Source organism: Micromonospora sp. NPDC005806 (assembly GCF_042871425.1).
GTDB lineage: Bacteria > Actinomycetota > Actinomycetes > Mycobacteriales > Micromonosporaceae > Micromonospora.
In genome coordinates, this window is sequence record NZ_JBIAIL010000021.1 from 1 (window position 1) to 115,343 (window position 115,343).

Below are 115,343 nucleotides of genomic sequence, written 5' to 3' on the forward strand. Positions count from 1 at the left end.
GTCCACACCGCGACCACCACGAAGGCCAAAACACCGGCTACAAAGAAGACGAAGTCCGTCAATCCCCGTCCACGCCGCACAGGTTAAAGATCAAGTTAGAGGCAGGTGATGACCCCGGCGAGCGTGCCGATGCCCACGGGCGCGAGGAGAGCGGCAAACCCCAACGCGGCTCGAGTAGCAAGATGGCGGCCGTGCGGGGTCCGCGACTGAAGTCGTTGCAGCCGGATTCCCACGTCTCCCCCAGCCATCGACAGGGCGGACGGCGGGTGCGGGGCACCGGCGAAGCTCAGGAGCGCACCTCGTACGGCAGCCTGGCCGCACTCGCGTACGGCCGCGGCGTCCGCTCGCAGCTCAATGAGCAAGCGCACGGCTGCGGGCGCTTCCCGGGTCAGCGGCAGCCAGGGGACGGCCGATGCGAGCCCTTCTACGGCGGACACCAGCAGGTGGTGGCGCTCGCGTAGGTGGGCCCGTTCGTGGCTGAGCACGGCGGCGAGCTGATCTGCCGGCAGGTCGCGCGTGCAGCTGGCGAGCACTGTCATGCCGCCGGCCCCGGCGAGGCTGTACGCCATCGGGGTCGGGTGAGGGATCCACAGCACCGCCGAGTCGCCGGGTGCCGCCGTTTCGCCGGAGAGGGTGAGCAGATCGGCGTGGGCTCGCCGGGCGCGGTAAGCCGTTCGTGCCCGGCGGACGCACGAGGCGGCGAATTTCGTCAGCGCCGTGAGTATGAGCAGAGCGCCGGTTGCACCGAGGACTTCGTCGAGGGCAGGCGGGCGGCTCGGATGTACCCAATGCAGACAGAGCCGGGCGAGGTCATGCAGTGCCCAGTCATGGGCGGCACCCGGAGCGAGCAGCAGGGCGACGGCGAGGCCGAAGGTGGCCGTCACGGCGATGAGCAGTCCGAGCCAGCCGAGCAACACCGCGACGGGGTCAGCGACGTGGCGGAAGCAGAACCGCAGCGCGGCGGGCCCCCACCATGCGGCGACGACGGCCCCGGCGATGAGTGCGAGTGCCATGCTCACGCGCCGGGCTCCCGTTCGTGGAGTACCTGCTTGAGGATGTGCAGTTCCCGGTCGGTGGCTGACCTGGCGAAGTGCAGAAGCACCAGGTCCGGGTCGGTACTGGTGTCGAGCACCTGGCGCAGGGTCCGGGCGGTGATCTCCTCACGGGTGCCGGCAGGGCGGTAACGGTAGGCCTTGCCGTCCTTCTCGCGCGCGGCCCAGCTCTTGCGGTGCAGGTTGTCGAGCACGGTGAGCACGGTCGTGTAGGCCAGGGCACGGTCGGTGGTCAGCGCGTCGAGGACGTCTCTGACCAGCAGCGGCCGGTCGGCCTGCCACAGGACGTCCATGACGAGCGCTTCGAGTCTGCCCAGCTCTGCCACGTGCTCTCCCTTCGCGCCCGTAAGGGTACGCGGGGCGACCCGCCGGGCCACCAGGACGTGCCGGGCCAGTGACGGCTGCGGGAGCACCGTGGGCCCGATACCTCGGGAGTGACCCGCCCGGTCAGGACGACCTCGAAGGTCGTCCATATTCACGGAGGGCGAAAAAGTTGCGTCTTGCAAGGTTCAACCTTGACCAGGGCAGGCGTATGAAGTGATCCGGGTCAATGCCGTACCCACCCCCAACGGCACTCCCAGAGGAGCTGGAATGCACAAGAAACTGCTGGCCGCCGCCGGCGCCGCCGCCCTCGCCCTGCTGGCCTTCCCGTCGCCCGCCCAGGCCAACCACAGCTGGGGCGGCTATCACTGGGCCCGCACCGCCAACCCGTTCACTCTGAAGCTGGGTGACAACGTCAGCTCGCAGTGGGACTCCGCGCTCGCCGGCGCCTCCGCCGACTGGAGCCGGTCCACCGTCCTGGACACCACCGTCGTGGCCGGCTCGACCAATCCCAGGAACTGCAAGGGCGTCAGCGGCCGTGTTGAGGTCTGCAACTCCACCTACGGCAACAACGGCTGGCTGGGCATCGCCTCGATCTCGATCACCGGCGGCACCCACATCACCCAGGGCACCGTCAAGCTGAACGACACCTACTTCAACACCGCGCAGTACAACACGCCGGCGTGGCGCAATCTCGTCACCTGCCAGGAAGTCGGCCACACCTTCGGTCTGGACCACCAGGACGAGAACTTCAACAACGCCAACCTCGGCACCTGCATGGACTACACCAACGACCCGAGCACCAACCAGCACCCCAACCAGCACGACTACGACCAGCTGGTGAGCATCTACTCCCACCTCGACTCGACCAGCACGGTCGGCTCCTCGCCGGCCGCCGCCTCGGTCGGCAACTCGCCGGAGTCCTGGGGCGCGCTGGTGAGCGGCTCCCGCGCCGACCGGCACTCCACCTACGTCCGGCACTACGCTGACGGCACCATGGTCGTCACTCACGTGATCTGGGCCTGATCGTCAGGTCGACCGCGGTGGAGGGGTCCGTCGCAGGATCGCCGAGCAGCACAGCGGCCCCTCGCCGAGGGCGAGGGGCCGCTGTGCTGCTGCCGGTCAAGCCGAGTACCCGCGCGAGGCGGACCAGTTGGCCAGGTCGGTCGCACAACTGGCGGCAAGGTGGCCGCACTCCGCCTGTGATGCCACGGCCACAGGATTGAGCGGTCAGCCTGATAAATGGCCCGGCCGGGCTCGAACCAGAGTTCGGTCCCGGCCGGACAGGTCCACGCTTACAGGCGGTCGAGGATCTTCTGGAGGGTCTGCACCTCCGCCGCCTGGCCAGCGGCGATCTTGGCGGCGAGAGCCTCGGCCTCGGGGTTGCTGCCGTTGGCCTGCTCGGTCTTGGCCATCTCGATGGCGCCATTGTGGTGGGCGATCATCATTTCGGCGAACTTCTTGTCGAACTCGGTGCCCTTGGCTGCGGTGAGCTCCGCCATCTCCTGCTCGGACATCATGCCCGGCATGTCGGAGTTCATCCCCGGCATGTCGTGAGAGGGCGAGGCCGACATTCCGTGCATGTTGTGATTGCCCGGCGTCGGGGTGGGCTTCCCCCAAGCCGTCAGCCACCCCTTCATAGTGGTGATCTCCGGATCCTGGGCGGCCTTGATCTTGGCAGCCAGATCCTTCAGCTCCGCGTCGGTCGCGCGGCTCGGAGCGAGGTTGGCCATCTCGACGGCCTGCTGGTGGTGCGGGATCATCATCTGGGCGAACATGACGTCGGCGTCGTTGAACGTGCTGTTCGCCGAGGCCGAGGCCGAGGCCGCCGCCGACGGGCTGCTGTTGCCGTGCTCCATGCCGGCCGTGTCGTCACCGCCGCCGCAGGCAGCGCTGACGAGCAGGGCGGACAGGGCGACACCGGCAAGGGCGGTCGGGCGCAGGATGGTTCGCTTCATCGGGTAAATGGTCCTTGTCCCTAGTGGTTGGCAGAAGGTCATGTGATCCGGTCTGGTGGCTTGCGGTGGATCTATGTCCGCAAGACCGACACCGTGCTCATCTGCAGTCCGAGAGGACGTCGGGGTGGCGGGTCATGCCCCCGGCTCCTTCTCCAAGGCCAGGCACCCGCGGGGACCGGCAGTTCTCCTCGCCGTCGCCGAAGCATGGACAGGGACGCGAGGACCACCCCCGCGCCAAGCACCGCCAGACAAACGGTGAACACGTCAACGCCGTGGCCGTGGCCGTCCGAGCCGCCGCCGTGGTTCTGCTTCTCTATCGGCGCGACGGATGTGTGGTGCAGGTCGGTCATCGTGTTTTCGACGCCGGCGTCCGTGAAGTCGGGGTGGTGGCCGAAGGCGTGCATGCCGAGAACCCCGAAGGCAAGGGCGATGAGCAGCATCAGCCGCAGGGGCGAGTGCTGCCCCAGCCCGCGCGACGCGCCCACCTTCGTCCTTTTCATCCCATACCACCACAGTCTGGGCAAATCCGTGTGCCGGAGATCGAGGTCACGCGGGACGCCGCTACATCAGGGGGTCAGGTTCGCGATGTCGAACCAGCTGAACGGTGGCCCGGGCAGGTTGCGCAGCACGGTGCTGTAGAGCAGGAAGGCGACTCCGTAGGCCCAGTAGACACGTGGCGACAACCGTAGCGCGGGCAGCTCCCGCCCGAACCAGGCGATGCCGGCCCAGCGGATGCCCGCGTAGAGGAGGAAGGGGACGGCGACAAGGGCGGCCAGGTGATGGCGGGCCGCCTCGAGGCGGTGGCCGTGCAGCAGGTAGTAGAACATTCGGGTGCCGCCGCAACCCGGGCCGTTGATGCCGGTCATCGCGTGCCAGAGGCAGGGGCCCGTGGGGTCGGCGACCCGGTTGGTCGGATTGAAGCGAAGGACGAAAGCCGCCGCTGCGCCGATGGCGGCCGCCAGTGCCAGAGTCGCCGCGCGCTGCGTCGTGCGATGGGGTGCCACCGCCACCTGTCGCATCACCACCTCCTCGTGTGCCCGACAGCACATTCACCGAGATGGGCAGGGGTCACCGATCCCGACACGTGTCTACTAACCGCGCATAGTAGATGGCATACCATGGGCACCTGCCGAGGGGACCCAGATAAGGAGATCAGGATGCCTGGCAGGCCCGCCAACCGGAGGATCTGGGCGATCGGCGCCCTAGCGGTGGCCGTCCTGGCCGCGGCCGTCCTGCTCGGTAGCCAACAGCGTGAGCGTGCCGGCGAGGAGCATCACGCCGCCACGCAACGGCTGAGCCACGTGCACGGGTTGGCGGTCAACCCGGCCGACGGACGGCTCTACGTGGCGACGCACCAGGGTGTCGTGCGCCTGTCCGACAGCCATGCCTCGCTGGTGGGCGAGACGCGCCAGGACACCATGGGCTTCACCGTCGTCGGCCCGGACCACTTCCTCGCCTCCGGCCACCCGGCGCAGGGACAGCCGGGGCCCGCTCACCTCGGCCTCATCGAGAGCCGGGACGGCGGCCTTACGTGGCACTCCGTCTCGCTGGCCGGGCACGCCGACTTCCACGTCCTGCGCACCGCCGGCACCGTCACGTACGGCCTGGACTCCACCTCCGGCACGCTGATGGCCAGCAACGACCGCACCACCTGGGACAGCCGCTCACAGATCGACGCGTACGACCTCGCCGTCGACCCGAAGCGGGCGGACACCATCCTCGCGACCACCGAACGCGGCGTGCAGCGCTCGACCGACGGCGGGCGTACGTGGCAGCCATCCGGCGGACCGCGGGCACTCCTGCTGTACTGGCTGGACGCCGAGCGCCTCTACGCTATCGCGGTGGACGGGCGGATCCTGCTGTCCACCGACGGCGGCGACACCTGGTCGCCCACCGGCGGAACAGCCCCGGACACTCCCGTCGCGTTCACTGTGCACGGGGATCAGCTGTTCGTCGCGACCCGAACGGGTGACGTGCGGCGCAGCACCGACTCGGGATCCAGTTGGCAGTCGCTGGAGACAGGCCTGTCGTAACGGCATTACCCGACGGCACTGGCCCGGCCAGCTAGGCGCCAGCCGGGCCAGTGCGGGACGTTCAGCGGCGTGCGGGGGTGAGGCGTACCCGCCGGAGCAGCTGTGCGTTGAGCGCCACCACGATGGTGGAGGCGGACATCAGCACCGCGCCGACCGCCGGGCTGAGCGCCACGCCAGCCCAAGCCAACGCGCCGGCCGCGACGGGAATCGCGACCACGTTGTAGCCGGCCGCCCAGGCCAGGTTCTGCACCATCTTCCGGTACGACGCGCGGGACAGCCGGATCACGCCGGTGACGCCGCGCGGGTCGGAGGAGGCCAGGACGACACCGGCGGACTCGATCGCCACGTCGGTGCCGGCGCCGATCGCGATGCCGACGTCGGCGCGGGCCAGGGCCGGGGCGTCGTTCACCCCGTCGCCGACCATCGCCACCGTCAGGCCCCGCGCCTGCAGGTCGGCGACCGCGCGGTCCTTGTCCGCGGGGAGCACCTCGGCGAACACCTCGTCCACGCCGGGGCGGAAGCCGAGGTCGGCGGCGACCGCTTCGGCGACGGGGCGGGCGTCTCCGGTGATCATCACGATCTTCTTGACGCCCTGTTCCCGCAGCTCGGTGATCGCCTCCCGGGCTTCCGGCCGGACCTCGTCCTCCAGCGCGAAGGCGCCGATCGTCTCGGGTCGGCCATCCGTCGGCAGCCGCAGCAGATGCAGGACGGCCGCGCCGCGGGCTGACCAGCGGGCGCTGGCGTCGTGCAGGTCAGCTGGCACGGTGGCGTTGAGCTCCCGCAACAGTGCCGGACCGCCGACGGCGTAGGAGGTGCCGTCGACGACGGCTTGGACGCCGCGTCCGGTCAGGGAGCGGAAGTCCTGCGCCGTGGCGGGCACACCGCGATCCTGGGATGCCCTGACCAGGGCCCGGGCGAGTGGGTGCTCGCTGTCGGCCTCGACCGCGCCGGCGATCCGCAGGACGTCATCGTCACTGAGTCCGGCCGTGGCGGCGGTGGCGGTGACGGTGTGGGCGCCCTTGGTCAGGGTTCCGGTCTTGTCGAACAGCACCGCGTCGACCCCGCGCATGCGTTCGAGCGCCATGCGGTCCTTGACCAGGATGCCCGCCTTTGCCGACACCGCGGTCGAGAGTGCGATCACCAGCGGGATGGCCAGCCCGAGGGCGTGGGGGCAGGCGATCACCAGCACGGTGACGGTGCGGACCACGGCTTCGTTGACGTCGCCCAGTGCCCACCAGGTGCCGAAGGTGATCAGCGCGGCGGCGGTGGCGAGGTAGAACAGCCAGGCGGCGAACCGGTCGGCGAGCACCTGCGCGCGGCCGGCTGACGCCTGCGCCTGGGCGACGAGCCGGCTGATGCCGGCCAGGGCGGTGTCCTCACCGACGGCGTCGACGCGGACCCGCAGGGTGGAGTCGGTGGCTACGGTGCCGGCGACCACCTTGTCGCCGACCGTGCGGGGTACCGGCCGGGACTCGCCGGTAACCATGGACTCGTCGAGTTCGGCGGCTCCGTCGACGATCCGGCCGTCGGCGGGGACCCGGCCGCCGGAGCGGACCAGCACCAGGTCGCCGACGCCCAGGTCGCCTACGGGCACCCGGTGCGGCTGTCCGGCGTCGTCGAGGCGTTCGGCGTCGTCGGGGAGCAGGGCGGCGAGGGCGGCGAGGGCTCCTTGGGCCTGGCCGATCGCCTTCATCTCCTGCCAGTGGCCGAGCAGCATGATGGTGACCAGCGCGGCGAGTTCCCACCAGAAGTCGAGGCTGAACGCGCCCAGGCTGGTCGCGAGGGAGGCGGCGTACGCGACGGTGATGGCCATCGCGATGAGCAGCATCATGCCGGGCGCCCGGTCGCGGACTTCCCGGACGGCGCCGGCCAGGAACGGCCAGCCGCCGTAGGCGAAGACCAGGGATCCCAGGATGGGTCCGACCCAGGTCATGCCGGGGAAGTCGAGGGTGTAGCCGAACCATTCCATGATCATGTGGCTGGTGGCCACGATCGGCAGGGTCAGCGCCAGGCTGAGCCAGAACTTGCGGCGGAACTGCTCCGGGTCGTGGCCGGCGTGCTTGTCGTGTCCGCCGCCGTGGCCGGCGTGTCCCCCGTGGTGGTCGTGGTGCCGGGGGTGATCGGGCGGCCGAGGTGCCGGCGCGTGAACGTGGTGCCGCTCGGCGACGTGGTCGTGAGCGGAGTGCTGCTGGTCGTGCGCCGTCATGAGCGGGGCGTCGTGGGTGTCGTGGTGTGTCATGGGGTCCACCTCCGGGCACGAACATATACCCCTAGGGGGTATTAAGCAAGCGCGCCAACGCTTGGCCGCGCAGTCTGCCTATTACCGCTACCCGGCTGGGGTAGGACCTTCGGCCTCGCCGGAGGGAGCCGGTAGGCACTGCCGTGCGGGGGGGGCCGGGGAGCAGTCTCGGTTTAGGAACTACGAGAAGGGAGGCCGGTGATGAGGCGACGTCATCTGCCGCTCTACGGGATCGCCCTGCTGATCCTCATCGTGGGGGCGCTGGCGCTCGGCGTGCCGGGACGTTCGGTGGCTTACGGGCTGGTCGCACTCGCCTGCCCGCTGATGATGCCGTTCATGCACGGCGGCCACGGCGGCCACTCGGGTGAGGGCGAGCGGCGCCACTTGTCGGAGACGAATTCGTCGGGCAGGTGACCCGGCAGAGGCGGCGGGTACGCCCGGCGGGCTGCAATATCCAGGAGTCGCCGCACACGGCGCGGTCTCACTGCGGGAAGGACGCGACCCACATGCATGGCAACGGTTGGTTGTGGCCGATGGGTTTCATGATGGTCGGCTGGCTGGTCCTGGCCGTGATCATCGTCGCGGCGGTGTGGCTCGCGGTCGGCACGGGCCGACGGCAACGAGTCTGCGCGGCGCATCCTGGCCGAGCGGTACGCCCGTGGCGAGCTGAATGACGAGGAGTACCACCGCAGGCTGGACGGGCTGCGCTGACTCGCGGCTCCCCCACGCACGTCGTCAGCTGCCGCCCGCGAGCGGCCCCGCGCCGGGCAGTGTGACGGTGAACGTCGCGCCCCGGCCGGGGCCCTCACTGGTGGCGGTGATCCTGCCGCCGTGTTGGGTCACGATCGCGCGGGCGACGGCCAGCCCGATGCCCGATCCTCCGTGGTCGCGGTCCCTGGCGGTGTCCGCCCGGTAGAAGCGTTCGAAGACGTGCGGCAGGTGCCGCGGGTCGATGCCGTCTCCCGTGTCGGTGACGCTGATTTGCACCCCGTCGGTAGCCGCGATGGCATGCACGCTGACGCGTCCGTTTGGCGGGGTGTGGCGCAGGGCGTTGTCGAGGAGGTTGCCGAGCACCTGCCCCATCCGTTCGGCGTCGGCGTCGACCAGTCCCGCGTCTGGTGCCACGTGCTCGTGCAACGCGACGCCCTTGGCGGCGTATCGGGGCCGGGCGGCGGCGACGGCGGCGCTGACCAGTTCACCGGCGGCGACCGGTCGAGGGTGCAGGTCGAGTTGCTGCTCCTCGGCGCGGGACATCGCGACGACGTCCTCGGCGAGGCGCCGCAGTCGGGTCGTCTGCGCCCGCAGCACCGTCCAGGTGTCCTCGCCCTCGACCGCGATCCCGTCCTCGGCGGCGTCCACGTACGCCTCGATGGTGGCCAGCGGAGTGCGCAGCTCGTGGCCGAGGTCGGCCAGCAGACGGCGGCGGGTCGCCTCCGCGTCGGCGAGGCGGGCGGCCATGGTGTTGAAGGCGGCGGCGACCGTGTCGAACTCCGGGCCGAGGCCGGGACCGTTGACCCGTGCCGCGTAGTCGCCCCGGCTGACGTCCGCAGCGGCGGTGGCCAGCTGGGTGACCGGTCGGGCGAGGCGGCGAGCCAGGTAGGCGCTGACGGCGAGGGCGGCGAGCAGCGATACGGCGATCGCGACGGCCAGCGCGACGGCGCTGGCCGAGGCGTAGGCCTGTTCGACGTGATGAGCGGTGCCCGGGTCGACCGGGCCCGTAACCCGCCTCAGGTGGCTCCGGAAGATCGCGGGCCCGACCACGGCAGCCACCACGCCGAGGGTTGCAGCGCCGACGAGCACCACCAGCGTCTGGGCGGCGAGGAGCCGGCCCGGCAGTCCGAGCTGTCTCTTCATCCCTGCCCCATTCGATAGCCGATGCCGCGCACGGTGCGGATGAAGCGGGGGGCTGCGGGATCGTCGCCGAGCTTGCGGCGCAGGTGCGCGACGTGCACGTCAACGAGGTGCTCGTCCCCGACCCAGTCGGCGCCCCACACCGCCTCGATGAGCTGACGGCGGCGCAGCGCCGCCTCCGGCTGGACGGACATCGCGGCCAGCAGGTCGAATTCTGTGCGGGTGAGCTCCACGGGTCGTCCGTCGACCCACACCTCACGGCCGGTCAGGTCGATCCGCAGCGCGCCGACGGTCCGGATCGGCTGTTCCGGCGCTGGGGCCGTGGCCGTGCGGGGACGTCGCAGCATGGCGCGGATCCGGGCGACGAGTTCCCGCGGGCTGAACGGCTTGGTCAGGTAGTCGTCCGCGCCGACGCCGAGGCCGATGAGCTTGTCGACCTCCTCGCTGCGGGCGGTGAGCATGACCACGTAGCAGTCGGTGAACGTCCGGATCTGGCGGCACACCTCGATGCCGTCCAGGCCCGGGAGGGCGAGGTCCAGCACCACGACGTCCGGCCGGTCTCGCCGGACAGCGGCGACCGCCGACCGTCCGTCGAAGACGCAGCTGACCTCGTGACCGTCGCGCTCCAGATAGCGGGCGACGACCTTGGCCAGGCTGCGCTCGTCGTCGACCACCAGCACACGTACACCCATGGCATCAATCCTGCCCTGACGGTCGGGCTGGGCGAGTGCAGGTGACGCGGGCGGCCGCTCATGAAGATTCACTGAAGAAAGCGGCGCGACGTGGCTGCCGGCCTGCGGCGCAGGTCAGGCTGCAGACAGGGTTCCTCGTAGGCGAAGGAGCAGCCATGTCCCCCACCCTCACCCGCCGACGACTGCTGGCCGGCATCGCAGGCACGGTCGGTATCGCCGGTACGGCCGGCGCCGCCGCGTGGGCAGGCGGGTTGTTCGATCCCCATCTCGTGGCGCCGGGCGGGGACCTGGTGGCCCGGACCGAGGCGGCGCGGCGGCGGGCCGGCGGCCGGACCGTGCCGGCGACGCTGAACCCGCGCCCAGTCACCCTGGATCTCGGCGGCCGGCAGGTGCAGACCTGGGGGTACCACGACTCCGTGCCGGGGCCGCTGCTGCGCGCGCGGGCCGGAGATGTGCTCCGGGTCGAGGTGACCAACGGTCTCGGCAGCGAGACGAGCGTGCATTGGCACGGTGTCGCGCTGCGCAACGACATGGACGGCGTGCCGGGTGTGACCCAGCAGTCGATCAGCGCGGGCGGCAAGCACACGTACGAGTTCACCGTCCCGGACCCGGGCACCTACTTCTACCACCCGCACTCGGGGGTTCAACTCGACCGCGCTCTCTACGGTGTGCTCGTGGTCGACGACCCGCACGAGGCCGGCCGGTACGACCAGGAGTGGATCGTGGTGCTCGACGACTGGGTCGACGGCACCGGCCGTACGCCCGACGACGTGTTGGCGTCGTTGCAGTCGATGGGCGGCCACGGGGACATGGGCGGCATGGATCAGGGCGGCATGAGCGGCATGTCGATGGGCGGCATGGAAACCATGACGTCCCCGCTGCTGGGTGGTGCCGGAGACGTCGCCTACCCGCACTATCTGATCAACGGCAGGGCCCCAGCCGCCCCCGTGACGTTGACCGGTCGACCGCGTCAGCGGGTGCGGATCCGCCTCGTCAACGCCGCTTCCGACACCGCGTTCCGAGTCGCCCTCGGCGGCCACCGCCTCACCGTCACCCATACCGACGGCTTCCCAGTCACCCCCATCACCTGCGACGCCCTGGTGCTCGGCATGGGTGAACGGGCGGACGTCACCGTGGAACTGGGCGACGGCGTCTTTCCCCTGATCGCGGTCGCCGAGGGCAAGGGCGGCCAAGGCGTGGCCCTGGTCCGCACCGGCGCCGGAAGCACGCCCGGCGCGGCCGTCCACCCCGCCGAACTGGACCGTCGAGTGCTTCTCACCGGCGGATTGAGCCCTGCGGATTCCGTCCGGCTGGAGCGCCGCAAGGCCGATCGCGTGCACCGGCTGGAGCTGGGCGGCTCGATGATGCCCTACCGGTGGACCGTCAACGGCACCACCTTCGACAAGCTCGATCCACTGGTTGTCGGCCAAGGCGAGCGGGTGCGGCTGGAGTTCGTCAACCAGAGCACCATGTTCCACCCCATGCACGTGCACGGGCACACATTCGCCGTCACTGACACCGGCGTGCGAAAGGACACGGTGATCGTGGTGCCGAAGCAGACCGTCGCGGTGGAGTTCGACGCGACCAATCCGGGCCAGTGGATGACCCACTGCCACAACATCTACCACGCCGAGACCGGCATGATGATCAACCTGGCGTACCAGGAGTAGCGGGCCTGACCCCCCGAGGCGGAGGCTCCCGACCTGAGGGGCGGGAGCCTCCGCCACAGGTCGGCGGTCAGGTCACTCGGCGGAAACCGGCGACGGGCATGTAGTTGATGCTGAGAACATTGACCGGCTTGCCGGCCCGCGGCGCGTGCACCATCAGGTCGTTACCCAGGTACAAGCCCATGTGATGCAGGTCGCTGTAGAAGAAGATCAGATCGCCAGGCCGGGCGTCGGCTCGCGACACCGGCCGACCCTCGTTCCACTGGGCCCCCGTGAAGTGGGTCAGGGAGATGCCCGCGGCCTTGTAGGCGTACTGGGTGAGGCCGGAACAGTCGAAGGCGTCCGGGCCGTTGGCTCCCCAGACATAGGGGTCGCCGACCTGTTGGCAGGCGACGCGGATCGCCGTCTGGGCGGCGCTGCTGACCACACCGGTGATCGTGGGGCAGCCGGTCACCTTCACCGTCGTCTTCGGCAGGGACGCGGTGAGCCGTTTGATCTCGGCGTCGATCTGCTTCTTCTTGGCCGCCAGCTCGTTCTGCTGACGAACCTGGGTAGCGATCAGCGCGTCGAGCTTCTGCTTCTGCGCGTTGTACCTGTCGCGGACGGCAAGCACGCCGGCAACCTGCCGGTGCTGCTGCTGGGCGAGCCGGTCGAGGATGAGCAGCTGCTCGCCGAGCGTGCCCGGCTTGGTGGTGGTGAGCAGGGCGCCGAGCTCCTGCGAGGGACCTGACACGTAGTAGCGGGAGGCGAGAGCACCGATCTGATTCATCGCCATCGCGGACTGCAGCTCCAGGGGAGCCATCTTCTTCTCAAGGTCCGCCGACTTGATGCGGTTGACCTTGAGCTGGGCCCGGACCTTGTTGTAGCCCTCGATGGTGGGTTCGAGTTGTTCCCACTTCTTGTCGATCTGCGCTTCGATCTCGTCCGCCGACGGCGCCGCGTGTGCCGGTGCCGCCAGGAGCCCAGCGCCGAACGCGGCGGCCGTGAGCAGGACGAATATGCGGCGGGCCAGCCCGCCGCGACGGACGGGCGGGTGGCTCGCCGGGGGACGGCGAGGGGGCATGGATGCCACCAGCACGGACTCCTTCTGACCTTGGGAAGCGGGCGGGGCTGCGGAGTAGCGGCCCTCACCCGCGGCGGGTTCGCCCCCATCCTTACCTACTATCGACCGATAGTTGAACAGGGGACGGTGCGGGCGGACGAAGTGTCACCCAGGGCTAGCGGCTGACCACGTACCAGAGCGGTCCGGCAGTCAGCCCCACCGCGAGGCTGACGGCCGACGCGACGACTGCCATCCGCGCCGTGACACGCCGCAGCACCGCCTTGGAGGTCACCTCAGATTCGCCGGGCTGTCGATAGACGGGAACGATCCAGCGCAGGTAGTAGAAGAGGCTGAGCGCAGCGTTGACGAACACGACGACGGCGAGCCAGGCGTATCCGCCGTCCCAGGCGGCGGTCGCGGTGGTGAGCTTGCCGACGAACACCGCCGTCGGCGGGGTGCCCACCAGGCCGAGGAGAGCGACCAGCAGGGCCGCGGCGAGCCCCGGCCGCCGGTAGGCCAGGCCCCGGAAGTCGGTGAGGTCACGGTGCTCCGGCAGGGCGGCGGTGACCGCGAACGCGGCGATGTTCGTCACCGTGTAGCCGGCGAGGTACAGCAGCAGCGACGGCAGCGCCAGGTCGCTGCGTCCGGCGGCCACGATCGGCACGAGCAGGAATCCGACCTGGCTGACGGTGGACCAGCCGAGCAGCCGGCGTGGGTCCGACTGCCAGTAGGCAGCCAGGTTACCCAGGGTCATGCTGGCGGCTGCCACGACAGCCACCGCGGCCGCCCAGGACGCGGACGCAGGAAAGAGGTCGGCGAGCCGGAACACGGCGATCAGCGCGCCGATCTTCGGAACAGTGGTGAGGAATGTCGCCGCGGTGGCCGAGGTGCCCTGCGCGGCATCGGGCACCCAGAAGTGCGCGGGCACGCCGCCGGCCTTGAACAACAGCCCCGCGAGGACAGCGACCGCAGCGACCGCGACTGCCCCACGCGGCAGGTCGGGCAGGCGCTGCACCAGCTCAGGGTAGGTGGTGGTGCCGGACAGGCCGGTCAGGACGGTGACGCCCAACAGGAGCAGGATGCCGAACAAGGCTCCCATCAGGTAGGCCTTCAGCGCGGCTTCGGCGCCCGCAGCGGTGTGGGCAAGACCGATGAGCCCGTACAGCGGGATGCTGGCGAGCAGGAAGCCGACGGCGAGGGCGAGCAGGTCGTTCGCGCCGGCAAGCAGGACGGCGCCGGCGGTGGAGAACAGCAGCAGGCTGTAGGTTTCGCTCTCCCGCGCGCTGCCGGAGATCTCGTCGGCGGCGATCGCCAGGATGAGCAGGGTGCCGGACGCCGCCAGGATGCGGGCGATCCCGGTGGCCGTGTCGACGGCGAACGAGTCGTCAAAGGCGCTTGTCGCCGGCCCGCGCAGCTGGATCGCGGCCGCGACGATCGTGGCGACGAGCACCAGCGCGGTGAGGATCCGGATGATCCACTGCCGGTGGCGGGGGACGAAGGACCCGCCGATCAGGGCGGCGAGCGCGCCGCCGGCGAGCAGCATCTCGGGGAGCAGCAGCAGCGGCCGCATCATCTCTGTCTCCACCGCTCACCGCCCGAGCAGGCCGACGACGGCGTGTGCGGCGGGCTCGATGACATCCAGCAGCGGACGCGGCAGTACTCCGATCAGCAGGGACAGCAGCAACAGCGGTCCGACCGACCACAGTTCGCGGGCGCGCAGGTCGGTGAATCCGATGGACCGGCCGGCGGGGTCGCCGGTGAAGACGCGTTGCAGCGCGCGGAGGAACAGCGCCGCCGTGATCAGGATGCCGACGACCGCGACGGCGGTGACGGGGGCCGCGGCGACGCTGCCGGCGAAGATCTGGAACTCGGCGATGAAACCTGAGAAGGCGGGCAGGCCGAGGGAGGCGAACGCGCCCACGGCGAACAGCGCCGCGAAGGCCGGCGCGGGTGCGGCGAGCCCGCCGAAGTCGCGCATGTCGTAGGAGCCGGCGCGGTGTTGCAGGACGCCGGCGAGCAGGAACAGGGCTCCGGTGATCAGGCCGTGGCTGACCATCTGGGCGACCGCGCCGGCGACCGCCACGCTGCGGGCCTGGGTGGTGTCCGCGGCGACCAGGCCCGCGACGCCGACGGCGAGGATGATGTAGCCCATGTGGTTGACCGACGTGTAGGCGATCATGCGTTTGACGTTGGACTGCGCCAGCGCCACGAGCGCCCCGTAGATCACCGACACGACGCCGACGACGATGACCACCCAGGCCCACGCCCGCCAGGCCTGCGGCAGCATCGGCATGGCGATGCGGACGAAGCCGTAGGTGCCCATCTTCAGCAGCACCCCGGCGAGGACCGCCGAACCGACGGCCGGCGCGTCGGTGTGCGCGGGCGGGAGCCATGTGTGGAAGGGCACGGTCGGCGTCTTCACCGCCAGGCCGAGCAGGATCGCCGCGAGCACCAGTGCGCCCGCGACCGGCCGGCCCTGCAGCGGCGGCTTGGCGGCGAGTTCCGGCATGTCGAACGTGTGCGGGGCGGCGGCGACGTACAGGCCGATGAAGCCGACGAGCAGCGCGAGGGAGCCGAGGAAGGTGTAGAGGAAGAACTTCAGCGCCGAGTGCGCACGATTGCCGTGGCCCCAGCCGGCGATGACGAAGTACATGCCGACGATGGACAGGTCGAAGAAGACGAAGAACAGGATCAGGTCGGCGGCGACGAACAGGCCGAGGCTGACGCTCTGCAGGAACAGGAACAGTGCCGCGTGGGCGCGGGGGCGGTGCCGCTCGCGTAGCCCGTACACCGCGCAGGCCAGGTAGATCACGGCGGTCATCGCCACCAGCGGCAGCGAGAACCCGTCCGCGCCGATGTGGTAGCTGCTGTTCACGCCGGGAATCCAGGTCGCCCGCTCGGTGAAGGCCAACTCCCCCGGCGGCGGAGTGTCGTAGCGCGCCCACATGACGGCGATGAGCCCGAGGTCGACAGCTGCCACGGCGACCCAGGTCCAGCGCGCCACGGTGTCGCCGAGACGTGGCACGGCGGCCAGCGCCACGGCGGCGATCAGCGGTAGGAACACGATCACGCTGAGCAATGGCTTATCCCCACACGACGAGGACGACGACGGCGACGAGGAGCACGACGACGGCCTGCAGGTAGTACTGGTGCAGCTGACCGGTCTGCGGCCGGCGGGCGAGCTGTCCCAGCCGGCGGGCTGCGGCCGCGATCCATTCCACGGCGCGGTCGAGCCACCGGTCGTCGGCGTGGCCGGCCCGTCCGGCCAGGCGTAGCGTCCCGGCCGAGGCGATCTCGACGCCGCGGTCGAGGACCTGGTCGTCGAAGCGGGCAAGCGCCTCGGCGCAGCGCAGGGTCGGGCGGACGATCAGCACCCGTACGGCGGCTTCGAGGCCGAGCCACCGCAGCGCCCACCGCGGCTCGGGGGCCGGGTGGCGAGCGACCAGCAGCAGGACGGCCAGGGCGAGCGCGGCCGAGACGGCAAGCTCGACCAGGGGGGCGTGGAACTCGCCGGGCTGCCCGACGGCCCGGGCGAGCACGGCGCCGACCGGTGGGAGTGCCAGCAGACCGGCGCAGGCGGCGCCCACCGCGAGGATCACCAGCGGCGCCTGCTGCAGGACGGTGACCGTCCCGGCTTCCACCTGCTTGCGGGAGACGTCTGCGCGCCGGCCGGACGGTACCGGCCGCCAGATGACGACGAGCAGCTTGCCCGCGTACGCGGCCGACAACGCCGACGCGGCCAGGCCGACCGCGTACAGCCAGGGCGACTGTTCCAGGACCTGGGCGAGGACGGCGTCCTTGGTCGCCCACAGCGACAGCGGCGCGATCCCGGCCAGCGCCAGCGCCCCGACGGTGGCCGACCAGCCGACCGGCCGCCACCGCCCGACGACGCCGTGCAGGCCGGCGAGCTGCGTGGTGCCCAGCGCGGTCAGCCACGCCCCCGCCGCCAGGAACAGCAGCGCCTTGGTCGCGGCGTGCGCGACCAGCTGGGCGGCTCCGCCGGCCACCGTGCCGGCGGCGGCGGCCATCACCACGAACCCGAGCTGGGCGGCGGTGGAAGCCGCGAGGAGCTGCTTGATGTCCCGCTGGGCGACCGCCACCGCGCCGAGCAGCAGCGCCGTCAGGCCGCCGGCCCACATGGTCAGCGGGGCGGCCCACCAGGTTGCGGAGAGCAGGGGCTGCACCCGCAGCAGCAGGTAGCCGCCCATGGCCACCATCGCGGCGGAGTGCAGGAGCGCGCTGACCGGGCTCGGGCCGGCCATCGCCCGGGACAGCCAGAACGACACCGGCAGTTGCGCGGCCTTGCCGAGCGCGGCGGCGAGGATCCCGGCGGCGATGACGTGCCGCCAACCGGGGCTGCTGTGGGGCAGGTCGGCCAGGGCCAGACCCGCGCCGCCGGCCAGCGCGGCTCCCGCGGCGACGTACAGGCCCACATCGGCCGACCGGGTGGTGACGAACGCGGTCAGGCCGGCGGACACCCGGTCCTCGTCACGCCACCAGAACCCGATCAGCGCGTACGAGGCCGCGCCCATGATCTCCCACCCGAACAGCAACGTGGGCAGGGTCGCCGCGGTGACGGTGAGCGCGGCGGAAGCGGCGAACAGCAGCATGAGTCCATGGAAGCGTGCCTGCGAGCGGCGAATCTCTCCTGCCGCGGCGGCCAGCACCAGCAGGATCACCACGGAGAGCATGGGCGCGAGCGTTGCGGCGAGCCCGTCGACGGTGAGCGCGAAGTCGACGCCGGCCATGAACGGCACCGCCACGGCTGGTCGGTTCACCGCGACGACGACCGACAGGACCACCGTGGCCGCGGCGACGGCGAGCGAGACGGGCGCTGCGGTCCGCTCCGCCCGCCGGCTGGTGGCCAGCAGGGTCCCCGCCGCTGTGGGGAGGGCCACCAGCGACCACAGGGCCGCCTGCGCGAGTTGGGTCATCGGGACAGGTCCGCGGCCAGGTCGGTCATGTCGGTGCGACGTACCCGATGCAGATGGGTGGCCACGGCGAAGCCCATCGCCATCTCGACGGTCATCGCGACGATAATGATCAGCAACAGCACCTGCCCGGACGGGTCCGGGGCGAGGAACCACCAGAAGCCGGCGGCGGCGAGGATGAGGCCGTTGAGCATCAGCTCCAGCCCCATCATCACCATGACCACCACCTGCTGGGACAGCGCGCCGTAGAGGCCGACGCTGAACAGCGCCGCCGCCACGAGCAGCACGGTCTGCAGGGTCATCGGCCGACACCTCCCGGCTGCGGGTCGTCGGCCGGTCGCCGGCGCAGGTCGTCGCCGAACCGGTCGTAGCGGGTCCGGTGGGCTGCCAGCACGACGCCGGCGACGATGGTGGCGGCCATGACCGCGCCGACGGCTGTCATGACCAGCATCTTCGGGCCCATCAGCTCCTCCCCCAACGCCGCGGTGACGTCGACGGGCGGGGCGCCGCGTCGGGTGGGCCACGGCACGAGCAGCACCCCGGCGCCGAGGAGCACGAAAACACCGATGGACACCGCCAGAGCGTGCCGGTTGTCGTGGACCATGCTCATCGGCATCAGCGCCGGGTTCATGCCCATGAACATGACCATGTAGACGGCCATGACGGCCATCTCCATGACCATCATCAGGATCGTCACCACACCGATGTAGTCCTGCTGCATCAGCAGCACCTGCAGGCCGACGGCGATGAACGAGACGGCGAGGGCGTAGCTGGCCCGGGCCATCGAGTTGACGATGAACACGGCGGCGCCGGCGAGCACGGCGATGACCGCCAGGGCCCAGAACGCGACGTGAGTGATCACCTCAGCTCCTCCCTGCGGCGATGACCGCGACGATCAGGTCCTGCAGCAGCACCGCGGGAAGCAGCACCAGCCACCCGGCCTCCATGAACAGGTCCGGCCGCACCGCGGGCAGGTGGCGGCGCAGCCACACGAACACGGCCAGCAGAGCGAGGGTCTTGACGAGCACCCACGCCGAGGCGGGCAGCAGCGGGCCGGCGCCGCCGCCGAGGAAAATCGGCACCGCGAACGCGGCCCCGGCGGCGAGCAGCGCGTACCGGCCGCCCTGGAACAGCAGCCGGTCGACACCGGACAGTTCGCCGGTCACGCCGCCGGCTATGTCGGTGCCGCGGGCCGGGGAGAAGGGTCCCCAGACGGCGATGGCGAGGACGCCCGTGCAGAAGACGACGAAGGCCACCGGCATCCACACGACGAACCAGAGGCCCTGCTGGGCGGCGGCAATCTTCCATACGTTCAGGCTCGACGCCCCGACGGCGGGCGCCACGAGCGCGAACATCAGAGGCAGCTCGTAGGCCAGTCCGTGGGCGAGGAACCGGTAGCCGCCGACGAGGGAGTGCGCCGAGTTGGCGCCCCAGCCGGTCAGCCATACGAACGCCCACGCGAGGACGTCTGTGGCGTTGAACCAGATCACCCCGACGTCGAGGTCGAACAGCGTCCACCGCCCCAGCGGCACCACCGTGATGATCATCAACGCCATCAGCAGCAGTCCTGCCCCGCCGATGCGCCACAGCAGGCTGTCCGCCGCGACCGTGGTCCGCCTCCGCTGGCGCATCAGCCGGGCCACCTCACCGAATGGCTGGCTCAGCGCTGATGAGCCGGCGCCGGTTGTGCGCGCGGTCAGGAACTTGTCGAGGACGGCGGCGGCGACCGCCAGTAGTCCGAGCAGCGCGGCGGCGGGCACCGCCCACCCGGCGGGAACCACGGTGACCGCGGGTTCAGACATCGCTCACCTCGCGGTCCATGGCGAGCGGGTCGAGGTCGAGACTGGCGACGATGAGGCGGGCGGTGGCGAGGTCCCACCCGCGTACCAGGTCAGGGATGGCGTCGACGGGTACGCCGAGCGGCGGGCCGGTCGGGTGCCGGCCGGCGATGCTGTGCGCGGCGCGGTCGAGCATGGCGAGCAGCCGGTCACGGACGTCGCCTGTCATGGGTTCCGGCAGGCCGCGGTGGGCGAGTTGGTGCGCATCCAGCGGCCCGACCCGGCGCAGCGACCACCGCAACCACCATGACCGGCCAACCATGCGGCGGAGCCGGTGAAGTTCCCCCGCCGGCCCGTCACGGTCTTCGGTGAAGAGCAGGGCGTCACGGATCCGTCGAGCGCCGGAGGCGGCGTCGGCCCAGCCGGCGAGCCCCAGGAGGCTGGCGGCGTTGTCACAGCGCCGGGCGGCGAACCGGCGCGGGTCCTCGGGCGCGTGCCGCGGCTCCGCATCTGCGGCCGGGTCGGCGGCGGCGACCAGGCTGGCCTCCGCGTCGACGATGACGTCGCCCTGGAGGGTGCAGCGCAGGACGAGGCCGGCCGGCCAGTACGCCAGGACCGGACCGAGTCGCAGGTGCAGGAGATCCATCTCCAGGCCGTCGCGGTCTTCGCCGCCGGGGGCGAGCGGGATGCCGCCGGGGGCCATGTCCATCCCCCCGTGCGCCATGCCAGCGTGTCCCATGCCGGCATGGCCCGCGTGCATCATCGCGCCGTGCGCAGTGTGGCCCATGCCCTCGTGATCGGCGTGGTCAGGACCGGCGCGGGGGGCGTGCCCGGAGTGGTCCATGGCGCCATGGCCGGCGGAGGGCATGTCCTCGTGGCCGGCGTGCTCCGCACCACCATCGCCCGTCTGCCGACCAGCCGCCGCCGGGTCGTGGTCGCCGTGTCCCGTGTGGCCGTCGTCGCCATGACCCCGGCCGCCGTCATCGGTGTGCTCAGCGCCGCCGTGTGGCGGTTCGCGGTGGCCGACGTGGCCGACGTGGCCATGCGCGTCGTGCGTCCGCCCTCCGCGGTGCGTACCTTCCTGGACCTCCACGGAGTTGGCGCCGGTGCCGTGGTCGGCCTGCGGCTGATGGGCCGTCCCGCCGTGCTGTCCGCCGCCTCCGCGGCGCTCAGGGCCGGGGTGGGCGGCGTCGTGCCCGGGGTGGTCGTGCGGAGCGTGCCGTTCGTGGGCGTGATGCTCACCCGGATGGGCATGGCCGGTCGCGGCGCGGTCGGGCGACCGGTCACGGCTGTCGGCGCGCTGCCGGGTGAGGTCGAGCAGGTCTTCCTCCGCCGCGAGGAGGGCGGGTACGGCTGCCTGCGGGGATTCGACCTGGATGCGAGAGCGCGGGCCGGGCAGCTGCCCCCACAGCCGATGCAGCGGCTCCTCCAGGTGCGGGGGCGGCGGGCCGCAGACGGCCAGGATGTCGGCGTCGGCCGGGGACACGGCCAGCCGCCAGCCCCGGGACAGGACGTGCCGCTCGACCGCGGCCCGGGTCACCCAATGCCCCGGCACCTCGGCGACGAGCACATGCGCGTGCCGGACCGCGATCCGACCCAACGCTTCGCTCAGACCCACCGCAGCGCGCCTTCCCGCCAGGCCCAGAGCACCGCCACGAAGACTCCGCCGAGGAAGACGAACATCTCGACGATCGCGGTGGCCCCCAGGCGGGTGACGACCACCGACCACGGGTACATGAACAGCATCTCCACGTCGAAGGCGAGAAACAGCAGCGTCGCGAGGTACCACCGCACGTGGTAGCGCGACAGTGCGTGCTCCTCGGGTCGCCACCCGGACTGGAAGGGCAGGCTCTCCAGCGGCGCGGGTGCGATCGCCAGAGCCCGATGGGCCAGGTACAGGCCGGCGACGATGAGCGCCGCTACCAACGCCATGCTCGCTGCCCCTGCGTACATTCCGCTCCTGTCCGCGCTGTCGTCTTCCTACCTGCCACCGAGGGCTCGGCCGCCCGGGGCCGAGCCGCCGCTTCCTCCGTTCACCGTTCACACGTCAGGCATCGTGCGTAATCCTTGACCGATGTCAGCGGCCGCCTCGGGATGGACACCGTCACGCCTCGGCATGACGAGCCGACGTGGGTCGCCAATCGCCGATCCGCACGGGTCGACTCATCCACTTCTACTATCACGAGGTAGTAGCGGACGCATGTTTGTGCCGCCAACGCGACCACGGGGTTGAGCCGGCGGGAGCATGTCGGTCAGCGTTTCGGGCGGAGGGAATCCACTCGTGCGACGGACTGGTCGATGCGGTCCTCGCCGACGCGCCCGGTCCGGACGAGGTTGACGATCGTGTCGACTGTCTCCTCGACGACTCGTTGGTCGTACACCTGCTGGTTGGCGAAGACGAGCAGGTCGAGGCCGGCCTGCAACGCCAGGGCGACCGCCTCGGCGGCGCCGTACCGTTCGGTGATCGCGACCGCCTGCATGTCGTCGCTGACCACCGGCCCGTGCCAGCCGAGCCGGCCGCGCAGCAGGTCGGTGACGGTCGCGGCCGACAGGGACGCCGGATACGTCGGGTCGAGCTGTTTGTTGAGCACGTGGGCGGCCATGATCGAGTCGGCGAGGCCGGCCTGGATCAGCCGCTGAAACGGTTCGAGTTCCCTTTCCTGCCAGGTGTCGCTGACGTCGACGACCTCGAAGTCGGTGTTTCCGGCGCTGCTACCCGATCCGGGGAAGTGCTTGAGGACGGTTTTCACGCCCGCCGCTCGGTGGGCCTGGATCTCCTCGGTGGCGTTGCTGACCACCACGTCCGGGTCGGCGGAGAAGCTGCGACCAAGTTTGCCGATCGCTCTGCTGTCGGGGTTGATGTTCAAGTCGACGACCGGGGCGTAGTTCAGGTTGACCCCGATCCGCGTCAGGCTGGCGACCAGTCCTCGCGCCCAGTCGCGGGTGGTTGCCGGGGAGTTCTCCGCGCCGATCTCGGCCTCCGACTTGGTGGCCGGGAAGCCGTTGCTCGGGTTGAGGCGGAGGGTGCGGCCGCCTTCCTGGTCGATGGAGACGATGAGCCGGCCAGGCGAGGCGTCTTTCAGACTCTTCACCAGTCGCGTGACCTGCTCGGGCGAGCGGATGTTACGCACGGACTTGGTCTCCAGGTCCTGGTCGAACAGGATCACCCCGCCCACGCCGCCCTTGACCGCCTGCACGATCCAGTCGCGGTCGCTCACTCGGTCACCGCGAAAGCCGACCACGAGCAGACTGGCGATCTTTCGGCGCAGCGCGGCCGCGCCCCCGCGCGGTGTGCCGGAAGGTCGCGGGCTGCTCGTTGGCCGTGGGGTCGCGGACGTGGCGCGGTGCGACTCGCAGCCGGTCACGGTTGCCACCGCAGCTGAGCCGATTCCGGCGAGCAGCCGACGGGGCAGGTGCACGCTGTCCACCCCCGCACGCTACGGCCCACCACCACCCCATGCGCGCTTACCGACGGAACGTCATCCGTCGGTGGGACGGCCACTTGACTTCAGGTCGACCTGAAGTCGGAGGGTGTCGTCCATGACCGAAGACACGACCGTCAGGGATGCCACTGCCGGGCTGATCGCTCGACTCGACGTCGCGGAAACCGAAGCGCGCGCGGTGCGCCTACGGGACCGCAGCTACGACCTGCTGGACCTCTCCCCCGGCGCCTCCGTAGTTGACGTGGGCTGTGGCACGGGCCGCGCCGTGGCCGAGCTCGACCAGCGCGGCGCCGCCGCGATCGGCGTCGACCCGGACGAGCTCATGATTGCCACGGCACGGCGCCGTTGGCCGGGGGCCGGGTTCCGGACGGGCTCTGCCGAGTCTCTCCCGCTCCCCGACCATGCGGTGTCGGGATACCGGGCGGACAAGGTCCTGCACGTGGTGCCGGACCCCGCTGCGGCGCTGGCGGAGGCGCACCGTGTGCTGAGCCCGGGCGGGCGGATCGTGCTGGTCGGACAGGACTGGGACGCTCTGATGATCGACTCGTCCCACCCTGACCTCACCAGAGCGGTCGTGCGTAGCCAGGCCGACTTCCTCCCGAACCCGCAGGTGGCCCGGGCCTACCGGAACCTGCTCCTCGACGCCGGCTTCCAGGACGTCGCCGTCGAAGCGCACACCGGCATCTTCACCGAATCGGCATTCCTGCCCATGGTCGAGGCGTTCGCCGCAAGGGCGGTCACCGCGGGCAGCGTGACCGCCGAGCAGGGGGCCGTCTGGGCCCGGGACCAGCGGTCCCGGGCGAGCAACGGACGGCTCTTCGTGGCCTTCCCGATGTTCGTCGCCTCAGCCTGCCGACCGTGATCGCTCTCGAACGCGAGGCTTCAGCGGCTGTCGCGCTCTTTGAGCGAGTCAGTGGAGGAAACGCTGGGGCCAGGCCGGGCAACATGTCGGCCAGCCATCGCGGCAAGGCCGCCCGCGCATGTCCGCCGCCGTCATGACGGTACGTGGGGTGCGGCCTGCGGCCCGATCCGCGCGCGCACCATCGCCTGGTAGTGCGGGCACTCGGCGAAGTCCTCGTGCTCGCACTCCAGGCCCCCGTCGATGAACGCCAGGGAGTCCCGCAGCGCGTCGATCCGTGCGACGAGGTCCTCGCGGTGACGCAGCAGGATCTCCCGCCGCCGCGCCGGCACGGCGGCCGTGATGAGCTCCCGGATCTGCTCCAATGACAGTCCCGCCTCCTTCGCACGCAGGATCGTCGCGACCCGGTACAGGTCGGCCGAGCGGTAGCGGCGGCGCCCGGCGAAGACCCGGGCCGGCGCCAGCAGCCCGGTTGACTCCCAGTGCCGCAACACGTGGGTGGCCAGCCCGAACCTGCCGGCAATCTCGCCGATCGTCATCGACGCCTCGTCGCCTGGTTGCATGCCGACATTAGGCCGCGCCCCGGTCGATCGGGGCAAGCCGCCAGGTGGCTGGCTTCCCTAGTTGGTCTGCGACCGGCGGGGACCGGCGCACCTCCTGCTGGTCGTCGTCGGTCGGCGTTCGACAGCCCCATGACAGGCCCGAGGCCCAGCCGACGCCCAGGGCGACCCTCGTCTGTAGTTTCCTCACTACCGGTGCGAGCACTTTCCGACGGGGCAGCGCCGGTCGCCTCCTGCCGTCGTCGCGCGGGGTTGGTCGCCCGTTTGCTCGACCGCTTCGACAGGTCGATGCTGCAGCTCCTATTCTGTTGCCAGTATTTGGCAACAAGTCGGGCGATCATGTGCGCCCAAGATCGGGTGAGCACCTGTGGAGGGCAGATTGGCTTCAACCGTCGACGCGCCGGCTCGAAACGCGGTGCGGCGTAGCCTGTCCGGAGCGGAGAAGCGCAGCCTGGCCGGGATGGGGCTGTTCATCGCCGGCCTGCACATCGTCGGCTGGATCACCCTGGCCGCGATCGTCGCACCGAGCCACTACCACGTCGGCTCCCAGGTGTTCGGGATCGGCCTCGGCGTTACCGCGTACACCCTGGGGATGCGGCACGCGTTCGACGCCGACCACATCGCCGCCATCGACAACACCACCCGCAAATTGATGGCCGACGGGCAGCGTCCCACCTCGGTCGGGTTCTGGTTCTCCCTCGGCCATTCCTCGGTCGTATTCGCGCTGTGCCTGCTGCTGTCGTTCGGCGTCCGAGCGCTGGCTGGACAGGTCGAGGACGAGACCTCCAGCCTGCAGCAGACCACCGGCCTGATCGGCACCACCGTCTCCGGCGTCTTCCTGATGATCATCGCCGTGCTGAACATGGTCGTCCTGGTCAACATCCTGCGGGTCTTCCGGCGGATGCGGACCGGGCACTACGACGAAGCCGAACTCGAGGAACATCTCAACAAGCGCGGCTTCATGAACCGCATCCTCAACAGCGCCACCAAGGCCGTCCGCAGGCCCTGGCACATGTACCCGATCGGGCTGCTGTTCGGACTCGGCTTCGACACAGCCACCGAGATCTCGCTGCTGGTGCTCGCCGGCGGAGCCGCCGCGTTCCAACTGCCCTGGTACGCCATCCTCACCCTGCCGATCCTGTTCGCCGCCGGCATGAGCCTGCTGGACACCATCGACGGGTCATTCATGAACTTCGCCTACGAGTGGGCGTTCTCCAAGCCCGTCCGCAAGGTCTACTACAACATCACGATCACCGGGCTGTCCGTCGCCGTCGCACTGCTCATCGGCGGCATTGAGCTCATCTCAATCCTGGCCGACAAAACGGGCATCACTTCAGGGCCGTTGCGCGCGATCGCCGACGTGGACCTGAACTACGCCGGGTACGGCATCGTCGCCTTGTTCGTGCTCACTTGGATCATCGCGATCGCGGCCTGGCGGCTGCTGCGTATCGAGGACCGCTGGTCAGCCAACCTTCGCGCCACCGCCGAAGAGTCCACCCGCCAGTGAGCCTGTGCCGTTCGAGAATTCGGTTTCGGCTACGCGACCCTGCTCGTACTCGTTGACGAGACCATGCACCACCTTCCTGCGCCGCACCCGTACGGCGCCCAGATCACCAACCGGCGCCGAAAGGGTGTCCCGGTCGGGTGGGCGTTGTCCACGGCCCTGATGCGGCCTGTGTTGGTTGTAATGCGCTACGTATTCGCCGGTTCAAATCTCCATAGAAGAAAGTCAAAGCCCTGACCAGCGTTTCCGCTGGTCAGGGCTTTTTCTTTGTCGGGACGGCCGGATTTGAACCGACGACCCCTTGACCCCCAGGCAACCAACACGGCTCTTCGGCCTGCTGTTTACCTGGTCCTATCTCCTATGACGGTCCCCCGCCGTGCATCCTCGTCCACCAGCGTCCGTCGTGATCGTCACCCAGATAGTCACCCAGTTGGTCGGGCACGCATCGGGCACCCGCCCTGGCCACTCGGGCGGCTGATCAGGTCAATCGAGCGGGTTGGGCCAATCGGTGTGCGGGAGCAGGTCTCGTAGCCTGGCTGAGCTGGTCCGGCTGAGCAACACTTCAGTGTCGAGATTGACGGGGTCCATCTGGCGGATAAACTCCCGACAACGCCCGCATGGCGGCAGTACGCACAGGACGCCCTTATCATTGCGCCAGACAGCGACGATCTTGATGATCTTGTTTTCGCCAGCCGTGATCATGGCAGCGATAGCTGCGTGCTCTGCGCAGAACCCCGTGCCTGAGCCTGTGTCGATGCAGACGCCGGAGAAGAGGTTGCCCGCTTCGGTGACCAGCGTAGATCCAACCTGGCCGATACGGCGGGTCGCCCCACCGTAGCCAGGCACCGTACGCGGATTGAGCACGGCTTGAGCGGAGGCGATCAGTGAGTCGTGCGAGATGGCGTTCACCCGGCGGAACTTATCAGGACACCGCATCCCCCACGAGCCCCGATGACAGGCACCGCAGCTCTGCTTCCGCAGAGCGCGCATCACTGCCATCCCGTCACCGTCGACCCGCCCGTCTCGGAGAGCGGGCCACCGCTCGGCCCGCCACGTCAAGCGGACCTTGACGCACGTACGGGCGCTGCCGGAACAGCCTGAGTCGGCTCTCGTGTCACGGACCGCGCCCCCGGCGGGCACCGCCACAGTGGCGCAGTTGACCCAACCTCGCCCGGCACGGGCCCGGCTCCCGGGGTCGGAGCTGGCCACCGGCGGCCGCCCCTCCCCTCCCAGGTGAGCGGTTGACCTGACCCTGAGCGGCTGCGGAGCCGGCTCCTGGACGACCGGCATGCCGTCGCGCGGCCACCGCCCCCATGCTTGGGGCTTGCCGCGCGGACCCGGCGCGCCCTTCCCTGCGCCGCGCTGCTCAGGCGCGGCGCGGCCGGCTGCCGGCGACGAACCTCCACCACTCTGCCCGCTATCCCGACTGCGGCGGCCCCGGGCTCCCCGCTCTCCGCGCCAGCCGCCGGGCGTGTTGCGTGGCCGGCGTGGAGCGACAGCGGAGCGTCGGACGCGCGCCCAGGCGGCGGCGCGTGCGGCCCGTCAAGGGCCGCCCTGAAGACGTACAGAAAGTCCTCACCGATCGACGGCGACAGCCGTGTCCGGTCTCGGGACCTGCGTGACGAATCGTTATCAGGACCTGCGTGACACTCCGCTGAGTGTTGGTGGAGATGAGCGTGATGGAACAGCGGTATCGGGCCGTCCAGGACGTGCTTGCCGGGTCGACGGTCACGGACGTCGCCGAACGGTTCGGAGTCTCCCGTCAGGCGGTGCATCGCTGGTTGGCCTGGTATGCCGATGAGGGTCTGGAAGGGCTGGCCGATCGGTCCAGCCGTCCACGTTCCTCGCCTGCGCAGACGCTGCCGGAGGTGGAGGCGTTGATCTGTGAGCTGCGCCGGAATCATCCTCGCTGGGGTGCCCGTCGTCTGGTCTTCGAGCTGGGCCGCCGTGACTGCCCGGGTCCGGTCCCGTCGCGGGTCCCGGTGCATCGGGTGCTGATCCGGCACGGGCTGGTCCACCCGGCGTCCCGCCGCCGTCGTCGGGAGGACTACAAACGCTGGGAACGTAGCCGGCCGATGGAGTTGTGGCAGCTGGACATCGTCGGCGGTATCCGCCTCGCTGATGGTGGTGAGGCGAAGGTCGTCACCGGCGTTGACGACCACTCCCGGTTTTGCGTCATCGCTGCCGTGGTCCGCCGGGCCACCGGCCGGGCCGTGTGTCTGGCCTTCGCCGAAGCGTTGCAGCGGTTCGGGATCCCCGAGGAAGTTCTGACGGACAACGGTAAGCAGTTCACCGGCCGGTTCAACCAGCCGCGGCCGGCCGAGGTGATGTTCGAACGCATCTGCCGGGAGAACGGCATCGTGTCCCGCAACACCAAACCCCGCACTCCGACCACCACCGGCAAGGTCGAACGGTTCCACCAGACCCTGCAACGGGAACTCCTCGACGAGGTCGAGGTCTGGGCCAGCCCGGAAGAGGCCCAGGCCGCCATCGACGAGTTCCGGGACGAATACAACACCCAACGGCCGCATCAGTCCCTGGACATGGCGTTCCCGGCCGACCGGTTCACCACCCCGCCAACCGACGAGCAACTGCCGCTGCGGCTGCCCCCGGCGCTGGCCACCACAATCCCCGCACCCAGAAAGCCACTGCCGGTGTCTCCGTCACCCGCCCCGTCGGCCACCATCGCAGCCGCACCAGTGACTACCAGCGACGACGTCGGCCTGGCCGTGGAGGTCACCCGCCGCGTTCCCGCCTCGGGCAACCTCACCGTCTGCGGGCAACAGTTCTGGCTCAGCCCCACCCGCGCCGGTCTGCCGGTCACCCTCTGGGCCGACACCACCGTCGTTCACCTGCTCGTCGACGGCGTCCGGCTCAAGACCGTCCCGTCCCGGCTCACCCCCGGTCACCTGCGGCAGCTCCTCGACGACGACGGCCAACCAGCCGGCCCACCACCGATCACCACCGGCCCCGTCCAGCCCGGCGCCCCGATCGAAGTCGAACGGCTCGTCAACGCCACCGGCCTGATCAGCCTCGCCGGCCGGCAACACCCCGTCGGCTACCACTTCGCCGGCAGACGCGTCACCGTCCGACTCGACCGCGGCCTCATGCAGATCACCACCGACGGCGTCCTCCTGCGCAACCTGCCCAACCCGCTGACATCGGCCGAGATCGCCGGCATCCGCGACGCCCGCCCCGCCGGACCCCCACCCACCCCAGCAACCGAACCGCTGCGGGTCGAACGCCGCGTCAGCTGCCGAGGAACCCTCGTCATCGCCGGCCAACGCATCCACGTCGGCAACATCCACGCCGGCCGAACACTCATCGTCGAAGCCGGCGACACCACCTTCCGCGTCCACGACGGCGACCAACTCCTCACCGAGGTCCCCCGCACGACCGGCAAGGACATCACCCGCTTCAAGGTCCGCAAGCCCGAACCGCCACGAGCTGCGCAAGGATGAGGCCGTGGACAAGCAACCCGCCTTCGCCGACCCGTGGTGGGACCTACGCGCAGACGATCCCGTCGAACGACAACAACGCCAAGCCCTGCACACCGAACTTCTCATCGAGGTGGCACCTGGCCACCCACTGCACGGCCAGCCCACCAGCATCGTTGCCAGGTCCGAGGCGTCGGACGACATCCTCGTCCAGCTTCCCGAACGCTGGGCAATCATCCACCTCACCTGGAAAGGCGCCCCGGAGACACCGCCCTGGCCAAAGACCAAGTTCTACGACACCATCCACACCCTCGCGCGGGGCCTCCAAGAGGCAGACTGAACAGCAAGGGAAGAACAAGATCGTCTAGCCGGATGTGTCACCCACGTCCTGAGACCGATCTGTCACGGACGTCCTGAGACCCGACACGACGGCGACAGCCGTTGTCCTCCGTCGACTGATACGCGACACATGTCCGCCAACTGATATGCGACACCTCAGCGCGCTGATCGCGGCAGGAGAGTAGGTTTGGGTGTTCCGCCGAAGCGCCAGAACCTGTTGAGCTGCCGCGCTAGGGAACAGCAAGTTGGCCGACAACACGCAACGGTCTCCGACGATTCTGGCGATCTCGTGGGGCCGTATTCAGGTTGACGGTCTGGCCGCGGGCAAAGATCTCAAGCGATATCCGGCGGGGCGGGGAGTGGGATCGGTCTGAGACCGGCATCCGTCACAGCCCCGGCATTCGACCAGAAGACGTCGAAGAGCTCCTCCTCCACGGCGCCACGGTCGTCGTCCTGCCCCAAGGCGTGCAACTCCGACTCCAGGTCGATCCACGAACGCTCACGATTCTCGACGAGCGAGACGTGGCACCGAGATGAAGGGCGGTGCGGCTCTGCAATGAGCTGGCCACGACCCATCCGGTCGGCAGGCTCTTCCACTCGACCTGCTGAACCCTCCGCGCAGCGACGGCTCCGCGTCGTGGCACCGATTTCGCATGCGATCATCGGTCCTGACCGAGACGGAGAGGTGCGATGGCGTACGTGACCCGGCTGCATCCCTTCAGTGCCCAGGGCGGCTTCTTCCTCGGCTGCGCGGTGGCGGCCGTCGGCTCGGTCGGGCTGTGGCGGCAGCCGTGGGTCATGGTGCCGGGCGTGCTGTTCTTCGGCTTCGGCGCGGTCGTGGGCGCGATCCCGCTGCTGCAGCGGCAGGTGACCTTGCGGGTGGACGACACCGGCATCGGCGACGACAGGAACATGACGTCGTGGGACAAGGTGCTCTGGCTGGAAGTACACGACCGCCGTGTATGGATCGTGCAGGGTGAGCTGCGGGAGCTGAACCCGGAAGACTTCGACGATCCCGAGGAGTTCCGGCCGAGCGTGGAGCCGGTATCGCTGCGTATGCGCGGCTTGCCGGTCAGCGGCTGCCGGTTCCGCCGGAACCGCTTCGACGCAGCGGTGCGCGCATACGCGCCGCACGTGGCGGATACTGCCCCGTATACCTACGGCCACCACCCATCGTGACCGCTACCGGGTCGTGAGGCGGCATCGCTGAGGACGGAGCGGCGGACAACGTGGCCGTGAATACGAGTTCTTAGTACTCCAGCCGCACTTCCGTTGGCCGCGTTTACGCAGCTAGGACCGCAGATGCGGATCAGGCGTCAGAGTACACGATCGTCCATCAGAGACTTCCGCACTCGTGGCGGTAGATGATCTTTCGGGGTGGGCGACAGGTCTGGATGACCTGATGGCGCGGATCGCTGGCCGGTTTCGGCGGGTGGCGCCACGCCGGCGGGCCCGGGCCTACGTGCTGGGCCTGTTGTCGCCGCTGGCAGGCAAGAACGGCTGGATTGGCCGAGGCGGCCGGGGAGAACACACCTGACGGTATGCAACGCCTGCTCAACGGGACGGCGTGGGACGCCGACGCGGTCCGCGATGACCTGCGCGACTACGTTGTAGAGCACTTCGGTGACGCCAACGCCGTTCTGATCATCGATGAGACGGGGTTCCTGAAGAAGGGAACCAAGTCCGCCGGTGTCCAACGTCAATACTCCGGGACGGCGGGCCGGACCGAGAACTGCCAGCTCGGGGTGTTCCTGGCGTATGCGTCCGTGCACGGGCGCACCTTGGTCGACCGGGAGCTGTATCTGCCGCAAGGCTGGTGCGGCGATGACGCCCGGCGGACCGAGGCCGCGGTACCGGCGAAGGTGCGGTTCGCGACCAAGCCGGCGCTGGGGTTGCAGATGCTGCGCCGCGCACTGGACGCAGGGCTGCCGGCGCGGTGGGTGACCGCCGACGAGGCCTACGGCAAGGACAGCAAGTTTCGGCTGTGGCTGCAGAGCCGACGCATGGGCTACGTCCTGGCCGTGGCCTGCAACCAGAAGATCCCGACCGACGGCGGCAGCGCCCGCGCCGATGAACTGGCCGCCGCGGCCCCTGCCCTGGCCTGGAAGCGGCGCAGTTGCGGCGCCGGCGCCAAGGGACCGCGTCTGTTCGACTGGGCCGTGGCCACCCTGCCCGACACTGGCACCGCCGAGCACGGATGCACCCGCTGGCTGCTCGCGCCGGTCGATCACCGACCCGACCGAGCTCGCCTACTACCTGTGCTACGGACCGGCGGAGACCAGCGATGAGGAACTCATCCGCGTGGCCGGCGCCCGGTGGGCGATCGAGGAGTGCTTCCAGACCGCCAAGGGACAGGTCGGCCTGGACGATTACCAGGTGCGCCGCTACGACGCGTGGTACCGCCACATAACCCTCGCTATGTGCGCCCACGCCTTCCTCACCGTCACCGCCACCCAAGCGCAAAAGGGGGCAGCGCCGACCGGGCCGGACTCGTCCCCCTCAGCCTCGCCGAGACTCGACGTCTCCTGGCACACCTGATCACCCACAGACGAACCCGCGACCACATCAATCGATGGTCATGGTGGCGACGCCGCCACCAGTTCCGAGCCAAAACAAGCCACTACCAGCGAAGACAACGACTCCGCGAAGTGCGGCTGGAGTACGAGTACTCCAGCCCGGGTTCGTTATGTAGGTGGCCGGCGATGAGTTCAGCTCGGTCCGGGCTGGTCGGCGTGTCTGCGGGTAGGGAGACGGCCGCCGGTTGATCATGCACTGTTTGTGAGGACAAGTGAAGATCGTGCGGCGGCCGCTGGGCACAGCGTAGACGTCGAGGGATGGTTGGCGGAGTTCGACACCGGGTTCGCGTGGATCGCGGGCCGGTTCGGGCGGGTGGAGCCGCGCCGGCAGGCGCGCGGATTCCTGCTCGGCCTGCTGTCAGATGTGGACACGCGGTCGTGTTGGCAGTTGGCGGAGCAGGCCGGAGACGTTTCACCGCATGTGATGCAGCGACTGTTGGGTGAGGCGGTGTGGGACGCCGACGCGGTGCGCGATGACTTGCGGGGCGTCGCGTCCAGATCTCCTGCGCCGTGGAGCCTGACAAGGGCCGCCTCCACGATGCGGTCGTACTCCTCGTTGGCCAGCACCCGATCGGGTGATCGCCAGCTTCAGTCCAGCGCCATTCCACCGGCGTTGTGGCAGCGTCAGCCTGAGGGCGGACGTTGCGGAATTAGCTACTGCGGCGCCCGCCAGGCTGCACGTCGTCACGAGCTCATCGTTCGCCGGCCTACCCATGCCGGAAGGCCCGGCTCGGTCTTTCAGACGCCGAGCCTTCAAAGGAGTCTGCATGTCGAACCACTTCAGCGCCGACAACTTCAAGTTCCCTGGCGACGACCGTCGCCTCGACCTCACCGAGGTGTACGTCTTCACCTCACCGCAGGACCCCGGCAAGACGGTGCTGATCATCGCCTCCAACCCTACCAGTGCCCCGCCCCCGATACCGGCGCCTACCACCGGGCCGGAGTTCTACCCCGGAGCGGTCTACCGGATCAACATCGACACTGACGGCGACGCGCACGCCGACATCGCGTTCACATTCACCTTCTCCGAGTACCAGAACAGCAGCCAGACCGCGACCGCCTGGTACGCCACCGGCCCCGAGGCCCGCCAGCCCGAGCCGGCCGGCCAGGTGCTCGCCGAGTCCTTCCCGGTCAGCTTCGACGGCACGGCCCGGCCGGTCATGGTCGCTGAGCCAGGGCAGATCCGGCTGTTCGCCGGGCTGCGCAGCGATCCGTTCTTCGCCGATGTTGAGGGCGCCCTACACGGAATGAAATGGACCGGGCACGACGACTTCGCCGGCAACAACGTCGACTCGATCGCCCTAGAGGTGCCCACCGACCTGCTCGGCCCCGGCCCGGTCATCGGAGTATGGGCCTCGATCAGCCGGCGCCATGACGGCATGCTGGAGCAGATGGACCGCGGCGGAAACCCGGTCATCAACCCGTTCATCAACCCCGACGGCGAGAAGAACCTGTACAACTCCCGGCAGCCCGTCGACGACGTGGCCAACTACCTGAGCCCGTGGTCCCAGATGCTGGAGAAAGGCGGCTACTCACCCGAGGAGGCCAAGGAGGCCGCCATGCAGTTCCTGCCCGACATCCTCCGCTACGACCGCACCAAGCCAGTCTCCTACCCCAACGGCCGCAAGCTCATCGACGACGTCTTCAGCTACCGCTTTACCTGGTTGACCCACGGCAAGCTCTCCCCGACAGGCCTCAAGCCGCACGACGACCTCACGTGGCAGTTCCCCTACCTCGGCCCACCGAACCCCTAGCCGCCGCACAGCAGGTGGATGCAGCCCCGCGACCCGGCCGTGCTCGCCTCAGAGGTCGACGGCTCCCCGTTTCTCCCTCTTCGACCCAGCTCGTGACCACGCGATGCAGCGGAGGGCGGTGTTCGGGGCGGAGTGCCGGTGCTCGTTGTCTCGGCTGGTGTTGCCTGGCATAGTGCCGGCCATGCCGTCGGCTGTCCGTGGCAGCGTTGCGTTCGGCCTTGTGCTCGCGGCGCCGGTCCCTGCAGCCATCGGCGTCTACGCCTCTGTGAACGCGAAACGCTACATCTACCTCGACCAGCCCGCCCATCCATACGCCGCCATCGCCTTGAGCCTGGGGATGCTTGCCGCGGCTGCACAATTTGCTCTCCGACGTTGCGGCTGCCAAGACGTTCACTCCGCTCGAACCGTGAAGGGCATCCGCGCTGTTCTCCGCTCGGCGCTCTCTCAGGCCGTGGTGGAGGAGCTGGTCGTCAAGAACGTGGCGGCGCTCGTGAAGCTCCCGCCCATCCGAGCCCGCAAGGGGAGGTCATGGAGCAGCGAGGAAGCCCGCGCGCTCCTGGAATCGTCCCGCGACGGCGACGACTACCTCTACGCCGCCTACGTCCTGGTCCTCGTGCTCGGCCTACGTAAGGGTGAAGTCCTCGGTCTGACCTGGGACCACATCGAGTGGAACGACTGGGACAAGCCCTGCGCCCCGCACCGCGAGGAATTCTGCGAACACTGCCGGTACCACCACGACATCAGCCTGGTCATCGACAAGCAGCTCCAGCGGGTACGCGGCCGGCTCCTGCACCAGGCCACCAAGACCGAGGAGTCCGACGCTCCCCTACCGCTGCCGGCCATCTGCGTCACCGCGCTACGGCGCCGCTACCGCCAACAGGAGGTGACCCGAGAGAAGGCCGGCGAGGCGTGGCACGACACCGGCATGGTCTTCACGACCCGCTACGGGCTGCCGGTCGAGCCGCGGAACTTCAACCGCTCCTACGACAGCCGGATCGCCAACGCCGGCGTCCCGAAGATCACGGTCCACGACGCCCGACGCACCTGCGGTTCGCTCCTGGTCGACCTGGACGTGCATCCGCGGATCGCGATGGCGATCCTGAGACACGCCGACTTCTCGATCACGATGGAGATCTACAGCCAGGTCTCGTCCAAGGCCACGCGGGAAGCCCTGCGGAAGCTCGGCGAGAGCCTCGATCAATCCTGCCAGTGGTAGAGGTCGCGCAGCAGGGAAATCTCGGTGCCGTGATGGATCAGCTCCCTGTTGACGTGCAGGACGATGTCCTCCATGGGAAACCGCTCGGGACCCACCGTGGGCGGATTCTCCAGGTCAGCGTCCGAGAGCTCGCGGACCCCCGCGTTCCATCTCCCATACATCTCATCGAGCTGTTTTAGCGCCTCGTCAGCGGTCCCCGCGTAGGCGAATGTCTGGGAGTCGACGTCCTGGCCGCCGAAGTGCCATCCGACCCGATAGCCCAGGCAGGAGACGATGATGTGCGCCAGCCGCCAGGCAATCGTGGTCACCGGCGCCGGCACCGGGGCAGGGGACGCGGAGTCCATCGTCCATTCCCCCGAACCTGCCGACATCGGTGCGGCCGACGTGCCACGTGGGCGGATGCTCCAGCAGCCGCGTCGAGGACGTGTGCCTCGATGAGGACGCCGGCGGTGAGGTCCTCGTCGTTGCGGCCGGCCACGTAAGGGCGCCATGCGCCGGTGCGGGCGCTGCTCGGATGAGGGGCAACAGCGCTCTGTGCGCGGTCGGCGTCAGCGTGATCAGTCGGCGGAGGGCGGGACGCGGAACGAAGCGGGATTGACGGGACGGCTCTGCTTCGGCAGGCCGGCGACGACGAGGAGGTACGACTCGGTCACGAGATTGTCGACAAGCGCGGGCTCGACGTCCGCACCCGCCCGCACCGTGATCCAGTGCTTCTTGTTCATGTGGTAGCCGGGCGAGATGCTCGCGTGAGCTGCGCGGAGCGCCTCCGCGTCGGATGGATCCGCTTTCAGGATCACGACGGGCTCGCCGGGCATGGACGTCTGCAGCATGAACACCTTGCCGCCGACTTTCCATACCTCCCAGTCGCCGGTGAACTGGTGTGTGTGCTCGGAGCCGGGAAGCTCGGCGGCGCGGGCCGCGGCTCGATCCTGCACTGCCTTATCAATCTGCATCTTGACCTCCTCGAAGTCCTTATGGGGTCGATTGCCCGACGTGCGTCGAGGAGGTGCGGACGCCGGGCAACCGAGTCGAAGTGAACGGGGCCGGCACCGCGGTCCGATGTCCGCCCCGTCCGTCACATGTGCATGAAGATCTTCTCCGCGTCGAACCGCGAGACCGGCTGGCGGGAGACCCGAGCCTCGTCGGGGTAGCCGAGCACCATAAGCAGCGTGGTCGTGTAGTCGGTGTCGGTCAGGTCGAAGGCCGCGTCCACGGTCGTGCGGTCGAAGCCCTCGAGCGGCGTCGCGTCCACCCCGAGGGATGCGGCGGCCATCATCGTGGCGCCGACGACGAGGTAGGTGTTCTTCTCAAGCCAGTGGAGCACGTCCCCGCCATAGTTCTCCCTCTGGATCTCCACGAAGTTGGAGGCGCCCGCCTCCCATCCCTTCTGGATCTCCGGGTCGGCGAAGCGCCCGTCGGCGCGCTCCTTCTCGAAGATCTCCTTCAGGTGCGTGTCGGGGATGTCCTTGCGCGTCGTGAAGACGATGGCGTGCGACGCGTTGCGCACCTTCTCCGCGTTGTCCGCGAAGCGGCCGACCAGTGCGTCCGCGAGCTTGTCCTTGCCATCCTGCGTCTCCAGCACGAGGAAACGGTTCGGCTGGATGTTGATCGTCGTCGGCGAGGTGCGCAGGTAACGCAGCAGCTGCTGGAACGTCTCCTCCGGGATCCTCTTGCTCGGGTCGAAGTAGCGGGTGAGGTGCTTCGTGATCAGCTTGTCGAGATTCAACATCGTGCTTTCTTTCGTTTGAACGGCGAGTGGAGAGGAAAGTCAGGCCGACTGGTGGTCGGCGCCGGGGACGTCGACGACGGTGTCGCTGACGTTGTTGAGGTAGTTCGTGAGCAGGGTGACGACCACGATCGTGACGATCGCCTGGATCTCCGGGTCGATATACCCGACCTCGCGGATCGCTGCGAGGTCCTCGTCGCTGACCTGGCCACGCGTCTCGATCACGTGCTGCGCGAACTTCGCGACGGCGGCGCGCTTCGGGTCGCTGGACGTGCCCGTGCGGGCGAGCTCAATCTCCTCCGCCGACATACCGCCGAGGTTCGACGAGATGAAACCGTGGAGTGCCTGGCAGTAGTGGCAGCCGTTCGACTGAGAGACCGCGAGGGCGATCGTGTGGCGCGTCTTCGCGTCCAGGAGCTTCGCGATGCTGCCCTGCAGGCCCATCACGATCTCGAGCACGGTCGGGTTCGCGGCGAGCGTGGTGAACATGCTGGGCGCGAAGCCGAACTGCTTCGCGATGGCGTCGAGGGCGCCCTGCGTCTTCGCGTCGATGTCGGCGCGCGCGGGAGCGGTCAGGCGAGACATGGTGATGAACCTCCTCGTGACGTTACTGGACTATTTCGTCCACTCGCTTGAGTGAACACCATCGAAAATGGGTTGTCAAGCCCAGTTGTGTTATGTTGATGACATGCAGGTGAACAGCGGGGATGTCGGCGGGCGCGGGAGCGGTCAGGCGAGACATGATCATGAACCCCGCGTGACGTTACTGGACGATCTCGTCCACTCGCTTGAGTGAACACCATCGAAAATGGGTTGTCAAGCCCAGTTGTGTTATGTTGATGACATGCAGGTGAACAACGGGGCGGATGCAGCCCAGAAGCTCACTCCCAAGGGCCAGGCCACGCGCGAGCGAATACTGGAGCATGCGGCCGCGTTGATCTACGGCAAAGGGGTCCACGCAACCAACAACGAGCTCGTCCGCCGCGCTGCAGGCGTGAGTGGATCGCAGCTGAGTCACTACTTCCCCACCAAGGAGAGCCTCGTCCTGGCGGTCATCGACTGGCATGCGGACAGCGTCCTCGGCTTCCATCGCAGCGAACGGTTTGCCAGCTTCGACACCGTCGAGGCGTTCCAGGACTGGACGGACTTCTACGTCCTCTCGGGGCGTCCGTTCGAGGACGGCTGCAGCCTCGGCTCGCTCGCGAGCGAGATCGTCAAGACCGATCTCGACGTGCACGACCGGCTCGCGGAGGTGTTCGCGCAGTGGCGCGAGATCTTCCGCGTCGGGCTCGATCGCATGCGGCAGCTCGGCCGCATCGACGCGTCCGCCGACCCCGCGCGGCTCGCCGACATGTTCCTCGCGGCGTATCAAGGCGGCATGCTCCTCGCTCAGGTCGCCGGGGACATCGGCCCCCTGCAGGACGCGCTCTCTGCGGCGGTTGACCATCTGCGGACGTTCGTGACGTCTGACGACCAGCACATGGGCTGACGCGGCGCATCCGAGCCTCGGGTGTCGGAGCGCGGAAGAAGGTCTGGCGAGCTGGTAAGACGACCACGTCGGGCGACGCGAAAGGGCGTCCGCTCTGTTAGCAGAACCGGACGGCTCGCCGACATCCAGCCTCACGAATTCATGGGCTCGATGGCGTGATGGCTGATTGCCGGCCCTGACGTGAAGGAGGTGCCGTCCTAGCTGGAATGATCTGGGTTGCCTAGATCGAGAATCTTCCAGAAGGGCGGCACCTGCCAGGTGAAGCGTACGACATCGGCCAGGTTGCGTATGAAGGCTGCGCGTGCCAAACGATTGCGGCGTAAGCGACGCATCGAACAACGCGCCAACGCCTGGGCCCGCGGACTGACGCTGACCACCGGGGCGTCCGGGCTGATCGGTGCGGTCGGCGCCCCGTTGCTGCGGCTGCTGGCCGAACAGTCCGGGCTGCGCTAAGCCAGCCCGGCCACCCTGCGCCGAGTGCTACTCAACGCGCCAGCCCGCCTCGTGCGCCGCGCCCGTAAACGGCTGATCCGCCTCGACGACACCCACCCGCACCAGACCGACCTCATCCTCGCCTGGAACAAGATCCACGCCATGGTCACCCCGCCGTAACGGCAATCCCACCCGCCCGGACCAGACGAGAGGCCCCGCCCACCCGGCCCGCGAAGGGGATACCAGGGCCGAACCCGGCCACCAGCCGGGCCGTCACCAGGCCCGAACACCGAAACCACCACGAACCAAGCGGCAACCATCGATATCTCACCGACACTCCAAGATCGTGAAAGATCTGGGCCGTCGAGGACCTGTGGTCAACGATGAAGTCCAGCCCGGGCAACATCGCCGTCGACAGCGTGGACCATGAACCGCCCCGGGTTCTGTGGAGACCTCAGCTGTTGGCTCCAACCACCTCGCGGGGCTGGGGTTGAGCGTAGAACATCGATTCGTATTCGGTGGGCGGGAGATGCCCGATGGCGGAGTGCAGGCGCTGGTTGTTGTACCAGTCGACCCACTCGGCGGTGGCCAGTTCGACCTGGGCGAGACTGCGCCACGGACCTCGGGGCTTGATCAGCTCGGTCTTGTAGAGGCCGATGGTGGACTCCATCAACGCGTTGTCCAGGGCGTCGCCGACGCTGCCGATGGAGGCGTCGATACCGGCGTCGAGCAGGTGGGTGGTGAACCGGAACGACGTGTACTGGGCGGATTCAACCGGTCGTCGCAACACTGGGTTGTTGGAGCGATCGTAGGTGTTCGTCGAGGGCTTCGGCTGGTGTCTTCCAGCCGAGAGTTTTCCGGGGCCGGCTGTTGAGCGCGTGGGCGACGGCGTCGATCTCGTCGGCGCTCCATCGGGAGAGGTCGGTGCCTTTCGGGAAGTACTGCCGCAGAAGGCCGTTGGTGTTCTCGTTGGTGCCGCGTTGCCAAGGGCTGTGCGGGTCGGCGAAAAACACCGGCACGCCGGTCTCGACCGTGAAGCGTGCGTGCGCAGACAGTTCCTTGCCGCGGTCCCACGTGAGTGACCTGCGCAGTTGCTCGGGCAGTTTGGTGATCGTGTCGGCGAGGGCTTTGCTCATCGTGATCGCCCCGTATCCGGCGAGAGCTGGGCCGTTCTTCGTCCGCGGGATCACACCCCAGCCGGCCTCACGAGGCAGGTGGATCAGCATCGTGAACCTCGTCGTCCGCTCGATCGGTGTCCCGATCGCGGAGCGCTGCAACCCGATGATCAGATCCCCTTCCCAGTGCCCGGGGACGGCACGGTCCGCGACTTCAGCGGGCCGTTCACTGATCAGCGTGCCGCTCGTGACGTGCGCCCACGCGCGTTGCTTCGCACGTGCTCGAGGAACACGAAGCGCCCGACCGGTCCGCAAGCAGGTGACGAGTTCGCGCTTGAGGGCGCCGCGGCTCTGGACATAGAGCGCCTGGTAGATCGCCTCGTGGCTGACGCGCATGGACTCATCCTCCGGGAACTCGGCCCGGAGCCCGCGGGAGATCTGCTCCGGGCTCCACCCGGTAGTCCATGCCCGATCGCCCCGGTGAGGCTTGTTCCGGCCCTTCCACTGCGGGCCCTGCGGCCCCGCAACCGGCCGGCCGGCCGCTGTCCGGATCGCACCCGCAAGTCGTTGCTGGACGTACTCTCGGAGCCGCTCATTGGCCAGCAGCTTCGCGGTCTTCGGCATACGGGCTCGACGCTCAGCATGCCACTGCGCAGTCGAGGCCTTGTAGTCCAACCGGTACGTCCTGGTCGAGGCGTTACGCCGCAACTCCCGCGAGATCGTCGACGGGTCCCGGCCGAGCTGGCGTGCGATCTCACGAACGCCCATGCCCTGCGCCCGCGACAAAGCGATGTCTTCACGTTCGCTGAACGACCGATAGCGGCCCGACACCGTTGGCGGCAACGCAGGATTCACACCGCCAGCGTGCCGGAACCACCGGAACCCCACCGGCGACGACACACCAGCCGCCGCGGCCGCATCCTCGGTCATCACACCGCGACTGATCGCAGCCCAAAACTTGACCCGGTCCTCACGCCACGCCACCGTCGGCCGTCCCGGCGAAGGAATCTGACCCCGATACTCCCGCACCCGCTTCTGCCGCGGCCCGTAAGCCATCGCTGCACCCCTCTGACAAGGTGTTGCGACGACCGGTTGATTCCGCCCTGGCTGCCCGCGTCGCTGTGGTGCACCAGGCCCGCCCCGACCGGCTGTCCGGCGCGGTCTCGGCGCCACAACCCCATGTCCAGGGCGGCCAGAACCAGCGGGGTCCGTTTGTTCGTCGCCGCGGACCAACCCACGATCGCCCTGGAGTAGACGTCGACGACGAACGCGACGCAGACGACGCCGGACCAGGCGGCGACGTGGGTGAAGTCCGCGACCCAGCACCGATTCGGCCGGGCGGCGGTGAAGTCCCGGTTGAGCCGGTCGGCGGCGCGTTCATGCCCAGGGTCGGCTGTGGTGGTGCGGATCTTCTTGCCCCGCACGACGCTGGTCAGGCCGGCGTCGCGCATCAACCGCTCGACCGTGCACCGGGCCGTCGGATGCCCTTGTCGGCGCAGCTCGTGCCAGATCTTGCGGGCTCCGTAGACGCCGTAGTTCGCCGAGTGGATGGCGGGGACCAGGTCTGTCAGCTGCGCATCACGCACCTGCCGCTTCGACGGCGGACGCTTCTTGGCCGCCCAGTAGCCGCTCGGGGTGATCTGCAGCCCGTGCTGGCGCAGCACGTGACAGATCGGCTCGACTCCGCCGAAGCGGTCCCGATGCTCGCCGACGAATTTCACGAGCGTGTCGTAGGCCGGTCGAGCTCGGCCGCGAAGAAAGCCGACGCGGCCTTCAAGATCTCATTCGCCCGACGCAGCTCGGCGTTCTCCCGCCGCAGCCGCTTCAGCTCCGCCGACTCCTCCGACGTGACCCCGGGCCGCTGGCCGTCGTCGACCTGCGCCTGACGAACCCACTTACGCAACGTCTCGGCCGTGCCGATTCCCAGCCGGGCCGCCACCGCGGTGATGGCCGCCCAGTCCGACTCGTAGTTCGGCCGTACCTCCGCGACCATCCGCACCGCCCGCTCACGCAGCTCCTGCGGATACGGCTTCGTTCCTGCCATCTCTCGATCCTTCCCAAGCGGGGAAGTCTCTACAAGATCCGGGGCGGTTCACCCGCCGGCGCCCCGCCATGCGCTGCGTCCGGTTAGGGACCGACACAGCTCACAGGAGCAAGAGGCGCTGTGGACTCGCCGTCACCGGCACGAAGGGTCGTCGAAGTCGGCCTCGTCGGCCCGGGTCATGTCGAACGAAGCCGTCGGTGAACCGGATCCGGCGGCGACCGTGCCATCGGCGGCGAGCGTGGTGAACGACGTCCGGATCCGGAGCAGGTCGCCGTCCCAGTCGCCGTCGAGTTCGTTCAGGCGCAGGCCCGGCCCCTCGTCGTCCGAGCGCGTGTGCAGCGAGAAGCGGGTGCCGCGGTAGTTGAGCGGGTCCCCCAAGATCTCGTAGGTCTCGACCCGCCCCGCCTGACAGACCTTGACGCCGCCCCGGAGATCCGGGCAGTCGCCGCAGCGGTCGGTCGCGCTGGGCTCGTCGTCGGCCAAGTGCAGCACGACCCGCCGGTCGTCGCCGGGGCCGTACGGCACCACTCCCTGCCAGTAGCCGGTCAGCGCCGGCCTGCCCGGCAGCGCCAGAGCCCACGGGTTCGCCACAAAGTGAAGCCCGTAGACCACGCCGAAGCCGACGACGATCAGCCCGACGAACATGGCGAAGAAGCGCACCCTGTTGGGCTTGCGCCGCGGTCGGACGGCCATCCGAATCTCCTTCGAGTCGGCCCACACCGTACGCGCCACGATCGTTCGCCCGCCGCCCCACCACACTCGGAAACGGACTCATGGAGGGAGTATCCAGCTTCGTCGTGGTCGACTCACGACGGACATCGTTGACGAAAGGCCCCTCCTCCACAGCACGGATGCTGCCACCACGGCCGCAAGGCAGGTCACCCGGTGACCACGACCCCACGCTGCTCGGCCTCGACACCACCACCCCGGTGGAGCCCCGGCAAATCCCGGGCCGCCCGGATGCTCATGCCCCGCTCCGTCGACGTCGTCGCCGATTTCGGCGTCTGCGCCCGCCCCGTCACCCTCCGCCGCACTAATCTCGACTCCGGCCGGACCGAGGTCATCGACATGCCCTGCGGCGCCACCTAGGACGCCAAGTGCCCGGCCTGCGCCAAGCGGGCTCGCCAGCTGCGGCAGCAGCAGACCGTGAGAGATGGCACCGCGACGACGAACCCGACCCCGGCCCGCAACCCGCGCCGACGCGCAACGCGGCCTGATCGTCGCCCGCGCTCATCTCGAGTTCGCCCGCGACGAGGCGGCTCGGGCGTCGCAGTGGGATCAGGCGGGTACTTGGCCGACGCGATCGCGGAGCTCGAAAAGCAGATCACCACCGAAGGGCTCCGGGGCCGGCCTGCTCCCCGGCACGCCAGCGACGAGCAGGAGGACGGCGATGGGAAGCGCCGGGTGCGGTCCACCAAGCGCCGGCAGGACGCCCCGGAGCTGCCCTGCCTCCCTGGCGACAACCGCACCATCGGACGCACCTGTGAGGGCCACGGCGGGCAGGTGTTCCGGCCGTCGATGTTCCTCACCCTCACCCTCGAGTCCTACGGCCGGGTGCACTCGGAGGGGACGCCGGTCGACCCGGACAGCTACGACTACCGGCGGGCCTGTACCGCTCGAAAAGTCGGTCAGAGCTACGCCACCTGGGAGTATTCGTTGATCAGCCCGTTGAGAATCTTTCTACGGCGCACTCGTGCGGCGGTCAGGTCGATGACCGGTCGTACCTTCAACGGCGCCCCGAACGGGCAGTTCACCGTCAACGAGAGCGGTGTAGTGAGCGCCGGGCCCTGAGATCGGCTGCTTGACCGTGCGACGGTATGAAGAAGGGCCCGGGTCACGATCGGCGATCAGGCCCGTGACCCGGTCCCTCCCCTATGGAGCCGTCTGACGAAATCGAACCGTCGGCTACGCATTGGTGTGGATCCGCCGAATCTCGGCCAGCAGCTTCTGCTCCCGAGCGGCGCGGCCCGCCGACCAGCCCTTCGACCGATCCAGCTGATCTTCTTCTGCAGTCACAATGACAGGCAACGATGTCGTTGCACGGCAACTAACAGTCGTTACAGGCGTTGGAGGTGGTTTGAGTGCGGGGCAGGCTACTAGCCCGGCTCACTGGCGGTGCCGCTCTCCTCGGTGGCCTCCTCGTCGCCGTTTACGCCGTGCTCGCCGCCCGCATGCCCCCCGGCGGCGTAGTGGGGCCTCGGGACACCAGCTCAATTGGTGGGGAGTCAGGTGAGCTGGCGTGGGTAGCTATCGGCTCCGATCGTGCGGTTGGTTGCCAGAGCGAAGTACAGATTCTCGGCCCGCAGGGTCCGGCTGCGCCTGACCGAGCCGGACGCCATCGAGCGCCCACGGTCCGCCAACCAGCGCCGCACGGTGAAACTGCGCCAGTCGGTGGCAGAGGTGTCCTTGAACAGCCGAACGTCATGATCGAGCTGGGCGGTCAGGGCCGTCCGCCGAGTCCGCACGGCAGGGAAGGGCATCGCGCATGAGCGTCGCCGTCGCGCCCTGCGCGGCGCCACTGCGCGCCCGGGCGGGGACAGTCTTGACCGGCATGGTCGCGGTCCCAGCCGCGCGTACCCCGGTCGAGGGCCCGGTCGGCGCGAACCGTCCGGCGGGTGCCGCGTTCTGGGCGGGGCAGGCTGCCGCCGGGTACACCCCGGCTCCCCCAGCCGGGGGAGCCCGATTCGGTCCGGGCCAGGCGCTGCCGGCGCATGCGGCGGCCGGGTTCGGCCGCGCGCTCGGGGCCGACCTGCGCGACGTCCGGGTGCACACCGAGTCGCCGATCCCCATGCAGCACGGCGCTAGGGCGGTGACCGTGGGGCGCGACATCTCCTTCGCGCCGGGGGCGTACGCACTTGGGACCCCCGCCGGGCAGCGGCTCCTTTGCCACGAGCTGGCCCACGTCGTCCAGCAGGACGGCGGGACCCCGGGGCTGCAGGCCAGCGGACGTCCGGCTGCGGGCGACGCGCACGAGCACGAGGCCGACGCGGCCGCCGACGCCGCGGTGCGGGGCGAGGCCGCGCCCGGGCTGAGCGCCGTCCACGCGCCCGGCGGGCAGGGCGACACCGGCCCGATGTGCCGGGTCGGGCAGCCCGACGACCTCGACGAGCGGGCCGGGGTGTGCCGGGCGGAGCAGGCCGACCCGGCCGCGCTGAGCTGCTCACTGCCCGCCCCGGCGCCGGAGCCGCTGCTCTCCTCGACCGGGCCGCTGGCTCAGCGGGTCGCGGCGTTCAAGGCACTGGTGCGCACCACCGCCGTGCTGCGGTTGCGGAGCAACCAGGTCAACCTCGACCAGTGGTCGACGCTGATCGCGAGCACGCTGCCGGTCGGCGACCTCGCAGGCGCCGGCATGATGCTGGTGGGCGGCCCGCACGCGGCCCGCGAGCTGCAGACCATGCGCGACTTGCAGAGCATCCACGACCCCGGCGTGCGCGAGCTGCGCGCGCAACAGGCCGTCGGCCACTTCCGGGCCTGTACCGGCTGCCACATCGAGAACCAGCTCTGGGGCACCCGGAGCGACCGGCAGCGCTCCGGCGGCCGGGAGTGGATGTCGCCCGACGAGCAGCGCGCGACCCCCCTCGGCTACCGGCCCACGGGGATCCAGGAGGCCCGGCTGAACTGGATGTTCCCCGACCTCGACAACTTCGACGCGCAGCTGGAGCGGGCCCGGCCGGTTCTGAAGGCCCTCGGCCCGGAGGGGTACCAGGTTCTGACCGCCGAGGTGCTGGAATCGCCCACCCCGGACGCGATGGGCTGCCGGATACGGCAGGCGATCCGCGACCGCCGCGACGGCTACGAGACCCTGATTGGCAAGATCAGCGGCGGCGACCTCGGCTACGAGCACTTCGGGCCGATCGTGCGCGATCTGCTGCCCGCGGCGGACGTCGACGTGCGGGCCGCCATCCAGAAGGAGATGGACGACCATGCCTTCTGGAGCACGGTCGAGGCCGTGGTGGTGGGCGCGTTGACCATCGCTGCGCTGATCATGACCGTGTTCCCGCCCACCTCGGCGGCCGGGCTGGCCGCGATGGGGATGATCGACATCGGGTTGGCCGGTTATGGGCTGGCGACGGGCCCGGGAATGTACCGCACCGGTCGGGCCTACGCGCTGGGGACCGGCGCGAACGACGTGTTCTCGCGCGAGCAGCAGGAGGCCGCCGGGGCGATGATCCTCGGCGGTTTCTTCTCCACCGTGATGGCCCCGCTCGGGTTCCTGGGCGGCGTGAGCCGGATGGGGCAGGCGGCGGCGAAGTTCGGCACCGACACCACCGCGCTCACGCTGGCCGGGCGCGGGGCGCTCGCCTTGGAGGCTGGCGCCGACGTGCTGAGGGTGGGCCAGACCGTGCAGCGCGGCCGCTACATCCTCACCCTGGCCGAGGACGGCGCGCTCGTCGTGACGCTGGCCGACCACCCCGAGATCATGATCATCGTACGGAATGGCACAGCCACCGCCTACGAGGTCACCGGCACGGGGTTGCGGATGCTCAAGACCGGACCCGTGCCGAGCGGTTTCGGGGCCGGGGCCGGCGACGGGCAGCTCCTGCTCGGCCCCGGGCAACCGCTGCTCACCGGGCCCGGCGAGTCGCCCCTGCTGCCCCCGGTTCAGCCCCGGCTGCTGCCCGCACCGACGCCCCCTGCCGAGCCGCCGGTGACCGTGCTGCCCTCGACGGGCCCGCAGGCGGGGCAGCCGCCCGCGTACCTGCTGCCGATGGGCCCGACCGGCCAGGGCGGGGTGATGCTGATGGGTCGCGGCCTGATGCCGGCCGACTTCGGGCTGCGCACCATCGCCGAGGACCAGCAGCTGCTGCGGCTGTGGACGGATGCGACGCGTGACGCGGCGACCACAGGGCGGGCCAACGCGTACACCCGATATCTCGACGCGGTCGGCAACGGCACGGTGACCACCTGGACGAGCGAGCAGCTCAGTGAGGCGTTCAACGCGGTGAACAGCCGGTTCCTGGCCGCCGCCCGGGGGGCGGGCCAGGACGTGGCCACCGTGCACCACTGGAACTTCCCGAAGTCGGCCAATCCCTACTCGATCACCGACCCTCGACACCTGGTGCCGATCTACGACACCTCGGCGATGCGCGGCGGCTGGCACCCGCTGCACCAGGGCGGCCTGCACCCGTTGACCACGTCCAATCCGTTGCGGCCGACCGCGGGACCGGTCGACCCGGTGCACGCGATGGACCTCACGCGGTACTTCACCCCGGTGCCGCAGTGACGGGGCCGCCGTGACGCCGCCGCCGACCGGAATCGACGCCTACGCGCCCGTGTTCACCGACGCGGGCCTGCCGGCGGCCGCGGGCGCGGTGGCCGCCGGCCGCGTGGCGCCGCCGACGATCGACCTGGTCCCGGCGCTGCCCGGGCGCACCTATCCGCCCGCCCTGCTGCCGCTCTGGGTGCGCCCGAGCGACGGCCTGCTGACGGGATTCTGGTGGCACCCGCTCTCTGGCGACGCGCCCACCGGGGTCACCGTCGCGCCGGCCGCCGGCTTCGTGGTGCGCGAGTACGCGCGCGACGCGGAGCAACTATTCGCCCGTGCCTGCCTCACCGCGCTGTCGGTCTGGGGTGGGCCGATCCCGAGCGTCGCCGCCTTCGCCGCGGCGACCGGCCTCGACCTCGCCGCGCTCGATGCGGTCTCGCTCGCGATCGGCGACGACCCGGCCGCGCTGGCCAGCGTCGGGCCGTTCCGCGGGCGCGCGCCGCTGTCCATCGCCGAGGCCGCCGGAGTGCGTTACACCGGCCCATTCCCGGCCCCGGAGGCGGCCGGTGACGACGCCCGGCTGCGCCGCACGGCGGGGCTCGAGGTGGGCGAGGAACTGGCCGCGCGGCTGCGCGGGCGCACCGGGACGCCGGCGTGGCTGCGCGGCGGCGACCCGGTCCCGGTGTTCGCGGCGCTGCTGGACGCCGGCGACCCGGCGTCCGCCTGGCTGGCCCTGAACTCCCCGGGCTGGCCGGTGGGCGCGGCCCGGGACGCCCTCGCCCGACTGAGCGCGACGGCGGGCGACGCCCGGGTGGAGCACCTCGCCACCGCCTGGGCGGCCCAGCCGCACGACGGGTACCCGGGCTACTGAGGTGGGGTGCTGACGGAGATGCCGCCGACAGAGGTGCTGCGCCGGGCGCTGGACGCCCTCGATGAGGCGCTGCTGGCCGCGTGCGACCGCGAGGAGGCCCGGGCCGTCCTGCTGGCCGGCGACGGCGCGCCCGGCTGGGCGGGCGTGCGCAACCTGATCCGCCCCGGCTACGCGGCGCTGAACCCGGCCGGCCCGACCCGCCCGGCCGGGCTGCTGCCGGCGTCCCCCGGGCACCCGCTGCACCGGCTGGCCGCCGCGATCGGGTTGGACGAGACGGATCTCGACGTGGTGCTGCTGCTCGCCGCACCCCACCTGGAGCCCCGCTACCGGGCGGCCTACGCCGTGCTGCACGACGACCTGACCCAGCCCGCGCCGACCGACCGGTTGGTGCGGGCCGTGCTCTTCGCCGACGATCGGGTCGCCGCCGGTGCGCGGCTGGTGCGCGCGGGGATCGTGCTGCCCGGGGCGGGCGACTGGCCGCCGCTGGGGCGGCCACTGCACCTGGCCGGCGACATTGTCGCGCTGCTGCGCGGCGACGCCGAGGCGCCCGGCGGGCCGCTCGTCGCGGGCACGGCCGACATCCCCGGGGGTGCTGTGGAACCGCGCGCGCTGTTGGTCGTGCACGGCGCCGGCGACCGCTGGGGGCAGGCCCGGGCGCTGCTGCCCGCCGAGCACGACCTGCTCGCCGCCACCAGCCCGGGCGAGCCCGCCGACGCGCTCACCGCCGCGCGTGCCGCCTGGCGGATCGGGGCCGCCCGCGGGGCCGTGCCGGTGATCGACCTCGACCCGCTGCCGGACGCCGCCGCGGCCGTGGTGGCCAGTGAGCTGCAGCGCCTGGTGGAGGAGTTCGGCGGACGGGCCTGGCTGCTGGCCCGCCGCCCGCTGCCGCTGCCGATCCCGCACGTCGAGGTGGCCCGCCCGGACTGGGACGCCCGCCGCCGAGCCTGGCTGGCCGCGGCCGTCGCCGCGGGCCTCGAGCTCGACGACGAGGCGGCCGGCGCCCTGGCCACCCGGTTCCGGCTGGGCGGACCGGAGATCCGCCGCGCGGTGGCCGCGGCCGACCCCCGGGCGGGGGTCGCCGGGCTCCGGGCGGCGGCCGCGACCCTCGGCTCGACCCAGGTGCGGCACACCACCGGCCGGGTGCCCGACCGCAGCTTCGCCGACGTCGTGCTGCCCGACACCACCCGGGAGGCGCTGGAGCGACTGGTGTTCTTCCTGCTGCACCGCGACCGGGTGGCCCGCCGCCGCGGCCTGGCCACCGGGCTGGGGGTGGAGCGCGGGCCGGTGGTGCTGTTCTCGGGCCGCTCGGGCACCGGCAAGACGCTCAGCGCCGAGGCCGTCGCCCAGGCGGTCGGCCGGCCGCTGCACACGGTCAACCTGGCCCAGCTCGTGAGCAAGTACATCGGCGAGACGGAGAAGCACGTCGACGAGGTGCTGGACGCCGCCGAGACCGCCTCGGCCGTGCTGTTCTTCGACGAGGCCGATGCGCTGTTCGCCACCCGGCACGAGGACGCCTCCAGCGCGGGCGAGCAGTTCGGCAACATGCTGGTCGGGCACCTGCTGCAGCGGATCGAGACGCACGACGGCCTGGTCATCCTCGCCACCAATCTGCGGCACGCGATCGACGAGGCGTTCCTGCGCCGGTTCCACTTCCGGATCGAGTTCCCGCTGCCCGGCGTCCGCGAGCGGGCGGCGATCTGGGACCTGCTGCTGCCCGCCGAGCGCGCGGGCGACGTCGACCTCGACGAGCTGGCCCGCGAGCACCGGCTGGCCGGCGGCGACATCCGCAACGCGGCGCTGCGCGCGGTGTTCCTCGCCGCGGCGCGCGGCGAGCAGGTCGGGCACAAGGACCTCGACCGCGCGGTCGCGCTGGAACTGCTGGAGCTGGGCCGGCTCTCGCGCCGCCGGCGGGACGGCGAGCCCGCCGACCGCGGCGAGGTGCTGCGCGCCTTCGTCGACGATCTCGACGCCTACCTGGAGGAGGAGCTGCGCGGGCGGTTCCTCAAGGAGATCCACCTCGTGCACGGCTCGCCGACCGACGAGCGGCTGTCGGGCAAGCGTCCGGCGGTGTCGGTGGCCTTCTTCCGGATCGCCTCCAGGCGTGGCCAGGGCGGCCTGCGGGCCGGTTTCGTGCTGTCCGCGTGGTCGCACGTGGCCGAGGAGGAGGCCGAGCTGCTCGGCGTGGTCGACGACGCCCTCGCCCGGCTGCGTCCGGCGCCCGTATGCGGCCGGACGACCACCGTGCGGGTGTCGGAGAGCAACGACTTCGACCTGCTGCACCGGTTCTGGAGCAGCCACGGGCACCCGGTGCGCCCCTCGCTGGTGCTCGACGTGGAGATCGGCTGATGGAGCCCTCGCCGCCCGCGGCCCGGCCAGGCGCGACGGCGCGACCGGCGATCGCGGCCCCGCCCGGCCCGGAGTCGCGCGCGCACGTCGCGGCCGGCTTCGGCTGCGGTCCCGGCCGGGGGCCGGGCCCCGACGCTTCCGGCCCCCGCCGCGCTGCGATCGCCGCATCCCGATCAGGCCGCCGTCCGGACCGCGGCCCGGGTCGTGGAGCGGGTCGACCACCCCTGCGGGACCGTGGGCGCCTCCGCGGTGAACGGGCGCACCGCCGTCATCGAGTACATCGGGAAGTGATCCGCCGTGGCGCGGTACATCGTGTTGCAAGGCACGTCGTACTGCCCGGTGCACGCAGGCCCGGTGGACGTCGAGGTGCAGGTGCCGCTGATACTGCCGCCCGAGGGAACCCGGACGTGGGCGCGCATGCCGGGCGACCTCGCCCCGCTTGAGGTGCCGCGGCTGGTCGCGCTGCTGGTCGCGCTGCGCCCGGAGGTCGATCCCTACCAAGCAGATCCCGATCGGGGAACGGCCCTGATGCTGTGGTTCTGCCCGCCGTGCAGCGAGTACCGCTGGGTGCGCCTGGAGCTGGAGACGGCCCACGGCGGGCACGCCCGGGTCGGGCCGCCGGTACTGCTGGCCGGGTCCGCGGCTGACCTCGCCGATGCCGACTGGGCCGACCCCGACCTGCTCGACCTCCTGCTCGGGCGGGGCGCGCCGTGGCCTTCTCCGCTGCCCGCCGAGTCGCTGCGGGCCGCCCAGGACGCCGCCGGCCGGTGACCCCGGCGAATCAGGACCCGTCAGACAGGTCAGACGGGTCTGGAGCGTGCAGGGCCTCACCCAGCGGCGTACCGGCCGCGCGGCCGGACGGTAGGGGCGACTCCGCGGCCCAGGTGGCGACCAGGATGACCCGGCCCGCCGGGCCGCGGCCCATCACCCGGGTCACCACCCGGGCTGTCTCGGTGCCCGCGCGGGCCCGCTGCTCGTTGTCCGCGTCGGGTTCCGCACCCGCCCAAGCGACGGTCCAGCCGGCCTCAAGGCCGTCGACCAGCACGCGCAGCCAGGTGCCCGCCGGGCCGTCCGGGTCCGCCAGCGGCGGCTCGACCTCCAGCCAGGCCACGGGGTCGAGTTCGACCGGCCCGATCGCCGCCCAGCGCTGCACCAGCTCGGCGGCCAGCCATGCCGCCTCCTCCTCGGGCAGCGCGTCGAGCCGGGCGCGTGCGGCGGCGTCCTGCAGGCGCTCCAGCGCCTCACGCCCCTCGGCGAACCGGTCGGCCGCCAGCAGGCCGTCGAACTGGCCGTCCAGCCGCGCGGCCAGCGAGGTGACCACCCGCTGCAGTTCGCGGTGGGCCGCGCTCACCGCCCCCTCCGCAGCGCCCGGTCGAGGAAGCCGGTCGCCACCGCCCGGCGCAGCCGGACGACGTCGGCCGGGTCGAGCCCGACGACGGCCCGGCCGGCCTGCACGCTCGTCGCGGCCGGGCGGCGGGGGCGCACCCGGACGGCGGGGACCGCCTCCGCGCCGTCCGGCCCGGGGGTGGTCGCTCCGGGGAGGGCGGACTCGCCTTCGGGACCGGCCGGGAGCGGCCGCCGTGTCGCGTCGCGGTGCGGCCCGGCCTGGCGTACGACCGGACCGGCCGGCCCGCCGGCTGGGGGCTGCCGGCCACGGCGCGGCTCCCGCACGGCACCGAACCGGTCACCCGGCCGGTGCGAGCCATCGCTCCGGGCGGCCGCACGACTGCCCGCGTCAGGCGCGGAGGGACCCGGCCGCGGCCGGACCGGACGCTCGGGCGGACCCGGGCGACGGCGTCCGAGCGGGTCGCGACAGCGGCGCTCGCGCAGCTCGTCCGCGCGGGCGCGGCGGGACCCGTCGGGCACCGGAACCCGCCGCGGCCGGACCTCCGGGGCGGGCGCCCGGTCGCCGGACGCCGCGTCGGTGAGGGATGTGTCCAGGCCCGATCCGTGGACACTCGGTCCGTCGGCCTCCGGCACGCGTCGCCGGGCCAGGGGCGTCCCGGGGCCGGCCGGCGCCGAGGTGGCGGGCAGGCGCACCGGCGGGGGACCCACCGGTTCGGGGGGCGGGTCGGCGGGCCCGTCCCCGGGTCCAGCTCCGGGCCTGTCTCCGGGGCCGTCCTCGGGCGCGGTGTTCGGGGGCCGGATGGCTCGCCTGCCCGGAGGCGCGCCAGCGGGCCCGGATCGCAGGTCGATCTCAAGGGTCGGTCCGGCGGACCGAGCGTCGCGGGAACCCTCAGTGCGCCGGGGATTCCGAGCAGCTCCCGGGTCGGTCCCGTCCGTGTCGACCGCGTCCGGAGAGCGGGGGCGGGCGGGGAACCGCGCCGGGCCCGCGGTGGCGCCCGGCGAGGCGGCGCCCTGGATCAGCGGTCCGGCGGGCGCGGACCCGCCCCGAAACCGGGTTGTCCACTCCTGCGGCGTGAGGGCCACGGACGATCCGGCCTCGGCCGCCGCCCCGGGCGGCCCGGTCGGCGGCAGCGGCGGCGGCACCCCCGGATCGACCCCGTACCCGCCGGAATCGTCTCCGGGGTCGAAGGGTTGGAGTATCCGGCGAAGGTCGGCGAGCAGCGCCAGTACGGCGTACACGTCGTCCCGAGCGCTCACGCCACCGACCTCCTCGAGCCGCGACGCGGCCGACGTCCCACCTTAACCGCCGGGTGCGGCGACACGCCCGATCAGCGCAGTGGTACCGCATCGGCAGCACAGCATCACCGCACCGTGAGGTCGTGCCCGCCGGTCTTGTCCGGGCCGTCGAGGTGGGTGAAGTCGAACCGCACCTCGCCGAGGTGCTTACCGGTGGAGTCGCAGCGCTCGAACGACCCGTGCTGGGTGTCCACCGAGTACAGCTCGCCGTTGGGGTGCCGATAGACGCTGCGGTTGTTCAGCGAGCTCAGCCCGGCGTCGTAGATCATCCGGTTGGCCGCGGCCACGTCGCCCGCGACCAGTTCCACCCGGGCCACCCGCTCACCCGGCGGCAGCGTCCGGATGCTCGCGTAGAAGGTGGCCGCGTCGAAGGCGGGGCGGGCCCCGGCCGGGCGGGCCGCTTCGGTGGTCAGGGTGCCTAGCAGCGTCGAGGCCTGGGACTCGATCTCCAGCGCGCGCTCCGAGGCGGTCAGCGCCGTCATCCCGCCGCTGCGGGTGGAGGAGTCGGGGCTGAAGTCGAGGAACGCGTCCCGCTGCCGGCCGTAGTCCACCCGCAGCGCCCGCACAGCCCCGGCGAACCGGTCGCGCAGCGCAGAGTTGCGCTCCAGCATCGCCTCCACCGTGCGCAGCCGTTGGTCGGCCCGGGCCATCGCCGCGGAGTCCCGCAACGGCAGCCCGGTGCTGCCGCCCCCCGCCCGCAGCGTGCTCTCGGCGGCGACGAAACCGCGCCCGGCGTCGTAGGAATCGAGGTTGCGCTGGTACAGATCGAGCTGCCGCTCGATCCCGGCGATGTCGCGGTCGACGGTCGCCCGCTCGCGAACCAGGTCGGGTGACCCGGAGCCCATCAGGCGCTCGGCCCGCGCGTCGACGGCCACCTGCCGCGCGTACAGCTCACCGAGGATGGTGTTGAGCTTGCGCACCTCCAGCCGCGCCTCGAAACCCGCCGTGCCGTAGGCGGGATGGCCACTGATCGCCTGCCAGACCCGGCTCAGCAGCTGCCGCACCCGGCCCAGCACCCCCTCGTAGCGGCGCAGCTCGCGGACAGTCTCGACATGCCGCCGCACGTGCTCGGGGCCGGCGTCACGGCCCACCTCCACCCGCAGGCCGCCCTCGTCGCCGTAGCGCACCCGGACGGCGTTGCCCGCCTCGCTCGACTCAACGATCGGCACTGACGCCAGGTCGGCGGGCAGTTGCGCGCGCAGGGCCGCGGTCTCGGCGGCCGTGCGCGGGCGGCTCTCGGTCAGCGCCGCAGCCCGGTCGATCCCCTCCTCGTGCCGGCCGGCCAGCGGGGCCTCGGCGGCGGCACCCGTCTCGGCCCGGCTGACTCCCTCGAGGCTGTCGCGGAACGCGCGCAGCGCCTCCAGTTCGGGGTCGGAGCGGTCGGTCCCGCGGGACTCGTGCTCGGCGATCCGCGCGTCCACCTCGGCGAGCAGCGCGTCCCGGGTGGCCGGGTCGGCCATCAGCGGGTGCAGCGCGTCGGCCAGCTCGCGCGGGGTGCTCGGACGGTGGCCGCGCTCGACCATGGCGTGCAGCCCGGTGGTGGCCGCGGTCATCACGAGGTTGCTGAACAGGTCGGCGGCGTCGCCCGCGACGGTGCGAGCCATGTACCCCCAGGCCCGAGCGCGGGCCAGGGAGTCGGCGTCCGAGGCCTGGTGGCAAAACGCGGCCACGGAGATCAGCGCGGCCACGTTGCTGACCCCCTGCGAGGCCAGGTAGGCGCCGTAGGCGTGCGCGGCCAGCTCGCCGAGCGGCCCGAGCGCCTGCAGCGTCGACATCACCGCCGTCACCTTGATCGCCTCCTCGATCATGGAAGCGAGCGTGCGCGGATCGAGCAGCGCCATCAGCTGGGTGCCGACGCCGTGCTCGGTGTCGGCGATGGTGAAGATCGCGGCCAGCCGCCAGCCGATGTCCTGGTGCTCGGCGAAGAACCGGTCGAGGTAGCCCTGCAGGTCGCCGCGCAGGGCGGCGATCAGCGTCTCCGGTCCCGGCGGGCGGTGCCCGGGGCGCACGCCGCTCTCGGCGCGGGCGGCGGGGAGCTGCTCGGCGAGGGTCCGGACCTCGCCCGGCGGGCGCGGGGTGAAGGCGCCGCGCAGATAGCGGTCCTCCGCGGTGGCCGGCGAGGCCTCGACCCCGCCGCCGCGGGTCGGCATCGACCCCAGCGGGGTCAGGCCGGAGCGGGGCACGTGGGTCGCGGCCAGGGTCGCCGTCTGCTGCTGGGCGGCCAACAGGTAGGCGACCACCTCTGGGCTGAGCGTCCGCTGCTCGCGCGCCACCACCTCGCCGAACGGCTCGTGGACGTCGGTCAGGTAGGTCCAGCCCTCGCGCGCGGTGACCTCCTTCACCCCCAGCAGCGGGACGTCGCCCTCGCCCGTGACCAGGCCGAGTCGCCGGGCCTGGGTCGGCTGCAGCGGGGCGGGCACCGCGGACACCGCCGTCGCCGCGGCCGCGGTGTCGCTCGCCCGCCGGCTCGCCAGCGTCGTCCGGGAGAGCACCTCGCCGGCGGCGGTGGGCTGGAAGGTGCCTGCCCCCGTGTAGATCTCGCCGAACCGGTACGTCAACCGGCCGGCGCTGCCGGTGACCTCGGTGCGCCGCCGTAGCCGGGCGGCGGTGATCTGGTCGGCGAACTGGTCGGTGCCGCCGCTGGTCATCGCGCCGGTCATCAGGTCGACGCTCAGCCTCATCAGGTAGGCCCGGGCGAACCCGCCCTCGACGGCGACCGCGCTCGAGCCGACGTCCAGGCCCATCAACCGGTAGGGCTCACCCATCATCTCCAGCGCCAGCTGCACGGAGGAGTCGGTCTGCTCCTGGTTCGGGCTGTACAGCCCGAACCAGCGCCGGTGAACCGCCGCGAACTCCTCCAGGGTGTAGGCCGGGTGCTCGGGCACGACCTGCCCGCGCAGGCTGGCCAGCTCGGCCCGCTGCGCCCGGATCCGGTCGCCCAGCTCGCCGGCCATGCCGCGCTCGGCGGCGTCGGTGGCCGCGGGGAACGCCTCGCCCGGCTCGACCACCGTCTCCGCCTCGTCGGGCGCCCCAAGCGCCTGTTGCGGATCGATAGCGACCCGCTGGGCCCCGAGCAGGGTGACCTCGTCGCCCCGCGCGCCCCGGGTGGTGGCCTCGTCGGCGGCCTGACGGCGCAGCCGGGCGATCTCGGCGGCCCGGTCGGCGACCGCGGCGTCGAGCGCCGTCGGGCCGCCGCCCGGCGCGCCGGCCGTGAGCAGAGCGTTCAGCAGCAGGGCCTGCCGGGCCCGCTCACCGATCTGCGCACCGAGCGCGCGCCGCTCCTCCTCGTCGTCGGAGTCGGCGAAGTCGCGGCGCAGCTGGATCAGCTCGGCGATGGTCCCCTCCAGCTCCAGGCGGAGCAGCGCCGTGCCGTCACGCAGGGTGGTGCCAACGGCGTCAAGGTCGGTCCACAGTTGTGCGACGGCGTCGCCGACGTGCTGCTGGTCGTCGGGCAGGGCACTCGCGGCTGCCTGCGCGAGGTGGTCGGCGACCGTGCGGGCGGCGTGCCGGGCGCCGGCCGACGACTCGAAACCGCCCGCCCCGGAGGCGGTCGCGTGCAGCTGGGCGAGCCGCCGCAGCACGCCGGGCAGGGTGACCTCGACGGTGCCCTGGGGCGGCGGCAGCGCCAAGGTGGTCGCGATGTCGGCCGTCTCGTCGACCACGCCGCCGGCGCGCTCCAGCGCCGCCGGGTCGCGCCCGTGCAGGCCGTCGTGGACCGCCGTACGCACCAGGTCGAACAGCGTCGCGTCGTCCCCGCCCAACCCCAGCCACACCGCCAGCCGCACCCCCGGGCGCAGCGTCTCGGCCGCCTCGTCGATCACCTGGCGGGTCGGGTCGTCGGTGTCCTCGTCGCCGTCCCCGTGCTGCTCGGGCCGGTGCGCGTCCGGCCCCGGTGGCCCGGACGGCGCCGCCCGCCGCCCCCGGACCCCCGGCTCGAGACGCCCGCCCGCGGCGAACACCCGCGCCACCCGGACCGCCTGGCGTTCGGCCGGGTCCGCGACGTCGGACGCCGTTCCGCCGGGCCGGCCCGCCGCCGGCCGCACCGCGCCGACCATGCCCTGCTGGACGACGTGGGTCAGCTCGTGCGCCAGCAGCCGGTCACCGGACGGCGTCCCCGGCCGGAACGCCCCGGCCCGGAAGTGCACGTCGCCGCCGACCGTGACCGCCTCGGTGGCGCGCTCGCGGGCCAGCCCGTCGCCTGCCTCCTCGGTGTGCACCCGCACGCCGGACAGGTCGGTGTCGAACGCCGCCTCGAACCGGGTCCGAACGCCGCCGGGCAGCGGGGCACCGGCCGCCCCGGCGGGCGCGGCGCGCGCGGGCCCGGCGGGCCGGAACGAGCTGCCCGCGGGGGCGGGAACGGCCGGAACCGCCCGGGCGGGCGCGGCGGCCGGCGCCGCCCTCGGCACCCGGACCGGGACGGGCCGGGTGGCCTCGGCGGCCGACGTCTCGTCCGCCGTGTCCGGAGTGGCCGGCCTTCGGCTCACGGCTCGATCCGCCGGTGGACGACGATCACCGTCTTGCCCGGCGCGGCGCGCTGGATGGTGGCCCGCAGCTGTTCGAGGTAGGCGCCGAGGGCGGCGTCCATGGGCACGTCGGTCATCACCGTGTACACGTAGGCGGCCGGGTTCGGCGCACCCTCCCACTGGGTCAACTGGTCGAGGTGGTTGAGCACCTGGGCCTGCTTGACGGTGGCCCGTGCGCGGTCGGCCGCGGTGTAGGGACGGCGGGTCACCTCGAGCACGTACACGACGTCCTGAGTGGGGTCGTGGATCCGGGCGCCGGCCGGGCTGCGTCCCTCGCCCTGGACCACCGCGATCGCGTCGAATTCGACCTTGCCCGACGTGCCCTTGCGCGGCGAGAACCGCGGCCACACCGCGACCCGGTCGAGGATGGACGGCTGGCGCGTGGTGCGGCGGGCCTCGCCGGCGCCGGAGAGCCGGCGGCTGATCACGACCTGCGCCGGCTCCGTCATGCAGACCCCCAGTCAGCCGCGCGCCTGCGCGGTCCAGTCGTCGAGCAGGCCGGCGGCCGCGCCCAGCTCGAGTTCGCGGTCCACCCCCGCCGGGCCGGGAGCGGCACCGATCGCGGCGAGCACCTCGTCGCCGAGCGGGTGCCCGACCGCGAGCGAGGCGAGGTCGAAGCCGGCGAAGTCGCGGCGCAGCGTGATCGGGGCGGACAGGTCGACGGTCTGCCAGGTCCGCCGAACGGTGAGCAGCACCAGGTCGTCGCGCGGCGCGCAGAGCAGGCTCGGCTGCCCGGGCCGGCCGAGCACGGCCGGGTCGGTGGCCAGCAGCGCCGTCCGCGAGGTGTCCAGCTGCTCCAGCGCGCTGCCGGGCAGCCAGACCGCCCGGTCGACCTCGATCACGGTCTGCACGGTGCGGGTCGCGTCGGGGTCGGTTTCCGGCGCGTCGGGATCGCGCGCGGTGCCGCGCAGCAGCAGCAGCTCGCCGGGCCGGGCCAGCAGCGGCAGCGGCGAGGGACCGGAGCGGTCCCACCACTGCTCGGGCACCCCGTGCAGCACGAAGGACGCCGTGTTGGTGGCGATCTCGCCCCACCAGACGGGCTGCTGCAGCGGCGGTCCCGGGGGCTCGGGCACCACCACCGGAGCCAGCCGGAGCGCGGCCTCGACCCGGCCGAGCAGCAGGGCGAGCTGGCTGGCCAGGGCGACGGCCTGCTCGACCAGGCCGTCGCGGGCCGGGTCCTGGGCGTAGCCACGGCGCAGCTCGGCGATGCCGATCGGGGCGCTGCCCGCGGCCAGCGCCGTCCCCTCCGCCACCTGGCCGGGCAGCCCGGGGACGCCGCCGTCGACGTCCGGCGGCACCAGCGAGACCCGCAGCGGGGTGGTCACGAACGCCAGCCGGTCGACGACCCGGGTGACGCCCAGGACGAGCGCGGCCCCGGTCCGCTCGCCGGGCAGCACCACGAGCTGGCCGGCCTCCACGATCTGCGCGAGCGGGCCGGCCAGCGCGGCGGGGGCGTCCACCACCAGCCGGTTCGCGGCCACCGAGACCGGCCCCGGGAGGACCATGCCGGTGCCCACGAAGGCGCCGGCCTGCCCGGTCACCAGCTGCTGCAGCGAGGTCACGAACGGCGCGAGGAAGCGCCGGAGCGCGCGGTCGAGCATCCGGCCCCGGCGGGCTCGCAGCGCCATCCACTGCAGCACCCCCGGCCACCAGCCGGCGAAGGTGACCTCGAGCATCCGCAGGATCCGCAGCGACCCGCCCGGGTAGGCCAGCCGCTCGGCGACGGCGGCGCTGAGCTCGACCCCGACGTCCCCAATCTCGGGGGGTGCGCCGAAGAGGTCGGTGAGCGGCACGGTGCGCCCGCCGTGCGGCAGTGCGGCCCGCACGGCTGCGGCGCTCGTGCGCAGCCGGTCGGCGAGGTCGTCGGACGCCTCGTCGACCCCCTCCTCGTCGAGCACCTGCGCGGCGGCCTCGAGGGCGGTGGCGTCGCCGGCGGCGGCGACCGGGAGCTCCCCGGCCGCCGAGGAGGCCAGCGGCGGCCGCGGGTCCAGGCCACGCACCGTGAGACGGCGGTCCCTCACCAGGTCCGACCACGTGACCACGTTCTGCTTCTCGTCGGGACCGGGGGGCGGGTCGAGGGTGGCCTTGCGCCGGTTCTCGATCGGGAACAGGTTGCTGTCCTGGTCGTCCTTGAGCGAGACCGGTGCCTTGGGGCCGATTCCCGCCCCGCCCGCCTCCGTTCCCGGATAGGACGGCACCCGGATCAGCTGGAGGTGGCCGTCCAGCTCGGCGGTCAGCGTGCCCCGGACCGGGGCCAGCCATACCGCCTCGGGAGCGGCGTCGGATCCCGGTGAGCTCGCCAGATTCGCCGCCGCCAGCTCGATCTCGTCGGCACCGGGCAGCCGGGCCGTGCGCACCCCCGCACTCCAGGCGTCCAACCCCACCCACTGCCGCTTGTCGGCGTCCCAGCCGGTGGTCGGCAGCCCGGCGACCACCGGATCGCCGAGCACGGCGTCGGCCCCTCCGCACGCCCGGCGCACCCGCTCCAGCGCCCCGGCCGCGCCCAGCAGCGCGAGGCTCTTGCGGGCGGCCACGGCGTCCTGGTCGCGTGCGCTCTCCAGCCGGTCGACGAAGGCGTCGACCTGGCGCCACATCTGCTTCCAGTCCTCCATCTGGGCGCGCAGCCGCCGGGCGTGCTTCACGGCGCGGGCCGCCGGGTCTCGGCCAGCGAGCGGTGGCCCCGCCCGCGGGCGGTGCGGTACGCCTCGAGCTCCGAGACGACCAGCGGGTCGAGCGGCGCGCCTGCGCCGGCCAGCGTCTCCACCTGGCGCATCACCTCGTCGCGGGCCCCGGCCAGGGCGTCAAGCACGTCGTCCCCGCTCACCGAGATGTCCTTCAGCCCGGCGAGCGCCTTGTCGTGCTCGGCCCGGATCCGTTCCCGCTCGTCCTTGTAGGCCTCGCCGGCCGTGTCCATCAAGTCCTTCATCCGGTCCCAGGCCTGCTCGGCGGGCCGCCCCGCCGCCGCGAGCTGATTGCGCGCCTTGCGGACGTCGGCGGCCAGCGCGGCCTTGGCGTCGTCCAGCGGGCCGGAGACGCCGAACAGCTGCCAGATCAGGCCCGGGCCGAGGGCGTACAGCCCGGTCGAGGTGCCCGCCAGCAGGCAGACCCCGCCGATGCACAGGCCGGGCACCTCGGTGCCGTCCGGGTTGCGCCCGGGCCGGTCGGCGGCGTTCAGGAACCCCTGGACCAGCCCCTCGACGCCGTCGTGGGTGGCCACCGCCAGCACGTGCAGGCCGGTGGCGGTGAGCGAGCGGATCATCTCCACGATCCGGGTCAGCAGGTCGGCGATCTCCACCAGCAGCTGGATCTTCGCCCGGATCACGTTGATCAGGTTCTTCAGCAGCCCGACCACCGAGTCCAGGTTGGCCAGGATGGTCTTCAGCAGCTCAGGGGCGCGCTCCAGCTGGCGCAGCGGGTAGTCGGGCGGGCCGATGTCGCGCAGCTTCCACGACTTCCAGTCGGGGGCGGTGGAATGCCCCCGCACCCGCCAGTCGTCGGGGTCGGGGTGCAACCACTTCTCGAAGCCCGGGTAGTCGTGGGTGCCGAACTCCTTGACGGCGTCGCGCAGCTTCTTGTCGTCGACCAGGGTGCCGAGCATGTTCAGCAGCGGCACCAGGTCGACCATCTTGGGCGCGGTGGCGACCACGAACACGGCTTCTACAGTGGCGCCGTCGGAGAAGATCGGCCGGTTGCCGTCGCCCGGGTCGTCGAAGGACGCGCGGAAGGTGGCGGCCCAGGCCTCGAACGCGCCGACCGCCCGGCGCGGGGCCACGGTGTCGCCGGCCTTCCAGGTCGCGGGCTGGGCGGCCGCGGCACCGAGCTTCTCCAGGGTGGCCTTCCACGAGGTGACGCCGGGCACGTCGGAGTAGACGTAGGCGCCGGTGGAGAGCAGGTCGTCGACGAACGCCTTGAGGATCTTGTAGGCCGCCAGCAGCATGGCCCGGATCGGGTCGGGCAGGTCGAGAAGGAAGACCGCGACGGCGTCGAGGATCCCGGCCACCACCTTGAGCACGGCGGCCACCGCCTCCAGCGGCGTGGTGGCGACGGTCAGCGCCTCCTGGACGCCGGGGATCTGGCCGAGGGTGAAGTTCGACCAGCGCGGGCCGCCCGGATCGGGGTCGGCGGAACCCCCGGACGCCGTCCCGTCGTCGGGCAGCATGACGCCGTCGACCGCCGAGCGGGCCACCCGGTATGCCTCGACGACCTCGTCGGCGATGTCCGGGCAGTGCCGCTGGAGGATCTCCTGCAGGTCAGCGGTAACGTCGCCGCCGTGCGTGGCCACGTCGCGCCTCCTCCCCGCGCACCCGCTCCTGCTCGGCCAGGGCGGCCAGCGTGGCCGCCTCCTCGGCGGCACTCAACGCGGCCGCCTGGCGCAGCAGGTCGCGGGCCGTCTCCAGCCGGGAGATCAGCTCGCCCGCGTCAAACCCGCGCCAGCCGGTGGTCACCGTGCGCGGGGGCACCTCGTCGTCCATCGCAACCTCCTCAGCCGACCGGGAACCGCTTGACGAAACTGAAGTAGGACAGGTCCATCACGGGCGTCATCGCCGCCCAGGCGTCCATCGCCGGACCGTACGCGAGGACCGTGATCGGATTGAACGCCTTGGCGATCTGGGCCAGCATCGTGAAGTGGATCGCCAGCCCGTCGCCGAGCACCATCGGTGAGGTCGCCATCAGCCCGCCGAGCTGCAGCATGCCCAGCCGGGTGTTGATCGAGACGTTGCCCAACCCGGCGTCGACCGAGAAGGCGTTGATGCCCAGCCCCGGGCTGGCCGCCACGATCGAGGTGGCGCTCGCCGACACCGTGCTCAGGCCGCCGCCCGTGCTCAGCCCGATGCCCGAGCCCGTGGTCAGCTGGTACGCGCCGTCCACGGTCTCGGTCACCCCGCCGTGCACGGTGCGGGTGGACGGGCCGGTGAGGGTGACCGTCTCGCCGCTGCCGTCGATCGAGCGCGAGTAGCCGCTGCCGATCGTCTCCACCAGCGACCCGCCGTAGCGGCGGGTGTAGTCGCCGTCGACCTTCTCCTCCGTCGAGCCGCCGACCTCGTAGGTGGCCGAGCCGGAGACCTTCTCGGTCAGATCGCCGTCCACCGTGACGCCCCGGTTGCCCTTGGAGAGGGTGCGCTCGTTCGCCACGACGGTGGATACCCCGCCGGAGTCGAACGTCATCCGGTTGCCGTTGGCGTCGCAGATCTCCAGCACGCCGCGCTCGTCGTCGAAGACGATCCGGTGACCGCTGGCCGACTTCAGGATCCGGACCTTGGGGTTCGCGGTGCGCGAGGGCCGGTCGTGCCGGGGCACCTCGGGCGGCCGTTGCGGGGTGCCGCTCTCCGGGACGGCATCCTGCAGCGCGGAGCGGGCCACCTCGCGCGCCGTGGAGTCGGGACCGCCGACGTCCGCGGCCTGCGGCGACCCCCACCACATGCCGCTCCAGATCGGCCGGGAGCTGTCCCCCTCCTCGAACTCGATCCACACCCCCGCGCCCTGCTCGGGCACCACGAACAAGCCCTGGTCGGGGCCCGCGTACGGGGCGGCCGGCATCGCCCAGCCGGTGGGCGTGTCCGGTCCCAGCAACCGGGGCACGAAAGCCTGGATGCGGCCGAGGTTCTCGGGGTCGTCGACCCGGTGCACGTACCCGCGGTACTTGCCGAACCAGCTCTGGTCGAGCCGCTCGGCCAGGTTGCTGAGCATTTCCTCGATCCTCATCGCTCCGCCTCCTCGTCGTGCACCCGGACACCGGACACGTCGCCCAGGTTGAGCACCGTGCGGCTCGATCCGTCGGGCCGCTCGACCACCAGCGCGTCGCCCTCGATGTCGGTCAGCCGGCCCACGTGCACCTGTCCGAGCGTCGTGAGCACGAGCACCACCTGGTCGGGTCCGATCGCCTCGAGCTGGTCGCGCAGGCTCACGGCAGGCCGTCGCGCAGATGGGCGAGGACGAACCGGCGGCCGTCCAGCTCGTCGACGTCGGCCTGGGCGCGGTCGGCCCGCAGCCGGGCCCGGGCCGCCTGCACGGTCTCCTGCAGGGTGGCCGGGGCCGGCGGCGCCGGCAGCCGGCCGAGCCGGTCGCGCCACGCGTCGAGCACGTCGGCGCGCAGGTCGACCCGCAGCCGGCCGAGGTCGAGCGCGGCGGCCAGCACGGCCGGCTCGGCCGGGGCCGGCGCCGCGGCGGGCGGCTCGGCGAGCGGGAACGCGGGCACGACGCCGGCCAGCAGGTGCATGGCCTCGAAGTGGTCGGGCGGTGGCATCCAAAACACCTCCGGAACAGGGGATTCGGGTCGGGACGGCGGGTGGGGACGGCGGCTCAGCCGCTCGCGGGCCGGACGTCGGCGCCCGCGGTGCTGGCATTCCCGGCGACCGCCACCTGGGCGCCGCCGATCACTACCAGGCTGTGCGCGGCGGTCGGTGGGGCGGGTACCGGCGGCAGCGACGGGTCGGGCGGGCGCTGCACGATCGGCGGGGTCTGCACCGGCGGCAGCAGGATCGGCGGGAGCGGGCCGATCGGGCCGATCGGTTGCAGGTCGAGCGCCCCGACCTGCAGCACCGCGCCGAGCACCGACTCCAGCACCGGCACCCCGCCGGGTTTCGGCGGCACCGCGGGCGGCGGCATCGACACCCCGGTCAGCGCGCCCAGACCCGAGCGCAGCGCCGCGTCGGCGTCGCCGGAGTTCCGCGTGAGATGCTCCTGCACCAGCGCCTTGGCCACGCCGTCGGGCACCCCGGAGGACTTGGCCAGGCCGTACAGCTTGGCTGTCGGTGACAGGCCGCCGTCGGCCAGGATCCGGCCGAAGTCCTCGGTCAGCCGGGTCAACTGGACGCCGAGATCGCCGCCGGCGTCCCCGGTGGTCGCCGCGGCGGCCGCGACGGCCTGCGGGGCGGCCGCCGCCCGCGCGACCCGCTGCGGGGCGGCCGGCTGGACGCCCTCGGCGTCCCCCGCATCGCCCGCGTCGCCGCCGTCCCCGCCGTCGCCGCCGTCACCCGCGTTGCGCTCCGCCGCATCCGGACGGATCAGCAGCCCGCCCGCGCCCAGCCGGCCCAAGACGCCGCCGCGCCTGCCCAGCACGTCGCCGATCTCGATCGTTCGCCCGGCCAGCGGGTCGAGCACCGGCTTCACCGCGACCTCGCGGGTGAGGTCGACGTCGAGCAGGCCGTTATTCGCGGCCGTCTCCAGCACAAACGCCGCCTTCGGGTTGGTGGCGATCTGGTTGGTGACGGCGAAGTCGGTGAACGTCGCCGCGGCCTGGTCGGCCGCCGCGGCGGCGGTCACGTCGCTGTGCCCCCGCAGCGCCGCCAGTACCGTGGCGGCATCCAGCGGCACCGACACCCGCCCGCCGAGCTCTGTCGGCAGATCGAGGTCGAGCCGCACCGGCGGGCGCCGGAACCGGTCCGGCAGCCCGACCGGCGGCAGGTTGATGATCGGCGGCGTCTGCCCCGGGTCCGGGTCGACCACCACGGGCGGCGTCACCACGGGCGGCAGCGACGGGCTCAGCGGCGGCTCCTGCCCGGCCAGCACGTTGCCGGTGATGCTGACCAGCGAGTCAATCGCCCGCACCACCATCACGGTGACCGCCGCCGGACTCTCCACCCGGTTGGCGCCCACCGTGCAGGAGTCGACGTCGCGCAGGTAGACCGCGCCGCCCGGGCCGGTGGAGACCAGGGTGTTGGCGCTGACCGCCACGCCCAGCAGCACCGCGGCCGAGCCCAGCGCCACCAGGGCGGCGCCCCGGGCGACTACGTCGTTGCCGGTCACCTGCAGCGTGCGGGCCGGGCGCGGCGGCGGCTCGGGCAGCGGCAACCGGATGATCGGCGGCCGGCGCAGGAAATCGAGCACCGGCCGCAGGTCGGTGGGGGTGGCCACGGTGACCGGCGCCGCGACCGGATCCAGCCAGCGGGCGGCCAGGAGGTCCGCCACCACCGGGCTCGGCGGCTCCGGCGGCGGCACCGTGAGCAGCGACAGGGCCGGCGGCCGGACGGCGGCCAGCGTGGTCGCCGCCAGCCCGGCCGACAGGCTGCCGCCCGCCACGCCTGCGCGTCCGCCGATCGGCGTGGCCGTGGCTGCCTGGGCGGCCTGCGTCGCCTGCACGCTCCGCAGCACCGACGCCCCGAGCAGGTCGCCGACCGCGGGGTTGACCAGCGGCAACCGCCACCACGGCGGCCGCGGTGGGCGTGGCGGTGCATCCACCGTGAGGAACGGGTCGGCGGTCAGGGCGGCCAGGTCCCACGACCGGCCCGGGGTCGCCGCCCCCGGCACCGGCACGGCCAGCACCAGGAGCCCGGCGCCGCCGCGCTGCCCGCCCGCGTGCCGCACCCGGTTGCCGGCCACCGTGACGTCGCCCGGCACCACCAAGCACAGTCCGTGGACGACGTCCGGGTGCGCCGTGGAGCCGTTGCCGTCGAGCCGGTTGTCGCGCACCGACGCCTGCCCCGGCGCGCGCACCTCGATCGCGGCCCGGGTGGCCGGCGCGGTCACCGGCGTCGCGGCGCCGCAGCAACCCTGGACGTCGTTGCCATCCACCCGGACCCGGCCGGCGCGGGTCAGCTCGACCACGATCCCGGCCACCGCCGCGGCCCGCACCGTGTTGGCCAGCACTGCGGTCTCGCCACCGCCGGGGTCGGCCGGGTCCGGCAGCGGTGCCAGCGGGTGGGCGTCCGCCTCTCCGACGGCCAGCCCGCGGCGTCCGGCCTGCACCCGGTTGCCCGCCAGGGTGAGCGAGGCGTCGACCGCGGCGGCCAGGACGCCGTCGGCGGGCCGCGCGTCGATGAGCTCCAGCGGCGGGCGCACCGGCGGCAGCGGCAGCGGCACCCCGCTGATCACCCCAAGCCGACCGTGCAGGGCGCCGAGCAGGCCGGCCCGGTCGGCGGTGGCGGCGAGCATCCCCGCCGTCGAGGGGCTGAGCCGGTCGGCCAGCGAGGTGAGCAGGCGTTGCGCGGAGCCGTGCGCCTCCACGTCGGTGGCGTCCGGGTCGACCGCATCGGGCAGCACCGCGAGCATCGCGGCCGTCGCCTGCGCGGCCGGGGAGCCTACCTGCTCGCCGGCGATCGCGGCGGTCTCGGCCAGCGCCACCGCGGCCCGGTGCAGCGCCTGAGCGCGGGCGGGGCCGTCCCCGGGGGCGGCCAGGTCGGCCTGCACGGCGGCGGCCTCCTCGAGCAGCCGCCGCCGGTCGCCCTCGGCGGGCGTCACGTCGCCGGTCAGGCCCAGCCGCAGCTGCTCGGTGAAGCCGGCCGCCGCTGCGGCCCGGTCCTCCGCCGGGGCGTCCTCGCGCAGCTGGAGCAGCAGCTGGCCGAGCCCGGCCAGCCGCTCCGCCACGGGCGGGGCCACCGTGGTCGCGGCGGCGGCCGCGGGCACGCCGGCGACCTCGGCCTGGCCCGCGCGCAGGTCGGCCAGCGCGCGGGCCGCATCGGACTTGTGCCGGGCCCGGTCGCCCGGTTCGTCGGCCGCCGCCCGCACGGCCGCGCGGACCTGCTCTACCCGCGGCGCGAGCACCGGGTGCTCGCCGACCAGCCGGCCGAGCTGGCCGACGCTGCCCGACAGCAGGCGCAGGCTGCGGGTCTCGGCCGCCTCGTCGCCGTCGCCCAGCCCGGCCAGCCGGCGGTCGATCCAGTCGGCGGTGAGCAGCACCAGCTGGCCGTGCGCGGCGTCCTGCTCGGCGGCGCCGTCGGCCGGGGTGGTCTGCGCGGGGTCGGCCAGGTAGGCGCGGGCCTGGATCACGGCCTTGCGCAGGGCCTCGACGTCGGCCGCCGGCGGGGCGCCCTGGCCGCGGCGCAGCCGCTCGTAGCGCTGCCGCACGGTGGCCGCCAGCCCGGGGTTCGGCCCCTCCAGCACGCCGACCAGCGAGGCGATGCCGTCGGCTAGGCCGGCCACCCCGACGGCGGTCAGCGGGCCGGCACCGGGCTCGCCGACGGCCGCCCCGACGGCGTCGAGCACAGTCGCCAGCAACCGGGTCTGCTCGGGGCCGAGCGGCCCGCTGTTCCCGGCCCTAACGGCGGCGGCCCGGGCCGCGGCGACCTCGCCGAGCGTGCCGGCCAGCCGCAGGGCGCTCGCCGCGCGGGCGCCCTGCCCCGCGGCCACCACCTCGGCGGCCTGCCCGGCCAGGTCGACCGTGAGGCCGAGGCCGTCGAGCAGGCCCGCCGCCGCATCGGCCACGTCGCCCGCGGCCGCGGTCAGCTCGGGGCCGCCCCCCGAGACGGTCGCGGCGTCGACCCGGGCCGCGTAGCCCCAGACCTCGGCCACCGCCTCGTGCGGGGCGACCAACTGGGCGGCCTGCGAGGCGGCCACCCGCACCAGGTTGGCCGCAGCGGTGTGGGCGACCCCGCCCTGCGCGTCGCGCATCTCCTCGATCGCGTCGAGCAGCCGCTCGCCGAGTCGCGCCGCCTGCCCGCCGCGGTCGCGCAGCGCCGTGCCCACGGCCTCCATCGCGGCGTAGATCCGGCGGCCCACCGACTCGCGCTCGCGACCGGCGGTGGTCGCGTACGCCTGGGCCAGCGTGCGCAGCCCGGTCACCGCGCCGTACAGGTCGGACGACGACCCCGCGGCCGTCCGGGGCAGCGCGCGCAGGGTCTCCAGCACGCCCGGCAGCGGCGGCCGGGGCGGCAGGAGCACCGGCACCCGGTGCACCACGCCGTACACTTCGGTGACGTCGTTGCTCTCCACCCGGTGCTCATCTCCGCCGAGCACGGCCACCCCGGCCACGTGCACGTCGGCGCCGGGCACGGTGTCGTCCAGGCCGCGCCGGCCGACACCGTGCACCCGGTTGCGGGCCACCTCGGCTTCGTCCACCAGGCCGAGGCCGATGCCGGCCCGCAGCGTGGCCTGCTCCAGCCAGCGCAGCACCCCGTCCAGCGCCGGACGCAGCCGCCCGCCCGGTGCGGCGAGCAGCGCGGCGAGCAGCTGCTGCGGGTCGGCGCCGGTGACCCCGGGCACCAGCGCGGCGGCGGCGTCCGGCACCGCCGGGCTCCAGCCGACCGCGGCGGAGGCGACCTGCTCGACGGTGCAGTCGAGTACCCGCAGCGCGCCGATCGCGCCGCCGAAGCCCCACGCCCGCAGCCCGCTGCCGCCGACCCGCCGCACCGTGCAGCGCGAGACGGTGACGCCGTGCACCGGCCCAGAGCCGCCGACCACCACGCCGTGGCCGCGGGTGTCGGCCCCGGCCCCGGTGACCCGGGTGTCGGCCAGCTCGACGTCGGAGACCACCCGGGCCAGCGCGCCGCCGTCGTCGACCCCGCTGCCGATCACGACGCCGGCCTCCAGCGCCAAGGGCGAGGCGGCGGCGGGCGTGGCGGGCAGCTCGACCGAGCAGCCGGTGACCCGCAGCTGCGAGCCCGCCACCCGCAAGCCCGCCCGCACGTCGGCCGTCCCGTCGGCCACCGCCGCCAGCCGCACCTCGTTGCGGTCGACGTCCACGCCGTCGGCGGCCACGTCGACGCCGATGCCGGTGACGTCGGCGATCCGGTTGTCCTGCACCGCCGTGCGGCCGGTGCCCTCGCCGTGCCGGGCCTCGGCCCGGTCGCGCACCAGCACCCCGGTGGTCCAGCCGGTCAGCGCGTTGTCCCGCACCGTGACGCCGTCCAGGGCGCCGTCGGCCAGCTGCACGCCAGCGCCCGGCGTCCCACCGCCCGTGGGCACCGCGGCCGCCAGGTCGTTGCCGGTGATCCGCAGCCCGTGCACGAACAGCCCGGACCGCGGCCGCAGCACCAGCGCGGCCGGGGCCAGGTAGGCGCCCAGCGGCACCGCGACCACGCCCGCGGCGGCCCGCACGGTGCACCGGCTCACCTCGACGTCGCGCAGGGTGCCGGTGAGCAGCACGCCGGCGCCGAGGGTGCCCGCGGGCACCGTGCGCTCGGTCGAGGTCAGCCGCAGCCCGTCGAGGCGCACCCGGCGGCAGTCGCCCACGGTGACCACGCCGTGCGGCAGCCGGCGCAGCGCGGCCAGTTGGTCGGGCGCGACCGTCTCCAGGGTCTGGCCGGGGTTGGCCCGTTGCAGCGCCCGCAGCCGCAGCACGGTCGCCACCAGCGAGGCGGAGGCCCGCCCCGCCCCCGGCAGCAGCACGGCCAGCCGGTCGCGCATGGTGTCGAGCAGCGCGGGCAGCCCGGCCGCCGGGTGCAGCACGTCGTCGGGGGTGAACCCGCCGCCGCCGGCGTCGGCGGGCGCGCCGTCGCCCGCGTCGCCGTCGATCGGGACGCCGATCGGTACGGCCGCCTCCGGCTGTTCGACCAGGTCCATCAGCTCGAGCACCACGGGCGCGTCGGCGCCGCAGTCGTCGAGCACGAACGCGCCGCCCGCGCCACGCACCTCCAGCCGGGTGGCCGCGCCGTCGCCGAGGATCCGCACCCCGGACAGGCCCTGCAGGACCACCGGGTGCTCCAGCACGTAGGTGCCGGCCCGCAGGTAGATCGTGCCCGGACGGCCGTCGAGCTCGGCGAGCGCGGCGTGCAGCGCCTCGTCGCCGGTGACCCCCTCGGCGATGCTCTGGTCGATGTGGCCGAAGGTGCGCTCGCCGTCGCCGACGACGACCGTGAATGCCCCCGGGGCGAGGTTCTGCGCCCGCAGCTCGATCAGCCGCTGGCGCACCTCGCGCAGCGGCAGGAAACGGGGGCGCAGGTCGGCGATGGTGCGCTGCACCGCGGTGCCCGTGCGGGTGGCCGTGACCAGCGCGAGCGGCTGCCGCAACCGGTACGGGCCGTCGGGGGCGGCGTCCGTACGCTGCTCGACGACGCCGGTGGCCGCGCCGTCGGGGGCGACCACGCGCGCGGTGAACAGCCAGTGCTCAGTCGGGCGGTGCCCCGCGCCGGAGAACGCGAACGCGATGTTGTCGACCAGCCGGTACCGGACGCCGGTGACCAGCCAGTCGGCGCCGTCCCAGCGGCGCACGGCGGCCAGGTTGGCCACGGTGAGCGCGCGGCCCGGCCCGCCGCCGCCGGCCAGCGGCTCCGGGTCGTCCGCGAGCAGGTGCCCGGTGGGTTCGAGCTCCAGCCGGCCGGTGGCGGTGTCGACCGAGCGCAGCCTGCGCACCACCGGGTGGTGCCGCGGGTCGTCGCCGTCCAGCCGGGCGGCGTCGTCCTCGAGCGTGACCACGTCGCCGGCCCGGAACCGGGCGGCCTGGAACGAGCCCACGCTGAGGATCACGCCGTCGGCGGGCAGGTCGGCGGTCAGCGGCGCGACCAGCGCCGCGTTGTCGCGCGACCAGAGCACGGCCCGACGGCCGGTGCCGGCCACGCCGAGCACCTCGACCCGCACGTTGGCGTTGCCCGTGCCCAGGTAGCCCTCGCCGGTGGAGACCTGCTCGGTGAACAGGCAGCGCTCGCGGCAGCGGTCGGGTTCCTCCGGCGGGGTCCGCTCGGGCAGCAGCCCGGCGGGCACGGCACTGCTCAGCCGGCCGCCGCTCAACGGGGCGGGCGGCGCGGGCAGCCGGGCCGCGTCGGGGGCCACCGGGTCGGGCGGGGTCTCGCCCGCCGCGGGGTCGGGCAGCAGCCGGGCGCGCACCTGCACGACCTGCTGGCGGCGGAACGTGGACGGGTCGCCGAGCGCCGGCTCGGCGATGTGGGCCGGGTCCTGCCAGTCGTGCACCTCGCGCTCGAGCAGCTCCAGATCGAGCACGTAGCGCAGGGTCCCGCCGTCGACCGGGTCGGGCAGGCCCGGCGGCTCGGGCAGGTAGGGCTGGCGGGAGTAGCGCCAGTCGGCCTCGATGAACGCCCGGTGCCCCTCGGCGAACAACCGCCCCGCGGTGCCCGGGGTGCCGCCGCCGCCGCGGACCACGAGGTCGCCGCCGAGCGCGGCGTCCACCCCGAGGAGGGCGTCGACGTCGGTGGCGGCCCGCACCGGCAGGTGGCTGAACCCCCAGCCGGTGAGTACCCGCGTGCGCGCGGCCCCCGCGCCGCGCGCCAGCGGCGCGAGCGCTCCGGCGCCGATCCGCAGCTCGCCGTCGCGGTGGGTCGGCGGCAGCCCGAGCACCTCGTGCCAGGCGCCGTCGACGTCGCGGACGACGAACCGCACCGCCCCGGCGTCGTCGTCGTTGGTGCGCCGGTCCAGCCGCAGCCGCACCCGCAGCTCGGCGACCGCCCAGCCCGGCCCGGCCGCGACGGGTGCGCCGGGCACCGGCGGCTCGGGGACTGCGAGCAGGTCGAGCGGCTCGGGCAGCAGCCGCTGTACGGTGTGGTGCCCGCGCACCCGCAGCACGTGCGGCAGCGTGTCGCGGTCGCGCCGCTCCAGCCGCAGCTCCGGCGGGATCGCCCGCAGGTCGCCGGGTTCCAGCCCGGAGCCGGTCCAGCCGGTGATGCCGGTGATCGCGTCGAGCACGAAGCTCTCGGCGATCGCGAAGCCGTCGTCCGGCGAGCCCTCGGCCAGGTCGGCCGAGCGCCGCCGGGTGTCGGTCAGCTGCAGCCGGGCCTGCTCGTTGGCGTCGGCGTCCAGCCGGTATCGGCCCATCTCCTCGTGCACGGCGACGAACCGGCGGCTTTCGTCGAACCGCTCGCGCGAGGTGTACGCCTTCATCGCGGTCATCTGTTGCTCCGTCCCATCCGGCAGACGTCGTCGGCCACCCGGTCGCGGTGCTGCGCCTGTAGTCCCAGCGGCAGGAAGTCGTCGGAGCGCGCGGCCAGCTCGCGCAGGCCCCGGCCGCGCTCGGCGTGCGCGCCCGGCGGCCGGCCGCCCTCGCCGATCGCAAGCACGTCGGCCGCGTTGTTGTCGTCGAGCACGAGGTACCCGGGAGCGCCGGGCCGCCCGTCGGCGAACGAGACGTCGGCGGACGACCCGCGCCAGGCCCGCGGGCGGCGGTCGTCGGCAAGCGGGGCGACGCAGCGGCGCAGCCAGCCCACGTCGGACCGCTCGGTGTCGAGCGCGCCGGCGAACACCGAACTGCTCGCCTCCAGCACCCCGGCCACCGTGCGCCCGCGCACGGTGCACTCGCGCAGCCGCAGCACCGCCCCGGCGGCGGCGATCGCGGTGGCCCGGCGGGAGCCCGAGTCGAAGGTGCAGCCCGCGGCGATCACCCGGACCCAGGGCGGCACCTCCAGCCGGCCGACCCGGCAGCCGTGCAGCCGCAGCACCAGCGTGACGGCCGCCGCGCCGCCGCGGGGCAGCGCGGTCCTGCGGCCCGCGCCGGCCACCCGCACGCCCAGCGCCGTGCCCGGGCCGGCCGCCCCGGCCAGCGCCGCCGGCCGATCGGTGGGCGGCACGGTGTCCGGGTCGGGCGGGTCGGCCGCGGGGTCGGCCGCGGGCAGCGGGCTGCCCAGGTCGCACCAGCGCAGGTCGACCGCGCCCGCGGTGAGGGCGACCTCCAGCGCGCCGCCGAGCGCCAGGCCCTGCAGCAGCACGCGCGGGCCGCGCCCGGCGCCGGCCGCGTCGGCGCGCTCCAGCAGCGAGAGGCTGACCCCGGCGTCGTCCGGCACCAGGTAGGGGTAGCCGCCGGGGTCGCGGGCCAGAACGGCGGTGGCGGCGTCCTCGCGCACGGTCACCGTCGCCGCGGCCAGCCGCGGACTGCCGATCACCGCCACCGTGGCCGGGCCGCTCGCGCCGGCCACCGCCTCCAGGGCCGGCTCCAGGCCGGTCAGCACCTCACCGCCGGCGGGCGCCCGGCGTCCGGGCGGGCCGACGGTGACCGCGGCGCCGGCCACCGCGGGCGCGTCCGGCAGGGCGTAGCGGTCGCGGTCGGCGACGTCCTCGGGCTCGTACCAGCGGGCGGGCAGGGCGCCGCGCGGCGGGACGAAACCGGCCCCGAAGGCCACCCCGCGGGCCACGTGGTACGACGCGGCGAACCGTGGCCGGTCGCCCGCGGGCCGCACGCCGCCCAGCGTGGCGGCCAGCGCGATCCGGCCCAGCCGCGGGTCGAAGGCCACGGCGTCGTCCAGCGCCAGCGCCAGCGGGCCCGCCCACGGCCCGAGCGAGGCCTGCCGCAGCTGCAGCGGCGTCCAGGCCAGCCGGCCAGCCGCCCCCACTCGAGGTACCGCCGGGGAGGGCCGGGAGGTCATCGCGCCGGTCTCCCGGTTGCGGCCGAACCGCAGCCGGCGCCGGGCGATCTCGCCGCCCGGGAACCAGCGCCGGGTGCCGCCGTCGGCGTCGGCCAGCAGCACCGTGCGGCGCTCGGGGTCGGGCGCCCCGCCGCCCGCGACCGGCTCGAAGGCCGGGTCGAGCGGCGGCACGAACAGCAACCGCCCGGTACCGGCCACCGACACCACGACCTCGGCGGCGGGCAGCGGCGCCGGGCCGGCCACGAACCAGCCGTCGGCCAGCGCGACGACCTCGCCCTCGGCAGGCGGGTTGGGCGCAGCAGACTCGGCGGCCCCGACCGTCCAGCCGGCCCCGGCAGCGGCGGTCAGCGTGACCGGGCGCGTCCGGTCGGCCCAGACCAGCGCCTCCAGGCCGCCCGCCGCGTCGATCCGGCCCCAGGCCGCGCCCGGCGCGCCCGGGGTCAGCCCGGGCAGCGACGGCAGCGGCTGCCAGCCGGGCCGGGTCAGGTTCAGGTCGATCACCGAAACCTCGGCGTTCAGACCCGGGCCGTCGCCCGCGCCGCCGAGCCGCACCAGGCCCTGCGGACCGGCCAGCAGCGCGCCGCCGCTGCGGGCGATCCGGCCGCGCACCCGGCGCTGCACCCAGCGGCCCGCGCCCGGGCCGGCCAGCGGCAGCTGCCACAGGTCGAGCAGGGCGGCCCCGCCCGCCTCGCCGCCGTGCAGCGTGAGCACGTCGCCCAGCAGGCAGGCGGCGGTCGCCGCGCGCGCCGCCGGGCGCCGGGCGCCCGGGTCGGCCGCCGCGTCGAGTGCGGTCACGGCGGCCGCCGCGGCGGCGAGGTCGGACAGCCGCCACGCGCGCAGCTGCGCGCCGTCCGGGCCCGGGGCCAGCAGCAGCAGGTCGGCGCCGTCCGGCACCAGGGTGGCCGCGGGTCCCGGGTCCAGCCAGGCCGCGCCGGGGCGGTCCGCGGCGGGCAGCGGGTCGAGGTCAAGCGGCTGCATCCGCCAGTCGGGGTCGCCGGGTACGTGCCGGGCCAGCTCGAGCCCCGGGACGGCGTCCGTCGTGCGGACCAGCCGCACCACCTCTTCCGGCGGGCCGGCGAGCACCACGCAGGCGCTCACCGGATCGCCGGGGTGCGTGGCGACCGGTGCCGCCGTCCAGCCGCCTGCGGCGTCGCGGCGCCAGGTCAGGTCGCCACCGGCGACCCGGCGGACCCGCAGCGCGGCCACCGCCTCGCCCGTCTCTCCGCCGAGCGCGGGGTCGGGGAGGACGGCCAGGTCGGCGGCCGTGGCGTCCACCGTGGCCGTGAGCACCGGCGGGGCGACCGCGGGGTCGGCGAGGTCGACGTCCTCGTCGGCGGGGGCATCGGGCGCGACCGCGAGCAGCTCCAGCGCCCAGGTCTCGCCCGGCCCCGGCCGGCCCGCGTCGGCGAACCGCAGCACGGCGGCCGCCCCCGGCGGCCCGAACGGCAGCGGCCCCGCGACGCCCGACCCCACGCCCGGCACCGCCGCACCGAGCAGCGCCACGTCGTCTACGGTCAGCGTGAGCGCGTCGCCCTCGGCGACCGCCAGCGGGTCGTCGGCCAGGTCGGTGGGGGTCAGCAGCTCCGGACGCCGAGCCACCGGCGCGCTCGGCGGCGTCTCGTGCATGGAGGTCTGGCCCGGGTCGGCATCGGTCCGCCCGACCAGCACCCGGGCGGCGACCGGGATGTCCTGCCCGGCCGGGTCGAGGGTCAGGCCGAGCAGCAGGCCCGGCCCGCCCGGGCCGGGCAGCACGCGGGCCGGTGGCAGCACCACCTGGTCGCGCTCGGCGACCGCCGCGCGGGAGGTTCGCACCAGCACGGCGTCCGGGCGGGCCCAGCCGCCGAGGTCGACGGTGCGCGGCGAGGCGGGCGGGTGCAGCGCGTCGGCGGCGCCGAGCCGGCGCAGCTCCTCGGTCACGTCGTCACCCGCGGTCGGCCCGGCCAGCGCCCGGCTCGGGAACCGCGGCCCGCGGCGGGCCGGGCGGGTCAGCGGGTCGGCAAGCGCGACCGGGTCGTCGAGCAGCACGGTCCAGCCGCGGGCGGGCAGCGGCTCGTCGAGCTCCTGGGTGACCAGCAGCGAGCGGAACCCCTCGTCGACCTCGGCCGGCCAGCCGGTGGTCCGGCCGAGCACGTCCTCCAGGGTGCCGGGGGTGCCCTGGCGGCGGCGCCAGCCGACCGTCCCGGCCACCACCGCCCGCGCGGTCGCCGGGTCGTCGCCGACCAGCCGCGCGCCGACCAGCTCGGCCAGCAGCGGCAGCGCCTCCGGCGAGCAGCGGGCCACGAACGGGTCGCGCTGCAGCTGCTCCAGCGCCACGCGCAGCTGGTCGAGCCGCCCGTCCAGCACCTCCAGCAGCCGCCGCAGCGGGCGGTCGGGCAGGCGCGAGTCTTCGGCAAGCAGGACGTCGGGCAACAGGTCGGCCAGCCGGGTCATCGGTCGCGGTCCTCCTCCCAGCGCAGCGCGGCGCCGTCGACACCGTCGCGGTCGGGCGCCCAGCAGGCCTGCTCGTCGGGGGCCAGCGCGAGGCGCTCGGCACGGCGGGCGGGCTCGCCGTCGCGGTGCAGCGCCTCCACCACCACGGCGGCCAGCCCGGGCGTGCCGGCCAGGGCCCGGTGCAGGTCGGACAGCTCCACCGGCGCGCCGAGCGCGGGCCGGCCAGGGGCGAGCAGCCCGGTCGTCCCAGCGACCCCGAGCCGCTCGCGGGCGTCGGCCAGCAGCTGCAGCGGATCGGCCCCCGGCGCCATCGCCAGCAGCAGGCCCGCCCGCACCGGCACGGCCCGCCGGTTCACCGTGCGCACCACCAGCCCGGGCGGCACCCGCGGGGCCAGGAAGGTGCGCAGCAGCTCGTGCTCGGCGTCGTCGAGCTCGCGCCCGCCGGGTCCGGTCACCGCCACCAGCAGGTGCCGCCGGGCGGCCGGGTCGGGGCGCACCCGGGCGCCGGTGACCAGCCCGTGGCCGAGCAGCAGCGCGCGGACCGCCTCCGGGGTGATGGCCCGGTCGAGGGTCTGCACGCCGGCCGTCGCCCGGCGCACCGCGACCGCCGCGTCCTCGGCGTCGGTGCCGCCGGCGAGCGCGAACAGGTTGGTCGTGCCGACCACCTCGGGCACCGGCGCGCGCACCAGGTCGGCCGCCCCGGCGGCCCGATTGCCCGCGGCGCCACCGCCGACCCGCACCACCAGCTCGACCGGCACCCCGGGCGGCACCGGCGTGCCGCCGGTGGCGTCGCCCGGGCGCACCACGACCCGGCCGGCGGCGTCCCGGGCCACGGTGAAGCCGCGCTCGTGCCCGGCCAGACCGGCCACCTCGGGCACGGGCCGCCACTCCTCGCCGGCCACCCGCAGCCGCACCGCCGGACGCCGCCCCTCCGGCGCGGAGGCGTCGGGCAGCCAGGCCGGCTCCTCGCCGTCCAGCACCCAGGGGCCGGGCCCGGTGACGGAGCGCACGACAGTGCGCCCGTGCGAGACCGGCGCGACGTTGCCGAGCACCGCGGTGCGGGCCAGGTCGTAGCGGCGGGTCAGCGGCGGGGCGAACACCACGTGCGTCGCGTGCTCGCCCAGCAGCGGCGCGAACTGGTCGTCCACCCGGACCACCCGGACCGCCTCGCGGGCGGTCACCCGGCGCGGCGCTCCGGCGCCGCCCGGCTCGTCCACGTCGGCCAGCACCAGCACGTCGCCGGGGCGCAGCAGGCCGGCGTGGGTGAGCACCGGGCCGCCCGGGACGGCCGGTCCGGGCAGCAGGTACAGCCGATCGGTGCCCGGTGCCGCCGCCCCCAACGAGCCAGGTGCGAACACCGGGCCGGGCGGGGCACCGGCTGCCCCGGCGAACCCGGTACCCGCGCCGATCGGGGCGGTCGCATCCAGCGCGGTCAGTGCGCGCGGCCCGTGCAGCCGGACGACGTCGTCGCGGGCCTGAGCGAGCAGCCCCTCGACCAGCGCGTCGAGGAACACCGCCAGCGCGTCGAGCCGGGCCGCGTAGGCCGGGTCGGTCTCGCCGGGCTGGCGGGCCAGGGCCTGCTCCAGCTTCTGAAGCGCGCCCGGCACCGAGGCGTCCAGGCGGGCCAGCGCCGCCAGCACCAGCTGCTGGGCCTCGGTGAGCGGCTCGGGCGGGTGGGCGGCGGCGAGGGCCTCGGCCTCGACCAGTGCGTGGGCCTGCCGGCATAGCTGGTCGCACAGCGCGGTGAAGGTGTCGGGGCAGGACGGCTGGGCGCCGTCTAGGAACCGGGCCAGGCCGGCCAGCTGGAGGGCGTCCGAGCGGGCCCGGGCCGCGTCGCGGGCCAGCGCCGCCCCGCGCTGGGCGGCGTCGATCCGGGCGGCGAGCTGGTCGGCCAGGCCCGCCGAGCCGAGCACCGTGGGCACGGCCAACGCGGCCCCCGGCGGCGGCAGCACCACGGTCGGCAGCTGCGGGGTGAGCAGCGGCTGGAGCTGGTTGAGCCGGGCGTCGGCGTGCAGCGGCCGCTCGGTCTCGTAGACCGCCTCGGGGAGGCCGGCGACGGCCGGCGCGGCCACCGCGAACCCGGCGGGCACGGTGAGCGTCGTGCCGGGCTTGAGCCGCAGCTGCTGCAGCCCGGTGGCGGCCAGCGCCGGGCGCCGGCGCACGCCGACCAGCTCCAGCAGCCGGGCCGCCGAGTCGGGCAGCCGGGCGGTGCCGATGAAGCTCTCCTCGGCCCAGGCCTCCTGGTAGCCCCAGACCACGTCGAGCGCGGCGGCCACACAGTCGAGCACGCCCTGACCAGGGTCGGTCCCGGTGACGGCGCCGCGCGGGTCCCACGGCCGGGTCGCGTCGGCGAAGCCGTCGCGGGCGGCCTGCTCCAGGCCGGCCAGCAGCTCGGCGTGCGCGCGGCCCCGGTGCGTGGGCGGGACGCCGCTCACCGCAGCCCTCCGCAGACCTGCACGGTCAGCAGGCCGTCGGGGCCGTCGCCGTAGGGCCGGCGCAGCACCGCGACCTCCTCGTCGGCGACCGGCAGCGTGCCGTCCACGGCGTGCTCGGCGGCACCCCGCTCCAGCCGCCGCAGCCGGCGTACCCGGGCCGCACGCACGCCGTCCACCGCGAGCACCCGGCGCAGCACCGCGTCGACTCGGACGTCGCCGCCCAGGCCGGTGACGTCCGGGTCAAACAGCCCGCCGTCGGCGGCCAGCGCGGCCTCGACCGCCGCCTGCAGCCGCTCGGCGGGGGCATGGTCCTCGGCGTCGACCACGACGTCGAGGTCGATCGGCACGAACGTCGGGGGCACCAGTTCGACGTCGAAGCCGAGCAGCCGCACCTCCTCCAGCCGGCGCCGGGCCAGCGTCCAGCGGCGCAGCCGCTCGGCGTCGCGCACCAGGTCGAGGAGGTCGACGTCCGCCGGGTCGGGGCCGCCCGGCACCAGCGTGTCCTCGTCGCGCAGCAGCAGGGTCGCGCGCACCACCCGGCGCTCGCCCAGCTCCAGCACCCGGGCGCGGGCGGCGGCCACCTCGGGCAGTTCCTCGAGCAGGCGCACGTGGTCGTCCGTGCCGACCGCCGCCGCCGGACGCCGCGCGGCCCAGGGCGCGCGCAGCCGGATCGCCTCCAGCGGCTCGGGGTCGCGGCCCTCGACGCCGGGCACCGGGTTGTCGAGGGCGAGCGCCTCGCGCACCGTTTCCAGCGGTGTGCCGGGCGGCACCGCCGAGCCCGGGCCGAGCAGCAGCAGCGAGGTCAGCGTGTGCGCCGCGACGTTGCCGGCCGCGCCCAGCCCGAGAACGGCCTCGACGCTCACCCGGACCGGGGCGTCGGGCAGCGCGCCCGGCTGGCCGAGCACCAGCAGGCTGCCGCCGTCGCCCCCGGCGGCCACCGCGAACGCCTCGCCCGGCTCGGCGGCGACGTCGGGCACGCAGCGCCAGGGCTCGCCGTCCACGCTCACCCGCACGTCCAGAGCGCCCTCGCGGCGCTCGCCGGGGAACGGCCAGCCGGACGCGACCCGCGCGGCCGGTGCGAACGGCAGCGGCAGTTCGACGGCCTGGTCGGCGCGCGCCTCGAGCACCCGGTCGAGGTCGGCGGCCACTGCGGCCAGCTGCGCGGCCAGCTCCGGGGCGGCGAGGTCGGGGGCGGCGGGCAGCCGCAGGCCGTGGTGGGCGGGCACCACGTTGCCCAGCACCCGGGTGGACTCCGCCGGGTAGTCCTGCGGCGCCGGCCGGCGCGGGTCCCAGCGCACCAGGGTTTCGTCGGTGCCGAACTCCACGACGGTCGCGCGCACGACGTGCGGGGACGACGTCCGGTCGGCCTCGGCGGGGGCAAGCACCAACCAGCGGTCCCGCCCCAGCGGCAGCCGGTCGCCCGCGATCAGGGCGAAGCACTCCCCCGCGCGCACGTCGCGGGCCAGGGGCAGCTCGTCCAGCACGGCGTGCCATTCCAGGTCGGCCTCGCTCGAGACCACCACCGGCGCCTCGCCGGCGTCGGGGTTGACCACCACCGTTCCTGCACCGAGCATGAAGGGCCGGGGCGCGGGCCGGTCCGGCGAGGTCAGGCCGAGCAGTTCGGGGCGGGGCACCCGTAGCCGCAGCATCGTGGTCGCCGACAGCCCCGGGTCGGGCCGGTAGTCGACCAGCCGGGCGTGCTCCTCCACGGAGCGGCGCAGCCGAGCGGAGGGCATCGAGGCCTCGGCCAGCGCGGCGTCCTGGGCGTAGGAGATCCGGTCGAGCTCGTGCGCGACCGCCTCGAGCACCGTGGTGGTCAGGTCGGCCGCGTCCCCGGGCGCCCAGCCGGGCAGCGCGACGGCGGCGCGGGCCTGCATCACGCCCAGCAGGCCGCGGCCGTCACGGGCCATCCGGTCCAGCACCGGCCCGGGGGGCGCGGGGCCGGCGGGTGCGGGCGGTGCGACCGCCAGCGGGTCGCGCAGCTCGCACCCTGCGGGCGCGATCGGGGCGTAGGCGCCCACCTGCGGCACGGCGGCGTCGAGCGCCGCTTCGGGGTCGGCGTCGGCCCCCGGCACCTCGGCCGGGACGGGCACGGCCAGCTCGTGCAGGCCGGCGTCCGGACGCAGCCGCAGGTCGACGGGCACGTCGGGCACGAACCGGCCCTCGGACAGCGCCGCGGGCACCGTGGCCGGGCCGGGCACCAGGTACGGCAGGACGTCGCCGGGCAGGCCCGGCTGCTCGGGCAGCGCGGCCAGCAGCGGCGCCGGGTCGGTGGGCGCGGCGAACACGGCGGCCACCCGGTCGACCACCGCCTCGGCGCTCAGGTCGAGCGCCGGTCCCTCGGCGACCTGGGTGATCAGCGAGTCGAGCAGGGTCAGCGTGCAGGGCCCAACCAGCGGCCCGCGACGCATCCGGTGCCACGTGGTGGCCGTGACCAGCACCCGTTCGCCGCGCAGGTCGCCGGCCCGGTCGGCGGCGTACACCTCCGACCCGGACAGCTCGACGTCGCGCAGGTCGGCGTCCACCAGCAGGGCCGTGCCGCTGATCCGGCGCAGGGCGCAGCCGACGAGCCGGACCGGCCCGGGGTCGGTGTCGTCGTCCACCCAGGGCGCCAGCTCGCTCACCGGCGCCCGCACGGCCAGGCCGAGCACCGCGTCGGCGTGGCCGGTCGCGCGCACGTCCTCGACCAGCACGTCGTCTAGGCGCAGCGGCGCGCGCGCCGACGAGGCGCGCAGCAGCACCCCGGTCGCGACGTCGCGGCCGACCACAGTGCGCACCAGCGTCCCGGCCAGCTCGACGCCGCCCGCGGCCGCCATCTCGCAGCCCAGGGCGACCGGCCCCGAGATGTCGCGGACGCCCACGCCGCGTACGTCGAGCAGCCCGGCCCCGGCCAGCCCCACCCCGCGGGCGGTGCCGGCCCGGGCGGCGACGGCGTCGACCTCGACGTCGAGCAGGGTCAGCGTGTCGGCGGCCGGGCCGCTCGACTCCGGGTCGTCGCCGGGGTCGGCCCCGCCCGGGTCGCCGGGCGCGCCGCCCAGCGTCACCGGGCCGGCGGCGGCCCGCACCGCGTCGGCGTCGTCGCCGGTCAGCCCGCTCACCCGCAGGGCGGAGGCGGTCAGGGCCGCAGCTTCGGCGGCACCCGGCCCGCCGGGGGCGAGCGCCCGCAGGTCGACACCGCGCGCGGCGGTGCGCGCCACCAGGTCGGCGACGGTGACCCGGTGCGCGCGTAGCACCGGGGCCTGGGCGACCAGGCCGGTGGCGGTGGCCACCGTGCCCCGCACGCCGGTGAGGTCGACCTCGACCAGTTCCGCGACCCCGCCGGCCGCGACCGACACCCCGGTCACGGCGGCCGCGGACACGACCACCGACACCCCGCGCACCGCGCCCCGCCCGGTCGCGACGACGCGGAGTCCGGTCAGCTCGTCGGCGTCGCCGGTGACGGTGAGTGCGATGCCCTGCACGAGCACGTCGAGCCCGGTGACGGTGATCCCGTCCGCCGCCGGCCCCGCGGCGACGACGAGCGGCACCCGGGCACCGACCCCGGACGGCCCGGCCGGGGCGGCGACCAGGGCGAGCGAGCGGTCGGCGGCGCCGAGCTGGAGCGTGGCCAGCGGCGGGCCGGGCGGGGCAGCCGGGTCGGGTGCGGGCAGCCGCCACTCGTGCACGCTGCCGGCCGGAGCGGCGACCAGCGCCGCCTGGGCCGCGGCCAGGGCGCCGGCCAGGTCGGCGGCGTCCAGCTCGACGACGACCGGGTCGGTCGCCGGCGGGCTCATCGGGTGGCCTCCGGCGCAGGGCCGATCAGCGGCCGGGTGAAGGTCCCGGCCAGCTCCTCGCCGGTGGTCCGCAGGGTGTACAGGACGTCGACCACGAGGGTGGCGTCGTCCACGGTGACCCGCACCGCGTCGAGCAGGATCAGCCGGCCGAGGTGTCGGGTGATCGCCGCGCGCACGAGGTACTCGGTGAGCGAGGTCCGCTCGACATCGGCCGCCGAGAACACCAGCAGGTGCAGCCCGCAGCCGAAGTCAGGTCGGTCGACCCGCTCGCCGGGCGCGGTGAACAGCAGCTGCTGCAGCTGCGCGCGGGCCAGCTCGGCGGGACCGCCCGCCGTGCGCGCGGTACCGGCGTCGGTGATCCGGAACGGGAAGGCCAGGCCGCCGGTCACGGCTCACCCCCGAGCGCGTTGCGGGCCAGCGCCACGTCGGTTTCGTAGACGAAGTCGGCGGTCTCGGCCGCGGCACCAGTCTCGGCGACCGGCGGGTCGCCGGGCAGGGCGCGGTGGGCGCCCCAGCGGTGGGTCACCCCGCGCACGTACCAGTCTCCCGACAGCACCGGCCCGGCACCGGTCACCGGCAGGGTACGCCCGGCCCGCGGCACCGCCGGGTAGCGCGCCCCGTTCAGCGTGCCGTCGGCGGTGGCGAACCAGTCCACGGCGCGCAGCTCGGCCCGGGCCAGGGTGGCCAGTTCGGTGTCGTCGATCGGGACGTCGGTCGTGCGGACGTCGACCGGTGCCGGGGCCGCCCCGGCGCCGAGAATCCTCTCCAGCCGCTCGCGCACCACCGCGTCCCGGCTGCGCGGGCCGGTCCGCGGGTGGCCGGGGTCTCCGACCTCGACGTGGCCGATCGTGCGGCTGCGGCCGTCGACGTGCCAGGAGCGCACGCCGGTGGGCTGCAGCGCGTCGTACCGGGCGACCAGGTCGACCAGCGCGGGCGCGTCGTGCGGGAACAGCCACGCCTCGGGCAGCCGGACGCCGCCTACCGCCGGGGTGCGGAACGTGCCGACCACACCCTTGCCCGGGTTCGGCCCGGCCTGCACCGGCCCGCCGGAGGGGGTGACGAACACCTCGAACCCGTTGCGCCGGGCCAGCATCCGGAGGAACTCGGCGTCGGTGCCGCGTTGCAGCAGGCTGGACACCAGCTCGTCGCGGCGCGGCGTCGTCTCGACCGCCACGTCGAAGCCGTAACGGGTGTAGATCTGCTCGACGATCTCCGAGTCGGCCAGCCCCGACCAGCGCTTCGTGACGGTCTCGACGTGCAGCAGGCAGGAGGCGTCAATCCCGGTCAACACGAGCTCGGAGTCGGGCACCCGGGCCTCGGCGAAGCGGTGCTCCAGCGCGGTGACGAAGCCGTCGAAGACCACCTCGCTCAAGGTCGGCCCGCCGGCCGTGGGGGTCAGCGCGAACCCGACGGTGACCCGCGACAACAGCCGGTACCCGGGCAGGCCGAGGGCCCGCGCGGCGTCGTCGCGCAGCAGGGTGTCCCAGTCGCCCCCGGACGCCGACCCATCCCCGGCGTCCGGCCCCGAGACCGGGGCAGAGGCGATGGTGAGGGTGAGGGTGGAGGGCCGGTCGACCCGCTCCTCGACGACCAGCGAGGAGACCACGATCGGGTTCACCTCCTCGCCGTCGGCCCACAGCAGCAGCTGCGGCCGCAGGTACCCCTCGGCGGTCGCGCCGCCCGTGCTCGTCGCCGGCTGGCCCATACGCTCACCCGCCCCGCCGCGGCAGCCGCAACACGCGGCCCGGGGCGTCGAGCTCGTCGAGCGGCACCCCCGGCGCCGCGTCGGCGAACCGCCACCAGGCGTAGGGGTCGTCGAGGTAGCGCGCCGCCAGCGCGTCGAGCCGCTCGCCCACCGCGACCCGGTGCGTGCCGTCGCTCGCGGCGGTGCCGGGCAGCCGGGGCACCCGCAGCAGCCGGTCGGGCTCGCCGGGCGCGCTACGCCGGTAGCCGGGCAGGGCCTCGTACCGGCCAGCCGGGTCGCTCACGCCGTGCCTCCGCCCATCAGGCCGGCCAGCCCGGACGTGCCGCCCGCCTGCGCGGCCAGCTCCTGGCGACGGCGCAGCAGCTGCTCGAACGCATCCCGGGTGCGCTGGTTGTTGGCGTTCTCCACCGGTTCGAGCACGGTGAGCTTGAGGTCGGCCCGGGCCCGGATCGGCACCAGGGCGGGACTAAACTTCTGCTCCGTGATGGTCAGGTCGGTGAGGACGCACGGGAACCAGCGCGCCTGGCCGAGTTCCAACAGCAGCTCGTCAGGGCGCACCGGCCGGATGTCGCGCCCCGGGGTGGCGGAACCGCGCTCGGCGGTGCGGTCCTGCGGCTCCCGCCCGAGCGAGACCAGCTCGAGGAACGCCAGTTTCGGCAGCACGCCGTCGCGCACCGGGTCGGCCTCCGTCGCCGCGGGCCCGCCCGCCGTCGCCAGCAGGGCCTCGGTGACGTCGAAGACGAGCTGAAACGAGATCGTCTCCGACTCGGCCATCAGCGCGGCCGTGCCGGAGGCCCCGAGCTGGCGGTGCTGCTGCGGGGTCTCCACGGCCCGCGGGTCGCGCCGGCGCTTGCGCGGCTCCCAGCGCCCGGTGCGGGTGCGGGTGACGGTCTCGGGGTTGTACTGGAACTCCAGGGTCGCGTCGGACTGCTGGTCGGCCTCGAGCCGGACCAGCCGCCCCCGGGTCACCTGGCTGCGCGGCAGGGGGTGCGCCGGGCCGCCGTCCATCACGCTCACGTCAGTACCCACCCTCGGCCTCGGCGGCCTCGTGCCCGGCCAACTGGCGGGTGATGGCCGCGTTGTTCTTGGCGATCATGGTCACGATCAGGTCGCCCAGGAAGGCGGCCGTCTTCGCCGGGTCGGCCGGCATCTTGCGCAGCTGCCAGCTCAGCTCGCGCTCCAGCTCGTGCAGCGGGATCCCGTAGCCGTGCTCGTCCACGCTCAGCCCCCTCCCACCACGGTCTCCAGCGGCGCCCCGGTCAGCTGCGCGCGCAGCAGGCCGAGATAGCCCCAGCGGCGGCCCCGGGGCAGGCCGAGGATCTCCTCCTCTGACCAGCCGTAGTGGTAGGCCAGGCAGTGCGTCTCCAGCAGCAACCGGTCCCCGCCCGCGCGCAGCTCGCGGGCCAGCACCACCAGCGGGTCGAGGGTGGCCTCCATCAGCGCGCCGCAGCTGGGGCAGGGCACCTGCACGTGCCGCACCGGGCCTGCGGGCAGCTCGGCCAGGGCCAGCAGGATCGCCGCGCGCTCCGGCGCCGGGCGGGCCGACCAGTCCTCCGCGGTGGTGCGGGGCAGCAGCCGGGCCAGCAGCGCCGCGGTGCGCGATTCGGGCGGCCCCGCGACGGCGGCCAGCGCCTCGTCGTCCGCTCCGGTGGGGGCGCGCAGCTGCACGGGTTCGGCGCCGGGCACCGCCACGGTGAACCACTCCGGCTCCGGGCCGGTGTCGTCGGCCAGCAGGTCGTCGAGGGCGAGGTCGACGTCGGCCTGCTCGCGGCAGGCCGGGTTGGCGCAGCGCAGCACCAGGGCCAGCCGGTCGCCGAGCACGGCCCGGCGCAGGCCGTAGGCCAGCTGGTCGGCGTCCCCCCGGGTCAGCGAGGCCACCGCCGCCGCGTCGGGCGCGGCGTGCGCGCCGATCCGATCCACCGAACCGGCCAGCAGCCCGTGCCTCACCGCCGGGCGCAGCCGCGCCCCGGGCACGCCGGCCGCGGCGCCCGCGTCGATGACCGCCTCCACCAGGGCCGCCTCCAGCCAGCCGTCCGGCGGCAGCAGGACGGCGTCGCGGTGCCGGGCGCCGTCGGCGTCGACCAGCCCGCGCGGCAGGGTGACCTCGAGGGCGGCCATCAGGCGCCGCCGAGCGGGATCCTGCTGACCCCCTCGTGCGCGACCGCGAGGGTCTCGATCAGCACCTCGTGCCCGTCGCCCATCAGGTCGCTGATCCAGTGGAACTGTGTGACGAAGCAGTGGAACAGCTTGTAGGCGCGCACCTCGGTACCGTCGAGGTCGAGGATGCGGACCTCGATGTCCTTGCGGAAGTCGGCCTCAGTCGAGCGCTTCGGCCGGGTCGGGTCGTGCGCGATGTCGATCAGCTTCTGCGCCCAGTCGAGGAAGGTCGCGTCGTCGGTGACCCCGCCCTCGAAGGTGACGTTGCCGTACTCGGCCCGGCCCGGCATCGACTCGTCGATGCTCGACAGCGAGTTGCCGGCCCGGAACTTGGTCACATGGACGCTGCCCTCAAGCGCCGACATCTTGCGGCAGGCGGCCACCTCGACACCGCCCATGACGATCCGGAAGTTGAAGTTGCGCAGCGGGTCTCGTTTGGTTCCCGAGTAGCGCATCGCCTTGGTGGCCATCGGACTTTCTCCTCGTTCGGGGGCGGCGGACGGTGGCGGGGGGCGGTCAGGCGATCATGACGTCGCCCGGCGGGGTCGGGAAGTCACCCACGGAGCGCGGCGGGGCGACCGGCGGGGCGGGCGCCTCCTCGGACTTCCAGCCCTCGTGGACGAGTTCGACCAGCAGCAGGCCGACCTCGTGCGACATCGCGTCGAGCTGGGGCAGTGCCTGGAACCGGCTCACCCAGGCGTTGTAGACGTGGTAGCGCAGCCTCCGGTCGCTGTGCGGGTCGCTGGCCTCGATCACGACGTCCTGCTTGACCGGGGAGCCGGGTGCGGGCACGCCGGTGTCGAGGAAGTCGGTGCAGGCGGTGGCCCACCGGGCGAGGGTGTCGTCGAGCGCGAGCCCCTGCTCCAGCGTGATCGGCTCCCAGGTCACGCGGTCTGGCTGGGCGTACCGGTGCAGGCTGTTGCCGCCCTCCCAAATCTCGTACGGCTGGACGGCCCGGGTCAGCCCGGACACCCGCCGCACCCCCGCGGTGGGCGTGCTCGACCCGCCCACCGACACCGTGAACTGGTAGGTGCGCAGCGGGTCCCGCGGACTCACCCGACCGGGCGCGACGACGCTCATGACGCGGTCATCGTCTTCTGGCTGACCTGCACCACGACGAACTCGGCGGGCTTCAGCGGCGCGAAGGCCACCTGAGCGGTGACGATGCCCTGGTCGATCAGCTCCTGCGGGTTGGTCTCCGCGTCGCACTTCACGACGAACGCCTCGGCCGGGGTGACACCCTGGAACGCGCCCTGGCGGTGCAGGCCGAGCATGAAGGCCTCGATGTTGCCCCGGATCCGGCCCCACAGTTCGACGTCGTTGGGCTCGAAGACCACCCACTGCAGGCCCCGGCGCAGCGACTCCAGCAAAAACAGCGCGGTGCGCCGCACCGGCACGTAGCGCCACTCAGGGTCCGACGAGAGCGTCCGGCTGCCCCAGGTGACGATGCCCGCGCCCGGCCGCTGCCGGATGCAGTTCAGCCCGATCGGGTTGAGCAGGTCCTGGTCGGCGTCCAGCAGCCGGTGCTGCAGGTCGAGCGTGTTCGGCACGCTCGCCTCCAGCCCCGCCGGCGCCTTCCACACCCCGCGGGTGCGGTCGGTGCGCGCGATCACCCCGGCCACGTGCCCGGACGGCGGCACGAACCGGGTCGGCGCCCGGCCGACGCCCAGCGGGTCGGGCACCTCCAGCCACGGGTAGTACATCGCCGCGTTGTCGCTGCGCCGCGGCAGGCCGTCGACCAGGCGCGCGACGTCGCCGGTGTCGAGGGCGAACCGGCGGTCCTCGCTGCCCGCCCCGTCGGCGACGTAGAACAGGTTGCGCGCCTCCGCGTAGTCCATCGCGACGCCGAGGAACGCCGGATCGGTGCGGCCGGGCAGCACAAGCAGCTGGACGTCGACGTCGTCGAACGCGCGCAGCCCGGTCCGGGCACCGGGCTCCACCGCGCCGGCGAGGTCGACCGAGGTCACCGCCTTGGTGCCGTCCGAGCCGCCACGCAGCCGCAGCGGGGTGGTGCCGGTGGCCGCCGGCAGCAGGTCGGGCGACAGCGGCGACGACTCGGTCAGGCCAGCCGCCCGGGTGCGCCCGAACAGCTGCGGCAGCAGCGCGCGCTGCCCGGGCACCGGGGCCTCGCTGAGCACGATCTCGGTCAGCGCCAGGTCGTCGACCACCGTGCCGGCGGCGCCCCGGCGGGTGCTGACCTCCCACGGGTTGCCGGCGTCCAGCGAGACCGCCAGCCGGGTCCCCTCGGCCCGCGGGGCCGACGTGGCGACCACCAGCGAGCGCCCCGCGGCGCTCACCGCGACCAGGTCGTCGAGGTTCGCGGTGACGACGGCCGCCCGCAGCGCCGTGGCCAGCTCGGCGACCGGGGTGGCGTCCATCGCGCTGACGTCGAGCGTCACCTCGTCGGCGTCGCCGTCGGCCGCGTCGCTGACCCGCAGGATCAGGGTCGTCGAACCGCTCAGGTCGAACTCCTCCGCGTTCCCGGTGGGCCGGGCCACCAGGTAGGCGTTCGTTGCCACCGGGGCGGCCAGCGTCACCGGGCCGTGCGGGTCGGTCGGGTTCGTCACCACGAGGGCGCCGGTGGCCGTGTCGAGCAGGGTGGCGAGCTGGCCGGTCGTCAGCCGGGCGACCCCGGCGGTGATCGACCCGCCCGCGCCGGTCACCGCGGTCGGGCTGAACGTCACCGTGCTGGTCGCGCCGACGCCGTCCGGACCGCTCCAGCGCACGGTGAAGGCACGCCCGGCGGGTACCCGGAACACCGGGGTCCCGACGTCGTCGCCCGGGTCGAGGGTGGCCAGCGTCGGCGCCCGGTCGGGCAGCGGCGGCGCGGTACGCGGGTCGGCATCCAGGAAGCCGGTGCGGAACCGGTCCTCCACCGTGATGTAGCGCGAGGAGTCGGCGACCACGTCGACCACGTAGTCGGGGCTCTCGGGGTCGAGCACGAGGTTGTCGTAGCGCTCCACGGTGCGCCCGCGGCCGCCCTCCACCCACTCGACCTCGAGCCGGAACCCGCGGTCGGCACCCGCGGTGGCCGGCGCCACGTGCACCCGCAGGTTGTCGGCCCAGGCACCGTTGCCGCGCGCCCGCACCTGGAGCACCGCGCGGTCGTCGCCCCAGAAGTCGTCGCTGCGGGCGAGGACGTTGTCGCTGGTACCGCCGATCGCGTCGCCCGGCAGCACCCGCACCACGAAGGCCCGGCTGCCGCCCGCGGCGAAGAACGCTTCGACTGCATGGGCCAGGTGGCCCGCCGCGCCGCGCGCGTGCCCGCCGAAGGAGCGCGCGAAGTCGGCGAACCCGCGCACGAAGACCGGGATCCCGGGCACGCCGCGGGTCGACTCGCCGCAGAACGCCGCGGTCGCGGTGCCCACCGCCTGGATCGGCTTGATGCCGCTGTCGACGATCTCGGCGTAGACACCTGGGTGCAGTCGCTCGGCCATGGGTTCCTCCTGCGGGCCGCCACCGGCGGCCGACGGGTGCCGGTCAGTCCGGCAGGGCGGATGGGGTCGATGGGGTGGGCGGGGGTGGTGCGGCGAGGGCGGGTGCCGCGGGCGGCGCCTGCGGGTCGGAGGTGGGGCGCAGCGCCCGGGAGGGCACGAACTCGCCGAACACCTGCGGGGTGCCGGGCACCCGGCGGCCGCCGAGCCCGGCCTCGGAGCCGTCCAGCACCTGCAGGTCGAGGTACTCGACCAGGCGCGCGCTGGCGCCCGCGCCCTCCGGCTCGACGAACCCGGACACGGTGTGCTCCAGGGTGATCCGAGTCATGTGCGAGGCAAGGTCGTCCCGCCGCCGGACGGCGGTCTGCTGGCTGAACACCAGGCGCGAGCAGACCATCGTGTCGTGCCGGGGCCAGGTGCCGGCCACCGGACGGTCGAGGTGCAGCGTGTCGCCCTCCACCCGCACGACCGTCGCCGTGAACGGGGTCCCGCGGGGCGCGAACCCGTCGTCGGAGCGGGTCAGCGTGACCGGGTCGCCGGGCCGCCAGCGGTCGGCCCCGGCGGCCGACGCACGCAGCCGGTGGTCGAGCGGTCCGGCCGGGCGGCCGTGCACCTGCACGTGGCCAAGCGTCACCGGCCGCGCGCCTGCGCCGCCGAGGTGCAGCTCCATGTCGTCGCCGCCGGCCGCCGGATGCGGGTCGGGCAGGGCGGCGCCAAGCAAGCCGGCACCGTCAGCGTAGACGCCGGCCCGGCCGGCGACCGCGTCGACGAGGGCGTGCACCTCGACCCCGGCCTCGACACGGGCCGCCGGAACCCGGACGCCGACCGCGGGCAGGTCGACCCCGTCACCGGTGCGCGCGGTGACCCGCACCTCGCAGTCGAGGCCGGCCGCTCCGCCGTTGGCGGGGGCGGCCACCCACGTGGCGCTCAGCCCTAGAACCGTGTCGCCGCCGCGCACGAGGGCGACCAGCGGGCGGGTTTCGCCGTTCGCGGCCCCGGGCGAAGTGGTCAGCCTGGTCGACATTGCCCAGCCGGTGCCGCCGGGCGGCAGCGCCAGCGGGTCGGGCACGGCCGGGGGCTGCAGAAACGGCAGCGTCGCCGACGCGGCCGCGGGCAGCACCAGCCCACCCACCGTGGCGGCCGCGCCACCGGCGAGCGCGGGCCCGCGGCCGGTGCACCGGTCGGCGAAGCCCGCGGGCGGTTCGAGCTGGAGCAACGTGGAGCGGGCGGGCGCCTCGCCGCCGCGTTGCAGGGTGATCTCCGCCGCACCGTCCATCACGTCGGCGGCGGGCAGCCCGGGGCGAAGGATCAGCTGGCAGCGGGTCGGGGTGACCCGCGCCCACGTCTCCACCAGCAGCGCGAGGTGCCGCTGCGACCCTGCCCAGACGTCGAGCCGCAGGTCGAATGCCATCGCGATCGGGCCGGGGATGCGGTGGCGAACGAGGTGGCCCTCGGGGACTAGCGCGTCGCCGTCCAGGCCGAGGCCCGTGGCCTGCGGCGACGGCGCCGCGAGCCGAACCCGTGACGGCGGCGCCGTCGACTCCTCGCCCACCGGCACCGGCCCCCAGCGACCGGAGGCGACAACGAAGCGTCGGTTGGCGTCGTCCCAGCGCACGGTCGTGCGGCCGAGCTCGGCCAGCCGGACGGGGTCGGTCACCGGCCCGCCGTGGTCCTGCCCGGCACCGGCATGCACGGTACCTGCGAGCGCAGCCTGAATCCGGGCCGCGGCGACGGTGGCCCGCTCGGCGTCGATCACCTGTCCTGTGTCAGCGCCGTGGTCCACCGGGACGTCGAGCGTGACGTCGTCGTCAAGCTCCAGGTGCAGCGGCCCGGCCGCAGGGAGCGCAGCTCCGGCAGGCAACGCCCGCCCGGCCAGATAGCCCGGGGTACGCACGATGAGCACTGCCTCGCGAGGGACATCCCGCTCTGGCTCGAGCCGATACGACAACGGCCCGAGTACAGATGCGTAGGGCAGGCGGGGCGGCCGGTAGAGCGCGTCCGCAAGGCCGTGACCGGCGAGCAGCGGCAGCGCGTCGACGCGCAGCGCGCAGCGCGCCCGCCACAACACAGCGTCGACGATCTCCGCAGTCATGGCACCCACCGTCTCATCGATGCTGCATGGACACCGTTGCCGGCAACAGTGGAAGACCAGAACCCGGAGTTGGCTCGCGGCGTTGAACATCTCGAACGAGCGTGAACCGCGCCAATTCCCCCATTGCCCACCTCCGCCGAGAGAAAGCATTGAGCATCGTCGAGCCTATTGCAGCGTGACGTTGCTAGGTCAGTGGCAAGTCGGGAACAAGACACGGCGACCTGTCCTGCCGCCACTTTTGACGCTTGAAGCTTGCCCAAATTCTAAGAAACGTCATGTCAGGTGGCTTAAGCGACACGGCTCCGTCATGTCTGGGGGATTGTCCATGATGGAGTTTGTGAGCGATTGTGGTAGGACGCGCTCGTTTTGGTGGTAACGGGCGCGGGCACGGCGTCCAGTGATCATGAGGTTGCTGAAGCCTGTGATCTGTGGAGGTTGCCGTGCCCGCTGTGCCATCGTCCCTGACCGATGAGCGGATCGCCGCGGCGGTCGGACAGGGTAGTGCGGGGTTGTTGGAGCGGCTGGCTGGGGTGCCGGATCCCCGCTCGCCGCGGGGGCGGCGGCACCCACTGGTGGCGCTGCTCGACGAGTGGCGGCTACCGAATGATCAGGTCAACGTGCAGAAGCTTGCCGTGCAGGTCGGCCGGGACGGCTACCGACTCCTCACGGCGGTCGCCGACCGGCGGGCCCCTGAATGGCTGCCTGAGGTTCCCGCCGCCGATGTGCTGAGCCAGGTGTGGATCAGCAGTTTACCGTTGGCGAGTCCGGGCGGGGGTGATCTGGCGGGAGGGCCTGCACCGACTCCCGCCGGGCAGAATCAGGATCATCTCGCCGTACGACACAGATGCCCGCTACAGAGCCGTGGGGGTTCGTGTCGGACGATCGACACGAACCGATACCCAACGCGGACTGCGCCTTGTCGGCGCCATCCCGCTCAGCTGATTGTGAGCCTACTCGGGCGCGTGGGGCTCCGCCTTGGTCATACGTCGCCCGGACTGCTGCTGTGACGTGGGTAGGGCTTCGGACTGGTCAGGTCCAGGCGTGATCGAGGGTCAACGCCAGCCGCCTGGTCCACTGCTCGGCGGTGCCCGCAATTCCCGGGGCACTCGTCGGTGAAGTTGGTCCAGTCGACCTGCCAGGACGGCACGGTCTCGGCCGTGAAGGTGTCGGCTTCGGCGCCGAGTTCCGGTCGCATGAGCTGGCGGACGAGGGCTTGGTCGAGGGTGGTGTGTTCGGCGAGCAGGACGCCCTCCTTGCGGGCACATGTCGGTGGCCAGCCACAGCAGCTTCCAGGCCAGCGCCAGCCGGGCGGGCGCAGCCAGTAACGGGTCGTCGACGGCAGGCAGGATCAGCACCTCTGCTGGGAGGGGGAACTGTGCACCGAAGACGATGTCGATCTGTACGTGGCCTTCCGGTGCCTCCCGTGTGCTGAACGGATGACGAGGCGGCGTCCGTCAGCGCGTTCGTATGTCCAGATGGCGGACTCGGTGATCAGCCGCGCCGCCGTGGCACTGCTTGGTGGTCCGAGATGCGCGTGGCCGGCTTCGGCGGCGGGATCCCGCTCTGCAACGCCCTCGCCGTGCTCTATTCGCGGGCGGAGATCTCCTGATTGGTCTCAGCGAGCCGGAGGCCGCATCCACGGCGTGGACGAGAGCGTCTCCGTCGACGACTGCGCCGGCTCAGCGTCGCGGAGGCGCACTTCCTGCGCAAACTACTCTCAGGCCAAGCCTGGGGGCACATCGCTCCCAGATCAACGTAATCGATCATCGCTGCGTGCCGGTCACTGGCCTCCTTCATTCGTGCGGTCCAGCAGCGGTACCTCGAGAAGACCCGTCAGCTCGTCGAATGTGCAGTCGAACAGCTCGCGTACGGCAACCGCCTCGTCCTCGATGAGGAACACCGCGAGGTCGGTGTAGACGCGGCTGACGCACCTCACACCGGTCAGCGGGTAGGTACATTCCGGCACCAGCTTCGGAATCCCGTCCCGCGACAGCAGATTCATCATCACGAACGTCTCCTTGGCCCCGATGGCAAGGTCCATCGCGCCGCCGACGGCCGGGATGTCGTCGGAGCCGCCGGTGTGCCAGTTCGCGAGGTCACCGCGGGCCGACACCTGGTAAGCGCCGAGGACACAGACGTCCAGGTGGCCGCCGCGCATCATGGCGAAGGAGTCGGCGTGGTGGAAGTATGAGGCGCCGGGCAGTTCGGTCACGGGAATCTTGCCGGCGTTGACGAGGTCGAGGTCGATCGCGTTCCCATGCGCCTCGGGCCCCATGCCAAGCATGCCGTTTTCCGTGTGCAGCACGACTCCGCTGCCCGGGGACAGGTGGTTGCTGATCCGGGTCGGAAGCCCGATGCCGAGGTTCACGAAGGCTCCGCGCGGGATGTCGCGCGCGACGCGGGCGGCGAGCTCGTCCTTGCCGAGTCCGCGGCGGTTCACACCGGTCACTGACCCGCTCCGATCGGCTCAGGCAGCCGCACGGGCGCCGGCACGCGGACGATACGGTCGACATAGATGCATGGCGTGACGATGATCTCCGAGTCGAGCGCACCGGCCGGCACCACCTCCCCGACCTGCACGATGGTCGTCGTCGCGGCCGCCGCCATGATCGGGCCGAAGTTGCGGGCGGTCTTGCGGTAGACCAGGTTGCCCAGTTCGTCGGCTCGGTGCGCCTTCACGAGGGCGTAGTCCGCGCGCAGCGGGTACTCCAGCACGTAGTGCCGTCCATCGATCTCCCGGGTCTCCTTGCCGTCGGCCAAGGATGTCCCGTAGCCGGTGGGCGTGTAGAAGGCTCCGATGCCGGCACCCGCGGCGCGAATGCGCTCGGCAAGATTGCCCTGGGGAACGAGCTCCAGCTCGATCTCGCCGGCCCGATACTTCTGGTCAAAGTGCCAGGAGTCCCGCTGGCGGGGGAAGGAGCAAACGATCTTACGAACGCGGCCCGCGCCGATCAGCGCCGCCAGGCCCACGTCGCCGTTTCCGGCGTTGTTGTTCACCACGGTGAGGTCCGTGGCGCCCGACGCGATGAGCGCCTCAACGAGTTCGACCGGCTGACCGGCAGTGCCGAATCCGCCGATCATCACCGTGGCGCCGTCGGGGATCCCCGCCACCGCCTCGGTCGGCTTGTCCAGGATGCTGACCACGGCTCAGGTATCCAGATTCTCGAGGACCACTGCGAGCCCCTGCCCGACACCGATACAGATCGCGGCCACCCCCCACCGCTTGCCCGCCGCCTGCAGCGAGCGGGCGAGCGTGCCGAGCACGCGGGTCCCGGATGCACCCAACGGGTGGCCGATGGCGATGGCGCCGCCGTGTGCGTTGACGATGCCGGGGTCGACGCCCCAGGCATTGATGCACGCCACGGTCTGGGCGGCGAACGCCTCATTCAGCTCGACCGCACCCACGTCACTCCAGCCGATGCCGGCGCGCCTGAGCGCCGTGTTGGCGGCCTCCACCGGCGCGAACCCGAAGTACTGCGGGTCGTTTGCGGCAGCCCCGCGGCCGGCGATGCGCGCCAGCGGCGGCCGACCGACGATCTCTTCGGCGGATGGGCTGCCCAGCAGGACGGCGGACGCGCCGTCGTTGAGGGGAGAGGAGTTGCCTGCGGTCACGGTGCCGTCCTGCTTGCGGAACGCCGGTTTGAGCGCGGCGAGCTTCGCCAGGCTGGTGTCGGGCCGGATGGACTCGTCGCGGGCAAGGTCCACGCCGGGCACGCCGACGACGAGGCCGTCGTAGAACCCTTCCTCCCAGGCCCGGGCAGCCGCTTGGTGCGAGCGCAGTGCGAAGGCATCCTGCGATTCGCGGCTCACCTGCTGACGTATCGCAAGCAGCTCGGTGGCCTCGCCATTGGGGACCGTCCATTCCAGATTCATCCGCGGGTTCACCAGCCGCCAGCCCAGGGTGGTAGACACCAGCGTCGCGTCGCCGGCCGGGTACGCCTTCTCCGGCTTGGGTAGCACCCAGGGCGCCCGGCTCATTGACTCCACACCCCCGACCAGCACCACGTCCGCCTCGCCGATGGCGATCTGCCGGGAGGCGACGATGGCGGCGTCCAGGCTGGAGCCGCACAGTCGGTTGACCGTCGTGGCCGGCACCGACGTCGGTAGGCCGGCCAGCAGGCCGGCCATCCGGGCGACGTTGCGGTTGTCCTCCCCCGCACCGTTGGCGTTGCCGAGGACGATCTCGTCGACGCGGTCCGGTTCCAGTGCCGGTGCCCGTTCGACCAGCGTCCGCAGCACGTGCGCCGCCAGGTCGTCCGGCCGCACACCGGCCAGCGCACCGCCGTACTTCCCGAAGGGGGTGCGTACGGCGTCGTACAGGTACACGTCGGTGGGCATGGGTCAGCCCTCCTCGCGAGCTGCGGCCGCGGGGGCGAGAACGATGTCGAACCGCACCCGTGACCACGCGCGGTCTCTTAGGTCACGGCCATCGGGGGTGGGGGTGCCGGCCGGCTGGGGCTCGAAGTCCATGACCAGCGAGTCCCGTACTCCGAAGACGCTGTCGCGGTCCAGCAGCTCGTCCCCGCGGACGAAGATGTGTGTCACCAGGGTCCTGAATCCCTCCGCCTGGACCATGAAGTGCAGGTGCGAGGCCCGCATGGGGGACCGGCCGGTGGCGGCCAACAGCCGGCCGACCGGGCCGTCGTGCGGGATCGGGTACGGCGTCGGGGCGATCCCCCAGAAGCGGTAGCTCCCGTCCGCGCCGCTGTACAGGTGGCCACGGGCGGCGACCCGGTCGTCGCCGTACTGGACGTCGTAGAAGCCGTCCTCGTCGGCCTCCCAGACCTCGATGCGCGCATGGGGCACCGGGTTGCCGTGCGTGTCGGTGACCGTGCCTTCGACCCAGCACGGTTGCCCGGACGCTCCGGCTCCGATGTCACCGCCGAGCTCGATCTCCGGCGAGCCGTCGACGAAGAACGGGCCGAACACCGTCGCCTCGGTGGCGTTGCGGTACGCCTCGTTGTTGAGGGTGATGGTTTGCATCGAGGCGCCCAGGACGTCGGAGAGCAGGATGAACTCCTGACGCCGGTCGTCGGTGATGTGCCCGGCGGCGGTGAGGAACTCGATGGCGCGCTGCCACTCCTGCTCGGTCAGCCGCACCTCCCGCAGAAAGGCGTGCAGGTGCCGGGTGAGCGCCTGCATCAGCTCCTTGAGCCGCGGATCCGGCGTGTCGTCGAACGACGCGGCCACCCGTTCGACGAGCTGTGACTCGCGGTTCTGCTGTTCCAGACTCATCGTGGCTCCCCTCCGTCCCATGCTCGGCGTAGCAAGTCCTCGACGTTGGCGCGGGTGACCGGCGTCGGGTTGTTCGGCGGTACGGCCGCCAGGACAGCGTCGACGGCAGCCGGGATGTCGGTCACGCGCAGCCCGTAGTCCCGCAGGGCGCGAGGCGCCCCCAGCTGCTCCCGCAGGCGCTGCAACCCGTCCAGGGCGGACGTCTCACCGAAGGCCGCCGCCATCCGCTGCTCGCTGTCGGGGACCGACGGTGCGTTGAGCGCGAGGACGTACGGCAGCACCACGGCGTGGGTCTGCGCGTGCGGGAGGTTGTACATCCCGCCGAGCACGTGGCAGATCTTGTGGTGCAGTCCGGAGCCGGCCGAGGCGAACGCCACGGCGGCGAGGTAGGCGCCGTACAGCGTCTGCTCGCGCCCGTCGATGCCCTGTGGATCGCGCACGACCTCGGGGAGTCCCTGGCGAAGGGCGCGGATGCCCGCCAGCGCGAGCGCCTGGTCGATCGGGTCAACCCGCGGCGCCCACATTGAGTCGACACAGTGCGCCAGCGCGTTCAACCCGGAGGCGACGCTCAGCGGCACCGGCAGGGACAGCATGAGGCTGGCGTCGTAGACGACGGACCGCGGCAGCACGCGGGCGTCGACCCCAGTGGTCTTGCGGCCGCCTTCGGTCAGCCCCCAGACGTTGGTGGCCTCCGAGCCCGCGTACGTCGTGGGAACGGCGACGATGGGCAGCCCGGTGGTCAGCGCCACCGCCTTGGCCAGACCGGTGGTGGAGCCGCCCCCGATGCTCACGACGACGTCGACGTCGCGCTTCTCGGCTGCCATGCGGGCTCGCTCGGCAACGTCGGTAGGCACGTGCATCACCACCTCGGTGTGGCGCACCGCGGCCGGCAGGGCGGCCACCACCGGGTCGGCCAGCGCGCTGTCGGCCTCTGCGGCGATCACCATCGGGCGAGCGGCGCCGAGCCGACCCACCTCCTCGGCCACGTGAGCCGCAGCCTCGTACGACGCGAACACCACTCGCTGCGGCAGTGTCTCGTGGGTGAAGCTGACTCTCACGCCGCACCACCCCGGCCGAGGATCGCCGACATCGCCTCGTGCAGCGCCCGCTCTGGATCGGCGGGCAGCCGCATCGACCGCCAGCCGATGTGCTTGTCCGGGCGCACCAGAAGCACGCCGTCCTCCTCGACCTCCCGCACCCGCGCCCAGTCGTAGTACAGGTCGGTCACCAGACGCCCGGGGCCGATCACCACGGCCTCGAGCGGCACGCCGAGTTCCTGGCCGACCTTCTCGGCAGCTGTCACCCACGGCTCCCCCGCGATGCCGGTCAACAGCGTGAACCGGGTCATCGGCGCCAGGTCGAGCGTGGAAATCTTGTGCCGGGCGTCGCCCACCCAGACATGCGGCAGCCGGGATCCCGGGACGGTGGAGGGCTCGTAGTACAGCTCCGCGTCCCGGCTCGGCTCCGGCCGCCGGGTGCCGTCGAAGATCACCGCGTTGGACTGGTAGAACTGCCCCAGCTCGACGCCGTGGGCGTTGAACTCGTACTGCTTCAGCTCCATGGCCGACACCAACGCAGCCCGCTTGGCGGCCCCCTCGGGAGTGTTGGCTTTGCGCTCGTCGATGCGCGCGGCCATCTCGGCCTCGTCCTTGGCGTCGAGCAGGCCCAGCACCTCGAAGAACTGGACGAACTCGCGGCTGGACTTGTTCGCGCGCTGAACGATCTGCTTGGCCACCGGAGCCCGTTCCGCCGAGTAGGTCTCCAGCAGCGAAGGCGTGGCCTGGCCACGGAGGACGGCTGCCAGCTTCCAGGCGAGGTTGTAGGAGTCCTGGATCGAGGTGTTCGACCCCAGTCCGTTGCTCGGCGGGTGGCGGTGGATCGCGTCCCCGGCGCAGAACACCCGCCCCGACTGCAGCTGCGTCGCGTACATCTCATTGTTGCCCCACAACGACGTGCCGGTGATCTCCACGTCGATGTCCGGCAGCCCCAGCAGGTTGCGCACGATCTGGACGGCGGCGGCCTCATCGACGACCGGTGGGGGTTGGCTGATGTCGTAGCCCCACACGATGAGCCACTCGTTCCACGGCCGCACCATCCGCACCAGCCCGGCCCCGATCCCGCCGACGTTCGAACCGGGCTGGATCACCCAGTAGAGCACCGACGGCCGGTGCCCGACGTACGCCGAGATGTCGGCCTTGAAGGTGATGTTCATCGAGCCGGCGATGTCCATCGCACCCTCCATCGGAAGGCCGAGGTCGGCGGCAACCTTGGAGCGGGCGCCGTCGGCGCCGATGAGGTACTTGGCCCGGATGGTGTACTGCTCGCCGGTAAGGCGGTCCCGAACCTCGACGTCGACGCCATCGGAGTCTTGCCGGTGCCCCAGGTACTCGGCGGAGAACCGGGCCTGGGTGCCTCGCTGTACCGCGTTGCGCACCAGGATCGGTTCCAGGTAGGTCTGGGGAATGTCGACCGGCAGGCACGGTGACGCGAGCCGGTAGTCGGCCCGCCGGGCCGGATGCGTACCCCAGGTGAGGATCCGTCCGATCTCCTCGCCGGCGATGGAGGTGCAGAAAACGGTCTCGCCCATCAGCTCGTGCGGGGTGGCGTCGGCGAGCACCTGATCCTCGATGCCCAGGTCCCGGAAGATCTCCATCGCACGCTGGTTGGTGATGTGCGCCCGCGGCGTGTTGGCCGTCCAGCGATACTTCGTGATCATGATGTTCGGGATCCCCAGCGTGGACAGGAACAGGGCTGCTCCTGCCCCCGCAGGGCCCGAGCCGACGACCACGACGTCGGTCGTCACCATCGATCCCCGGGGAAGCTGCGTCTCCGCCATCCCGTCGCTGAACTCCACCATCGCTCACCCCACTCCACTGCTCGGCGTGTGGTCCGGGCCACTCGTGAGACCAGTGTGCTGCGGCGCTCCGCCGCCCCAGCAAGTGCGAGGCCGTAACACGGCGGAAATACGAAGCTGTGGCGGAATCAGATAACTAAGCGAGCCGGCGCGCCCGGGCCTGCCGACGCAGGTCCGTGGCGCGCATGCCGAAGCGCGCCCGGAATGCCTGCGAGAAGTGGGTAGCCGACCCGAAGCCGCAGCGAGCCGCGACCTCACGGACGGGAATCTGCGGCGAGGACGCAAGCAGCGCACGGGCACGTTCTAGCCGCCCCGCCAGCACGAACTGCGGAACAGTGACGCCGGTGGCGGCGAACGCCCGGGACAGGTGACGCTCGCTGATACCGATCCCGGCCGCGATCCGGGCAGCGGTCAGGCCGCTGTCGGTCAAATGATCTTCGATGAAGATACGCGCGTTCGCCAGATGCACCGTGCCGAGGACCGGACGGTTGCCTGCCATGCTCGCGAGCAGGTCGAGCGCGATTCGTTCGTCGACGGGCTCGCCTTCCTCGGGACGCAGGGCGCGGTCGATGAGCCTCGCGAACGTCCGTGCCTGCACATCACCCCCGGCGAAGTCGCGCACCAGGGGGGTGCTGAGCGAATCGAGGCCGGTCAGCTCCCGGAACAGCGGTCGCGGCACCTTGATCGCGAGTTCCTCCAAGCCACGCGAGAAGCCGCGCATGAAGGGACGATCTGCATCGCAGATCAGGACCTGTCCCGGTCGCAGGGTGAGCACGCCGTCGTTGTGGTAGAAGAACGCCTCCCCGACGAGCGTCAGGTAGACCGCGACCGCGTCCGCCGGATGCTTGCGGATCACCTCGGCCGGACGTTCGACGACATGGGCGTTGCCGCGGACGCGGGCCAGGTGCATCTGCTCGAGCTGGAGGTTGAGCTCGGTCCCGTCGAACGGCGCCTCACCCAGCGTGTGACACCGCAGGCCGATCAACGCCTGCGCGTTGTGGTCCTCCCACAACGCGATCCTCTGCGCATCCGGGAGCCCCACGGTGCTGAAGCTCACCGGCCGCGGGGCGGTCGCCAAACCCGTCGTCACCGTCACCCCCACTGTGTTTGGCCCACGATACTACGGCCATCAAAGTGTGATGAATAACACATCGCACACCTGGCGAAATGCATTTCGCCGCACATATTTAACGACGCCGCTGCGAAAACTATTTCAATCCAAGAGTGTTCGCCACGCATACAGTGTTCGTTATGTACGCGAGACTCTGCACGGGCGTTACGGGCGATCCCTGTGGCTGACCCTGCCCCTGCCGAAAACCTCATCCGGCCTGGTGGGAGCTGGTGTAGCGGGTGTCGGGAACCTTGACCCGCGTTGGTTGGGCTGCCCTCTCGGGCAGCTGCTGATCGCCATGATCCGGGACCGGGACGGAAAGTTCCCCGAGTTGTTCGACGGCGTCCTCCCGGACATGGGATCGAAGTCGTGCTCAGCGGCGTCCGGCTGCCGCGAATGAACTCCATCATGGAACGGTCGGGGCAGACCAGCCGCCGCGAGCTACTGGACCGCACCTTGATCTGGAACAACGGCACCGCCCACACCAGGGCATAGCCAACGCCCGCCCGCTGCCCCCGTTGCCCGCGCAGGTCACCGATCCAGACAAGATGGCCCACCTCAACATACGAGGACGCGAGCGCCTCGGCGGCATCCTCCACGAGTACGAGCATGCCGCGTGACCTGCGCGGACGAGGTTTTCGGCAAGGGCAAGGTCAGCCCATCGAGGTTCGCGCCTTGGTCCGGTAGCCGATATGTCCGTCCCGGCGGCCCCACGATTGCGTTGCTGAACCGGTCAGCGAACGCGCCGTACACGGGTGTTCCGGGCAGCGTCGCGGATCGTCTGCGCCCGCGCCCAAGCCAGGAACCCGCCGCCAGGGGTTCTTCGCCGACGAGAGGATCTAATCCAGACGTGGATCCACGGCAAGACCCCGAGGGTCCACCGCCGTTGTCGCCGTGCGAAAGCCGGGCACGATCGTGGCCGAGCTCTTCGACGGCGCGGCCACCAGCGACGCCACGACATCCAAGGCGGCGTCGCGAACCGCGGCGCGATGCGCGTCGCATCCGTCTTGTCCCCCGCGCCAACGCCGCGGTCATGTCCTCAGGGAGTCAACGTTGCGCCGGTAGCTGTAGTACGGGGTTGACCCTCGACCCACTCGCACCGCCATCTGCACCTTCTCGTCGCCAGCGACGCCGAGCAGCCGGTTGAACTCACCTTGGAGGTCTTCGTTCTCCGGGTACTCCTGCAGCACCTGGCTGTAAGGGTGCAGGTACAACCCGAGCTTGGCGGCGGCGAGGCTGAGCAAGGCGTACGCGCGGCCTGCCCGGATCCAGTCCGCCTGAATGTTGGTTGCGGTCTTGAGCAGGAGCAGCCCTTGCGCACTGGCCAGGCCGCGGCGAAACTCCTTGAGATACGCGTCGATGGAGCGGCGGTTGTGCCAGCGTTTGGGGTCGCCGCGCCTCAGATACCACTCGAGCACCGGCACGCGGAGTCCCGTGATGCCGGTCTGGGGCAGGCTGAGCCCATCTCTCTTCGCGGCCCGTTCGCGCTCGTTGAACCGGAACCAGATCCGCGTCTCCTCGAACACGCGGCGGACTTCGCACTCGATGACCTGGGCACGCTCGAAGATCGCAAGAAGCCGATTCATCGGCTCGCGATCGCTGATGCTCACGAACTGTACGGGCTGATCCGCGACCGACTTCGCCAACTCCGCGAGATCCTCGGCTGAGACCGGGGTCTCGTCGAAGGGGCGACGGTTGGTCTGCCGTCGGTGAATGAAGCCGGCGAGTTCGTCCACCGGCCTGCCAGGCTGGTGGGTCAGTGCGATGCGAGCGACGGGCTTACGACCGACCTCTTCCAGTCCATACGGGCCGTCGGGAAAATCGTCGACTGCCGTGTGGTAGCCCATCGTACTTGCGCCCACCGCGAGCGTTTCGATGAAGCAGCCGCAGCCGAGGTGAACCTGCCGAGTCGGAGGATCGGTCGCCGGAAGCAGCCGAGTCTCGTCCACGTAGAGCAGGGTCTCCGTGTCGGATAGGTTGCGCAGTTTCCACGCCTGGGTATTGTGCGGGCTCGGGGCGTTGGAACCATAGGCGATGGCTTGATCGATGGGCGCAATAGATGCGTCCACGGCGGGACGTTTGGCACGGCTTTCTCTCTCAAGATCCATTGGTTGCCTCCATACGCCTGCGCTCACACCGGATGCACCCGCCCAGACGTCTCATTTACCCGGATCGGCCGCCGATACGCCAGACCAGAACAGCCAACAGCGCCATGACGGACGCCCCGTGCAGGAGCCTGAGGATCAAGGCCACGCGGTCCGCCATGGCAACGGCGAGCCTTGGCGGCTCGCACCGGCATCCGCCCCGCCACCTCGCAGATCAGCGTGGCGACGGCCGCATCCGCGACGTGAGGTTGTCAGCCGTACGTGGCCGGTGGAGCCGACGGCCTCGAGGTTCCACCGCTTGTCGAAGGCATACATGCGGGCAATGAGCACCCGGCATCCGTATACCGCGCATGAACGCGATCGGCCTCGGCGCGCATCGCAGTGGTGCCTTTACCGGTCGATCTGCATGACGATCGCCTTGGGTTCTGTGAAGAACTCGCGGCTGAAGTTGCCGCCTTCGCGGCCGACTCCGCTGTCGCCGACGCCGCCGAATGGTGTGCGCAGGTCGCGGATGAAGAAGCAGTTCACCCAGACCGTTCCGGCCCTGAGCCGCGATGCCACGCGGTGTGCCCGCGAGAGGTTCTCGGTGAACAGCATGGCGTTGAGGCCGTAGCGGGTGTCGTTGGCGAGGCTGATGGACTCCTCCTCCGACTCGAACCGGTTGACGACGCAGACCGGACCGAAGATCTCCTCGCGGTATGCGGGGGCGTTCAGCGGCAGGTCGGTGACGATGGTCGGCCGTACCAGCCAGCGGCCGTCGGGGTCGACGCCCCCTGTGAGCACCTTGCCGCCATACAGGCCGATACCGTCGACGTACGACGCCACCTTGTCAAAGTGCTTCTTGCTCGCCAGGCTGGAGAACTTCGTGGTCGGGTCGAAAGGGTCGCCGATCGTCAGCGCCTCGGCGGCGGCGACGAACCGCTCCATGAACTCGTCATAGATGCGGGAACCTACGAAGAGCCGGGAGCCGGCCAGGCAGATCTGGCCGGAATTGCGGAAAATCGCCTCCACCGCCCAATGCACGGCGTTGTCGATATCGGCGTCATCGAAGACGATGTTGGCCCCCTTGCCGCCGAGCTCAAGGGATACGGGCGCGACGTGGGCGGCGGCCGACGCCATCACGTGCCTGCCCGTCGCCGAGGATCCGGTGAATGTCACCCGGTCGACCCGGTCGTCGGCTACCAGCGACGAGCCGGCGGGCGTGCCGTGTCCGTTGACGACGTTGATGACGCCGGGAGGAAGGCCCGCCTCCGTGGCGAGCCTGCCGAGCATCGTGACAGATGCTGGCGTGTCCTCGGAGGGCTTGATGATGCAGGTGTTGCCCCAGGCGATTGCCGGGGCGACCTTCCAGCTCGCCATCATCAGCGGGAAGTTCCAGGGACTGACGGCGGCTACGACGCCTGCCGGTCCGTACTCGCTGTAGGTGTGGTGCCCCGAGTCCATCGGGTACACCTCGCCGCAGTGGTCGCGCTGATGGTCGGCGAAGAAGCGGAAGTTCCACACCGAACGGCCGACGTCGTGCCTGGCCTGGGCGAAGGGCTTGCCCATGTTGCGGGTATCGAGGGTGGCGAGCTCGGCTGCCCGGTCAGCCATCAGGTCGGCCAGGCGGTGGATGGCGGCCGCCCGCTCGGCACGCCCCAGGCGCGGCCAGGGGCCTTCGTCGAAGGCGCGACGGGAGCTCGCGACGGCGCGCGCGGCGTCCTCCGGTCCGCCCTCGGCGGCTTCGGCCCACACCTCCTGGGTCCAGGGGTTCCACACTTCGAAGGTGGCGCCGTCTACGGACGGCACCTCCTCCCCGTCGATGACGTGGCCGAAGAACTGTCGCTCGCTCATGACGTGCCTCCCTGCTTCTGCTTTCGTTCGGCGATGGTCACGTCGCCGGCAGCCCAGTGCGTGTCCGGCACTTCACGGACGACGACGCGGACGCTTTCGAGCGGGGCATCGATCGCCGAGCAGGCGGCTGTCGTCAGGCTGCTGATCAGGGCGCGCAACTGGTGGGCGGTTCGGCCCTCGGTCAGGGTCACCTCGATGAGCGGCATCGTGCTCACACTCCCCCGTTGATGAAGATCGAGCCCAGGTTGGTGAAATGGACGGCGACCGAAGATCCGGGCAGTGCCGGTACGGCGTCCGTCATCCCACCGGTCAGGACGATCCAGCCGGGCTCCAGGGCATGGCCACGCCGGGCCAGCTCGTTCGCCGCCAGGGCAAGGGCCTCTCCTGGGTGACCCTGCACTGCGGCCCCGGTCGCGGAGTCGACGATGACCCCGTTCACCTCCACCAGGGCCGCCTCAAGGGTGAGGTCGATCCCCGCAGGGGGCAGCCCCACGGGACCGGCGACGAAGACACCTGAGGAAGCGTTGTCGGCAGCCACGTCGCCGGCCTTGAACCGGAAGTTCCGGTAGCGGCTGTCGATGATCTCGGCTCCGCCCCACACCGAGTCGACGGCCGCCATCGCCGTGGCACAACTGACTCCCGGGCCACTCAGTCGGTCCCGCATGACGAACACGATCTCGGGCTCGATCCGGGGATGGATCAACCGCGACTGCGGCACCGGCTCGCCCGCCGGAAGCAGCATCGCATCGGTCAGCCACGCGACGAAGGGGACGTGTACGCCCATGCGTTCCTGCTTGGCCTTGCTGGTCAGGCCGAGCTTCACGCCCACCAGGGTCTCGCCTCGTGCCAGTCTGGCCTGGAGGTTCAGGTCCTGAATCTCATAACCGGTGTCGAGGTCGAGCTCGCGCCACTCGTCGGTGAACGGGGGCCGGTCGACCCGCTCGTCCTCGCAGCGGAGCAGCTCGGCCGCGACCGATGCGACATCCCAGGCCATCAGCGCACCCCCGCCGCAGCGAGGTCTCCGAGCTGTTGCTCCTCCGACAATTGGACCGCGATGTCGATGATCATGTCCTCCTGGCCGCCGACGTAGCCGAACTCGCCGACGCGCTGCAGGATCGCGTGCGCAGGCACGCCGTACCGCTCGGCCGCTCGCTCAGCGTGCAGCAGGAACGACGAGTAGACGCCTGCGTAGCCCTGGGTGATCGAGGCCCGGTCCATCCAGGGCAGCCGGGGAATGAAGGGACGCACGACCTCCTCGGCAGCTGACAGCACCTTCCCGAGGTCGACACCCGTGCGGATGCCCATGCGTTCGAAGGTCGCGGCGAGCACCTCTGTGGGTGAGTTGCCCGCTCCGGCGCCGAGGGCGCACAGGGCACCGTCGATTTGCCTGGCGCCTGCCTGATAGGCCAGGACCGAGTTGGCGATCCCCAGGCTCAAGTTCTGGTGACCGTGGAAGCCCACCTGGGCGCCGTCGCGGCTGACCTCGTCGATCACCGCCTGGATCCGCTCCTGGGCATCGGAGAGCACCAGCGCGCCTGCGGAGTCGACGACGTACACGCACTCGGCGCCGGCATCGACCATGATCCGGGCGTTCTGGGCGAGCACCTGGGGCGACGCCCGGTGCGCCAGCATCAGGAAGCCGACGGTCTCCATGCCGAGGCTGCGAGCCTCCGCGAAGTGCTGGATGGATACGTCAGCCTCGGTGCAGTGCGTGGCGATCCGCGCAACCGACGCACCCGCCGCGTGCGCCCGCTTGAGATGCTTCACCGTGGCCAGCCCGGGCAGCATGAGTACGGCGATCTTCGCCCGGGTGGCCTCGTCCACAGCAGCGGCGATCAGGTCGAACTCATCCACCAGGCTGAACCCGTAGTTGAAGCTGGAGCCTCCGAGTCCGTCACCGTGGCTCACCTCGATCACCTGGACGCCGGCGCGGTCCAGCGCGGAGACCACGCCGCGTACCTGCTCTTCGGTGAACTGATGACTCATGGCGTGCGAACCATCACGCAGCGTGGAATCGGTGATGCGCAGATCCGTCGGTCCGCCCGCGGAGGTCGCGTGCGCGAGCACCTCGCTCTCGGTGACGTCGCGGCCGACGACCGGTGCATCCTCCGGTCGGATACTCATGTCGCCCATGCGCTCAAACCCCTGCTCTTTCGGGTGCGGATGCGTCGGCGGGTTGCTCACCGAGCTCCGAGGTGGACTTCCACGACGTCGCGATGCCGAGCCGATGGGCGACCAGGAGGTCACCGACGCGGGCCGCCGCCGCGGTGATGATGTCGAGGTTTCCGGCGTAGTCGGGAAGGTAGTCGCCGCCGCCTTTGACCTCGATGGGGATGAAGACTCGTGCCTGTCCGCGCCAGGTCGACCGGGCGGGGTCGAACTGGGGGTCGGACCGCAGGTGATAGCCGGATACGTATTCCTGGACGGTGCGCACCATCGCGTGGATCGACTCGAGGATCCGGTCCTGGAGTGCCCCCGGCTCACCCGCCTCCTCGGGGATCGCGCAGAAGACCGAGTTGCGCATCATCAGCGGCGGCTCGACAGGGTTGAGGATGATGATCGCCTTGCCCTGCTCCGCGCCCCCGATAACCTCCACCGCGGCGGCCGTGGTCTCGGTGAACTCGTCGATGTTGGCCCGGGTCCCCGGACCGGCCGAGCGGCTCGAGACCGAGGCCACGATCTCGGCGTAAGGCACCGGGACGACGGAGGACACCGCGCGTACCATCGGCACGGTCGCCTGGCCCCCGCAGGTGATCATGTTGACGTTCGGCGCGTCCAGGTTGAAGGACAGGTTCACCGGCGGACAGAGGTAGGGACCGACGGCTGCCGGAGTGAGGTCGACGGCCAGGATGCCTGCCTCTGCGTACCGTGGCGCGTTGGCCTGGTGGGCCCTCGCCGAGGTGGCCTCGAAGACGATGTCGGGGAGCTCGTCCTGGGACAGCAGCCAGTCGACCCCCTCGGCGCTGGCCTCCAGCCCGAGCCGCTTGGCCCGCGCGAGCCCGTCGGAGGTGGGGTCGACCCCGACCATGAAGCGGGGTTCGATGATCGTGCTGCGGCGCATCAGCTTGAACATCAGATCCGTACCGATGTTTCCCGGTCCGACGATCGCCGCCGTCGCCTTGGTCTTGCTCATCGTGTGTCCTCTCGGCTTCCGGCGAAGCGGGCGGTGACCGAGCCCAGGCCAGCGAAGGTGGCAGTGAACGTGTCGCCCGGGTCGACCGGAACCATGGCGCACACCGAACCCGGCAGCACCACATGACCCGCCTCGAGCGTGACGCCGCGGGCGCCGACGGTGTTGGCCAGCCAGACCAGGGATGTCAACGGGGAGCCGAGCACCGCGCCGCCTGCGCCGGTGCCGACCACGGCGCCGTTGCGCGTCATGACGGCGCCCGCGAGGCGCAGATCCACCTCGCTGAGCGGCGTCGGGGTGGACCCGAGCACCAGCGCCCCGGAGCTCGCGTTGTCGGCGATGGTGTCCGCCAGACCGATCTTCCAGTCCGCGATCCGGCTGTCGACGATCTCGAGGGCAGGCAGCACGAAGTCCACGGCGGCGATTGCTTCCTGGACGGTCACACCCGGTCCGCGGAGCGGGTGCTTGAGGACGAAGGCCACCTCCGGCTCGATGCGGGGCTGCAGGAACCGGTCGAGCGGAATGGGCGCGTGCTCGAGGAAGAAGAAGTTGTCCAGGAGATGGCCGTAGTCCGGCTCGTGCACCCCCAGCATCCGCTGCATCGCGGCGCTGGTCAGGCCGACCTTGTGACCCTTGACAGTCCGTCCCGAAGCGAGCCATTGCTCGACCTGGAGGAGCTGGATCGCATACGCGTCCTCGACCCCGAGGTCGTCGTGCGTGCCGGTCAGCGGCGCGATCGGCTTCCCGGTCGCGTAGGCCTCGATCAGCAATCGGGCAGCCGCTGACTTCAACTGCTGGTCCATCAGTGGTCTCCTCGCTTCCTGGTCACAGCTCGAGCTCGAGTCGCGGGCAGGTCGGGCGCGAAACGCAGATGAGCATCCGGTCCATGGCCGCCTTCTCCTTCTTGGTCAGCACGAGGTCGCGATGATCGACGGTGCCTGAGCGGACCGGGGTGATGCACGACCCGCAGATGCCGTCACGGCAGTCGTTCTCGACCTCGACACCCAGTGCGAGCACGACCTCGAGGATGTTCGCCTCCGGTGCCAGCCGGAGCGTGTGCCCGGACCTGGTGAGGACCAGCTCGTAGTTGTCGGCGTCGAGCGCCGCGGGCTCGGTCGACTCGACCCCGGCACGGCTGAACAGCTCGAACCGGAGGATGTCCTGGTCGACACCCTGGATCTTTTCGGCTGCGCTCTGGACGGCCTGGAGCAGCCCCAGGGGTCCGCATACGTAGACCAGGCCACCCTCGGGGAGCTCCTTGACGAGCTGCTCGAGGTCCGGCCGGCCGTCGGTGTCCTCGGCGAGGACGGTGACCCGGTCACCGAGACCTGCCAGACGTGAGCGGAACGCCATGGAACCGGACGTCCGGCCACCGTAGGTCAGGTGGAAGGGGTGACCGTCGCGGTGCAGCCGCTCGGCCATCGCCATGATCGGGGTGATCCCGACCCCGCCGGCGACCAGTGCGTGGTAGGGCGCTTCCTCGAGGACGAAGCTGTTCTTCGGCCGGGTCACCAGCAACCGGTCGCCCACGCGCAACTCGTCGTGCACGAAGCTTGACCCGCCCCGGCTCTCCGGCTCGCGAAGCACCGCGATCTGCCAGGAGGACAGGTCGTCCGGGTCGCCACACAGGGAGTACTGCCGGGTGCTGCCGTCCGGGACGTAGACGTCGATGTGGGCGCCCGGCTCCCACGCGGGCAGCGGGTCGTCGCTCTCGATCCGCGTCAGCCGGACCGACACCACTCCCTCGGCCTCCCAGGTCATCTGGGCGACCCGGAGCTCGCGCTGCTCAACCATCTCCGCCCTCCTCCATTCCCGGCAGACCCAGGAGCTTGCGGACCTCGGCGTACGAAGCATCGGGATTGGCGACGTCGAACCACACTGACGGGATGCCCAGCGCTTCGGCCCCCCGGATGTTGGTGGCCTGGTCGTCGAGGAAGACCATGTCGGCGAAGGCGACCCCGAGTCGCTGGGAGAGCAGTTCGTAGAGCCGCGGTGCGGGCTTGAGGTGCCCCTCGATCGACCCGTCGACGACCACGTCCACGTCACCGACAATCTCGATCTTCTCGATCCAGTCCTCGGAGTGGAACGCCCGCAGGTCGTTGGTGAGGATCCCGACCGGGATGCCTGCGGCCCGGGCATCGCGGACCAGGGCCCGCGCCTGCTCCCGCACCAGCGCAGGCCGAGCAGGCTCATACAGATGGGCCATCATCGCGCGTATCTCCGGCTCGTGCCCGCCCGACTCGTGCCACTGCGCCGCGCGCGTGGCCCAGTAGGCGCGCTCGGTGATCCGCCCCGCCTGTAGGTCCTCCCAGGCCGGATCCGGCTGCTCCGCCGTGGCCAGCGGGCCACGTTGATGGAGCAACGCGTACGCAGGCGTCCCCGATTCGACGGCGGCCAGCTCGAAGGGAGTCAGCAGCACCGGGCCACCGAAGTCCAGCACGAGAGCGTGGCCTGTCATCAGTGCTCCGACTCCTCAATGACGGCGCGGTCGAAGAGCACCACGTTGCCGGTCCACCGGCACTCGGCACACCAGGTGAGGAAGACCCGGTCCTCCCCGCTCCACCACTCCGAGGTCAGGCCGCGCTCCAGCGACGCGGAGCAGCGCGGACAGAACTTCGGCCTGTCCAGGAGGTGGTGGGCGGCGTCGGAGGCGAACCAGTCGCCCGGTGGCGGCAGGCGATGCGGGTCGGGAGGCAGCGCGGGCATCGGCCCGTGATGGGCCGCTCGCCGTGCTTCCTCATCGAGGTCACGCACCGGACCCGACCTTCTCGCGTGCGGCTGCCGCGTCTCGATGAAGTGCGAGCAGCTGTTCACGGATCGGGCTGTAGCGCATCGAACCGCCGTTGATCCACTGGTCGGTGAACGCGGTCCCGGCGCCGAACTTGTCCTTCTCGCACGGCAGCTCGATGATCTCGTGCTTCTCGCGCACCACCCCGGGCGGGTCCTCGCCGTCCTCGACCGCGGCCATCGCTTCCTTGAACATCTTGCGCAGCATCGCCACTCCCTGGTCGGAGCGTCCGAGGTGCTCCTGTGAGCGGTCGGTGATGGCGCCCTGGGAGACCCAGGCCATCACGTCCTGGCCCTCGACGTAGTCGGTGATGAACTCGCCGTTCTCGTCACGGAACGGATACTCGTAGACCACGGGACGTTCCTGCTTCTCCCACACCCCGCCCTCGGGGTGATGGACGGAGTAGAACAGCTTCCAGGTCGTGGTGTCGTCGATGGGCACCCGGATCTGCATCTGGTCGATCCACATCCCGCCGACCCGCATGCCGTAGGGGAACATCAGCGGGTGGCCGATGGCCCAGTCGTCGTTCTCCTCGGTGTGTCCCTCGAGGACGCGGCGCTTGATGATGCCGTACTCGAACTCGTCGAAGGCTACTTTGATGTGCTTCTTCTGGAACGACTTCGGGGCATCGAAGCCCTGGGTCTGGCCGAGGAACTCGAAGTAGTAGCCGTGCAGCCACTCGACGTGGTGCGGGTCGACCGAGTTCTCCATGATCTGGAGCCAGTTGCACGGCAGTGTCGCCACGCCCACGTCACGGATCCCGTCGAGGACGTAGACATCGAACCGCGGCAACTCGGGCACCGGCGCGGGACCGACGTACACCCAGACCATGCCGCCCATCGTCTGCGCGACGCCGGCCTTGGCCTTGATCTTGTCCCGGAACGTGGTGTTGTCGTTCTCCGCGGGCTGCTCCACGCACTGCCCACTGAAGTCGTACTTCCAGCCGTGGTAGCCGCAGCGGATGCCGTCCTCGTGCACCACGCCGTAGGTCAGCGATGCACGCCGGTGCGGACAGGCCTCGCCGATGATCCCGTACCTTCCGGACGGGGTCTTGTAGAGCGTCCAGTTCTCGCCCAGCAGCCGCACCGTCTTACTGGGCTTGGTGTCGAAGTCCTGCTCGAACGCGATCGGGTACCAGTAGCGGCGCAGCAGCTCGCCCATCCGGGTGCCGGGACCGACCCGGGTCAGCTCTTCGTTCTGCTCGACAGTCAGCATGAATGTTCTCCTTCGCGCCTGGTGGTCTCAGGTGGTCTGGGTGGACTGGGGAGAGCGCAGGTGCGCCCTCACTCCAGGACCGTGACCTTCCCGGTGTTGCCGTCGACCCGGATCAGCTGTCCGGTCCTGATGTTCTTGGTCCCGAACGCGGTGCCGGTCACGGCGGGCAAGCCGTACTCGCGGCAGACGATGGCGGCGTGGCTCATCATGCCGCCCACGTCGGTCACGGTCGCCTTGATCTTCCCGAAGATCGGTGCCCAAGACGGTGCCGTCAAGGGGGCCACCAAGATCTCGCCGTCCTCGATCTCGCTGATCTGGTCGGCGGAGAAGATCACCCGGGCCGGACCCTCGACGAGGCCCGGAGATGCGGCGAAGCCGATGAGCTCGCCGTCGGCACCACCCTCGCCCGAGCTGAGCCAGGCCGAGACAGAGTCCGACGTGATGCCCCAGAGCATGACCGTGAAGGGCTCAGTGACCACCTCCGGCGGGATGCCGAGCGCAGGCGGCGCCGGCCACTGCTTGAGCGCCTCGTGGATGCCGCGGCGGCGTTCGATCTCCGCCGGCCAGTAACCCGGTCCACGCGACGGCGCTCCGACGGCCCAGCCCGCGTAGAGGTCCCACAGCACGTCGGACAGCTCAGCGCGCTTGAACATGAAGACGTCGTCGGTGTTCACGATGAAACCGGCCGCCTTGAGCACCTTGCCGACGTCGCGCATCTTGCGCCACAGCACCGAGTGTGCCCAGTGCTCGACGTAGAAGTTGTGGTTCTCGACGTACGGGAAGACGGTCCGGGAGAGCCCGAGCTTGGCGTCGAACGCCTCCCGGTCCTCGTCGGAGTCGAGCAGGTCGCGGTACTCGGCGACGATCCGGTCACGCTCGGCGTGCAGGGCCGCGATCGGGCGGTCAAGGTCCACGCCGTCCCTGATCTTGGTGATGTAGTCGGCGATGTAGCCGACCGGCACCTCGACGTTCTCGATCCAGATCTTGTCGGAGTGGTAGAAGCCCGAGCCGGTCGAGAAGTTGAACCACGGCTCGGCGGCCTTCTCCCACTCGGCGATCCAGGCCCGGCCCGCCTCGTCGGAGCCCAGCTTCTGCCAGGTCGTCGCCACGTCGCCCGCGTCGAAGCGGTCGTCGATGCCTGAGCTGACCGCCAGCCGCGCGAGCTTTTTGAGCTCGTCGTCGGGCCGGAACAGGTCGACATCGACACCGGCGACCATCTTGGCGATGGCCAGGTCGGAGATCGAGGGGAAGGCGGCCTTGCAGAAACCGAAGAAGTCCAGGTACGCGGCGTAGCCGAGGTTGAGGAACTCGAAGTGGTACTGCCACAGGGTGAGGGCGAGGTCGAGGAGGCGGTGGTACGACGCGAGCAGGTCGTTGCCCGATCCCTTGCCGACACCGGACGTGATGACCTCGAGGTCCTCGATCTGTGGCAATGGCTCCAGGCGGAGCTCGCTCATCTCCTTGACAAGCTCACGGATCTTGACCAACCAGTCGTCGTACAGCCGGTTCCAGTTGCCGAAGTAGAAGCCTGCCCGCTCCATGAACAGCGGCACGCGGCTCTCGATGTCCTCGGGCGGCGCCGGTACCGGGCTGAGGTACACGTAGCCGTTGAGGATGCGGAAGTCGACGCCGTACGCCGGCGGGATGATGTAGTGCCGCGTGTTGTACTGCGACAGGGAAGCGAGCGCGAACTCCAGGAACGTCGTGTCCCAGGGCGTCAGCGCCTCGGGCCAGTGCACCCCGTCGTGGAACCAGAAGGCGCCCTCCTCGTATTCACGTCGTTCTTCGCAGAAGAGCGACGAGTAGGTATAGAGCTCCTGCCAGCCCTCCGCCCCCTCGGGCGTTTGGATCTCGAACGGGCTGGGGAAACGATCGGCCATGATGGCCTCCTCAGGTCAGGCAAAGCGGGTGGTGGAATGGTGGATCTCTGCCGCCCGCACCTGTGGCTGGCGGGGTCCCGATCCCGAGTCAGGCCGGCAGGGTCCGCTTTCTCGCGTACAAGGGATTGACCAGGGTGTCGACGATGGACGCCATGGCATCGGTCTTCGCTCCGACGCGGTGGTGCTTCTTGCTCCACACCGTCTCGGGACGGGCCTGCAGCAGTACCGCGTCCTCGCCCGCAGGGAGGTCGTCGTCCACGGCCCATTCGATGTCCTGGGGACAGCCGTAGTGCTTCTCCGCAGCTCGGGCGAGCTTGGCGATGGCGACGATTTCATCGTCCGTGAGCGACGGCACGTTGACCTGGTCGTCCGGCAGCTGCACCCGGCTGACCCGCGGACACTGGGAACCTTCAACCTCGGTCAGCAGGTGCGCGTGCGTTTTGGGGCTGATGGTGCGGCGGTTGATCGACCACATCACCTTGTCGACCAGGAAGTTGTCGGGGGTGACGTCACCCGAGACGACACCTTCGCCGAAGCCCCAGGCCGCGTCGATGCAGATGCCGGAACGGTCACCGTTGGTCGGATCCAAGGTGAAGGCGACGCCTGCAGCCCGTGGTCGGACCATCTTCTGCACGGCGACGGCCATGTCCACCCGGTCGTGCTCGTAGCCCATCTCGTTGCGGTAGGTGATCGCCCGTTCGGTGAACAGGCTCGCCCAGCACTCACGGACCTTCGCGAGCACGTCGTCGATGCCGCACACCCAGAGGTAGGTGTCGTGTTCACCCGCGAACGAGGCGTCCGGAGAGTCCTCGACCGTTGCCGAGGACCGTACGGCGACCGGCACATCCTGGATGCCGCAGAGGGCGCAGAGGTCGGCGTACATCTGCCGGAGGCGGTTCTCGTGCTCCTCGGGCAGCCTCCAGCTGCGCACCAGCTCGCGGGCCCGGCTCGCCGCACTCGCCAGCGCGGTCTGGTCGTCGGTGTCGACGTTGGTGATGAGGTCCTTGATCCGGGGCATCAGGCCCGAGCCCTGCTTGGCATCGGCGAAGACGTCGATGGTGACCGCGAAACCCGGCGGGACCGGGAGGCCGGCCTGGCTCATCGTGGCGAGCGAGGCGCACTTGCCGCCCACGAGTGGGTGCTGCTCGGTCACGAGGCATTCGAAGGGGATGGCGGTGAGACGGTCGGGCATGGACGTCACTCCTGGAAGCGGGAGTCGGAGTTGGGAGGCAGGGCACCGAGGTCGGGGATGACGACCTCCTGGACCCGGTTCCGGTAGAGGACGAGGGCGGTGGTGCCGCCGGCCACGAGCCGCACGCGAACGAACTCGGTGTTGAACGGCTCGCCGGGGTCGTAGCCCATCGCCAGAGTGGCGAAGGCGCGGATCGGGCCCGAGTGCGTGGCGACGAGGACAGTCCGGGCGGAGGTCTGGGCGTGGACGGTGAGGATGCCGCGCCAGAACCGGCGTACGCACGACACCGGTGGCTCGAAGTACATCATCGGCATCGTGAGCCAGTGAGTGATCGGGTCACCGCCGCCCTGCTGGATGCCCCAGAAGCG

Annotated in this window: 94 protein-coding genes and 3 pseudogenes (1 of these 97 running past the window's edge); 22 read left to right on the forward strand and 75 right to left on the reverse strand. The window is 72.3% G+C overall.

Translation table 11 applies throughout. From position 1 onward, the window contains the following. Positions 1 to 95: 95 nt before the first annotated feature. Positions 96 to 1,013 carry a M56 family metallopeptidase gene (locus ACFYOS_RS21345; RefSeq protein WP_387144474.1) on the reverse strand — a complete coding sequence of 306 codons (918 nt, stop codon included), beginning with the start codon at positions 1,011 to 1,013 and terminating at the stop codon, positions 96 to 98. A gap of 2 nt (positions 1,014 to 1,015) precedes the next feature. Next, the gene (locus ACFYOS_RS21350; RefSeq protein ID WP_387144477.1) at positions 1,016 to 1,378 is read right to left on the reverse strand and encodes a BlaI/MecI/CopY family transcriptional regulator; all 363 of its coding nucleotides are present in this window, start codon (positions 1,376 to 1,378) and stop codon (positions 1,016 to 1,018) included. A gap of 265 nt (positions 1,379 to 1,643) precedes the next feature. Here ACFYOS_RS21350 and ACFYOS_RS21355 point away from each other — a divergent pair, with 265 nt between their 5' ends. Then, on the forward strand, positions 1,644 to 2,399 hold the full coding sequence (locus ACFYOS_RS21355) for a hypothetical protein (RefSeq protein WP_387144211.1): 756 nt from the start codon (positions 1,644 to 1,646) through the stop codon (positions 2,397 to 2,399). A gap of 269 nt (positions 2,400 to 2,668) precedes the next feature. Here the strand turns inward: ACFYOS_RS21355 and ACFYOS_RS21360 are convergent, their stop codons facing one another. From ACFYOS_RS21360 to ACFYOS_RS21370, 3 genes are all read right to left on the reverse strand, one after another. Next, complete coding sequence (locus ACFYOS_RS21360) at positions 2,669 to 3,331, reverse strand: DUF305 domain-containing protein (protein ID WP_387144214.1); 663 nt, start codon at positions 3,329 to 3,331, stop codon at positions 2,669 to 2,671. A gap of 71 nt (positions 3,332 to 3,402) precedes the next feature. After that, on the reverse strand, positions 3,403 to 3,831 hold the full coding sequence (locus tag ACFYOS_RS21365) for a hypothetical protein (RefSeq protein WP_387144217.1): 429 nt from the start codon (positions 3,829 to 3,831) through the stop codon (positions 3,403 to 3,405). 66 nt (positions 3,832 to 3,897) lie between these two features. Then, positions 3,898 to 4,350 (reverse strand): DUF2752 domain-containing protein, encoded by a 453-nt coding sequence (locus ACFYOS_RS21370; RefSeq protein ID WP_387144219.1) that lies wholly within the window; start codon positions 4,348 to 4,350, stop codon positions 3,898 to 3,900. Positions 4,351 to 4,488: 138 nt separating this feature from the next. On the opposite strand from ACFYOS_RS21370, the gene ACFYOS_RS21375 reads away from it, so the two are divergent. After that, a complete protein-coding gene (locus tag ACFYOS_RS21375; protein ID WP_387144222.1) occupies positions 4,489 to 5,364 on the forward strand; it encodes a F510_1955 family glycosylhydrolase in 876 nt (291 codons plus the stop codon). 61 nt (positions 5,365 to 5,425) lie between these two features. Here ACFYOS_RS21375 and ACFYOS_RS21380 read toward each other — a convergent pair whose 3' ends face one another. Further along, the gene (locus tag ACFYOS_RS21380) at positions 5,426 to 7,603 is read right to left on the reverse strand and encodes a heavy metal translocating P-type ATPase (protein WP_387144225.1); all 2,178 of its coding nucleotides are present in this window, start codon (positions 7,601 to 7,603) and stop codon (positions 5,426 to 5,428) included. Between the two features lie 201 nt (positions 7,604 to 7,804). On the opposite strand from ACFYOS_RS21380, the gene ACFYOS_RS21385 reads away from it, so the two are divergent. Then, complete coding sequence (locus tag ACFYOS_RS21385; RefSeq protein WP_387144228.1) at positions 7,805 to 8,017, forward strand: DUF2933 domain-containing protein; 213 nt, start codon at positions 7,805 to 7,807, stop codon at positions 8,015 to 8,017. A gap of 222 nt (positions 8,018 to 8,239) precedes the next feature. Continuing rightward, complete coding sequence (locus ACFYOS_RS21390) at positions 8,240 to 8,314, forward strand: SHOCT domain-containing protein (protein WP_387144480.1); 75 nt, start codon at positions 8,240 to 8,242, stop codon at positions 8,312 to 8,314. Positions 8,315 to 8,338: 24 nt separating this feature from the next. Here ACFYOS_RS21390 and ACFYOS_RS21395 read toward each other — a convergent pair whose 3' ends face one another. Both ACFYOS_RS21395 and ACFYOS_RS21400 read right to left on the reverse strand, forming a co-directional pair. Beyond that, a complete protein-coding gene (locus ACFYOS_RS21395) occupies positions 8,339 to 9,457 on the reverse strand; it encodes a sensor histidine kinase (protein ID WP_387144231.1) in 1,119 nt (372 codons plus the stop codon). Continuing rightward, a complete protein-coding gene (locus ACFYOS_RS21400; protein ID WP_387144234.1) occupies positions 9,454 to 10,146 on the reverse strand; it encodes a response regulator in 693 nt (230 codons plus the stop codon). Before ACFYOS_RS21400 ends, ACFYOS_RS21395 begins: the two co-directional genes overlap by 4 nt. Before the next feature lie 155 nt (positions 10,147 to 10,301). On the opposite strand from ACFYOS_RS21400, the gene ACFYOS_RS21405 reads away from it, so the two are divergent. Continuing rightward, the gene (locus ACFYOS_RS21405) at positions 10,302 to 11,816 is read left to right on the forward strand and encodes a multicopper oxidase family protein (protein ID WP_387144237.1); all 1,515 of its coding nucleotides are present in this window, start codon (positions 10,302 to 10,304) and stop codon (positions 11,814 to 11,816) included. 67 nt (positions 11,817 to 11,883) lie between these two features. Here the strand turns inward: ACFYOS_RS21405 and ACFYOS_RS21410 are convergent, their stop codons facing one another. The 10 genes from ACFYOS_RS21410 to ACFYOS_RS21455 form a co-directional block, all read right to left on the reverse strand. After that, positions 11,884 to 12,885 carry a C40 family peptidase gene (locus ACFYOS_RS21410; protein ID WP_387144240.1) on the reverse strand — a complete coding sequence of 334 codons (1,002 nt, stop codon included), beginning with the start codon at positions 12,883 to 12,885 and terminating at the stop codon, positions 11,884 to 11,886. A 145-nt stretch (positions 12,886 to 13,030) separates the two neighbouring features. Beyond that, a complete protein-coding gene (locus ACFYOS_RS21415; protein WP_387144243.1) occupies positions 13,031 to 14,440 on the reverse strand; it encodes an NADH-quinone oxidoreductase subunit N in 1,410 nt (469 codons plus the stop codon). A 3-nt stretch (positions 14,441 to 14,443) separates the two neighbouring features. Beyond that, the gene (locus ACFYOS_RS21420) at positions 14,444 to 15,934 is read right to left on the reverse strand and encodes a NuoM family protein (RefSeq protein WP_387144246.1); all 1,491 of its coding nucleotides are present in this window, start codon (positions 15,932 to 15,934) and stop codon (positions 14,444 to 14,446) included. A gap of 4 nt (positions 15,935 to 15,938) precedes the next feature. Beyond that, positions 15,939 to 17,789, reverse strand: a complete 1,851-nt coding sequence (locus tag ACFYOS_RS21425) for a proton-conducting transporter membrane subunit (protein ID WP_387144249.1) — start codon at positions 17,787 to 17,789, stop codon at positions 15,939 to 15,941. Further along, the gene (locus ACFYOS_RS21430) at positions 17,786 to 18,088 is read right to left on the reverse strand and encodes an NADH-quinone oxidoreductase subunit NuoK (protein WP_387144252.1); all 303 of its coding nucleotides are present in this window, start codon (positions 18,086 to 18,088) and stop codon (positions 17,786 to 17,788) included. Before ACFYOS_RS21430 ends, ACFYOS_RS21425 begins: the two co-directional genes overlap by 4 nt. Next, positions 18,085 to 18,648 carry an NADH-quinone oxidoreductase subunit J gene (locus ACFYOS_RS21435; protein ID WP_387144255.1) on the reverse strand — a complete coding sequence of 188 codons (564 nt, stop codon included), beginning with the start codon at positions 18,646 to 18,648 and terminating at the stop codon, positions 18,085 to 18,087. The genes ACFYOS_RS21430 and ACFYOS_RS21435 overlap by 4 nt, the downstream gene beginning before the upstream one ends. A 1-nt stretch (position 18,649) precedes the next feature. Then, positions 18,650 to 19,588: a complex I subunit 1 family protein gene (locus ACFYOS_RS21440; RefSeq protein WP_387144258.1), complete on the reverse strand. Its 939-nt coding sequence runs from the start codon at positions 19,586 to 19,588 to the stop codon at positions 18,650 to 18,652. Then, the gene (locus ACFYOS_RS21445; protein ID WP_387144261.1) at positions 19,581 to 21,182 is read right to left on the reverse strand and encodes a hypothetical protein; all 1,602 of its coding nucleotides are present in this window, start codon (positions 21,180 to 21,182) and stop codon (positions 19,581 to 19,583) included. The genes ACFYOS_RS21440 and ACFYOS_RS21445 overlap by 8 nt, the downstream gene beginning before the upstream one ends. Further along, on the reverse strand, positions 21,173 to 21,496 hold the full coding sequence (locus ACFYOS_RS21450; protein ID WP_387144264.1) for an NADH-quinone oxidoreductase subunit A: 324 nt from the start codon (positions 21,494 to 21,496) through the stop codon (positions 21,173 to 21,175). The genes ACFYOS_RS21445 and ACFYOS_RS21450 overlap by 10 nt, the downstream gene beginning before the upstream one ends. 320 nt (positions 21,497 to 21,816) lie before the next feature. Further along, positions 21,817 to 22,992, reverse strand: a complete 1,176-nt coding sequence (locus ACFYOS_RS21455; protein WP_387144268.1) for a glycoside hydrolase family 3 N-terminal domain-containing protein — start codon at positions 22,990 to 22,992, stop codon at positions 21,817 to 21,819. Positions 22,993 to 23,104: 112 nt separating this feature from the next. Here ACFYOS_RS21455 and ACFYOS_RS21460 point away from each other — a divergent pair, with 112 nt between their 5' ends. Continuing rightward, positions 23,105 to 23,869: a methyltransferase domain-containing protein gene (locus tag ACFYOS_RS21460; protein ID WP_387144271.1), complete on the forward strand. Its 765-nt coding sequence runs from the start codon at positions 23,105 to 23,107 to the stop codon at positions 23,867 to 23,869. A gap of 131 nt (positions 23,870 to 24,000) precedes the next feature. On the opposite strand, the gene ACFYOS_RS21465 is transcribed toward ACFYOS_RS21460, so the two are convergent. Then, entirely contained in the window at positions 24,001 to 24,405 is a 405-nt protein-coding gene (locus tag ACFYOS_RS21465) for a MerR family transcriptional regulator (RefSeq protein WP_387144273.1), read from the reverse strand. Between the two features lie 388 nt (positions 24,406 to 24,793). Here ACFYOS_RS21465 and ACFYOS_RS21470 point away from each other — a divergent pair, with 388 nt between their 5' ends. Next, complete coding sequence (locus ACFYOS_RS21470; RefSeq protein ID WP_387144276.1) at positions 24,794 to 25,933, forward strand: HoxN/HupN/NixA family nickel/cobalt transporter; 1,140 nt, start codon at positions 24,794 to 24,796, stop codon at positions 25,931 to 25,933. A gap of 480 nt (positions 25,934 to 26,413) precedes the next feature. Here the strand turns inward: ACFYOS_RS21470 and ACFYOS_RS21475 are convergent, their stop codons facing one another. After that, positions 26,414 to 26,839 carry a cytidine deaminase family protein gene (locus ACFYOS_RS21475; protein ID WP_387144279.1) on the reverse strand — a complete coding sequence of 142 codons (426 nt, stop codon included), beginning with the start codon at positions 26,837 to 26,839 and terminating at the stop codon, positions 26,414 to 26,416. A 761-nt stretch (positions 26,840 to 27,600) separates the two neighbouring features. On the opposite strand from ACFYOS_RS21475, the gene ACFYOS_RS21480 reads away from it, so the two are divergent. The 6 genes and pseudogenes from ACFYOS_RS21480 to ACFYOS_RS21505 all read left to right on the forward strand — a co-directional run. After that, positions 27,601 to 29,391 (forward strand): IS481 family transposase, encoded by a 1,791-nt coding sequence (locus ACFYOS_RS21480; protein WP_387144282.1) that lies wholly within the window; start codon positions 27,601 to 27,603, stop codon positions 29,389 to 29,391. Between the two features lie 4 nt (positions 29,392 to 29,395). Next, positions 29,396 to 29,707 carry a hypothetical protein gene (locus tag ACFYOS_RS21485; RefSeq protein WP_387144285.1) on the forward strand — a complete coding sequence of 104 codons (312 nt, stop codon included), beginning with the start codon at positions 29,396 to 29,398 and terminating at the stop codon, positions 29,705 to 29,707. 689 nt (positions 29,708 to 30,396) lie between these two features. After that, on the forward strand, positions 30,397 to 30,885 hold the full coding sequence (locus ACFYOS_RS21490) for a hypothetical protein (RefSeq protein WP_387144288.1): 489 nt from the start codon (positions 30,397 to 30,399) through the stop codon (positions 30,883 to 30,885). Between the two features lie 223 nt (positions 30,886 to 31,108). Then, positions 31,109 to 32,398, forward strand: a pseudogene (locus ACFYOS_RS21495) (IS701 family transposase). 651 nt (positions 32,399 to 33,049) lie between these two features. After that, positions 33,050 to 34,036, forward strand: coding sequence for a DUF4331 family protein (locus ACFYOS_RS21500; RefSeq protein WP_387144291.1), 987 nt, complete (start codon positions 33,050 to 33,052; stop codon positions 34,034 to 34,036). Positions 34,037 to 34,397: 361 nt separating this feature from the next. Continuing rightward, a pseudogene (locus tag ACFYOS_RS21505) lies at positions 34,398 to 35,252 on the forward strand (tyrosine-type recombinase/integrase); the annotation flags it as partial. On the opposite strand, the pseudogene ACFYOS_RS21510 reads toward ACFYOS_RS21505, so the two are convergent. The 4 genes and pseudogenes from ACFYOS_RS21510 to ACFYOS_RS21525 all read right to left on the reverse strand — a co-directional run. Beyond that, positions 35,234 to 35,674 (reverse strand): annotated as a pseudogene (locus tag ACFYOS_RS21510) (DinB family protein); the annotation flags it as partial. The pseudogenes ACFYOS_RS21505 and ACFYOS_RS21510 sit on opposite strands and share 19 nt — an antisense overlap. A gap of 135 nt (positions 35,675 to 35,809) precedes the next feature. After that, on the reverse strand, positions 35,810 to 36,205 hold the full coding sequence (locus ACFYOS_RS21515) for an MmcQ/YjbR family DNA-binding protein (protein ID WP_109802463.1): 396 nt from the start codon (positions 36,203 to 36,205) through the stop codon (positions 35,810 to 35,812). Between the two features lie 122 nt (positions 36,206 to 36,327). Then, complete coding sequence (locus tag ACFYOS_RS21520; RefSeq protein ID WP_387144294.1) at positions 36,328 to 36,981, reverse strand: nitroreductase family protein; 654 nt, start codon at positions 36,979 to 36,981, stop codon at positions 36,328 to 36,330. Between the two features lie 39 nt (positions 36,982 to 37,020). Beyond that, positions 37,021 to 37,563: a carboxymuconolactone decarboxylase family protein gene (locus ACFYOS_RS21525; RefSeq protein WP_387144297.1), complete on the reverse strand. Its 543-nt coding sequence runs from the start codon at positions 37,561 to 37,563 to the stop codon at positions 37,021 to 37,023. A 259-nt stretch (positions 37,564 to 37,822) separates the two neighbouring features. On the opposite strand from ACFYOS_RS21525, the gene ACFYOS_RS21530 reads away from it, so the two are divergent. The 3 genes from ACFYOS_RS21530 to ACFYOS_RS21540 all read left to right on the forward strand — a co-directional run bounded on the left by ACFYOS_RS21530 (position 37,823) and on the right by ACFYOS_RS21540 (position 39,079). Beyond that, on the forward strand, positions 37,823 to 38,467 hold the full coding sequence (locus ACFYOS_RS21530) for a TetR/AcrR family transcriptional regulator (RefSeq protein WP_387144300.1): 645 nt from the start codon (positions 37,823 to 37,825) through the stop codon (positions 38,465 to 38,467). Positions 38,468 to 38,755: 288 nt separating this feature from the next. Further along, positions 38,756 to 38,920, forward strand: coding sequence for a hypothetical protein (locus ACFYOS_RS21535; RefSeq protein WP_387144303.1), 165 nt, complete (start codon positions 38,756 to 38,758; stop codon positions 38,918 to 38,920). A gap of 24 nt (positions 38,921 to 38,944) precedes the next feature. Then, positions 38,945 to 39,079, forward strand: a complete 135-nt coding sequence (locus ACFYOS_RS21540) for a hypothetical protein (protein WP_281180984.1) — start codon at positions 38,945 to 38,947, stop codon at positions 39,077 to 39,079. A gap of 274 nt (positions 39,080 to 39,353) precedes the next feature. Here the strand turns inward: ACFYOS_RS21540 and ACFYOS_RS21545 are convergent, their stop codons facing one another. The 5 genes from ACFYOS_RS21545 to ACFYOS_RS21565 all read right to left on the reverse strand — a co-directional run bounded on the left by ACFYOS_RS21545 (position 39,354) and on the right by ACFYOS_RS21565 (position 42,751). Next, on the reverse strand, positions 39,354 to 39,686 hold the full coding sequence (locus ACFYOS_RS21545) for an integrase core domain-containing protein (RefSeq protein WP_387144306.1): 333 nt from the start codon (positions 39,684 to 39,686) through the stop codon (positions 39,354 to 39,356). Further along, on the reverse strand, positions 39,670 to 40,857 hold the full coding sequence (locus tag ACFYOS_RS21550) for an IS30 family transposase (RefSeq protein WP_387144483.1): 1,188 nt from the start codon (positions 40,855 to 40,857) through the stop codon (positions 39,670 to 39,672). Before ACFYOS_RS21550 ends, ACFYOS_RS21545 begins: the two co-directional genes overlap by 17 nt. A gap of 86 nt (positions 40,858 to 40,943) precedes the next feature. Next, entirely contained in the window at positions 40,944 to 41,735 is a 792-nt protein-coding gene (locus ACFYOS_RS21555) for an IS3 family transposase (protein ID WP_387144309.1), read from the reverse strand. Then, a complete protein-coding gene (locus tag ACFYOS_RS21560; protein WP_204030154.1) occupies positions 41,732 to 42,058 on the reverse strand; it encodes a transposase in 327 nt (108 codons plus the stop codon). Before ACFYOS_RS21560 ends, ACFYOS_RS21555 begins: the two co-directional genes overlap by 4 nt. Before the next feature lie 132 nt (positions 42,059 to 42,190). Continuing rightward, the gene (locus ACFYOS_RS21565) at positions 42,191 to 42,751 is read right to left on the reverse strand and encodes a hypothetical protein (protein ID WP_387144312.1); all 561 of its coding nucleotides are present in this window, start codon (positions 42,749 to 42,751) and stop codon (positions 42,191 to 42,193) included. 192 nt (positions 42,752 to 42,943) lie between these two features. Here ACFYOS_RS21565 and ACFYOS_RS21570 point away from each other — a divergent pair, with 192 nt between their 5' ends. Beyond that, the gene (locus ACFYOS_RS21570) at positions 42,944 to 43,147 is read left to right on the forward strand and encodes a hypothetical protein (RefSeq protein WP_387144315.1); all 204 of its coding nucleotides are present in this window, start codon (positions 42,944 to 42,946) and stop codon (positions 43,145 to 43,147) included. Between the two features lie 57 nt (positions 43,148 to 43,204). After that, positions 43,205 to 43,849 carry a hypothetical protein gene (locus tag ACFYOS_RS21575; protein WP_387144318.1) on the forward strand — a complete coding sequence of 215 codons (645 nt, stop codon included), beginning with the start codon at positions 43,205 to 43,207 and terminating at the stop codon, positions 43,847 to 43,849. A gap of 434 nt (positions 43,850 to 44,283) precedes the next feature. On the opposite strand, the gene ACFYOS_RS21580 is transcribed toward ACFYOS_RS21575, so the two are convergent. Beyond that, a complete protein-coding gene (locus tag ACFYOS_RS21580; protein WP_387144320.1) occupies positions 44,284 to 44,538 on the reverse strand; it encodes a hypothetical protein in 255 nt (84 codons plus the stop codon). Positions 44,539 to 44,543: 5 nt separating this feature from the next. Here ACFYOS_RS21580 and ACFYOS_RS21585 point away from each other — a divergent pair, with 5 nt between their 5' ends. The 4 genes from ACFYOS_RS21585 (at position 44,544) to ACFYOS_RS21600 (ending at position 51,252) form a co-directional block, all read left to right on the forward strand. Beyond that, entirely contained in the window at positions 44,544 to 47,282 is a 2,739-nt protein-coding gene (locus ACFYOS_RS21585) for a DUF4157 domain-containing protein (protein WP_387144323.1), read from the forward strand. Positions 47,283 to 47,292: 10 nt separating this feature from the next. Next, the gene (locus ACFYOS_RS21590; RefSeq protein WP_387144325.1) at positions 47,293 to 48,135 is read left to right on the forward strand and encodes a hypothetical protein; all 843 of its coding nucleotides are present in this window, start codon (positions 47,293 to 47,295) and stop codon (positions 48,133 to 48,135) included. A gap of 18 nt (positions 48,136 to 48,153) precedes the next feature. Next, complete coding sequence (locus ACFYOS_RS21595) at positions 48,154 to 50,481, forward strand: AAA family ATPase (RefSeq protein WP_387144327.1); 2,328 nt, start codon at positions 48,154 to 48,156, stop codon at positions 50,479 to 50,481. Positions 50,482 to 50,778: 297 nt separating this feature from the next. Then, complete coding sequence (locus ACFYOS_RS21600) at positions 50,779 to 51,252, forward strand: hypothetical protein (protein ID WP_387144329.1); 474 nt, start codon at positions 50,779 to 50,781, stop codon at positions 51,250 to 51,252. A gap of 10 nt (positions 51,253 to 51,262) precedes the next feature. Here the strand turns inward: ACFYOS_RS21600 and ACFYOS_RS21605 are convergent, their stop codons facing one another. From ACFYOS_RS21605 to ACFYOS_RS21825, 45 genes are all read right to left on the reverse strand, one after another. After that, positions 51,263 to 51,832: a hypothetical protein gene (locus ACFYOS_RS21605; protein ID WP_387144331.1), complete on the reverse strand. Its 570-nt coding sequence runs from the start codon at positions 51,830 to 51,832 to the stop codon at positions 51,263 to 51,265. After that, positions 51,829 to 52,152 (reverse strand): hypothetical protein, encoded by a 324-nt coding sequence (locus tag ACFYOS_RS21610; RefSeq protein ID WP_387144334.1) that lies wholly within the window; start codon positions 52,150 to 52,152, stop codon positions 51,829 to 51,831. Before ACFYOS_RS21610 ends, ACFYOS_RS21605 begins: the two co-directional genes overlap by 4 nt. 1,037 nt (positions 52,153 to 53,189) lie before the next feature. Further along, positions 53,190 to 57,608 (reverse strand): DUF4157 domain-containing protein, encoded by a 4,419-nt coding sequence (locus ACFYOS_RS21615; protein ID WP_387144337.1) that lies wholly within the window; start codon positions 57,606 to 57,608, stop codon positions 53,190 to 53,192. After that, positions 57,605 to 58,096, reverse strand: coding sequence for a hypothetical protein (locus ACFYOS_RS21620; RefSeq protein WP_387144340.1), 492 nt, complete (start codon positions 58,094 to 58,096; stop codon positions 57,605 to 57,607). The genes ACFYOS_RS21615 and ACFYOS_RS21620 overlap by 4 nt, the downstream gene beginning before the upstream one ends. 12 nt (positions 58,097 to 58,108) lie before the next feature. Continuing rightward, positions 58,109 to 60,289 (reverse strand): hypothetical protein, encoded by a 2,181-nt coding sequence (locus ACFYOS_RS21625; RefSeq protein WP_387144342.1) that lies wholly within the window; start codon positions 60,287 to 60,289, stop codon positions 58,109 to 58,111. Next, positions 60,286 to 61,929 carry a hypothetical protein gene (locus tag ACFYOS_RS21630; protein WP_387144344.1) on the reverse strand — a complete coding sequence of 548 codons (1,644 nt, stop codon included), beginning with the start codon at positions 61,927 to 61,929 and terminating at the stop codon, positions 60,286 to 60,288. Before ACFYOS_RS21630 ends, ACFYOS_RS21625 begins: the two co-directional genes overlap by 4 nt. Beyond that, positions 61,898 to 62,119: a hypothetical protein gene (locus ACFYOS_RS21635; RefSeq protein WP_387144346.1), complete on the reverse strand. Its 222-nt coding sequence runs from the start codon at positions 62,117 to 62,119 to the stop codon at positions 61,898 to 61,900. Before ACFYOS_RS21635 ends, ACFYOS_RS21630 begins: the two co-directional genes overlap by 32 nt. A 10-nt stretch (positions 62,120 to 62,129) precedes the next feature. Further along, positions 62,130 to 63,350 carry a phage baseplate assembly protein V gene (locus ACFYOS_RS21640; RefSeq protein ID WP_387144349.1) on the reverse strand — a complete coding sequence of 407 codons (1,221 nt, stop codon included), beginning with the start codon at positions 63,348 to 63,350 and terminating at the stop codon, positions 62,130 to 62,132. Continuing rightward, positions 63,347 to 63,553: a hypothetical protein gene (locus ACFYOS_RS21645; RefSeq protein ID WP_387144352.1), complete on the reverse strand. Its 207-nt coding sequence runs from the start codon at positions 63,551 to 63,553 to the stop codon at positions 63,347 to 63,349. The genes ACFYOS_RS21640 and ACFYOS_RS21645 overlap by 4 nt, the downstream gene beginning before the upstream one ends. Continuing rightward, a complete protein-coding gene (locus tag ACFYOS_RS21650) occupies positions 63,550 to 63,891 on the reverse strand; it encodes a hypothetical protein (protein ID WP_387144354.1) in 342 nt (113 codons plus the stop codon). Before ACFYOS_RS21650 ends, ACFYOS_RS21645 begins: the two co-directional genes overlap by 4 nt. A gap of 56 nt (positions 63,892 to 63,947) precedes the next feature. After that, the gene (locus ACFYOS_RS21655) at positions 63,948 to 72,140 is read right to left on the reverse strand and encodes a hypothetical protein (protein WP_387144356.1); all 8,193 of its coding nucleotides are present in this window, start codon (positions 72,138 to 72,140) and stop codon (positions 63,948 to 63,950) included. Then, complete coding sequence (locus ACFYOS_RS21660) at positions 72,137 to 76,036, reverse strand: phage tail protein (RefSeq protein WP_387144359.1); 3,900 nt, start codon at positions 76,034 to 76,036, stop codon at positions 72,137 to 72,139. Before ACFYOS_RS21660 ends, ACFYOS_RS21655 begins: the two co-directional genes overlap by 4 nt. After that, the gene (locus ACFYOS_RS21665) at positions 76,033 to 78,471 is read right to left on the reverse strand and encodes a hypothetical protein (RefSeq protein ID WP_387144362.1); all 2,439 of its coding nucleotides are present in this window, start codon (positions 78,469 to 78,471) and stop codon (positions 76,033 to 76,035) included. Before ACFYOS_RS21665 ends, ACFYOS_RS21660 begins: the two co-directional genes overlap by 4 nt. Beyond that, positions 78,468 to 82,244 carry a hypothetical protein gene (locus tag ACFYOS_RS21670; RefSeq protein ID WP_387144365.1) on the reverse strand — a complete coding sequence of 1,259 codons (3,777 nt, stop codon included), beginning with the start codon at positions 82,242 to 82,244 and terminating at the stop codon, positions 78,468 to 78,470. Before ACFYOS_RS21670 ends, ACFYOS_RS21665 begins: the two co-directional genes overlap by 4 nt. Beyond that, entirely contained in the window at positions 82,241 to 82,633 is a 393-nt protein-coding gene (locus tag ACFYOS_RS21675; protein WP_387144367.1) for a GPW/gp25 family protein, read from the reverse strand. Before ACFYOS_RS21675 ends, ACFYOS_RS21670 begins: the two co-directional genes overlap by 4 nt. Beyond that, positions 82,630 to 83,949, reverse strand: coding sequence for a hypothetical protein (locus tag ACFYOS_RS21680; protein ID WP_387144370.1), 1,320 nt, complete (start codon positions 83,947 to 83,949; stop codon positions 82,630 to 82,632). Before ACFYOS_RS21680 ends, ACFYOS_RS21675 begins: the two co-directional genes overlap by 4 nt. Positions 83,950 to 83,953: 4 nt before the next feature. Further along, positions 83,954 to 84,232 carry a hypothetical protein gene (locus ACFYOS_RS21685; RefSeq protein ID WP_387144373.1) on the reverse strand — a complete coding sequence of 93 codons (279 nt, stop codon included), beginning with the start codon at positions 84,230 to 84,232 and terminating at the stop codon, positions 83,954 to 83,956. Continuing rightward, positions 84,229 to 84,957 (reverse strand): hypothetical protein, encoded by a 729-nt coding sequence (locus ACFYOS_RS21690; RefSeq protein WP_387144486.1) that lies wholly within the window; start codon positions 84,955 to 84,957, stop codon positions 84,229 to 84,231. Before ACFYOS_RS21690 ends, ACFYOS_RS21685 begins: the two co-directional genes overlap by 4 nt. 10 nt (positions 84,958 to 84,967) lie before the next feature. Then, the gene (locus ACFYOS_RS21695) at positions 84,968 to 85,168 is read right to left on the reverse strand and encodes a hypothetical protein (protein ID WP_387144376.1); all 201 of its coding nucleotides are present in this window, start codon (positions 85,166 to 85,168) and stop codon (positions 84,968 to 84,970) included. Between the two features lie 2 nt (positions 85,169 to 85,170). Further along, a complete protein-coding gene (locus tag ACFYOS_RS21700; RefSeq protein WP_387144378.1) occupies positions 85,171 to 86,067 on the reverse strand; it encodes a hypothetical protein in 897 nt (298 codons plus the stop codon). Next, positions 86,067 to 86,576, reverse strand: coding sequence for a phage tail protein (locus ACFYOS_RS21705; RefSeq protein WP_387144381.1), 510 nt, complete (start codon positions 86,574 to 86,576; stop codon positions 86,067 to 86,069). The genes ACFYOS_RS21700 and ACFYOS_RS21705 overlap by 1 nt, the downstream gene beginning before the upstream one ends. A gap of 46 nt (positions 86,577 to 86,622) precedes the next feature. After that, the gene (locus ACFYOS_RS21710) at positions 86,623 to 87,186 is read right to left on the reverse strand and encodes a phage tail protein (protein WP_387144384.1); all 564 of its coding nucleotides are present in this window, start codon (positions 87,184 to 87,186) and stop codon (positions 86,623 to 86,625) included. Then, a complete protein-coding gene (locus tag ACFYOS_RS21715; protein ID WP_387144386.1) occupies positions 87,183 to 89,543 on the reverse strand; it encodes a phage tail sheath C-terminal domain-containing protein in 2,361 nt (786 codons plus the stop codon). Before ACFYOS_RS21715 ends, ACFYOS_RS21710 begins: the two co-directional genes overlap by 4 nt. A gap of 43 nt (positions 89,544 to 89,586) precedes the next feature. Beyond that, complete coding sequence (locus ACFYOS_RS21720; RefSeq protein ID WP_387144389.1) at positions 89,587 to 91,632, reverse strand: hypothetical protein; 2,046 nt, start codon at positions 91,630 to 91,632, stop codon at positions 89,587 to 89,589. 1,780 nt (positions 91,633 to 93,412) lie between these two features. Further along, on the reverse strand, positions 93,413 to 94,072 hold the full coding sequence (locus ACFYOS_RS21725; protein WP_387144489.1) for a 3-oxoacid CoA-transferase subunit B: 660 nt from the start codon (positions 94,070 to 94,072) through the stop codon (positions 93,413 to 93,415). A 5-nt stretch (positions 94,073 to 94,077) separates the two neighbouring features. Further along, positions 94,078 to 94,776, reverse strand: a complete 699-nt coding sequence (locus tag ACFYOS_RS21730) for a 3-oxoacid CoA-transferase subunit A (protein ID WP_387144393.1) — start codon at positions 94,774 to 94,776, stop codon at positions 94,078 to 94,080. Between the two features lie 3 nt (positions 94,777 to 94,779). After that, positions 94,780 to 95,970 (reverse strand): thiolase family protein, encoded by a 1,191-nt coding sequence (locus ACFYOS_RS21735; protein ID WP_387144396.1) that lies wholly within the window; start codon positions 95,968 to 95,970, stop codon positions 94,780 to 94,782. Between the two features lie 3 nt (positions 95,971 to 95,973). Continuing rightward, the gene (locus ACFYOS_RS21740) at positions 95,974 to 96,867 is read right to left on the reverse strand and encodes an intradiol ring-cleavage dioxygenase (RefSeq protein WP_387144399.1); all 894 of its coding nucleotides are present in this window, start codon (positions 96,865 to 96,867) and stop codon (positions 95,974 to 95,976) included. Continuing rightward, the gene (locus tag ACFYOS_RS21745) at positions 96,864 to 97,925 is read right to left on the reverse strand and encodes a maleylacetate reductase (RefSeq protein WP_387144402.1); all 1,062 of its coding nucleotides are present in this window, start codon (positions 97,923 to 97,925) and stop codon (positions 96,864 to 96,866) included. Before ACFYOS_RS21745 ends, ACFYOS_RS21740 begins: the two co-directional genes overlap by 4 nt. Continuing rightward, positions 97,922 to 99,724, reverse strand: a complete 1,803-nt coding sequence (locus ACFYOS_RS21750) for an FAD-dependent oxidoreductase (RefSeq protein WP_387144404.1) — start codon at positions 99,722 to 99,724, stop codon at positions 97,922 to 97,924. The genes ACFYOS_RS21745 and ACFYOS_RS21750 overlap by 4 nt, the downstream gene beginning before the upstream one ends. A 133-nt stretch (positions 99,725 to 99,857) precedes the next feature. Next, on the reverse strand, positions 99,858 to 100,817 hold the full coding sequence (locus tag ACFYOS_RS21755) for a helix-turn-helix domain-containing protein (protein WP_387144407.1): 960 nt from the start codon (positions 100,815 to 100,817) through the stop codon (positions 99,858 to 99,860). Positions 100,818 to 101,863: 1,046 nt separating this feature from the next. Further along, the gene (locus tag ACFYOS_RS21760) at positions 101,864 to 102,940 is read right to left on the reverse strand and encodes an Acg family FMN-binding oxidoreductase (protein WP_387144410.1); all 1,077 of its coding nucleotides are present in this window, start codon (positions 102,938 to 102,940) and stop codon (positions 101,864 to 101,866) included. A gap of 387 nt (positions 102,941 to 103,327) precedes the next feature. Further along, positions 103,328 to 104,770, reverse strand: coding sequence for an aldehyde dehydrogenase (locus ACFYOS_RS21765; RefSeq protein ID WP_387144413.1), 1,443 nt, complete (start codon positions 104,768 to 104,770; stop codon positions 103,328 to 103,330). Beyond that, positions 104,767 to 104,976 carry a tautomerase family protein gene (locus tag ACFYOS_RS21770; protein WP_387144415.1) on the reverse strand — a complete coding sequence of 70 codons (210 nt, stop codon included), beginning with the start codon at positions 104,974 to 104,976 and terminating at the stop codon, positions 104,767 to 104,769. Before ACFYOS_RS21770 ends, ACFYOS_RS21765 begins: the two co-directional genes overlap by 4 nt. 5 nt (positions 104,977 to 104,981) lie before the next feature. Then, positions 104,982 to 105,764: a 2-keto-4-pentenoate hydratase gene (locus ACFYOS_RS21775; RefSeq protein WP_387144418.1), complete on the reverse strand. Its 783-nt coding sequence runs from the start codon at positions 105,762 to 105,764 to the stop codon at positions 104,982 to 104,984. Beyond that, positions 105,764 to 106,954 carry a 4-hydroxy-2-oxovalerate aldolase gene (dmpG, locus tag ACFYOS_RS21780; RefSeq protein ID WP_387144421.1) on the reverse strand — a complete coding sequence of 397 codons (1,191 nt, stop codon included), beginning with the start codon at positions 106,952 to 106,954 and terminating at the stop codon, positions 105,764 to 105,766. Before dmpG ends, ACFYOS_RS21775 begins: the two co-directional genes overlap by 1 nt. Then, positions 106,908 to 107,903, reverse strand: coding sequence for an acetaldehyde dehydrogenase (acetylating) (locus tag ACFYOS_RS21785; protein ID WP_387144424.1), 996 nt, complete (start codon positions 107,901 to 107,903; stop codon positions 106,908 to 106,910). The genes dmpG and ACFYOS_RS21785 overlap by 47 nt, the downstream gene beginning before the upstream one ends. Next, complete coding sequence (locus ACFYOS_RS21790; protein WP_387144427.1) at positions 107,900 to 108,703, reverse strand: 2-keto-4-pentenoate hydratase; 804 nt, start codon at positions 108,701 to 108,703, stop codon at positions 107,900 to 107,902. The genes ACFYOS_RS21785 and ACFYOS_RS21790 overlap by 4 nt, the downstream gene beginning before the upstream one ends. 22 nt (positions 108,704 to 108,725) lie before the next feature. Then, positions 108,726 to 109,694, reverse strand: coding sequence for a PDR/VanB family oxidoreductase (locus ACFYOS_RS21795; protein WP_387144430.1), 969 nt, complete (start codon positions 109,692 to 109,694; stop codon positions 108,726 to 108,728). Further along, complete coding sequence (locus ACFYOS_RS21800; RefSeq protein ID WP_387144433.1) at positions 109,687 to 110,358, reverse strand: HAD-IA family hydrolase; 672 nt, start codon at positions 110,356 to 110,358, stop codon at positions 109,687 to 109,689. The genes ACFYOS_RS21795 and ACFYOS_RS21800 overlap by 8 nt, the downstream gene beginning before the upstream one ends. After that, positions 110,358 to 110,606, reverse strand: coding sequence for a hypothetical protein (locus tag ACFYOS_RS21805; RefSeq protein ID WP_387144436.1), 249 nt, complete (start codon positions 110,604 to 110,606; stop codon positions 110,358 to 110,360). Before ACFYOS_RS21805 ends, ACFYOS_RS21800 begins: the two co-directional genes overlap by 1 nt. Positions 110,607 to 110,646: 40 nt before the next feature. Then, the gene (locus tag ACFYOS_RS21810; RefSeq protein ID WP_109966241.1) at positions 110,647 to 111,903 is read right to left on the reverse strand and encodes an aromatic ring-hydroxylating dioxygenase subunit alpha; all 1,257 of its coding nucleotides are present in this window, start codon (positions 111,901 to 111,903) and stop codon (positions 110,647 to 110,649) included. 68 nt (positions 111,904 to 111,971) lie between these two features. Continuing rightward, positions 111,972 to 113,783, reverse strand: coding sequence for a PEP-utilizing enzyme (locus ACFYOS_RS21815; RefSeq protein ID WP_387144440.1), 1,812 nt, complete (start codon positions 113,781 to 113,783; stop codon positions 111,972 to 111,974). 88 nt (positions 113,784 to 113,871) lie between these two features. Beyond that, positions 113,872 to 114,975 (reverse strand): PEP/pyruvate-binding domain-containing protein, encoded by a 1,104-nt coding sequence (locus ACFYOS_RS21820; protein ID WP_387144443.1) that lies wholly within the window; start codon positions 114,973 to 114,975, stop codon positions 113,872 to 113,874. A 5-nt stretch (positions 114,976 to 114,980) separates the two neighbouring features. After that, positions 114,981 to 115,343, reverse strand: the 3' portion of a protein-coding gene (locus ACFYOS_RS21825; RefSeq protein WP_387144446.1) for a histidine phosphatase family protein. The gene runs 687 nt beyond the window's last position; 363 of the gene's 1,050 nt are visible here — the last part of the coding sequence; its start codon lies beyond the right edge, outside the window — the gene reads right to left on this strand; its stop codon occupies positions 114,981 to 114,983.

What these genes read in the sequence shown, in the direction of transcription:
- ACFYOS_RS21355 (WP_387144211.1), top strand. Translation starts at nt 1,644, where the DNA reads ATGCACAAGAAACTGCTGGCCGCCGCCGGCGCCGCCGCCCTCGCCCTG.
- ACFYOS_RS21790 (WP_387144427.1), bottom strand. Translation starts at nt 108,703, where the DNA reads ATGGACCAGCAGTTGAAGTCAGCGGCTGCCCGATTGCTGATCGAGGCC.
- ACFYOS_RS21525 (WP_387144297.1), bottom strand. Translation starts at nt 37,563, where the DNA reads ATGTCTCGCCTGACCGCTCCCGCGCGCGCCGACATCGACGCGAAGACG.
- ACFYOS_RS21775 (WP_387144418.1), bottom strand. Translation starts at nt 105,764, where the DNA reads ATGGCCTGGGATGTCGCATCGGTCGCGGCCGAGCTGCTCCGCTGCGAG.
- ACFYOS_RS21405 (WP_387144237.1), top strand. Translation starts at nt 10,302, where the DNA reads ATGTCCCCCACCCTCACCCGCCGACGACTGCTGGCCGGCATCGCAGGC.
- ACFYOS_RS21690 (WP_387144486.1), bottom strand. Translation starts at nt 84,957, where the DNA reads ATGGACGGCGGCCCGGCGCACCCCCTGCCGCGCAGCCAGGTGACCCGG.
- ACFYOS_RS21345 (WP_387144474.1), bottom strand. Translation starts at nt 1,013, where the DNA reads ATGGCACTCGCACTCATCGCCGGGGCCGTCGTCGCCGCATGGTGGGGG.
- ACFYOS_RS21700 (WP_387144378.1), bottom strand. Translation starts at nt 86,067, where the DNA reads ATGGCCGCCCTCGAGGTCACCCTGCCGCGCGGGCTGGTCGACGCCGAC.
- ACFYOS_RS21805 (WP_387144436.1), bottom strand. Translation starts at nt 110,606, where the DNA reads ATGCCCGCGCTGCCTCCCGACCCGCATCGCCTGCCGCCACCGGGCGAC.
- ACFYOS_RS21785 (WP_387144424.1), bottom strand. Translation starts at nt 107,903, where the DNA reads ATGAGCAAGACCAAGGCGACGGCGGCGATCGTCGGACCGGGAAACATC.
- ACFYOS_RS21480 (WP_387144282.1), top strand. Translation starts at nt 27,601, where the DNA reads ATGAGCGTGATGGAACAGCGGTATCGGGCCGTCCAGGACGTGCTTGCC.
- ACFYOS_RS21490 (WP_387144288.1), top strand. Translation starts at nt 30,397, where the DNA reads ATGGCGTACGTGACCCGGCTGCATCCCTTCAGTGCCCAGGGCGGCTTC.
- ACFYOS_RS21430 (WP_387144252.1), bottom strand. Translation starts at nt 18,088, where the DNA reads ATGACCCTGCAGACCGTGCTGCTCGTGGCGGCGGCGCTGTTCAGCGTC.
- ACFYOS_RS21655 (WP_387144356.1), bottom strand. Translation starts at nt 72,140, where the DNA reads ATGACCGCGATGAAGGCGTACACCTCGCGCGAGCGGTTCGACGAAAGC.
- ACFYOS_RS21585 (WP_387144323.1), top strand. Translation starts at nt 44,544, where the DNA reads ATGAGCGTCGCCGTCGCGCCCTGCGCGGCGCCACTGCGCGCCCGGGCG.
- ACFYOS_RS21515 (WP_109802463.1), bottom strand. Translation starts at nt 36,205, where the DNA reads ATGCAGATTGATAAGGCAGTGCAGGATCGAGCCGCGGCCCGCGCCGCC.
- ACFYOS_RS21450 (WP_387144264.1), bottom strand. Translation starts at nt 21,496, where the DNA reads ATGGCGTTGGTAGCGGCGCTCATCGTCGCCGGCCTGTACCTGGCCCAT.
- ACFYOS_RS21705 (WP_387144381.1), bottom strand. Translation starts at nt 86,576, where the DNA reads ATGGCCACCAAGGCGATGCGCTACTCGGGAACCAAACGAGACCCGCTG.
- ACFYOS_RS21595 (WP_387144327.1), top strand. Translation starts at nt 48,154, where the DNA reads ATGCCGCCGACAGAGGTGCTGCGCCGGGCGCTGGACGCCCTCGATGAG.
- ACFYOS_RS21815 (WP_387144440.1), bottom strand. Translation starts at nt 113,783, where the DNA reads ATGGCCGATCGTTTCCCCAGCCCGTTCGAGATCCAAACGCCCGAGGGG.
- ACFYOS_RS21370 (WP_387144219.1), bottom strand. Translation starts at nt 4,350, where the DNA reads ATGCGACAGGTGGCGGTGGCACCCCATCGCACGACGCAGCGCGCGGCG.
- ACFYOS_RS21720 (WP_387144389.1), bottom strand. Translation starts at nt 91,632, where the DNA reads ATGACTGCGGAGATCGTCGACGCTGTGTTGTGGCGGGCGCGCTGCGCG.
- ACFYOS_RS21395 (WP_387144231.1), bottom strand. Translation starts at nt 9,457, where the DNA reads ATGAAGAGACAGCTCGGACTGCCGGGCCGGCTCCTCGCCGCCCAGACG.
- ACFYOS_RS21360 (WP_387144214.1), bottom strand. Translation starts at nt 3,331, where the DNA reads ATGAAGCGAACCATCCTGCGCCCGACCGCCCTTGCCGGTGTCGCCCTG.
- ACFYOS_RS21765 (WP_387144413.1), bottom strand. Translation starts at nt 104,770, where the DNA reads ATGAGCGAGCGACAGTTCTTCGGCCACGTCATCGACGGGGAGGAGGTG.
- ACFYOS_RS21710 (WP_387144384.1), bottom strand. Translation starts at nt 87,186, where the DNA reads ATGAGCGTCGTCGCGCCCGGTCGGGTGAGTCCGCGGGACCCGCTGCGC.
- ACFYOS_RS21650 (WP_387144354.1), bottom strand. Translation starts at nt 63,891, where the DNA reads ATGCCACCGCCCGACCACTTCGAGGCCATGCACCTGCTGGCCGGCGTC.
- ACFYOS_RS21735 (WP_387144396.1), bottom strand. Translation starts at nt 95,970, where the DNA reads ATGCCCACCGACGTGTACCTGTACGACGCCGTACGCACCCCCTTCGGG.
- ACFYOS_RS21500 (WP_387144291.1), top strand. Translation starts at nt 33,050, where the DNA reads ATGTCGAACCACTTCAGCGCCGACAACTTCAAGTTCCCTGGCGACGAC.
- ACFYOS_RS21715 (WP_387144386.1), bottom strand. Translation starts at nt 89,543, where the DNA reads ATGGCCGAGCGACTGCACCCAGGTGTCTACGCCGAGATCGTCGACAGC.
- ACFYOS_RS21400 (WP_387144234.1), bottom strand. Translation starts at nt 10,146, where the DNA reads ATGGGTGTACGTGTGCTGGTGGTCGACGACGAGCGCAGCCTGGCCAAG.
- ACFYOS_RS21520 (WP_387144294.1), bottom strand. Translation starts at nt 36,981, where the DNA reads ATGTTGAATCTCGACAAGCTGATCACGAAGCACCTCACCCGCTACTTC.
- ACFYOS_RS21640 (WP_387144349.1), bottom strand. Translation starts at nt 63,350, where the DNA reads ATGAGGATCGAGGAAATGCTCAGCAACCTGGCCGAGCGGCTCGACCAG.
- ACFYOS_RS21760 (WP_387144410.1), bottom strand. Translation starts at nt 102,940, where the DNA reads ATGGATCTTGAGAGAGAAAGCCGTGCCAAACGTCCCGCCGTGGACGCA.
- ACFYOS_RS21795 (WP_387144430.1), bottom strand. Translation starts at nt 109,694, where the DNA reads ATGGTTGAGCAGCGCGAGCTCCGGGTCGCCCAGATGACCTGGGAGGCC.
- ACFYOS_RS21800 (WP_387144433.1), bottom strand. Translation starts at nt 110,358, where the DNA reads ATGACAGGCCACGCTCTCGTGCTGGACTTCGGTGGCCCGGTGCTGCTG.
- ACFYOS_RS21635 (WP_387144346.1), bottom strand. Translation starts at nt 62,119, where the DNA reads ATGGACGACGAGGTGCCCCCGCGCACGGTGACCACCGGCTGGCGCGGG.
- ACFYOS_RS21565 (WP_387144312.1), bottom strand. Translation starts at nt 42,751, where the DNA reads ATGGCCGTCCGACCGCGGCGCAAGCCCAACAGGGTGCGCTTCTTCGCC.
- ACFYOS_RS21810 (WP_109966241.1), bottom strand. Translation starts at nt 111,903, where the DNA reads ATGCTGACTGTCGAGCAGAACGAAGAGCTGACCCGGGTCGGTCCCGGC.
- ACFYOS_RS21380 (WP_387144225.1), bottom strand. Translation starts at nt 7,603, where the DNA reads ATGACACACCACGACACCCACGACGCCCCGCTCATGACGGCGCACGAC.
- ACFYOS_RS21560 (WP_204030154.1), bottom strand. Translation starts at nt 42,058, where the DNA reads ATGGCAGGAACGAAGCCGTATCCGCAGGAGCTGCGTGAGCGGGCGGTG.
- ACFYOS_RS21460 (WP_387144271.1), top strand. Translation starts at nt 23,105, where the DNA reads ATGACCGAAGACACGACCGTCAGGGATGCCACTGCCGGGCTGATCGCT.
- ACFYOS_RS21535 (WP_387144303.1), top strand. Translation starts at nt 38,756, where the DNA reads ATGAAGGCTGCGCGTGCCAAACGATTGCGGCGTAAGCGACGCATCGAA.
- ACFYOS_RS21770 (WP_387144415.1), bottom strand. Translation starts at nt 104,976, where the DNA reads ATGCCGCTCATCGAGGTGACCCTGACCGAGGGCCGAACCGCCCACCAG.
- ACFYOS_RS21440 (WP_387144258.1), bottom strand. Translation starts at nt 19,588, where the DNA reads ATGTCTGAACCCGCGGTCACCGTGGTTCCCGCCGGGTGGGCGGTGCCC.
- ACFYOS_RS21530 (WP_387144300.1), top strand. Translation starts at nt 37,823, where the DNA reads ATGCAGGTGAACAACGGGGCGGATGCAGCCCAGAAGCTCACTCCCAAG.
- ACFYOS_RS21425 (WP_387144249.1), bottom strand. Translation starts at nt 17,789, where the DNA reads ATGACCCAACTCGCGCAGGCGGCCCTGTGGTCGCTGGTGGCCCTCCCC.
- ACFYOS_RS21670 (WP_387144365.1), bottom strand. Translation starts at nt 82,244, where the DNA reads ATGAGCCCGCCGGCGACCGACCCGGTCGTCGTCGAGCTGGACGCCGCC.
- ACFYOS_RS21820 (WP_387144443.1), bottom strand. Translation starts at nt 114,975, where the DNA reads ATGCCCGACCGTCTCACCGCCATCCCCTTCGAATGCCTCGTGACCGAG.
- ACFYOS_RS21740 (WP_387144399.1), bottom strand. Translation starts at nt 96,867, where the DNA reads ATGAGTCTGGAACAGCAGAACCGCGAGTCACAGCTCGTCGAACGGGTG.
- ACFYOS_RS21385 (WP_387144228.1), top strand. Translation starts at nt 7,805, where the DNA reads ATGAGGCGACGTCATCTGCCGCTCTACGGGATCGCCCTGCTGATCCTC.
- ACFYOS_RS21680 (WP_387144370.1), bottom strand. Translation starts at nt 83,949, where the DNA reads ATGGGCCAGCCGGCGACGAGCACGGGCGGCGCGACCGCCGAGGGGTAC.
- ACFYOS_RS21580 (WP_387144320.1), bottom strand. Translation starts at nt 44,538, where the DNA reads ATGCCCTTCCCTGCCGTGCGGACTCGGCGGACGGCCCTGACCGCCCAG.
- ACFYOS_RS21465 (WP_387144273.1), bottom strand. Translation starts at nt 24,405, where the DNA reads ATGACGATCGGCGAGATTGCCGGCAGGTTCGGGCTGGCCACCCACGTG.
- ACFYOS_RS21660 (WP_387144359.1), bottom strand. Translation starts at nt 76,036, where the DNA reads ATGACCCGGCTGGCCGACCTGTTGCCCGACGTCCTGCTTGCCGAAGAC.
- ACFYOS_RS21620 (WP_387144340.1), bottom strand. Translation starts at nt 58,096, where the DNA reads ATGACGGAGCCGGCGCAGGTCGTGATCAGCCGCCGGCTCTCCGGCGCC.
- ACFYOS_RS21365 (WP_387144217.1), bottom strand. Translation starts at nt 3,831, where the DNA reads ATGAAAAGGACGAAGGTGGGCGCGTCGCGCGGGCTGGGGCAGCACTCG.
- ACFYOS_RS21375 (WP_387144222.1), top strand. Translation starts at nt 4,489, where the DNA reads ATGCCTGGCAGGCCCGCCAACCGGAGGATCTGGGCGATCGGCGCCCTA.
- ACFYOS_RS21750 (WP_387144404.1), bottom strand. Translation starts at nt 99,724, where the DNA reads ATGGTGGAGTTCAGCGACGGGATGGCGGAGACGCAGCTTCCCCGGGGA.